The following is a 115,343-nucleotide window of genomic DNA, read 5'->3' as shown; positions in this document are numbered from 1 at the left end:
GCCCCAACCGCTGCGCGCTGCGTTCCATATCGGTCACCGTAGTGGCAAGGACCGCCTCGGTCAGATCCAGTGAGTCGGATCGCTCGTCGAGATCACGGACCCGGTGCGGAATGACACTGCCTGTGTAATCGGACATCCTGCCGAAACTCCCCTTGTCGCTGCGAAACGCCGGCTCAGCGCGAAGCCCTGCAACCGTGGAAACCCCTGCCAGGTGTGGAAATTCCGGTTCTCCGGAATCCGCACCTCATCGAACGCCCTCCCCCAACGCCGTCCGCTCGAACACGTCCATCACGAACGCTGCCCCCGAGTCCTTGGCACGCCTCACGTGGCGCACTTCCCGCTCATCGCCACTCGAACGCCACCGCGGCGCGCCTCGAACGGACTTCCGACGTCGGCCGCGCCGGGAGGCACGGAGGGGGCACGCCTCCCGGCGCGGTCGGCGTGGCCACGGACCGGTCGCCGCGACCGCCGTCCCGGTCGTCGCGACCGCCGTGGTCACGGCCGCCCCGCCGGCCGTGAGTCCCGTCGAATCAACCCTTCTCGCCGACCAGGGTGACCGTGACCGTGCGTTCGCCACCGCCGGCTCGGTCGGTCGTCGTCAGCTGCACCTGCTCACCGGGTGCGCGCGAGCGGACCGCGGCGATCAGCTCGTCCGGGTCCTGGATCGCCCGGTCGCCGAGCTTGGTGATCACCTCGCCGGGCCGGATGCCCGCCGCCTCGGCGGCACCGCCGGGCACGACCTCGACGACCAGGGCACCGGGCCGCTCAGCGGGGGTGATCCGCACCCCGAGCGTGGTCTGGGTCGCCGACCCGGTGTCCACCAGCTCCTTGGCCGTGCGCTGGGCCTGGTCGATCGGGATGGCGAAGCCGAGCCCGACCGAACCGGCCTGCTCCTGGCCGGAGCCGGGGCTGTAGATCGCCGAGTTGATGCCGACCACGTTGCCGTCCATGTCGACCAGCGGCCCCCCGGAGTTGCCGGGGTTGATCGCGGCGTCGGTCTGCAGCGCGTTGAGCACGCTCGACTGGCTGCCCGACTCGCCGCCCGCTCGCACCGGCCGGTCCTTGGCGCTGATGATCCCGCTGGTCACCGTGCCGGAAAGCCCGAACGGCGAGCCGATCGCGACCACCGGAGCGCCGACCGGGAGATCGTCGGAACGTCCCATCGACGCCGGGGTGAGGCCCTGGATGTCGGCCTTGACGACCGCGAGGTCGGAGTTCGGGTCGGTGCCGACGACGGTGACCGACGCGGTGCGGTTGTCGTGGAACAGCGCGGTCATGCGCCCGCTGCGCGCGCCTTCGGCGACGTGGTTGTTGGTCAGGATGTAGCCGTCCTGGCTGAGCACGATGCCCGAGCCCTCGCCGGAACCCTGCGAGCTCTGCAACTGCAGCTGGACGACGCTGGGCAGCACCCGCTCGGCGACCTGCTGCACCGAACCGGCGGGCGCGGTGCTCGCGCTGCGCGCCGGGCGCGGCTGGTCCAGAGCGGTGGGGCCGGGACGGTTGCCGCCGCCGAGCTGGAACCCGACGACGCCGCCGACCCCGCCACCGACCAGTCCGGCCACCAGCGCCAGCGCGACGACGCCGACGAGGGCCCGGTTGCGGCTGGAGCGTTCATTGCTGCGGTGGGTGTCGACCGGGTTCATCGGGTGGAAGCCGCTGGGCTGCTGCCAGGCGGCACCTGGCGGGTACTGGCCGGGGAACTGCGCGGTGTGGTCCCCCTGCCCTGGCTGGTGGCTCTGGCCCGGCTGGTGGCTCTCGCCCGGCTGGTGGCTCTGGCCGGGGTGATGGCTTTGTCCCGGCTGGTGGCCCTGGCCCGGGTAGCCCTGACCGGGGTGGCTGCCCTGCCCGGGGCTCCCCTGGCCTTGGGACTGCGCGTGAGGCTGCTGCCCCGGGTACTGCTGCGCGTGGGCTCCCTGGGTGCCGTAGGGCTGTCCCGCCTGCGACCACTGCTCGGCCTGCGCGGACTGGCCCGGCGCGGATGGCTGCCAGGGCGACTGGGCGGCGGCTTGCATGGTCTGGCCGGCGGACTGGCCCACCTGGTCGGTCGGCTGCCCGGTGTGCGCGCCATGCTCTCCGGACTGCGGCTGCGGCTGCTGCGCGGGCTGCGACTGTGGCTGCCCGGGCGACGGCTGCTCCCCGGATTGCGGCTGCGGCTGTCCGTACGACGGCTGCGACTGCCCGGGCTGCGGCTGTCCGGGCTGCGACTGTCCGGGCTGCGACTGCCCGGACGCCCGCGGCGCCTGGTCGCCCGGCTGCGACGCGGCGCCACCCGGCTGCGAAGTGTGACTCGGCTGAGAAGCGCCATCCGGCTGCGACGGCTGCTCCGGCGACTGCTGGGGCTGCTGACCCGGCTGCGGCGGCGCTCCGGCGTGCGACGTCCCCTCCGGGACGTGCGGCGCTTCGCCGGGCGTGCCCTCGGCCGGGGCTCCTGCCTGCGATTGCGGCTCCTCCGGTGGCTCGCCGGAGGAACGCGGGGCCTGGTCGGTCATGTCCCCACTCTCCTGCACGGAGCTGAGAAGTGCCTGAGATCAAGCTGTGGAGCACCCCGGGAATGCGCCGACGTGCGCTACGTCATATCGCCATACCGCCGCCGCCCCACGGCGATCACTGCCACCCCACGGCGATCACCGCTGCCCCAGGGATGCCCCAGGCGATCAACGCTGCCCACGGCGATCATCACTGACCCACGGCAGCCACGCGCCGGGGCACGGCCAACCCTAGAGGGCGCGGAGACGGTCGGCGATCTGTTCCGGGGTCACGTCGTTGATCCACACCGCCATGCCCGACTCCGAACCCGCCAGGAACTTCAGCTTGTCCGCCGAGCGCAGCACCGAGAAGACCTGGAGGTGCAGCCACGAAAGGTCGCGCCCGGTGCGCACCGGCGCCTGGTGCCACGCCGCGATGTAGGGCAGCGGGCGGTCGTAGAGCCCGTCCATCCGCCGCAGCAGCTCCAGGTACGTCGCGGCGAAGTCGTCGCGCTCGTCGTCGGTGAGGGCGGCCAGGTCGGGGACCTGCCGGTGCGGCACCACGTGCGCCTCGACGGGCCAGCGGGCGGCCGCCGGCACGAACGCCGTCCAGTGCGACGACTCGACGACCACCCGCCTGCCGCTCGCGCGCTCGGCCGCCAGCACGTCGCCGAGCACGTGGCTGCCGTGCTCGGCGCGGTACTCCTCGGCGACCCGCAGCATCTTCTCCGTCCTGGGCGTGACGAACGGGTAGCCGTAGATCTGGCCGTGCGGGTGGTGCAGGGTGACGCCGATCTCCTCACCGCGGTTCTCGAAGCAGAAGACCTGCTCGACGCCGGGAGTCGCGCCCAGCGCCTCGGTGCGGTCGGCCCAGACGTCGACGACCGCGCGCACCTGCTGCCGGCTCAGCTCGCCGAACGACGAGTTGTGGTCGGAGGTGAAGCAGACGACCTCGCAGCGCCCCGTCGCTGGTTCCGACGCGACCATCGGCATACCGTCCACAGTGTCCGATCCGGCCGTGATTCCCTGTGCGAACGAGGGGAACTGGTTCTCGAAGACCACGACGTCGTAGTCGGGCTCGGGGATCTCGGTCGGCCTGCCGGGGCCGCTCGGGCACAACGGGCACAGCTCGGCCGGCGGCTTGTAGGTGCGGGTCTGGCGGTGGGCGGCGAGCGCGACCCATTCGCCGGTGAGCGGGTCGCGCCGCATCTCCGACGCCGGCGACCGCGCGGGCAGGTCGCGGGTGTCCTCGACGTCGCGCACCTTCGCCGGATCGGAGTCGAAGTAGATGATCTCGCGGCCGTCGGCCAGCTTGCGCGCGGTTCGCTTCATCGGGGCACCTCCGCCAGCACCAGCTCGGGAACGTTCTCCGACAGCACCTGCCGCGCCTCCTGCGGCAGCCCGTCGTCGCTGATCAGCAGGTCGACCTCGTGCAGGTCGACGATGGTTGAGATGCCGACGGTCGACCACTTGGAGTGGTCGGCCACGACCACCAGCCGGTTCGCGGCCTCGGCCAGCGCCCGGTTCGTCTCGCTCTCGTTGAGGTTGGGCGTGGTGAACCCGGCGCGGGCGGCGATGCCGTGCACGCCCAGGAACACCAGGTCCAGGTGCAGGGAGCGCAGCGACTGCACCGCGACCGGCCCGACCAGTGCGTCCGACGGGGTCCGCACCCCACCGGTGAGCACCACCGTCCGGTCGGTGCGGCCGCGCTGCTGGAGCGCGTCTGCCACCCGGATCGAGTTGGTGACCACGGTCAGGTCGGCCACGTCGTCGAGGTGGCGGGCCAGGGTCCAGGTGGTCGTCCCGGCGGAGAGGCCGATCGCGGTGCCCGGGCGCACCTGCTCGGCGGCCAGCATCGCGATCGCCTCCTTCTCCGCGAGCTGGCGCACCGACTTCGCCTCGAACCCCGGCTCGTCGGTGCTGCGGCCGACCATCGACGTCGCGCCGCCGTAGACCTTCTCCACCAGCCCGCGCCTGGCCAGCGCGTCGAGGTCGCGCCGGATGGTCATGTCGGAGACCCCGAGCTGCAGCACCAGGGCGCTGACCTGCACCGCGCCGGTTCTGCGGACCTCGTTGAGGATCACTTCCTGGCGTTGCCGTGCGAGCACTGAACCGTCCCGTCCGAAGGGCTCGCGGCCCCTCCGTCGACTCCCCGCGAACTTGACACATCAAGTCAACACGAACCAACACTACCTCTACGCGCAGTGGCGCGGACTCCGGCCTGTAATTGGTAAGATCCATCCATCTGTGTTCAATGCTGTTGGTTTCGCGGCAGCGGGGCGCCGGTCACACGTCGGCGGGCGTGCCTCCGGGAAGCCGCATGCTCAGCAGCGCGCCGCCCTCCGGGGCCTCGCCAGCCCACACCGTGCCGCCGTGCCGCTCCGCGACCTGCTTGACGATCGAGAGCCCAAGGCCCGACCCGGGGAGCTGACGCGCGTCCGACGAACGGTAGAAGCGCTCGAACACGTGTGGGCGGTCCCCCGGGGCGATTCCCGGCCCGGCGTCGGCGACCTCCAGAACCGCATGGCCGTGCGCCGGATATCCCGGCTGGGCCGGGTGTCCCTGCGGCGCGGAGTACCCGCGCTGATCGGCGTAGCCGCGCTCCGGGTGCAGGTCGACGCGGACCGTCTCGCCGTCCGGGCTCCACTTCGCCGCGTTGTCGAGCAGGTTGAGCACCGCCCGCTCCAGCGCGGTCGCGTCGCCCATCATCAGCCACGGCTCCAGCCGCACCTGGAACCGCACGCCCGCGGCCCGGCGCCGGGCGCGGTTGAGGGCGCGCTCGACGACCTCCAGCAGGTCGACCGGCTCGTGGACCGCCTGCGGCGTGTCCTCCCTCGCCAGCTCGACCAGGTCGCCGACCAGCGACGACAGCTCGGTGATCTGGGCGCGGACGTCGGCGAACATCTCCTCCCGGTCCTCCGCCGACAGCGCCGGCGCACCCGGCTCGGCCGAGGCCATGAGCAGTTCGAGGTTCGTCCGCAACGACGTCAGCGGCGTGCGCAGCTCGTGCCCGGCGTCGGCCACCAGCCGCCGCTGCCGCTCCTGGGACTCCGCCAGCGCGCCCAGCATCCGGTTGAAGCTCGTGGTCAGCCGCGCCAGCTCGTCGTCGCCCGAGACCGGGATGGGACGCAGGTCGCCGGTGAGCGCGACCCGTTCGGTCGCGGCGGTCAGCCGTTGCACGGGCCGCAACCCGGCCCTGGCGACCGCCGTCCCGGCCGCCGCGGCGAGCAGGATGCCCGCGCCGCCCATCACGACCAGGACCACGCTGAGCTGGGCCAGCGTCGCCTGCGTCGGGCGCAGCGACTGCGACATCACCAGCGCCACGCCCGGACCGCCGGGCACCGCGACGACGCGGCTGTTGGTGGGCTGGTCAGTGCGCAGGGACAGCGGTAACTGGCCCTTGGCCACCGCGAGCTCCAGGCCGCTCGACGGCGGCCGGTCGCCCGGGTTCGGCGTCATCTCGGCGCCGTTGGCCGACAGCACGCTGATCTTCAGGTTGGCCGCCGCGTAGAAGGCGACCGGCACCTGCTGCAGGTCCGGGGTCCGCACCAGCGGGCCTTCGGCCGCCTCCACCGCGCGCTGCGTCAGGTTCTCGTCGAGCTGCGAGTAGAGGCTGTCGTGCACCGTGACGAACGCGGCGATCGAGACCAGAGCGACCGCGCCCGCCACGCACACCGCCGCCAGCCAGGTGACCCGGTTGCGCAGCGAGACCCGCTGGAACCGGCCGCCCTCGGTGCTCGGACCGACGTCCACGAGGTCGGGGGGTGGTGGAGCGGGAACCGTCACGGCGGCGTCTCCCGCAGGACGTAGCCGACACCGCGCACGGTGTGGATCAGCCGCGGCTCGCCCTCCGCCTCGGTCTTGCGCCGCAGGTAACCGATGTAGACCTCCAGGGCGTTGCCGGAGGTCGGGAAGTCGTAGCCCCAGACGTCCTCCAGGAGCCTGCTGCGGGTCAGCACCTGCTTGGGGTGCGCCATCAGCAGTTCCAGCAGTGCGAACTCGGTCCGGGTGAGGCTGATCGGGCGCTCGCCGCGGCGGACCTCCCTGGTGCCAGGGTCCAGCTCCAGGTCGGAGAACCGCAACGGCTCCGGCCGGTCCTCGCGGTCGACGTCCGACGGCGCCGCGCGGCGCAGGAGCGCGCGCAGGCGGGCGAGGAGTTCCTCCAGGGCGAACGGCTTGGGCAGGTAGTCGTCGGCACCGGCATCGAGCCCGGCGACCCGGTCGGACACCGCGTCGCGGGCGGTGAGCACGAGTATCGGCAGGTCGTCGCCGGTGCTGCGGAGCCGGCGCGCGACCTCCAGCCCGTCCACCCTGGGCATCATGACGTCGAGAACCATGGCGTCGGGCCGCTGGGCCGCGAGCCAGTCGAGTGCCTGCTGACCGTCCGCGGCGAGCTCGACCTGGTAACCGTTGAACTGCAACGACCGCCTGAGAGACTCGCGCACGGCGCGGTCGTCGTCGACGACGAGGATGCGCATGAGCACAGTGTTACCCGACGCCCTGAGAAGGACCTGAGAAGCCGCCCCGGTCGCGGGCCCCGCGATCTGCGCGTGTGACAACCGTCTCCACCTGCGCGAAGCGGTCCGCCGGACACCCGTGGCGCCCGGCGGACCTGGTTCGATGCCGGGCGCTGCCCCCGGCGGGCGATCGGCTAGTCGTCGCTGACGGGACCCGATCCCTCGATGACGTCGCTGCCGGTGTCCCCGGAACCCTGGTTGAAGTTCAGCGACCTGTCGACCTCGAAGATGCTGTCCTCGACCCGGAGGACGGTGAGACCTCCGGAGGTGTAGCCCTCGCTGGCGTTGCCGGCCTGCGCCGACAGCGCGGCGAACGTCCCGGCCAGGGCCAGCGCGGTCGTGATCCTGCGCGTGATGCGCATCAGCGCTCCGTCCTTCCTCGTGTGGTCAAGCCCGGAGTTGCTTCGGCTGCGGTACCTCGGTGCGCTCCCGTTCGGCGAACCTCCTGGCCAGCCAGGCGCAGGTGATCAGCTGCATCTGGTGGTAGAGCATCAGCGGCAGCACGCCGAGTCCGACGCCCTGCCCGGCCAGCAGGACCGTGGCCATCGGCAGTCCGGTGGCCAGGCTCTTCTGCGACCCGCAGAACACGATCGGCACCTGGTCCGCGCGTCCGAACCCCATCGATCGCGCGAGCAGCGACGACAGCGCCAGCACGCTCGCGAGCAGGGCTGCGTCGACCAGCAGCAGCATCCCGATGCGCGAGAGCGTGAGCTGGTGCCAGATTCCCGAGACGGTGCCCGTGCTGAACGCCGCGTAGACGGCCATCAGGATCACGCCGCGTTCGAGCAGGCCGAGGCCGCGCTTGTGCAGCCGCACCCACTTGCCCACCCACCTGCGGGAGAGCTGTCCGAGCACGAACGGCACCAGCAGGAGCAGGACGATGTCGCGGACGGCGTCGGTCGACAGCGCGCCGCCACTGGTCGTGACCAGCATGCTGACCAGCAGCGGCGCCAGCAACACGCCCAGCACGTTGGAGAACGTCGACGCGCAGATCGCGGCCGCGACGTTGCCCCTGGCCAGCGAGGTGAACGTGATCGAGGACTGCACCGTCGAGGGCAGCGCGCACAGGAACGCCATGCCCACGTAGAGCTCGGGCGTCAGCACGGTCGGCACCAGCAGCCCGCAGAGCAGCCCGAACAGCGGGAACAGCACGAACGTGATCCCCAGGATCAGCAGGTGCAGCCGCCAGTTGCGCGCTCCGTCGAGCGCCTCCTTCGCCGACAGCCGGGCGCCGTAGACGAAGAAGAGCAGTGCGATCGCCACGGTGATCGCGCGGTCCAGTCCGGCCGCGGCGATTCCGTGCACGGGCAGGAACGCGGCCGTCCCCGCGGCCGCCAGAATGGCCAGCACGTAGGGGTCGACGCGAATTCGCGCGAACAGGGCCGGAATGTTGCCCAAAGGATTTCCTTTCCGGGTCCGAGCCGAATTCATCCGGGCTGCCCAAAATTGATGTGGCCGCGCGCGGCGGCCACATCTCAGACGCTCATTCGCACCGGCTTCTCGTGGTGCCTGCTGATGTTCTTCGACAGCAGTTCCAGCGACGAGGCGACACCGACAGCGCCACCCGTCGTTTCCGGCAGCCTTCCGTCGTTGGCGCGCAGTTCCGCCAGCGCGGTGTCGATCGCGGCCTGCGCCGCGAAAAGGCACGGCGTGCTGTAGATGGCGACGTCGACGCCGAGATCGCTGAGCTCGGGCAGCGACAGCCGCGGCGACTTGCCGCCCGCGATCTGGTTGAACAGCAGCGGCTTGTCCCCGATCACGCGGCGGACCTTGCGGATCCACTCGACGCTGCGCACGCCGTCGACCAGCAGCACGTCGGCGTCGGTCTCGGCCAGCGCCGCCGCGCGGCGCAGGATCTCGTCCTCCTCCACGGCGTCGGTGCGCGCGACCACGACCATCTCGTCGCGGGTCGCCAGCACCATCTCCAGCTTCTCGAGGTAGTCCTCCAGCGGCAGGATCTGCTTGCCGTCGACGTGGCCGCAGCGGCGCGGCCTGCGCTGGTCCTCCAGGATCACGCCGGAGGCGCCGATGCGCTCCAGGTGCTCGACGACGTGGCAGGCGACCTCCGGGTCGACGTAGCCGTCGTCGATGTCGACCAGCAGGTGGGTGCGGGGGAACGCCAGCCGCAGCCGCTGCACGAACGCGACGATGTCGGACCAGGCGATGAAACCGATGTCGGGCAGCCCGTAGTGGGAGGCGGCGAAGCCGAAGCCCGAAACGAACAGGCCGTTGTAGTGCTGGGCGGCGACCGACGCCGAATGCATGTCGTAGATGCCGATGAGCGGCGTGATCCCGTCGGAGCGGATTTCATTCCGCAGCGCGGTTCCGTAGTTCATTGCTTTCCTCACATTTGAGCACGACGAACAGCGGATGGCCTGGGATGCCAGTCCGGTGAGAAAACCCCCGAACGGGGGCGAGCATTCGATCCGGAGAGAACCCCTCCGGTACCGCAATCATATTGGGGTCAGAACACCTGTACCAAGTCGCGATCGAGTGGAATGCGCGCCACGATTCGTCAACACCCTCGGTGATCATGACCGCCTTCGGCGAGCCGGGGAGAAGCCGGGGGACGTTTCGGGTTCCGGCGCCGGAATCATCCGCCGGAACGGCGCGCCGATGCGAACCGGTTACGGGAACGGCTTCCGACCAGCGCGGAGCGCTGAGCGGGCGCGCGGCCCGCGGGCACCGGGCCGGGATCGCGGCGGGGTATCGCGTGACACCTGGTTCCCGCAGCCGCTTACTCGATCAAGCGACGCGTGCACACATACTGTTAGAAACAGCGCTTTCGCGACAAAAACCCCGAGTGGGACAAGTCACACGGCGCTTCCGCCATCCGTGAGCGCAAAAGCAGCACCGGGCCCGGCCCGGTCGCGGATCTGGCGGATCGCACGACCGGGCCGGGCCCGCTGGATCTCAACCTTGCTGGAAGTAGCGGACGAGCGGGCGCGGCACCAGCCTGCGCTCGCCGTCGACCACGATCGGCACCAGATCGGGCGCGGCGGCCTTCCACTGCGAACGCCGGTGCCGGGTGTTGCTGCGCGACTTCCTGCGCTTCGGAACGGCCATCACTGCCCTCCCCTGGCCCGGTCGCCGTAGCGGCGGCGGAACTTCTCCACGCGGCCCTGGGTGTCCAGCACCTGGCGGCCACCAGTCCAGAACGGGTGCGACGCCGACGTCACGTCGACGACGATCAACGGGTACGAGTTGCCGTCGGACCACTCGACGCGCTCCTCCGAGGTCGCGGTCGACCTCGTGAGGAACTGCGTGCCGGTGGAGCGGTCGCGGAACACGACCGGCCCGTACTCGGGGTGGATTCCCGGCTTCACGGTTTACCTCCTCGCTCTTCGGATCTCACTGCTTGCCGCCGTCGCGGGCGGCGTCGGCGGAACCGGTGGCCGGTTCCGAGCCCGTGCCCGCGCCCATGTCGGGGCACGGGTCGGTGTGCCATTCGCCGAACGGGTCCTCGTAGCCGGCCCACACCGCCTCGCCCTCGGCGATCTCGGCGTCGGTGAGCAGTGCCGAGCGCAGTGCGCGGGTGATCTCGCGCGGGTCGGCCTCGTGGGCGATGACGACCAGTTCCTGCATCCGGTCGCCGTAGTAGTCGTCCCAGTTCAGCGAGGCTCTGACCTGGCGCTCGGCCGAGACCTCGTCCCACTGCGCGGTGTCGAGCGCGGCCAGCCAAGGTCCCGCGTGGCCGACGTTGAGGCCGCCGCCCGCCGACTCCAGCCAGAGCGCCGCGCCGGGCTGGCTGGCCACCCACGCCCGCCCGCGCGTGCGCACGACGCCGTCGAGCAGGACGTCCAGCACCTCGTGCAGCCGCTGCGGGTGGAACGGCCTGCGCTCCTCGAACAGCACCACGCAGACCCCGGCCTCGGACTCCAGCGACGGCTGGCCGCGCAGCAGCGGACCGTGCGGCCAGTCGATACGTCCCCGCCGCGCCTCCGCGGGAACCCGGGCGAGCAGGTCCGCCGGGTCGAGGCCGTCGAGGTGGCCGCGCGGCGCGGTCGGGGTGAGCCTGCTGATCACCGCCTCGGTGCGGACCTCCTGCCAGCGGTCCTCCGCCTCGCCCGCCAGCACGACCGCGTCGGCGAACTCGACCTGTCCCACCACGACCTGCGCGACGGTCCGCTCGTCGTCGGGGCTGCCCGCCAGGCCCCGCTCGGCCAGCTCGTCCTCGCCCGACGCGTCGGACAGCCACGAGGGCCGGTCGACCACCGCGATCACGGCCTCGACGGCGACGTCGGTGTCGAGCGTGCCGCCGTCGACCACCACGTGCTGCAACGCCCAGCAGATCGCCTCCGGCTCCAGCGCCGGGTCGAGCCGCACCACGATGCGCTCGACGTCGGGCGCGGCGCACAGGCGGCGCAGCAGCGGCAGGAAGTCCTCGCGCAGCGTGCAGGACACGCAGCCGTGCACCAGTTCCAGCACCGCGAGCTGCTCGTGGTCGCCGTGTCGGACGTGCCTGCGGACGACGCCCTGGGAGATCTCGCGCAGGTCGTGCTGCACGACGACGGTGCGCGCGGCATCCCGTGCGCGGACCGCCTCGGCTGCCCGCGCCACCTGCTCCTCGTGGATTCCGGACACCACGACCAGCGGGACCCGCCGGTCGGTGCCCGCCGCACCGGACGGCTCGGTGTGCATCCCAACCCCAAACTCAGTCGGCAACGGTTTTCATTTTCTCTACGGCCACGCTACCCTGTCGCCCAGCGTTAATGAAAACGGATGTCGTTATCGAGAGGTGGGTCATGTCCGTCCGCTGCCAGGTGACCGGGAAGAAGCCCGGCTACGGCAAGCAGGTCTCGCACTCCCACGTGCGGACCAACCGCCGCTGGATGCCCAACGTCCAGCGGCGGCGGTACTGGCTGCCGTCGGAAGGGCGGTGGGTGCGGCTGCGGCTGTCGGCCAAGGCCATGAAGACCATCGACCGGCGGGGCATCGAGTCGGTCGTCGCCGAGATGCGCGCGAGGGGAGAACGGGTCTGATGGCGAGCAACGACGTCCGGCCGGTGATCAAGCTCCGCTCCACCGCAGGCACCGGCCACACCTACGTGACCAGGAAGAACCGCCGCAACGACCCGGACCGGATGCGGCTGCGCAAGTACGACCCGGTCATCCGGGCCCACGTCGAGTACCGGGAAGAGCGCTGAGGAGGAGGGCCGGATGGCCAAGAAGTCCAAGATCGCCCGCGACGCCCAGCGGCGCGCTGTGGTGGCCCGCTACGCGCAGCGGCGGGCCGAGCTGAAGCGGATCATCGCCGCGCCGGGCAGCAGCCCCGAGGAGCGCGCCGCGGCGCAGCAGGAACTGCGCAGGCAGCCGCGCGACGCGAGCGCGACGCGCCTGCGCAACCGCGACGCCGTCGACGGGCGGCCGCGCGGGTACTTCCGCAAGTTCGGGCTCTCCCGGGTGCGGCTGCGCCAGCTCGCGCACTCCGGCGAGCTGCCCGGTGTCACGAAGTCGAGCTGGTGAGGTCGCGATGCGCAACGAGCAACGGCGCGGCGGGCAGCGCCGCGGCAAGCCCAACCTCCTGCAGCGCGCGGGGGTGGTCCAGGTCGACTGGAAGGACACCGATCTGCTCCGCAGGTTCATCTCGGACCGGGGCAAGATCCGCTCCCGCCGCGTGACCGGCCTGACCATGCAGGAACAGCGCGAGGTCGCGACAGCCATCAAGAACGCACGGGAGATGGCCCTGCTGCCCTACCCCGCGGCGGCGAAGCGCTGAGGCCGCTCGGGGCGCCCCTGTCCCGGGCACCCGTCTGGGACAGGGGCGCCTCAACGGTCCCGCATGGCTCAGCGGCCCCTCGAATCCCGCTCCGCCGCCGTTGAATCCAGTTTTGGATCTTTGAAGCGGCGCCAGCCGCTTGGCCCACCCCCACAACCGGCACCGCCGCGGTTCCCGCCATCGGCACCGACACGCAAGGCGAGGTCGAAGACAGCCTCGCTAGGCCGGCCGGGTGGGTGTTTGCACCATGCGCACCACCGCACGGCAGGATGGTCGGCGATGACGACCGCCCGACGTGTACCGCAGTTCCCCGCTTCCACCCCCGCCGCCGACCTCTACGACGTGATCCAGCGCCGCCGCGACGTGCGCTCGGAGTTCACCGGCGGCGAGATCCCCGACGACGTCCTGGACCGCGTCCTCACCGCCGCGCACAGCGCCCCCAGCGTGGGCCTGTCCCAGCCGTGGGACTTCGTCCTCGTGCGCGACGAGTCGACGCGCCGCTCCTTCCGCGAGCACGTGCTCGCCGAGCGCAGCGTCTTCGCAGCCCAGCTCAGGGGTGAGCGGGCGCAGACCTTCTCCAAGATCAAGGTGGAGGGCATCGTCGAGTCGTCGATGGGCGTGGTCGTCACCTACGACCCCGACCGCGGCGCCCCCGAGGTGCTCGGCAGGCACGCCATCGCCGACGCCGGGCTGTACTCGGTGTGCCTGGCGATCCAGAACCTGTGGCTGACCGCCACCGCCGAGGGCCTCGGCGTGGGCTGGGTGAGCTTCTACCGCGAGGAGTTCCTGCGCAGGCTGCTCGACATTCCCACAGGTGTGCGCCCGGTGGCATGGTTGTGCGTGGGGCCCGTCCGCGCGCTGGCCGACACGCCCGACCTCGAACGCCACGGCTGGCGCCGTCGGCTACCGCTGGAGAAGGTGGTGCACTACGAGAAGTACCGGCACGGGCTGGCCAGGTAGCCTGGGCGATCGGCCAGGCGCTGACGACAGGTAGGCATTCGACTACCCGAGGAGTGACTGCGGGGGACGCAGTGCGGCAGGACTTTCCGCTGATGGCGGGCCAGTTGCCCGCGCAGGACCGCGAGATCCGGTCCCTGCTGGACTCCGGGCGCTTCGAGGAGGCCGACGTCGCCTTCGACGAGCTCACCTCCATCCGGCCCAACCTCGTCGGCGACCAGTGGAACCGTGCGACGGTGCTGGTTCACCGCGCCTCGCTGGCCTGGCGGCTTGACCGCATCCCGCTCGCGCTGGAGCTGGCCGCCGAGGGCTGGACCGAGCTCGACGTCGACCACCCGAGCGGCGTGTCGGCGGCCCACACCATCAGCATGCTCGGCTACCTGCTGGAGACGATCGGGCACCGGGCTCCGGCGCTGGAGCTGATGGCGCTGTCGGTGCAGGTCGCGCGCAAGTCCGGGGAGAAGTCGACGCTCGCGCACTGCCTGACCAGGGAGGCCAACTCGCTGGTGTTCCGGGCGGTCGGCAGGCGCAACGAGTCGGCGGCCGAGCAGTTCGAGCAGGCCCGCGCCCTGTTCGAGGAGGCGCGCACGCTGGCGAGTCCGGGGCAGGTGCAGCGCTCGGCGCTGGCCGGCGGCTCGCGGGCGCACGCCGGGGTCGGCGACCTCGACGCCGCCGAGCGGCTGGCCCACGAGGCGCTGCGGCTGAGCGGACCGGTGCGGGACCTCTTCAGCTCCTCGGTGGCGAACTGGACGCTGGCCGTCGTGCGGCGCGCGCAGGACCGCCTCACCGACGCCAGGACGTTCGCCAGCCGGGCGCTCGACGGCGCCGAGTCGATCCGCGACACGATGCTGATGATGCGGTTCTCGCTCGACCTGGCGTCGATCTGCGGACAGCTCTCCGACCCCGTCGGCGAGTCGGAGGCCCTGCGGCGCACGGTCGACGCCTCCAGCCTGGCGGTCGAGACGCTGCAGGAAGGGCTCGGCCAGGCCCTCGAGCAGCGCCGGGTCGCCGTCCAGGCGCAGCGGATGGCCATGGCGGCCCAGGAGGCGGCGCTGCGCGACCCGCTGACCGGCCTGACCAACCGGCTCGGCCTGGAGCGCCGCGCACCGGTGCTGCTGGAGCAGACGGCGGCGAAGGGGCGCGTCCCCTGGCTGATGCTGGTCGACGTCGACTGGTTCAAGGACGTCAACGACGACGCGGGGCACGCGGCGGGCGACGCCGCGCTCCAGGAGGTCGCGCACCTGCTGCGCCGCGAGTGCCGGGTGGACGACCTGATCTGCCGCTGGGCGGGCGACGAGTTCGTGGTCCTGCTCGTCGACGCGTCCGAGGAGTCCGGCCCGGCGGTGGCCGAGCGGATACGCGCAGCCGTCGACGCCCACGACTGGCGGCTGGTCGTGGGGCGGATGAAGCAGCCCCCGACCGTCAGCATCGGCGTGGCGGCAGGCCCCGCGGAGCTCGAACACCTCTTCGCCGCGGCCGACATCGCCCTGTACCGGGCCAAGCGCGCCGGCCGCAACCGCGTCGAGATCGACGACGAGAGCAGCACCCAGGACGAATCCGAAATGCCGACCATCAGCCCGACGGACTCGCGGTGACCCGCAGCCGTCCCGGGCCGCGTTCGGTGGCTGCCCCTTTGCGCGTCCCGTTCGCATCATCCGCGGAAGGCAGCTCCGCTAGGATCCACCGTTCCCTCGGAACCTCGGAACCTCGGAACCTCGGAACCTCGGAACCTCGGAACCGCTGGCGCGCCGCTCCGCTGCTCCGGCGCCGACCGCCGGGCCGCCGCATCCGCTGAACCCGTAGGCGACCGCCGGCTCCGCCCCTCCGACCACACCGAGACCTACGTCCCCGCTGGTCGCGCGAGCCTCTGGGACACCGTTCCCGTCCAGCGCCGCATCCTCGCCGTCGTTCGGACCTTCACCGCCCTGGACCGCCTGCACGACGTCTTCCCGGTGCTGGCCGACGACCTCCGTCTCGAAATCCGCTTCGCCGTCGCCGCGGGTTCGCGGTTCACCGGCGAGCTCGCCGACCACCTGCGCCGCTCGCACATGCGCGTCGTCGACTGGGCGGCGATCTCCGCCGGCGCCTTCGACCTCGCGATCTCCCCGAGCAGCAACGGCGCCCTGCACGAGTTGCCGATGCCCGTCATGACGCTGCCGCACGGCGCGGGCTACCACAAGAAGCCCGCCACGGACGCCGGCTTCACCGATGGCGTCTCGGGTCTCTCGCCGGAACAGCTCGTCCACGACGGAACCACCCCGGCCTGCATCAGGTTCCGCACCTCACCGCGGTTCTCGTTGCGGTGACCCTCGTTGCCCATACCGCCCCCAGGACGCGGTGCGTAACGATCACCCGACCATACGCGCCCCCCGCCGACCACCGCCCATCGCGCCCCTGACCACGTCTCGGCACCACGTGTCGGCCAAGCCACCGCCACCCGGTACCCTCCAGGATGGGTCGCACACGACCCAAGCCCTCGTAGCTCAGGGGATAGAGCACCGCTCTCCTAAAGCGGGTGTCGCAGGTTCGAATCCTGCCGGGGGCGCAAAACCGCAGGGCACAGACGTGGGGGACTGATCTAGTTCAAGATCAACCCCCACTTTATCCCCACAATTGCCTCACGCCGTCGGATCGAGGTTGACCAGGGCATCGGCCACCGAGCTTCCGCCGTGTGCCGGTCCATGTACTCGTCCTGCGTCATGCTGATCTTCTCGTGGCCGAGGTAGTCGGCGATCTCCCGAGGAGGGAGGCCGGCCCGGTCCAGCACCGTCGCGACCAGGTGCCGGAAGGCGTGCGGGTGCAGGCCCTCCCACTCCGTCTCGAACACCGCGTCCCGAATATTGGCCCTGGTGTTGTCCGTATCCCGCAGCGTGCCGGAGGACGACGGGTACACCCACTCCGAGGCCGACACCACGTGGCGCTGCTCGAGCTGCTCCAGGTATCAGGCCGGAGGCCTGACCGTCCGCATCCCTGCCATGGACTTCGTGTGGGGGTGGACGAACAGCGGGGTCCCTGATGACGGTGCCCTCGATCTCGACCGTGCCCGCGTGAAAATCCACTTTCGACCAGTCCAACGCCAGGAGTTCAGCGATCCGGCGGCCCAACGCAGCAAGCCCATCAACGAGGTCCGGCAGATCCCAGCGAATCCACTTCTTCTGACCGCGCACATGCTTGCGCAGGCCGGGAAGCTCTTTCGGATACAGCTTCATCCGATCACGCTTCCTTTCGGCCTTCGCCTTCTTGCTGACCTTGGGCAAGACGACCTGGCGCACCGGGTTCGTCTCCAGGATGTCGAACCGGACCGCGTGTCAACGGCGGCCGAATGTGGACCCGGCTGCGGCGGCTGAAAATGGACCCACCCTGGTTGTTGATGTTTAGTCGTTGGTGTTGGTGGCCGCGGGCACGCGGCCGAGGTCTTGGCGGTCTTTGAGGCGGTAGCTGTCTCCTTTCAGTGAGATGACTTCGGCGTGGTGCACGAGGCGGTCGATCATGGCGGCGGCGACGACGTCGTCGCCGAAGACCTCGCCCCAGCGGCCGAAGGGTTTGTTGCTGGTGACGATCAGGCTGGCTCTCTCGTAGCGGGCGGAGACCAGCTGGAAGAACAGGTTCGCGGCTTCGGCTTCGAACGGGATGTAGCCGACCTCGTCGATGATCAGTAGCGGGATCCGGCCGAGTTTGACCAGTTCCTGCTGGAGTCGTCCGGCGTGGCTGGCCTCGGCGAGCCGGGCTACCCACCCGGCGGCGGTGGCAAACGAGACGCGGTGTCCGGCCTGGCAGGCCCGGATCCCGAGTCCGATCGACAGGTGGGTCTTGCCGGTGCCGGGAGGCCCGAGGAAGACCACGTTTTCCTTGCCCGCGATGAAGTCCAGTGTTCCGAGATGTGTGATCGTGTCGCGTTTGAGGGAGCGTTGGTGATCGAAATCGAACTCCTCCAGCGACTTCCTGCTCGGGAACCGGGCGGTGCGGATGCGGCCCTCGCCGCCGTGGGACTCGCGGGCGGCGACCTCGCGTTGCAGGCAGGCGGCCAGGAACTCCTCGTGGGACCAGTCCTCGGCCCGGGCCCGTTCGGCCAGCCGCTCGACCGCCCCGGCCAGCGACGGTGCCTTCAACGCCCGGGCGAGGTAGGCGATCTCGGCAGCCACGTTGCGACTACTGGTGGTGGGTTTGCCGGGCATCACGCCACCCCCTGGTCATCGGTGGTGTCGGTGTCGAGGCCGAGTGCGCGGTCGTAGTCGGCGAGCTCGCGGTGCTCGACGGGTGTGTCGACCGGGCGCAGGCTGGCCCGGCGGGCTTGCTGGCGCAGCCTGGCTGCGGCGGTGGCGTGGTCGGGGTCGGTGATGCTCTGGTGCGCCGCCCAACACCGCTGATGCCGGGCGACCAGGCCGCCACCTTGGCAGGACCTTCCACGTGCTCTAGATCGCCGGTGATCTCGACGCGGTGACCGATCGCCGACGGGTGCACCGAGTAGTCGTTGGCGCCCAACCGCACGTAGTGATCACGCGGCAGCCGGATACTCGCGCGCCATCCGGTCACTGGGGCCACCGGCGGCAAGGCCAGCATGGCTTGCCGTCGTGCTCCCACCGGTCGGCCGGCCGACACCCGAGGATGCGGTGGTGACGTTGGTTGGCCCGAACCAGCCAGTCGGCCAGCTGGGTGTTGAAATCAGCCGGTGAGGTGAACCGGCGGCCGGGCAGAAACGAGGTCTCCAGATAGCCGTTGGCCCGTTCCACCAGCCCTTTGGCCTCCGGGTCACCGAGGCGGCATTGGATCACCGCGATCCCGAGCGTCCCGCGAAAAGCGTTCATCGCCTCGGTCAGCACCGGCCGACCGGCCTTGCGGAACCCGACCGCGGACTCGTTGTCCCACACCAGCGTCTTGGGCACCCGCCCCCACCCCGACAACAGCGCCCAGTGCCCGGCCAGCAGATCCGGGCCCTGCCGCGACGGGATCAACCTCGCGGCGATCACCCGCGAATAGCCCGACACCATCACCAGCACCGGCGGCCGCCCCACCTGCCCGAACCCCAGCGGGATATCGACCGGCGGGAACCACAGGTCGCATTGGGCCAGCTCACCGGGCTGATACACCGTCCGCGACACCGGATCCGGCGGCAGGAACAACGGGCGCAACTCCCGCACCCGGTCCTTGAGCACCGTCAGGCCCCGCTGCCAGCCGATCCTCTCGGCGATCACCGGCACCGGCATCGTCGGCCACTCCGCCAGCAACGCCCGGATCTGCGGCTCCACCGCATCCACGACCGAGCCCTTCGACGGCCGCTGATACCGCGGCGGCCCCTCCGAAGCCAACGCCCGCCGCACCGTGTTCCGCCCGACACCCAGCTTCCGGACGATCGCCCGAATCGGCATGCCCTCACACCGATGCAACCGACGGATCTCTGCCCAGTCCTCCACGCTGATCACTCCCTACTTGTCAGGGAGTGGGTCCGATTTCGCCCGCCCACACCGGGTCAGGATTCACCCGTCCGCGACACCGCGATGGCCGGGATCGCACCCATGACCACCTTGGCGTGTTGCGCGCTTCCTGGTCCTGCCGAGTCGTGCACCCTGCGGAGGACCTTCGTCAGCAACGACACCTTGCACTCCGAGACCCGTAGACCCCCACCGCCTTCTCCAGGTCGCGTGCCCAGCTATCGCGGTAGGTGTTCTTCGTCCGCAGTGCCTTGTCCGACTCGTCAAGGGCGGCCCCTGCGGGGCCGCAGTGCTGAAACCGAACTTCCGGACGCGACGAGGTCCAGGAGGACGAGGACCAGGAGCACGAGCTGGAGCAAGAGGGAGGCGAACCGCGGTTCCGGTCGCGATGCCTACCGCCGGTCAAGGTGCCTTCCGGACAGGTTCAAAAGGACGGTGCTGGGCACGCGGAGAGCCGTACCCGGCTTGCCAGTTCCTACGGGCATGCCAACGTGCCGGGACGTAGGGGTTGCCTGGCTGTGGTCCTGTTCTTCGAGGTCGAGCAAGTGTCCTAAGGGCTCTGCCGTGACTGGGTTCTGAGTGATTCATTCGCTTGACTGGGGCCGTCAGCTGGCACACTTGCGTGGCTGCGGCTTGTGAGGCGCTGGGACGGGGATCGTAGTGCCATGAAGAAGCAGCGGTTTGACGTGTGGGCGGTCGGGTCCGCGTACGAGCGGTACATGGGTCGGTGGAGTCGGGCTGTCGCGGAGGAGTTCGCGGCGTGGCTCAACTGCGCAGACAAGCTGCGGTGGGTGGACGTGGGATGCGGTACTGGCGTGCTGTCGGCTGCGGTGGCGGCCCGGTGCCGGCCTCGATTGACGGTGGGAATCGACCGGTCCGAGGGGTTCGTGGTCTCAGCCCGAACCACGGCTCCAGTCTCGACGTACTTCATCGTGGCAGACGCGATGTCGCTTCCAGTACGCGACGACGCGTGCGATGTGGCCGTCAGCGGACTTGCCCTGAACTTCCTTCCTGCACCCACTGCGGCGGTAGCGGAAATGGCCCGGGCGGTCCGGCCGGGCGGCCTGATCGCGGCGTATGTGTGGGACTACGCCGGCGGCATGGAGTTCATTCGCCGGTTTTGGGACGCCGCCATCGAGGTGGATCCGTCCGCAGCCGCAATGGACGAAGGTCGCCGGTTCCCTGTATGCCATCCGGAACGGCTGCGCGCGGTATGGGCTGACGCGGGGCTTGTCGATGTGTCAACCGCCTCGATCGAGGTGGCCACCGTCTTCACCGACTTCGCCGACCTGTGGAACCCCTTCCTAGCGGGGCAGGGACCTGCACCAGGGTACGTAGCCGCCCTCCCACCAGCCGACCGGGAGCGAGTGCGTGACGCGCTCAGCGCGGCTGTGCCCAGGAGGCTGGACGGTTCCATCGCGCTCACAGCCCGGGCTTGGGCGGTGCGCGGCCGGAGGGTGGTCCACACCGAGGCGAGTTGAGGGCTGTCCCGTCAGGTCTATGGGCCAATCAGCATCATCCCGATACAAGCCCAGGCGTGCGCCCAACGACTGAATGCGCCCACACCTGGCGGGTGTGGGCGCATCTGCCTTTCCACTACACCCGTAGGGCACGCGGCTTGCACGACGCCCGCACCGCCGCACTGGGCGGGCGCGTCGCCGCACGCCTTCCGGGCCGTCGCCTACCAAGCGCTCCATTGGAGCCTCGCACCAGTGGTCTCCGGAATGCCCGCAGGAGACGGTGTTCGAAGCGGTGACGTCTGCACTGGCTTCAACCGCAGCAGTCTTGGTCGGGGCGACCTCACGCACCAGTAGCACCCCTATGACAGCCCAGAAAAAGCACTGGCGAGGCCATCAGAGTCGTCTAGTACTACGCCAGTGGGACGTTGCGGATCCCCTGAGGTGACAGCGACCAGCGCCTCGCGTACCCGACTGTGCCCGTGCCTATCGACGAGCTGATGAAACCGATCGATCGCGATGTCGTCCCGCACGCCGGCGAACTTCATCAGACGCAAGATCTCGACTGCAACTCCGGCGTCCGGATCATCTTCCATAGAGTGCACCTCAGTCACGAAGAGAAAGGCTCAGTACTGCCAGTGATCTGAACCACAAGATCCATGGAACAGGAGTCCCCTGCGCACTGCGGTGGTGTCTTAGATGTCGAACACGGCGCCCGTCTGCACACTGAGGACGCAGCTGTTGGAATAAGTCTGCTCGAAGCTGACCACGGAGCCGTGCCAGCGGCCGACCGCGGTCACGGTGACCGGGTCGAGCTCCATCGTGCACGGCGCGTTCACCTGCTGCGCCTGCACTGAGGCGAGGTTTCCGTCGGCGGCTTCGAGTTGCACGCACGCTTCCTTTGCGTGCCGGTGCGATCCGCCTGCAGGCTGACACCTCAAAACCGCGTTGCGAGTTTCATTGGAACGGTCACTGGTGACCGAGATCCGGATTTTGGACTGTTTGACCACATCGACACCAGAGGGCACTGCAGTCGCGTTCGCGAACGCGGGCGCGAGCGTCGTACCGGCAGTGATGGTCAACACGAGGAGAATGCGGCGGAACGTTCTGTTCAACCTTGTTTTCTTTCTCTGGTTGGACATTACGCAGGCGATCATATGGGCTAGAGCGAATGCACCAAATAGCCGTTACGGAAGCGTTGTGAACAGCTACTCCACGTTCCCGTCGAAAGTAAAGTTAGCCTTCCTTGTTCACCACGTGAATCATATTCGTCTTTGTCGTGATCTACACTCTGCCCTGCCACGGCCCCCCTTCCGTGGCGCGTGAACGCCTCGGCTCGGACCCCCAGCGAGCCGAGGCGTCACCACGAAAGGCGCCCCGCGTGCCCACGGGGCGACGCGCGGGGCCCTGTCGTATGAGTGGAGCTGGACCACGGATCCGTTCCGGCATGGCAGAGCTGTTAGCAGCTCGAGCCAGACCGCCCGAACCAGGAGTCGCACCGAGTTTTCCCGGCGGCCCGAGATGCACACTCCGGCGCTGTTGCCATGCGATCCGCGGAGAAGTTCTTCCACACCCACGGTGGCGTGGACTTCGGACTGCTCGTCTGTGACCCGCCGCTGCTGGAGTACTACTCCCGGCTCGGCTGGCGGAAGTTCACCGGACGACTACTCATCACCCAATTCGGCGAGAACGCCGAATTCACCTACTCTCGAGTCATGACCCTGCCGGTTCTCGGCGCTGCACCGGCCGACGGCGCAATAGACCTAGGGGACTCCATGGTGAAGCAGGAATTCTCGACCCTGGCCGAACTTCTGGAATTCCGCGCGACGACGGCTGCGACCAGATCGCCTACACGTTCCTCCGCATTCAGACCGGCCGCGAGATCATCCACAATTTTCCCCACTTTGCCCCACAAATTGACCGCCGAACGACCATGCGTACCCACTGACCACCAACGTTTGCAATCGCGATTCAGGCAGGCCATAGAGCATAACCGAGAGCACCCAAAGCCAAAAGCAAGATCGCCTAAAGCGGTGTCGCAGGTTCGAATACTGCCGGAGGCGCCGATCGCTACCTGGGCAGATCGCTCCTGACCTGCGAGAAGAGGCGCAGGGAGCGACCCGGGCCGCTGTCTGGTTGTGTCCGGTTGTGCTGTCCAGGAGCCGTGCCAAGTACCTGCCCACAAAATGGTGGGCAGGTTCAGCACGCGCGCCGTGGCTCCGCGGTCAATCGATCCAGTACCGGCGCCTCGAAGGAGCTCCCGGCTCGGCGGGAACGAGCGAGTCCAGCTGCCCACCGCAGGCTTCGATGACCGCTATCGAAGCGATGTTGTCGTCGCACGTGACGAGGACTCGTTTCACTCCATGGGCTCTCGCGACGACAAGGCTCTGCCTGAGGATTTCGGTCGCATACCCGCGTCGGCGATGCTGCGGGAGGACGGCGTAGCCGATGTGTCCTCCTACACTGGCCAGGAAGTCGTTGATAACGTGCCGGATGGACGTCCGGCCGACGATCTCCCCACCGACGTCGGCTACCAGGAAGGGCGCGGGAACCATGCCTTTCGGCAGGTTGATGCCCGCTCGCCCCTCCTCCAGCGCCTCGAGATAGCGACCCCACGACATGTCGTTCTGGAGGCCGAGGCCGAAGTTGAATCCCTCCGCTGCCATCGTCCTGTGAGCAGCGAGAAACGCATCTTGGTCCTCGACACGCAACGGCCTGAGCCGAAGTCCCGCGGCCGTCGAGGCCCTGCAGTCACCCCTCGCGTCATGACGGCTGCTCATCGAATGACCGTAACCAGATGAGGGAGACGGATCCAGCGATTTGCCCACCGGTGGGCAGGCCGATGAACCCGAGACCGGAACGGTGACGCGGAGACCTGATCGGGACTCGGCGTAGGTGGTGCAACCAGTGGCCCGCGGTTGTCACTATTACTCGCTGCTATCCGAGTCCTGTGTTCGGCCTCGGGACTTCGATCCCCGTAGCCCTGCTGCGGCGACCTCGGGGTACGTGCCTCTGGCGGGGCGGTTGACCTCGGCGCCGTTGGCGGCGGAGTGGCGCATGCCGAGGTACACCAGGTCCCACAGCCTGCGGTTCGCCTGGAACAAGTACGGCTTGGCTCCGACCGCACGGCCGTCGCGGTCCTCGAGCACGAGGTCGTGACCGTTCGCTCCGCGCGCGACCAGCCGGATGCTGGTGAGTTCATAGGTGCACACCCAGTGGCGCCGGAATCTCACCCAGTCGGCCCCGGCAGTGACGACCTCGGAGCGCCAAGCGTAGACGTTGAAGGCGTACAGGCCGCCGACGAAGAGCCAGGTTGGCCAGAAGGTGAGCGTCCACATCACGCCGCTGTGCAGCATGCCGGCGACCAGCAGCACTGCTGAGGGAACCAGGCTCGTGAGCCATGCACTGAGCCTCGAGCCCCGGTAGTACTCCAGCACAGGGCTCTGCCCCTTGGGCGGCCGCGGTACACGAGAAGGTTTGCGTTCGTTGTAGCCCTCCGCGTGCTGCGTGGGCGCGGTCGGCGGTCTTGGCTCGCCGGATTGGGGATCCGGTCGGGTTGGCAGCTGGTCGGTGATGTCATCACCAGCCATGGCGGGCCTTTCGGTGCTCGTCGGTCTGGTCGGCGGGGCTGTTGCCCCCGTCGCCGCCCATGTCACGGTAGAGGTCGCGGAGATCGTGGTCCTGGAAGTAGGTCCACGTGGCACTGTCGGCGAACCCGACGCCAGGACCGAGTGCCGTGATGGGCGCTGTCGTCGCAGCGCCGACTGCACCACCAGAACCCGCGACGGCCGCGCTGGACACCGCGGTGCTGAAGCCCAGACCGCCGAAGTTCGCCCAGATGTCCTTGGCCACCGGCTTGCCCTGTGCGATGTCCTGCACTGTGAAGAACCCCGTACCGACAACGCCCACGAGGTTGAAGAGCTTCGCCATGCCGGTGGCCGGCTTCTTCGAGTCCGCCCAATCGCCCGTGATCCGCGCGAGTTGCTTGAGAACCGCTTCCCCGGCTTTGGTCTGGCCGCCGCCGAGCAGGAGCTTGGCGTTGCCTTCGGCCGCGCGGCGGTCCACACCGACGTTGGCCATGAGGGTGGCGAGCCTGGCCTCCCGCGCGGACGCTGACATCGTCGAGTCTGCGGACAGGCGCTCGAAGTTCCTGGCGAAGTCCTCCATCTTCGCGGCGTTCTCGGCCAGGGTGGCGTGCGTTCCGTGCGCGGTGCCGGCCGCGACCAGTCCGCGCAGGAGCCAGGTCTTCGGATCAGCCAGCAGGGCGTCGATGATGCCGTTGATGGCTTTCAGCAGAGTTCGGTGCGCGGTCCGTTCACGGTCGCGCTCGTCGTCGGCGATCGCTTGGATCTCGCGATAAGCGTCGCGTTTGGCCTCGAGTTCCTCGTGCGCCCGGGCGAGTGGGTCCAAACCGGGCATGTCCCCGCCTGCACCATCCGGTGCGGTGTCGGCCGCGCTGCCCGGTGGCTAGTGGATCATGGGGCCGGTCACCGTCAGGCCCGCCTCATGGGCGATCTGAAGGCACTGGTCCATGCGTGCCTTGACGGTGTCGATGTCGTCGGCGAAGAGGTTCAACCCCCACACCAGCCAGTCGATCGCCTCTGCCGTCCGGTCGGTGTCGGCGCCGCAGTGCGCCAGCCTGTCCCGGCAGGCATCGCCTGCCTGACCCTGCCAGATCGCCTCCGACGCCGATCGGACCCGATTGACCGCGGCCCCGGCATCCTGGTCGGCAGCGGAAAGCTGCTCGAGCCAGTCCACCAGCCGCCGGCACGAAGCCGGGTCGGACTTCACGTGCGTTTCAACGCTGCCCATCGATTTCCCCCTCAGCCGATCAGGGCGGCTTGGGCATGCCGTTCGCGCCCGACTCGTCGACGCGCCGGTACTCGTCCCTCGACGCGCGGATCTCACCGGCCACCATGCGCAGCTCGCCGCTGATCCCCGCGCTCGTCTTCGCCACCCGGGCCACCGCATCGGCCAGCAGCGCGATGGACTCCCCGGCGTTCGCCAGCGGTGGCGCGCCCATCGCGTCCAGCGTTCGAGTCCCGCTCTCGGTCTCGTCGGCGAGCCCACCCATCTCGTCCATGCGAGTGCGGAAGTCAGCCATCCTCGCCCCTCGTGCCACCGGGGAGCGGGACGTCCTCGCGGATCACCTGGGCTCCCACCTGCTCGACGACGGCCGGGAGCTCCTTCGTAGGCACCTTCATCCAGGGCTGGTGCTCGCCGCAGCACTCCACGAGTCGTTCCAGGCTCGTGTAGAGCACCAGCGCGAGCGCGCCCCCGGTCGTCTGGCGCAGCTCCAACTGGGCCTGCCTGCCGTCCGCACCCGCTTGAGCCGGGATGAACACCTCCGCGACCGGTTCACCACCGGTCTCCGCGACCGGGTGCCTGCCACCGCCGTCGTCTCCGCCCGGCGACGTCATCGAACCCTCCCCACGTGTCGATCTCCGCGGGACCGTATCGAGCGGACACGGCCCACCTGCCCGGGAAGTGCAACCACTACGGGGAGAGCTTCGATGAGTGGGGCGAAATCCACGACGAACCCAACGCTTGGGAGCGGATCAAGACCGGGGAAGCGATCCCGGTGAACGCGGGAGCGGACCGGGCGCGGATTGCGCGGCGGGTGTGCTTCCACTGCGCGTGAGCCGAACGCAGATCAAGCCCCAGCCTTGAGGGTCGCGATGACGTGGTCTGCCGCCTCCCTGGAGAGGTGGGGGCCGATGGGGAGGCTGAGGACCTCCCCCGCCAGAGACTCCGCAACGGGGAAGGAGCCTGGGGGCAGGCCGAGGTCGGCGTAGGCGGGTGAGAGGTGGACCGGGGTCGGGTAGTGGATGAGGGTCTGGACGCCCGCGTCGGTCAGGTGGCGTTGGAGGTGGTCGCGGTTCTCGCAGCGGAGGACGAAGAGGTGCCAGGCTGAGTCGGCCCAGGGGTGGGTTTCCGGGAGCGTGATGCCGGGGACGTCCTTCAGTTCCGTCTGGTAGTGCTGCGCCAGCGTTGTGCGGCGGGCGTTCCAGTCGTCGAGGTGGCGGAGCTTGACGCGCAGGACCGCCGCCTGGAGTTCGTCGAGGCGGGCGTTGGTGCCGCGGACCTCGTGCACGTACTTCTGCTTCGAGCCGTAGTTGCGCAGCAGGCGGATGCGCTCGGCCAGGGCCGGGTCGGTGGTGACGACCGCGCCGCCGTCGCCCAGCGCTCCGAGGTTCTTGCCCGGGTAGAAGCTGAAGGCCGCGGCGTTCGAGCCGGCGCCGACGCGGTGGCCGCGGTGGCGGGCGCCGACCGCCTGTGCGACGTCCTCCACCAGTGCCAGGCCGTGGCGGTCGGCGATCGCTCGCAGCGCGTCGAGGTCCGCAGGGTGGCCGTAGAGGTGCACCGGCAGGATGGCGGCCGTCCGCGGCGTGATGGCCTGTTCCACCAGGGCCGGATCGAGCGTGTGGCTCACGCCTTCCGGTTCGACTGGCACCGGCACCGCGCCCACGCGGGACACCGCGAGCCACGTCGCGATGAAGGTGTGGGACGGCACGATCACCTCGTCGCCCTGACCGACGCCCAGCGCCAGCAGGCTCAGCTCCAGCGCGTCGCATCCGCTGCCGACCGTCACGCAGTGCGCGTTCTCGCAGTAGGCGGCGAACTCCGCCTCGAACGCCTCGTTCTCCGGCCCGTGCAGGTACCAGCCCGACCCGAGCACGCGCCGGCACGCCTGGTCGATGTCGGACCGGAGTTCGAGGTACGCGGCTTGCAGGTCCAGGAAGGGGACGTCCATGCGAGTGTCCGTTCGAGTGGCGGCTTGCGCCCGATGCTAGTCGCGGTTGATCGGCGATCGCAGGTGCACGCGGTCGATCTTGACGGCTGGCGAGAGGTGCGGGGAGGATCTGACCGACGCGGTCCACACGTGGCACCGCGATGCTGTTGTGGGCTGGACAATCGTGCCGGTTGGTAGGATCCAGCGGTGAGCAGTTCGGACGAGCAGCCGCGCCCGCGTCGCCGCAACCAGGATCGGCAGCACCCCAACCAGAACCGGCCGGTGCTGGGCCGTACCGAGCGGGACCGCAACCGGCGCCAGTTCGGGCAGAACTTCCTCCGCGACCGCAAGACCATCGCGCGCATCGCCGAGACAGCCGAGCTGCGGCCCGATCTGCCGGTGCTGGAAGCCGGCCCCGGCGAAGGGCTGCTCACCAGGGAACTCGCCGACCGCGCGCGTCAGGTGACGTCGTACGAGATCGACCCCCGGCTGGCGAAGTCGTTGCGGGAGAAGCTTTCCGGCCACCCGAACATCGAAGTCGTCAACGCCGACTTCCTCACCGCCGAACCGCCGCCCGAGCCGTTCGCCTTCGTCGGCGCGATCCCCTACGGCATCACCTCGGCGATCGTGGACTGGTGCCTGGAGGCGCCGACGATCGAGACGGCGACGATGGTCACGCAGCTGGAGTTCGCCCGGAAGCGGACCGGCGATTACGGCCGCTGGAGCCGCCTCACGGTGATGACCTGGCCGCTGTTCGAGTGGGAGTTCGTCGAGAAGGTCGACCGCCGGCTGTTCAAGCCGGTGCCCAAGGTCGACTCGGCGATCATGCGGCTGCGCAGGCGCGCCGAACCGCTGCTGGAAGGCGCGGCGCTCGAACGCTACGAGTCGATGGTCGAGCTGTGCTTCACCGGCGTCGGCGGCAACATCCAGGCGTCGCTTCTGCGCAAGTACCCGAGGCGCCGCGTCGAGGCGGCGCTCGACCACGCGGGGGTCGGGGGCGGCGCCGTGGTCGCCTACGTCCGGCCGGAGCAGTGGCTCCGGCTGTTCGAGCGGCTGGATCAGAAGAACGAACCGAGGGGTGGGCAGCCCCAGCGGGGCAGGCGAACCGGCGGACGGGACCACGGGGACCGGCGAACCGGCGGGCAGGATCGCGGCGATCGGCGAACCGGCGGCCGCGACCACAGGGACCGGCAAGCCAGCGGCCACGGCGATCGTCGCAGCAGCGGACGCAATCGCGACGACGGACGAACCGGCGAGCGCGAGCAGGGGGACCAAGGCGGGCGGCGGGGGCCGTCCGGGGGTGGACGGACCGGCGGACGTCCAGGGCGACGCGGCGGACCCGGGCAGCGGTAGTCCCCGGCACGCGGAACGGGGCAGGCCGTCGAGCGGCCTGTTGGTCGAGAGGAATCAGAGGTTGATGTCGGCCCGGAGGTCGATGTCGCGCGACGACGAGCCGATCTCCACCGCTCGCTTGCCGCCCCCGAGCTTCCAGCCGCCCGCGGCTTCGTCCCAGTGCTGGAGGGCCCGCTCCGCGACGTGCACCCGGACGCGCTTGGTCTCGCCCGGTGCGAGTTCGACCTTCTGGTACCCGGCGAGCTGCCGCGGTGCCTGGTCCAGCGGAACCTGCGGGCTGGGGCCGAGGTAGACCTGCACGACGTCGCTGCCGCGCCGCTGACCGGTGTTGCGCACGGTCACCGTCACGTCGAGGCCGTCGCGGGTGCGCTCGACGACCGGGTCGGTGCGCTCGAACGTGGTGTAGGAAAGCCCGTGCCCGAACGGGAAAAGCGGGTCCACACCCTCCCGGTCGTACCAGCGGTAGCCCGAGAAGATGCCCTCCGAGTAGTGCACCTTCCCGTCCACGCCGGGGAAGCGCGCCGGGTCGCCGCCGACGGGCGTGCGTTCCTGCGACACCGGGAAGGTCTGGGTGAGCCGGCCGCCGGGCTCGGCGTCGCCGAACAGCAGCGCCGTGGTGGCCTCCGCCCCGGCCTGTCCCGGGTACCACATGTCGAGCACCGCGCGGGTCTTGTCCAGCCACGGCATCGTGACCGACGAGCCGGTGTTGAGCACCACGACGGTGTTCGGGTTGACCGAGGCGACGGCGTCGATCAGCTTGTCCTGGGTGCCGGGCAGGCTCAGCGACGTGCGGTCGGCGGTCTCCGCGCCGTCGTCGTAGGCGAAAACCACCGCGACGTCGGAGTCGCGCGCCCGCTCCACCGCCGCGTCGAACTCGCGCTGGGCGTGCCCCGGGGTGACCCAGGTCAGGTCGACGTCGAGCGAACCGCCGCCCACCGGCGCCGCTCCGGTCATCTGGATGGTGTGCTCGCCCTTGGTGAGCCAGACCGGCACGCTGGTGAGCGGGCCGAAGACGTCGCCGACGCCGATCGGGGCGCCGCCGTCGATCTGCAGGCTCCCGTTGCCTCCGTCGATCCTGGCCGCGATGCGGTAGAGCCCGTCGGCGTCCACCTTCAGCCTGCCGTCGTAGATCACGCCGCCTGATGGGGGCGGCGTGACCTCGCCGGGCACGAACGCCGGTTGCAGCGCGGTTTCCGGGATCGGAGCGCCCTTCAGCTCCTCGCCGACGGAGTACCCGACGCGACCGCCGCTGCCGACGCGCTGGGTGATGGTGTCCAGCGGCGCGTTGGCGAAGTCGGGCTCGACGTAGGAGCTGCCCAGCCCGGTGACCTTCGGCTGTTGGGCCGACGGCCCGATGACCGCGATGTCCTGGCCCGCCGCGGGATCCAGCGGCAGCACGCCGCCCTCGTTGCGCAGCAGCACCGCGCCCGACTCGGCGACCTCCTGGGCGATGCGGGTGCCGCCCGCGACGTCGCGCTCCGGCCGCGGCGGCTTGGTCTCGTCGAGCAGGCCGAACCGCTCGAACTGGGTGAGGATGCGGCGCACCGACGCGTCGAGCGCGGACTCGGGAATGCGGCCCTCCCGGATGGCCTTCTTCAGCGCCTCGCCCAGGTACTTGCCCCTGAACAGGCTGCCGTCCTCGCGGACCTCGACGCCCATCTCCTGGTCGAGCCCGGCGACGAGGTCCTCGGTGGCGTGGGTGGCGGTCCAGTCCGACATCACCCAGCCCTTGAAACCCCACTGCTCCTTGAGGATCTCGGTGAGCAGCTGCCGGTGGCCGCAGGCGTGCGTGCCGTTGACCTTGGGGTAGGCGCACATCACCGATGTCGCGCCGGCGGCGACCGCGGCCTCGAAGCCGGGCAGCTCCAGCTCCCGCAGGGTGCGCTGGTCCACGTCGACGTCGATGGTGAACCGGTCGGTCTCCTGGGTGTTGGCCGCGTAGTGCTTGGCGCTGGTCATCAGCCCCTGGCTGTGGATGCCGCGGATCTGGGCGGCCGCGGTGCGGGCGGTGACCAGCGGGTCCTCGCTGAAGGTCTCGAAGTTGCGTCCCGCCTGCGGGACGCGGATGTTGTTGACCATCGGGCCCAGGATGATGTCCTGCTCGAACGCGCGGCCCTCCCTGCCGAGCACCGTGCCGTACTCGTGGGCCAGCCGGTCGTCGAACGCCGACGCCAGCGCGACCGGCGCGGGCATGGCGATCGCCGGCTGGTGGATGGTGACCCCGGCGGGCCCGTCGGTGCCGCGGATCTGCGGGATGCCCAGGCGCGGTACTCCGGGCAGCCAGAGCTTCGCCAGCGGGTCCTTCTCGTTGTAGTCCCAGTAGACGAAGGAGAGCTTCTCGTCCAGGGTCAGCTGTCCGATCAGCTCATCCACCCGCTGCGAATGGCGTACCGGCGATACGGCCGCCACGAGCAGCGGAACTACCAACAACAGCGGCGCGATGCGGATGACCAGCCGTTTCACGCGCTCACCCCCAGTCATGCAAACAATTTTCAGCTTGATCAACCTAACACCGGCGCGCGGTGCCGACACGGACTTTTCGGACGCCGCTCCTCGGCCGGACATCGCAGCGGAAAGCGCGATCCACAATGGACGCAACGGGAGTCGTAAACCGGCTGATGTGATCCAGGACACAAAGCTCGACGGGTTGGCCGCGGCGCCGCGCTCGTTATGATCTTCCTTGTGGGACTAGGCAAATGCCGCATATGCGGGAACCATGACCTCGAGTCCGTGCTGCACCTGGGAGATCAGGCCCTCACCGGAGTGTTCCCCCGGAACCGCGACGAAATCGTGCCCTCGGTCCCGCTCGAACTGGTCAAGTGCGCGCCGCCCGGCTGCGGACTGGTCCAGCTGCGCGAGAGCGCCGATTTCGGGCTGATGTACAACGAGGGATACGGCTACCGGTCCGGCATCCGCCCGTTCATGATCAACCACCTGCACGGCAAGGTGGCCAAGCTGCGGGGCATGGTGCCGGTGGGCCCGGACGACCTGGTGGTCGACATCGGCAGCAACGACTCCACGCTGCTGCGCGGATACCTGCCCGACGCCCCGAAGCTGGCCGGCTTCGACCTGGTGGGCGAGAAGTTCCGCGACCTCTACCCGCCGGAGGCCGACCTGGTCACCGGGTTCTTCTCGGCCGACGCCTTCGAGGAGCGCTACGGCGAGCGCCGCGCAAAGGTCGTCACCTCCATCGCGATGTTCTACGACCTGCCCGAGCCGATGCGGTTCATGCGGGACGTGCACGACATCCTGGCCGACGACGGGCTCTGGCTGATGGAGCAGAGCTACCTGCCCTCCATGCTCGACGCCGGCGCCTACGACGTCGTGTGCCACGAGCACCTCGAGTACTACGCGCTCGCGCAGATCGAGTGGATGGCGCAGCGGGTCGGGCTGAAGGTCGTCGACGCCGAGATCACCGACGTCTACGGCGGCAGCCTGTGCGCCGTGCTGGCCAAGCAAGGCAGCGGCCACCCGGTCGACGAGGCGGGCCTGGAGCGCATCCGCGCCCGCGAGGCCGCCGCGAAGCTCGACACCATGGCCCCCTACGAGGCGTTCGCGCGCGAAACCGAGCGCCAGCGCGACCAACTGCTGGAGTTCCTGGCCAAGTCCCGCGCCGAGGGCAAGCTGACGCTCGGCTACGGCGCCTCGACCAAGGGCAACGTCATCCTCCAGTACTGCGGGCTCACCGAGCAGGACCTGCCCTGCATCGGCGAGGTCAGCCCGGAGAAGTCCGGTTGCTACACCCCGGGCACCGGGATCCCGATCGTGTCGGAGGAAGAGGCCAAGTCGCGCCGCCCCGACCAGCTGCTGGTGCTGCCCTGGATCTACCGCGACGGGTTCGTCGAACGCGAGCAGGAGTTCCTCGCTGGCGGCGGAAAGCTGATCTTCCCCCTACCCCGACTGGAAGTCGTATGACGACCGTTCCCGATCTCGAAAGCGACTCCTTCCACGTCGACTGGTACCGCACCTACGCCGAGCTGCGCGAGACCGCGCCGGTGACGCCGGTGCGCTTCCTCGGCCAGGACGCGTGGCTGGTCACCGGCTACGACGAGGCGAAGGCCGCGCTGAGCGACCTGCGCCTGAGCAGCGACCCGAAGAAGAAGTACCCGGGCGTGGAGGTCGAGTTCCCGGCATACCTCGGTTTCCCCGAGGACGTGCGGAACTACTTCGCCACCAACATGGGCACCAGCGACCCGCCGACCCACACCCGGCTGCGCAAGCTGGTGTCGCAGGAGTTCACCGTCCGCCGCGTGGAGGCGATGCGGCCCCGCGTCGAGCAGATCACCGCGGAGCTGCTCGACGAGGTGGGCGACTCCGGCGTGGTCGACATCGTCGACCGCTTCGCCCACCCGCTGCCCATCAAGGTCATCTGCGAGCTGCTCGGCGTCGACGAGAAGTACCGCGGGGAGTTCGGGCGGTGGAGCTCGGAGATCCTGGTCATGGACCCGGAGCGGGCCGAACAGCGCGGGCAGGCGGCCAGGGAGGTCGTCAACTTCATCCTCGACCTGGTCGAGCGCCGCCGCACCGAGCCCGGCGACGACCTGCTGTCCGCGCTGATCAGGGTCCAGGACGACGATGACGGTCGGCTCAGCGCCGACGAGCTGACCTCCATCGCGCTGGTGCTGCTGCTGGCCGGTTTCGAGGCGTCGGTGAGCCTCATCGGGATCGGCACCTACCTGCTGCTCACCCACCCGGACCAGCTCGCGCTGGTGCGGCGGGACCCGTCGGCGCTGCCCAACGCCGTCGAGGAGATCCTGCGCTACATCGCTCCGCCGGAGACCACCACGCGCTTCGCCGCGGAGGAGGTGGAGATCGGCGGTGTCGCGATCCCCCAGTACAGCACGGTGCTGGTCGCGAACGGCGCGGCCAACCGCGACCCGAAGCAGTTCCCGGACCCCCACCGCTTCGACGTCACCCGCGACACCCGCGGCCACCTGTCGTTCGGGCAGGGCATCCACTTCTGCATGGGCCGGCCGCTGGCCAAGCTGGAGGGCGAGGTGGCGCTGCGGGCGCTGTTCGGCCGCTTCCCCGCTCTGTCGCTGGGAATCGACGCCGACGACGTGGTGTGGCGGCGTTCGCTGCTGCTGCGGGGCATCGACCACCTACCGGTGCGGCTCGACGGATGAGCACCTGGCTGCGGCGGTTCGGTCCTCCCGTCGAGCACCGGGCGCGGCTGGTGTGCTTCCCGCACGCGGGAGCCGCGGCCGACTCCTACCTCGACCTCGCGCGCGCCTTGGCGCCCGAGATCGACGTGCACGCCGTGCAGTACCCGGGGCGCCAGGACCGCCGCGACGAGGAGCCCCTGGGCACCGCCGGCGAGATCGCCGACGAGGTGGCCGCCGTGCTGCGCGCGTCGGGCGGCGACGGCCCGTTCGCCCTGTTCGGGCACAGCATGGGCGCGTTGATCGCCTACGAGACGGCGCGCAGGCTCGAACGCGAGCCCGGCGGCGGGCCGCTGCGGCTGTTCGTGTCCGGGCAGACCGCCCCGCGCGTGCACGAGCGCCGCACCGACCTGCCCGGCGACGACGGTCTGGTGGACGAGCTGCGCCGGCTCGGCACCAGCGAGGCGGCGCTGGCCGACGAGGCCCTGCTCGCCATGTCGCTGCCGGTGCTGCGCGCCGACTACCGCGTGCTGCGCTCCTACGCCTGGGCGGACGGACCACCGCTGCGGGCCGGCATCACCGCGCTGTGCGGCGACGCCGACCCGCTGACCGCGACCGGGGACGCCGAGCGCTGGTTGCAGCACTCGGTCATCCCCGGCCGGACCAGGACCTTCCCCGGCGGGCACTTCTACCTGGGTGAACAGGTCACCGAGGTGGCCGGTGCCGTGCGCCGGGACCTGCTACGCGCCGGGCTTGCGGGCTGAGGCGATCACGAAGTCGAGCGCGGGCAGCTCGCCCTTCATGCCCGAGTCGCTGGTCAGCGACCGCTTGACCTGGCTGTAGAAGAGCCTGCTCACGCTCTTCTTGAACGACTCGTCCTGCAGCTTGCGCAGCCAGTAGTCCAGCCAGGGCTCCATCACGTTGTCGCGGACCGACTTCACCTCGACGTCGACGAAGCCCGCTTCGCGGAGCTGCTTGGCGTAGGTCTCGCGGGGCACCCAGTTCTCCACCGGGATGCCGCCGGACAGCGATCCCGACCGCTGCGGCGCCAGCTTCGGCGGTCCGTCGGAACCGGGCTCGCGCAGGTCGAGCGGGATGATGTCGCCGATGGCCAGCACGCCTCCGGGCTTGAGCACCTCGAACGCGCCCTTGAAGAAGTCGGTCCGCGGCTCGTAGTGCAGGGCCGACTCCAGGGAGGTGACGCGGTCGAAGGTCTCCGCGCCGAAGGGCAGGTCGGTCGCCGAGCCCTCCTTGAACTGCAGGCGGTCCTGCACGTTCTCGCGCTCCGCGCGCTCGGAGGCGATGCGGACGTGGCTCGGGGTCAGGTCGACGCCGACGATCCTGGCCGGCTTGCGCGTCTCGAGCCAGAAGAAGTCCTGCGCGCCGAGCCCGAACCCGACGTCGAGCACCTCGTCGCCCTCGCTGATCCCCGCGGCCTCGGCGAGCTGGTTCGCCAGCTCCTGGTTGGCCTCCTCCAGGCCGGCGCACCCGGGCTTCCAGTAGCCGAGGTTGATGTAGGCGCCCTCGGTCGTGGCCTCGTGGTCGTCGGCGAACAGCTCGTAGGCCAGGCGCGCACGGCTGGACGGCCGCACCCTGGTCCACACGTGCCACTTGGCGAAGTCGACCAGGTCCTGCAACGCTGACTTCTGCTTCACGCTCACCAGCCGTATCCTTTCTCGGTTCCTCTTGTGCTCACTGCAACCAGGCTTCCGGCGCCGCGCCGCCGGAGGCCACCGCGGGGAAGATCTCGTCCAGTTCGGACAGCGCCTGCTCGTCCAGGGTCATCGCGGACGCCTTCAGCGCGGAGTCGAGCTGCTCGGGGGTTCGCGGGCCGATGACGGCGCCGGCGATGCCGGGCCGGGACAGCACCCATGCGAGCCCCACCTCGGCCGGGTCTTCGCCGAGGTTGCGGCAGAACTTCTCGTAGGCCTCGATCGCCGGGCGCAGGGACGGCAACAGCACCTGCGCACGGCCCTGCGCCGACTTCACCGCGGTGCCCGCGGCCAGCTTCTCCAGCGCTCCGCTGAGCAGGCCGCCGTGCAGCGGCGACCAGGCGAAGACGCCGAGCCCGTAGGCCTGCGCGGCGGGCAGCACCTCCAGCTCGGCGTGCCGGACCGCCAGGTTGTACAGGCACTGGTGGGAGACCATGCCCAGGGAGTGGCGGCGGGCGGCGTTCTCCTGCGCGGCGGCGATGTGCCAGCCCGCGAAGTTCGACGAGCCGACGTAGGAGACCTTGCCGCTGGCGACGAGGCTGTCCATGGCCTGCCACACCTCGTCCCACGGCGCGGACCGGTCGATGTGGTGCATCTGGTAGACGTCGATGTGGTCGACGCCCAGCCTGCGCAGCGATCCCTCGCAGGAGGCGATGATGTGCCGCGCCGACAGCCCGCTGTCGTTGACGCGCTCGCTCATCTCGCCGCCGACCTTGGTCGCCAGCACGGTGTCCTCGCGCCGTCCGCCGCCCTGGGCCAGCCACCTGCCCACCAGCTCCTCGGTGTGGCCCTTGTAGAGCCGCCAGCCGTACATGTCGGCGGTGTCGAGGCAGTTGATGCCGCGGTCCCGGGCGTGGTCCATCAGGCGCAGCGCGTCGTCGTCCTCGACGCGTCCGCTGAAGTTCACCGTGCCGAGCCAGAGCCTGCTGGTGAGCAGCGCGGAACGCCCGAGCCGCACGTGCGTCGCGGCGTCGGTGGTCATCGTGGTTCTCTCCTTCCTGCGGCCAGTTCCTCGCAGATGCCGACGACCTCGGCCGGTGACGGCTCCGCGAGCATGTCGTCGCGCATCCGCGCCGCGCCGGCGCGGTGGGCCGGGTCGTCGAGGACCCGCTTCACCGACTCCCGGAGCTGGTCGGGGGTCAGCTCGGGCACGGGCAGCGCGATCCCCGCCCCGAATTCCTGCGTGCGCTGCGCGCGCACGCCGGTGTCCCAGCCGTCGGGCAGGATCACCTGCGGCACGCCGTGGATCGCCGCGGTGTGCCAGCTCCCGGGTCCGCCGTGGTGCACCGTCGCCGCGCAGGTCGGCAGCAGCGCGTGCATCGGGACGAAGCCGACCGTGCGGACGTTGTCCGGGATGTTCGCGACGCCTTCTAGCTGCTGCGCGTCGAAGGTCGCGATGATCTCGGCGTCGACGTCGCCGACGGCACCCAGCAGCTCCTCGATGGAGACCTGCCCGATGCTGTTCTCGCGGCTGGAGATCCCGAGCGTGAGGCACACGCGGCGGCGCTCGGGCTCGTCGTGCAGCCATTCCGGCACCACGGACGGCCCGTTGTAGTCGACGTAGCGCATCCCGACGGTCTTCAGGCCGGTGTCGAGCCTGATCGCGGCCGGGGCGGGGTCGATCGTCCACTGCCCGACGACCACCTCCTCGTCGAAGGCCGGGCCGCCGTACTTCTCCAGCGTCCAGGTGAGCCACTCGGCGAGCGGGTCCTCCCGGTGCTCCTCCGGCTGGTCGGGCAGCAGGCCGAGGAAGTTCTGCCGCGCCCGGGTGGTGATGTCGGGTCCCCACAGCAGCCGCGCGTGCGGCGTTCCGGTCACCGCCGCCGCGATGGGCGCGGCGAAGGTGAGCGGCTCCCAGATGACCAGGTCGGGCCGCCACTTCCGGCAGAACGAGACCATGCCTTCGATGAGCGTGTCCGGGCTCATCAGGGCGTAGAAGGTCGGGGTGAGCACGGTCTGCATGCCCAGCAGGTGCTCCCAGGTCAAGGTGGCGGGGTCCCGCTCGCTGAAGTCCAGGCTCCGGACGTAGTCGATGATGTCGTGGCCCGCGTGGGTCATGAAGTCCACGAGGTCGACGTCGGTGCCGACCGGGACGGCGGTCAGCCCGGCCGCGGTGATGTCCTCGGTGAGCGCCGGGGACGCGACCACGCGGACCTCGTGCCCCGCCGCGCGGAACGCCCATGCGAGGGGGACGAGGCCGAAGAGGTGGCTCTTGCTGGCCATGGAGGAGAAGACGACGCGCATCGCGGTTACCTCAGAGCTCGACGGGGCAGCGGTTGGTTCCCCGCAGGACGGGTGATCGGCGGCGCCGGACGACCGGGCCGCTGGGCGTGAGTCCGGGCAGCGCCTTGGCCGCGGCCCGCAGTGCGGCGGTGGCGAGCGCGGTGACCAGCTCCTCCAGCCTGCCGGGGTGGCCGCGATGTGCCGACAGCGCGCGGTCGGCGTCGGGGCGGTCCACGTCGAGGCGGTCGGGCTCGGCGAAGACCTCCGGGTCGCGGTTGGCCGCCGCGACGACGACCACGACCTCCTCGCCTTCGCCGATCACGTGCTCGCCGAGCCGCACCTCTGCGGTGGCCGTGCGCCGCTCCAGGTGCAATGCCGGGTGCAGGCGCAGCACCTCGGCGACGGTTCGCTGCGCGGCGGCGGGGTCGTCGGCGATCCGTTCGGCCAGCCCCGGTTCGGCCGAGACGGCCAGGACCGCGTCGACCACGGTGTTCGCGGTCATCTCGGCCCCGGCGAACAGGGCGCGCAGTGCGGGGTCGGCGGGCAGTGCCGCGACCGCTGCTTCGGTCACCGCGAGCTGCTGCGGGCTGAGCTGGGCGTCCAGGCTGACGCGGGCGTCCCACGCGGCGCCGCGCAGCACTCCGGCTGCGCCGAGCACGGCGGTCATGCCCTGCACCGGTACCTGCCAGGCGAAGTCGCCGACCAGGTCCAGCCGCGCGCCCGCGCCGGGGAGCAGACCGGCGAAGCTCTCCGCCAGTTCCCCGACGTCGGGGACCTCGCCTTCCCAGGACGCGGCGTGCACGTCCCGGAACGGCTGGGCCCACTCGGCGGGTGGCGCGCCCGCGGCCCGCATCCATTCCGGTGTGCGTCCGGTGGCGCGGGTGAACGCGGGGTCGTCGAGCACCTGCCGGGCGGTGGCGTGGTCGGCCACCACCCACGTCTCGGTGCGGCTGCGCCGCACACCGGACTCGCGCATCGAGCGGTACCGGCGCTGCGGGTCGTCGTCGTGTCCGCACAGCAGCATCGGGTAAGGGTCGCCGTTGCTGCCGTAACCCCAGTGCAGGCCGCGGATCATCTGGAGCTGCCTGCCCAGCCCGGCGCGATCGGTCGTGGTCATGAATTCCCTCCGCCCAGCCAGGCGTCGATGTGCCGCGCGATCGCGTCGGCGTGTTCCTGCACCATCGTGAAGTGGTCGCCGGGGACGGCGACGGTGTCGTGCTCGAAGGGCCACGTCGGCTTCCAGCTGTCGTCGGGCCACGGACCCATCGGCTCGCCGGCGCTGACCAGCAGCGTCGGCAGCCCGGTTTCCCGGGGTCGCCACTGACCGGTGAGGCGGTCGTAGGCGCCCAGGGCGGTGAGCCTGGTGTCGTCCATCCGCACCGTCTCGCGGTCGAACAGCGTGGCGGTCAGCTCCTCCAGCCAGGCGTTCATCGCGTCCTGGTGACCGGGCGGGTAGACGTCGATCAGGACGACACCGCGTGGCGGGTGCCCGCGATCGAGCAGTTCGGTCGCCAGCGCGTAGGCCATCAGTGCCCCCGCGGAGTGACCGGCCACCACGAACGGCTTGTCCCCCTGTGTCCTGATGACCGCATCGGCCTGCACCGCCGCCACCGCCGCCATCGACGACGGCAGAGGTTCGCCCTCCTCGTAGCCGGGCTGGGGCACGGCCCGAACCGGAGCGATTCCGCGCAGCGCCCCGGCGAGCCGGGTGAACTCGTGCGGACCGGAGATCGCCGCCGTTCCCGCGCAGCAGATCACCGTGACCTCTCCGGGACCGTCGGCCATGTCCACGAGATCGAGGGAGAACCCGTCGGAGCCGTCGAAGTGCTCGCGGAAGTCCGACAGCCCCGCCAGCAGGTCGAGGTAGGACCGGACCCTGCCCGACACGCCCGCCTGCCGGTAGCCGTCGCGAAGAGCGCTGCTCGCTTCCCGGGCGGGAGTCCCGCTGTCGAGCTGCTGTCCTATGTGGTCGGCCAACCTGCGGACCGTGGGGTGCTCGAACACCAGGGTCGCGGGCAGCGCGAGCCCGGTGGCCTGCTGGAGCTGGTTGCGCAGCCCGACCGCGGTCAGCGAGTCGAAGCCGAGCTCGGTGAACGGCTGGTCCTGCCCGACCGCGTCCGGGCTGGAATGCCCGAGGATCGCCGCGACGTGCGAGTGCGTGAACTCCAGCAACTCCTGCGACGTCATCTCCCGCGCCGGGGCCGCCTGCACCGCGGGGACGGCCCCCACCGCCGGCGTGACGAGCTCGTCCAGCAGCGGACGCGGCCGGGCGGCGGTGAAGCCGACCGCGAAGCGCTCCCAGTCGACGTCGGCGATCGAAACGCACGTGTCGCCGTTGTCCAGCGCCTGGTGCAGCGCGCGGATCGCGCGCTCGGGCGCCATCGGGCGCAGGCCGCGCCGGGTGAGCCCCTCGAGGTCGCCGGTGGCCATGCCCTCGCCCGCCCAGGCGCCCCACGCGACGGACGTCGCCGCACGGCCTTCCGCACGGCGGCGGTGGGCCAGCGCGTCGAGGTAGGCGTTGGCCGCGGAGTAGGCGCCGAGGTTCGCACTGCCCCACACCCCCGCTCCGGACGAGAACAGGACGAAGGTCTCGGCGTCCGGGCACAGCTCGTCGAGCAGCCGGGCCCCGGTCACCTTCGCCGCGCAGACCGACTCCAGCTCGCCGATCTCGTGCAGCGGCCTCGATTCGGGCACCCCGGCGGTGTGCACGACGGTCCGCACCGGACGTCCCTGCCCGCGCAGTTCTTCCAGCAGCTTGGAGAGCTGCTCGCGGTCGGCCACGTCGCAGGCGGTGATGGTCGTCTTCGCGCCGAGGGCGACCAGTTCGGCTTCCAGCTCGGCCGCGCCGGGAGCGTCGACGCCGCGCCTGCTGACCAGCACCAGGTCCTCCACCCCGCACCTGGCGAGGTGGCGGGCGACGTGGCCGCCGAGCGCACCGGTGCCGCCGGTGACCAGCGCCGTGCCCGCCGGCTCCCAGCTCGACTCGCGGGTGCCCAGCGGGGCGCGGACGAGGCGGCGGCCGTAGCGGGCGTGGTCACGGATCGCGACCTGGTCCTCGTGGCCGTCCGCGCCGAGGCAGGCGACGAACGCCTCGCCGTCCCCCGGCGCGGGTTCGGCGGGCAGGTCCACCAGACCGCCCCACCGTTCCGGGGTCTCCAGGCCCATGACGCGCCCGAGACCCCACACCATCGCCTGCTCGGGATCGACCGGCTCGGACTCCCCGAGCGCGACCGCTCGGCTGGTGACCAGCCAGAGCGGGGCCCGCACGCCGGCCTCACCCAGCGACTGGTGCAGGGCGAGGTGCGTTGCGGCGCCGGTGTGGACCGAGAGCACGCCGGCGACCTCGCCCGGCACCTCCCGCAGGGCCGCCGCGAGCGCTTCGCGGTCGGCCGAGGCGACCGGCACGACGCGGCCTCCGGCCTTCTCGACTGCGCTGGTCAGCGACTCCGGTGCGGACCCGTGGACCAGGAAGCCGCCTTCCAGGTCCACCGGCGTGGTGGCCAGCGGTCGCCAGTCGACGCGGTAGCGGCTGTCGGCGAGCTGGTCGGACACCTCCGGCGCGAGCCAGTACCGCTGGGGCTCGAACGGGTAGTTGGGCAGCGCCACCGGAGGTGCCGCCGGGAAGACGTTCCGCCAGTCCACGGCCACGCCGTGCACGTGCGCCCGGGCGAGCTCGGCGATCAGGTGCTCCTCCGCGGTGTCGCGGTGCAGCGACCCGATGGCCACGGCGTCCGCGGCGATCTCCTGCACCGCCGCGGTGAGCACCGGGTGCGGGCTCATCTCGACGAAGGTGGCGTGACCGTCGGCGACGGCGGCCGAGACCGCCTCGTCGAAGCGCACCTGGGAGCGCAGGTTGTCGTACCAGTACCGCGGACCCATGTCGGCGCCGTCGCGCCGTTCGCCGTGCAGCGTGGAGTAGAGCGGGATGGCGGCACGCCGCGCGGAGATGCCGTCGAGGTCGGCGAGGATCGTCTCGCGGATCTCCTCGACGTGGCGGGAGTGCGAGGCGTAGTCCACCGGGAGCGTCTTGGCGCGCACGCCCTCGTCCTCGCAACGTGCGACGAGTTCGGCCAGCGCCTCCGGATCGCCGGAGACCACGACCGAGGACGGGGAGTTGACCGCCGCGACGGAGATCCGGTCCTCCCACGGTGCGATCAGCGCGCGGGCGCGTTCACCGGGAGCCGCCAACGAGACCATGCCGCCCTTGCCCGCCAGCGCACGCAACGCCTTCGCGCGCAGGGCCACGACGCGCACGCCGTCCTCCAGCGACAACACCCCGGCCACCACCGCGGCGGCGATCTCGCCCTGCGAATGGCCGATGACGGCCGAGGGGCTGACTCCGCAAGCGCCCCACAGCCGCGCCAGCGACACCATCACGGAGAACAACACCGGCTGTACGACGTCGACCCGCTCCAGCGACGGCGCGTCCGGACGCTGCTCCAGCACTTCGGAGGCCGAGAACCCGGCCACCTCCGACAACACCGCATCGCACTCGGCGATCGACTCGGCGAAGACGGGGACCGAGAGCAAGCCCCGGGCCATGCCCTCCCACTGAGCACCCTGACCTGGGAAGACGAAAACCACGCCGCCGGCGGAGGCGGTTCCGGTGGTGGCACCGGGAGCCGCAACGCCCTCGGCGACCGCTCGCAACTGCCCGCGGAGCTGTTCGTGGTCGCCTGCCAGCAACGCCGCACGACGCGGCAGGTGGGCGCGTCCGGTGGCCAGCGCGGAAGCCAATGCCGTCAACGGAACCGAGTCGTCCACTGCGGACTCCAGGAGCCGCGCCTGCGCTGCCAACGCGGTCTCGGTCCTGGCCGACAGCAGTACGGGCACCGAGTTCGCAGCGGCCAGCACGCCCACCGGTCCGGGTTCCGGCAGCGGCTCGGGCTCCGGGGGCTCGGCGATGATCACGTGCGCGTTCGTCCCGCTCACCCCGAACGCCGACACACCGGCCCGGCGCACCCCGTCCGCGGCCGGAGGCCACGGGCTCACGGCCTCGGCAAGTTCCACACCACCCGAGGACCATTCGATCAGCGGCGACCGCTCGCCGCGGCAGAGCATCGGCGGCACCAGGCCGCGGTTCAACCCCAGGACCACCTTGATCACGCCCGCGACACCCGCGGCCGCCTGCGCGTGACCGATGTTCGACTTCACCGAACCCAGCAGCACCGGGCCCGACGACCCGCGCGACTTGCCGTAAGTAGCCAGCAACGCCGACGCCTCCACCGGATCGCCCAGCCGCGTACCGGTCCCATGCGCCTCCACCACGGCCACATCCGCGCCCGTGATCCCCGCACGCGCCCACGCCTTGCGGATCACGCGCTGCTGGGCGACGCCGCTCGGCGCCGCGAGACCGTTGCTCGCGCCGTCCTGGTTGATCGCCGAGCCCGCGACCACGCCGAGCACCTGGCGACCCGCCCTGCGGGCGTCGGACAACCGCTGGAGCAGGACCACCGCGACGCCCTCGGCGAAACCGAAGCCGTCGGCCTCCGCGGAGAACGCCTTGCAGCGCCCGTCCACGGCCAAGCCGCCCTGGCGGGAGAACTCGGTGAACACCTCCGGGCCCGCCATCACCGACACACCACCGGCCACCGCAAGACCGCAGTCACCGTCACGCAACGACCCACACGCCGAATGCAAGGCCACCAACGACGACGAACACGCCGTGTCCACCGTGACCGCGGGGCCTTCCAGCCCCAGCACGTAGGCGACCCGGCCGGACACCACGGCGGAGGAGTTGCCGGTGAGCAGGTAGCCCTCGCTGTCCTCGGGCACCACCGCGTCCTGGCCGTAGCCCTGGTACGCGGCGCCGAGGAAGACGCCGGTGTCGCTGCCCCGCAGCGAGTGCGGGTCGATGCCGGCGTTCTCGAACAGCTCCCACGTCGTTTCCAGGACCTGGCGCTGCTGCGGGTCCATCGCCAGCGCCTCGCGCGGCGAGATCCCGAAGAACGCCGCGTCGAAGTCGGCGGCCCCGTCGAGGAACGCGCCGTGTCGCGAGTAGCTGGTTCCGTGGCGCTGCGGGTCGGGGTCGAACAGCGCGTCGAGGTCCCAGCCGCGGTCGGTGGGCATCTCCGTCACGGCGTCTCCGCCGCCGACGATGAACTCCCACAGCTCACCGGGGTTGTGCACGCCGCCGGGGAAGCGGCAGGCCATGCCGACGATCGCGATCGGGTCGTCGGCATCCTTCGGCACCTCGCGCACGAGCGCCGGGGCTTGCTCCGCCTCTGCTGCGCCGACGAGCCGCTCCAGGTAGTGGTCGGCGAGCCGGGTGATGGTCGGGTGGTCGAAGACCACCGTCGCGGCTTCCCGCACCCCGGTCACCGCGGCGAGCCGGTTCCGCAGGTCGACGGCGGTCATGGAGTCGAAGCCGAGGTCGCGGAAGGCGCGGTCGCGGTCGATCGCCGCGTCGTCGCCGTGGCCGAGCACCGCGGCGACCTCGGCGCGGATCAGGTGGGCGAGGTGCTCGCGCCTCTCGGCCGTCGACAGCGCCGCGAGCCGCTGGGCGAGCGCCGGGCCCTCCTCGCTCTGCCGGGCTTCCGCCCGGGCACCGGCGATCTCGTCGAACAGCGGCCGGTGCCGGGCCGCGGTGAACAGCTCGACGAACCGCCTGCGATCCATGTCCACGACCGACACGGACGTCTGACCGTGGTCGAGGGTGATGTGCAGTTCCTCGACGGCCCGATCCGGGTCCATGGCCCGCAGGCCCTGGCTGCGCAGGTACTCGCCGCCCTCGTCCCCGGCCATGTTCTGCCCGGCCCAGAGCCCCCAGGCGATGGACGTCACCGGCGCGCCCTCGCTCCGGCGCCGCCGCGCGAAGCCGTCGAGGAAGGCGTTGGCCGCCGCGTAGGAGGCGAGCCCCGGACTGCCCCACACGCCCGCGTTGGAGGAGAACAACACGAACGCGTCGAGGTCCGGGCAGAGCTCGTCCAGGTTGACGGTGCCGCGCACCTTCACGTCGGCGATCTCGGTGAACTCGGCTTCGGTGAGGTCGTCGAGGGGCGTGGACGTGGAAACCCCCGCCGCGTGCATCACGGCGCTGACCGTGCGTCCCTCGGCGCGCTCCGCGGCGAGCACCGCTTCGAGCCGCGCCCGGTCGGCGACGTCGCAGGCGGCGATGGTCACGCCCGTGCCGAGCGCGGTCAGCTCCTCCCTCAGCTCGGACGCGCCGGGTGCGTCGGCACCGCGCCTGCCCAGCAGCACCAGGTGCTCGGCGCCCGAGCGGGCCAGCCAGCGGGCGACGTGCGCGCCGATCCCTCCGGTGCCGCCGGTGACCAGCACGGTGCCGCGAGGGCTCCAGCGGGTGCGTGCGGCGCGGGCGGGGGCGGGCACGAGCCTCGCCACCTTGATCCCGTCCGCCCGGATCGCGACCTGCTCCTCGCCGCGCGGGTCCGCCAGCACCGCGGCCAGCGACCGGATCGACGCGGCATCGGCGTCGACCAGGTCCACCAGACCGCCCCAGCGCCCCGGCTGCTCGATGCCGACCACGCGGCCGAGACCGCCCACCATGGCCTGCGCCGGATCGACCAGTTCGCCGTCGGCCACCTGCACGGCGTTGCGGGTCAGCACCCACAGCGGTGCTTCGACCCCGGCCGCTCCGAGGGCCTGGACCAGGGCGAGCGCGTCCAGCGACGGATCGACGGCCTCGCCGTCGCGGGACAGCAGCGACACCACAGTGGACAGAGCGTCGGTGTCGGCGGCCTCCAGTGCGGTGCCGATGGTCGAACGGGATTCCACGTCGCAGGTCAGGACCGTCGCACCGCTCTGCTCCAGTCCACTTCGGATGGCGTCCGACAACTCGGACGGCACGCCCGGTCCGGTCACCAGCAGCACGCGTCCGGCCAGCGAAGCGCTCTCCCACTCGGCTTCCCGCCATACGACCTGGTAGCGCCAGTCGTCGTCCTCGTCCCGTGCGCGCCCGCCGGTGGGGATGGGCAGCCAGTACCGCTGCCGCTGGAACGGGTAGACGGGCAGCTCGACCGGCCGCGCGTCGGCGAAGGCGGGGCTCCAGTCGACCTCCACGCCCTGCGCGTACGCCTCGCCGAGCGCGGTGTGGAAGTCGGCCAGGCCGCCGCGGTCCCGCCGCAGGGTGCCCACGACGCAGGCGCCGGCGTCGGCCGGGAGCGCGGAGTCCAGCGTGGCCTCGATGCCGACGGTCAGCACCGGATGCGGGCTGACCTCGACGAACGCGTCGAACCCCGCCTCGGCGAGCTGCCGCGTCGCGTCCTGGAAGCGGACCTGCTCGCGCAGGTTCGCGTACCAGTAGGCGGTGTCCATCGTGGCGGTGTCGATGGGCTGCCCGGTCGTGGTCGAGTAGAGCGCCACGTCCGCCGACACCGGGGAGATGCCCGCCAGCTCGGTCAGCAGCTCCTCGCGCAGCGACTCCACCTGCGGTGAGTGGGAGGCGTAGTCGACGGGGATGCGGCGCGCCGTTATGCCTTCGGCCTCGCACTCGGCGATCAGCTCGTCCAGCGGCCCGCTCTCCCCCGCGACGACGACCGACCGGGGGCCGTTGACCGAGGCGATGGAGAGCGCGCCCGCGAAGCGCCCGATCCGTTCGGCCGCCTGCTCGGTGCCCAGCCCGAACGACGCCATGCCGCCCTGGCCGCCGAGCCGGCGCAGGACCCGGCTCCGGACCGCGACGAGCTTGGCGGCGTCCTCCAGGGTGAGCGCGCCGGCGACGTGCGCGGCGGCGATCTCGCCCTGCGAGTGGCCGACGACCGCGGCGGGCTCGACGCCGTGGGAGCGCCACAGCGCCGCCAGCGACACCATGACGGCGAAGAGCGCGGGCTGGACGACGTCGACCCGGTCCAGCGGTCGCGCGCCGCTGAGCAGGTCGGTCAGCGACCAGTCGACGTGCGGGGCCAGCGCCCGCTCGCAGTCGCGGATCGAGTCGGCGAATACCTGCGACTCCCGCAGCAGGTCGCGGGCCATCCCCTGCCACTGCGCGCCCTGGCCGGGGAACACCATCGCGACGCCGCGGCGAGTTCGGGCCTGCCCGGTGGCCGTCCGGTCGGCGATGCGGCCGTCGGCCACCGCGCGCAGCCCGGCGAGGGCGTCGTCGCGGTCGCCGACCACCACCGCGCGGTGCTCCCACGCGCTGCGGCGGGTGGCCAGCGTGAAACCGGTGTCGCGCAACGAGTTCCGCGGCTCGCGGGCGAGGTGGTCTGCCAGCCGTCCCGCCTGCGCCCGCATCGCCTGCTCGTCGCGGCCGGACAACACCAGCGGGACCGGACCCGAGTCGGGTGCCGGCTCGGGCTCGTCGGCCTCGGGCGCCTCTTCGACGATGACGTGCGCGTTGGTGCCGCTGATGCCGAACGAGGAGACGCCCGCCCTGCGGGGCCTCTCGCCGGCGGGCCACGACCGCGCCTGCGACACCACCGACACCGCGCCCAGGTCCCACTCGATCTGCGGCGAGGGCTCGTCGAAGTGCAGCGTGCGCGGCATCTCGCCGTGCCGCAGCGCCAGCACCGCCTTCATCACCCCGGCGACGCCGGCGGCGGCCTGGGTGTGGCCGATGTTGGACTTGACCGAACCGATCCACAGTGGATCGTCCGGGTCGCGTTCCGCGCCGTAGGTCGAGAGCAGCGCGTGCACCTCGATGGGGTCGCCCAGCCTGGTGCCGGTGCCGTGGGCCTCCACGTAGTCGACGTCGCCCGCCCGGACACCGGCGTTCTCCAGCGCCCGGCGGATGACCCGCTGCTGCGCGGGTCCGCTCGGCGCGGTCAGCCCGTTGCTGGCGCCGTCCTGGTTGACCGCCGAGCCCCGCAGCACGGCCAGCACCGGTCTGCCCTCCCGCCGCGCGGCCGACAGCCGTTGCAGCACCAGGACCCCGGCACCCTCGGCCAGGCCGAACCCGTCGGCGGCCTTCGAGAACGGCTTGCAGCGGCCGTCGGCGGCGAGCCCGCCCTGGCTGCGGAACTCGGTGAACGCCCCGGGACTGCTCATCACCGTCACGCCGCCGGCCAGCGCCAGGCCGCACTCGTCCCGGCGCAGCGACTCCATCGCCAGGTGCAGGGCGGTGAGCCCGGAGGAACAGGCGGTGTCGACGGTCATCGCCGGGCCTTCCAGGCCCAGGCAGTAGGCGACCCGGCCGGAGGCGACGCTGGAGGCGGTGCCGGTGCCGACGTAGCCCAGGACCTCGTCCGGGGCCTCGTCGGGTCGCGGGCCGTAGTCCACGGTGCCGACACCGGTGAACACCCCGGTCGCGCTGCCGCGCAGGGACACCGGATCGTGGCCGGCGCGCTCCAGCGCCTCCCACGAGATCTCCAGCATGATCCGCTGCTGCGGGTCCATCGCCAGCGCCTCGCGCGGCGAGATCCCGAAGAAGCCCGCGTCGAAGTCGCCCGCGGCCGCGAGCATCCCGCCCAGCCGCGCGTCGGGGTCCGGCTCCCAGCCGCGGTCGGCGGGGGCCTCCGCGATGGCGTCCCCGCCGCCGGACACGAACTCCCAGAACGACTCCGGCGAGTCCACGTCGCCGGGGAACCGGCACGCCATGCCGACGATCGCGATCGGCTCACCGGCCCGGTGCTCGACTTCACGCAGGCGCGCGGTCACCGAGTCGAGCTCGGTGACGGTGCGCTTGAGGTAGCGCCGGAGCTTTTCCTCGGTCATGCCGTTGTCACCGCTCATCTACAGGTCCTCTCCCCCGCCGAACCGCTGGTCGAGCATCGAGAACAGCTCGTCGTCACTGGCGTCCTCGCTGATCGCGGACGTGCTCGGGGCGTCCGCCCGCCTGCTGTTCCACCGGCGCAGCAGCGACTCCAGGCGCTGGCCCACGTCGTCGTGCCCGTCCTCGGCGGACAGGGCTTCGAGCGCCTTCTCCAGCTCGTCCAGCCGGTCGCCGATGTCCACCGCCGGTGAGGCCGCGAACAGCCTGTCCCGCAGGTGTTCGGCCACCGCCAGCGGAGTCGGGTGGTCGAACACCAACGTGCTGGGCAGCCGCACGCCGGTCGCGGTACCGAGGCGGTTGCGCAGCTCCACCGCGGCCAGCGAGTCGAAACCGAGGTCCTTGAACGCCTTGCGCTCGGGGAGCTGGTCGGCCGAGCCGTACCCGGAGACCGCCGCCGCGTGTGAACGCACCAGTTCGGCCAGCCCGGCGACCTGGTCGGACTCGGACCGACCGGCGAGCCGGTCGACCACGTTCGGCCCTGCCGCCTCGGCCTGCCCGGCGGCGCGCAGCTTCGCCCTGACCATGCCGCGCAGGACCTCCGGCACGAACTCGGCCCTGCGCAGCGCGGAACGGTTGATGGACAGCGGGAACACGACCTCACCGCCGCGGCGCAGGGCGCTGTCGAACAGTGCGAGCGCCCGCTCGGTCGGCAGCGCGGCGACCCCGGTCCGGGCGATGCGGTCGCCGAGTCCGCTGGTCATCTCGCTGGCCTGCGCCCACAGTCCCCATCCGAGCGCCTTCGCGGGAAGGCCGCGCGTCCTCCGGAGGGCAGCCAGCGCGTTGAGCGACTCGTTCGCGGCCGCGTACACGCCCTGCCCCGGGCCGGCTAGCACCGACGCCGCGGACGAGAACAGCACGAAGAAGCTCAGACCGGTGTTCGCGGTCAGCTCGTGCAGGTTCCACGCCGCGTCGACCTTGGCGCGCAGCACCTGCTCCACCGCCGGCTCGTCGATGGAGGTGACCAGCCCGTCGGCCAGCACACCCGCCGCGTGCACGACACCGGTCAGCGGCCGGGGCAGCCCGTCCAGCAGCGCCGAAAGCGCGTCGCGGTCGGCGGTGTCGCAAGCCGCGATCTCCGCGGACGCGCCCAAGTCCTCGATCTCCGCGCGCAGCTCGTCGGAACCCGGCGCGTCCGCGCCGCGCCTGCTGACCAGCAGCAGGTGCCGCACGCCGTGCTCGGTGACGAGGTGGCGCGCGAGCAGCCGTCCGAGCGTGCCGGTGCCACCCGTGATCAGCACCGTGCCGTCCGGGTCCACCGGCGCGGGCTGGGTCAGCACGAGCTTGCCGACGTGCCTGCCCCGGCTCATGTGCTGCAACGCCGCGGGCGCGGATCCCAGCTCCCACGCCGATACCGGGAGCCGGTCGAGCTCCCCGGCGCCCAGCAGGCCGACGACCTCGCGCAGGATCTCCCCGAGCCGGTCGTCACCCGCCTCGCCGAGGTCGAACGGGGCGTATCGGCCCCGGAAGTCCCCGGCGTCCCGCAGGTCGGTCTTGCCCATCTCGACGAAGACGCCGTCCTCGGCGAGCAGATCCGCGGACTCGTCGAGCAGTTCCCCGGTGAGCGAGTTGAGCACCACGTCCACGCCGCGGCCTCCGGTGCGCTCCCGGAACTTCCGGGCGAAACCGGTCTCCCGGGAGGAAGCGATGTGCTCGTCGTCGAGACCGAGCGCCCGCAGCGTCCCGTGCTTGGCCGGGCCGGCGGTGGCCAACACCTCCGCCCCCGCTCGGCGGGCCAGCGCGACGGCCGCCATGCCGACACCGCCTGCCGCTGCGTGGATGAGCACCGACTGACCCGCGCGCAGCCCCGCGAGATCGTGCAGCGCGTAATGCGCCGTGGTGTAGGCGATGGGCACGGCCGCGGCGTCGGCGTCGCTCCAGCCGTCCGGCACTCGTGCGAGGAGCCGGTGATCGGTGACCGCGATCGGCGCGAAGGCTCCCTGGAACAGGCCGAGCACCCGGTCTCCCGGCGCGAAGGCGTCCACGTCCGGTCCGACCGCCGTGACGACACCGGCGGCCTCGGTGCCCATGTCCGCCTTCTGCGGATACATGCCGAGTGCGAGGAGGACGTCGCGGAAGTTGACTCCGGTGGCGCGCACGTCCACCCGGACCTCGCCCGCCCGGAGCGGCTGCTCGACGTCGGGTGCGGGCTCGAAGGCCACGGAGTCGATCGCCCCGTCACCCGGCACGAGACGTTGGGTGCCTGCCGGAAGCGTCAGCGCGGAAGGTGCGAGCGGCGAGAGGCGCGGCACGAAGACGTCGTCGCCGCGCAACGCGAGCTGCGGGTTGTCCGGAACCGCAGGCAGCATCCCAGGTTCCGCGTCGGTGTCGAGGAGCACGAACCGGTCCGGCGACTCGGCCTGCGCACAGCGGATCACGCCCCACATCGCGGCGGCGCCGGGTTCGGGAACGCTGTCGTCGTCGGACACGGTGACCGCGCCGGACGTGGCGATGACCAGCGTCGCGCCCGGCAGCTCCTCCTGTTCGAGCCAGCGGCGCACGAGCGCGGCGGCCCAGAGGACGCCGTGGCGGGCCGCGGCGCGGGGGTCGTCGCCTTCGGGTTCGTAGCGGACCAGGACCGCGTCGGGTTCGGGTTCACCGGACCGCAGGACGGCGTCGAGGTCCGAGGCATCGGCCGCGACCACACGACCGGTCGAGCCGGGCTCGGCTAGCCGTACCCAGTCCAGAGCGTGCAGCTCGCCCTCGCCACCGCGCGGTTCGGGCTGCTCCCACTTCTCCCCGGTGCTGCGGACGACCAGCGAGTCGACCGTGGCGACCAGGTGGCCTGCCGGGTCGGTGACCCGCAGGGCCATCGCGTCCGCCCCGGCGGGCGTCGCCACGACCCGCACCGAGGTCGCCCCGGAGGCGTGCAGGGTCACGGTGTTCCACGCGAACGGCAGCTTTCCCCCGCCCGGCTCGCCGAGGGCGCCCAGGCTGAGCGTCTGCGCCACGGCGTCGAGCAGCACCGGGTGGAACGCGTAACCTTCCTCGTCCGCCGCGATGGACACCTCGGCGTAGACCGAGTCGTCCTTGCGCCACGCGGCTCGCAGGGCCTGGAACGACGGTCCGTACTCGTAGCCCTGCTCGGCGAGGCCGTCGTAGTGGTCGTCGAGCGGGATGCGGACGGCGTCCTCCGGCGGCCACTGCTCGGTATCCCTCGGACCCGCGGCGACGCCCTGCGCGAGCGTCCCGGTGGCGTGCTGCGACCACTGCGCGTCGGCGAGGTCGGCCACGTCTTCGGCGGCGTGGACGTCGATCGTCCGCCGCCCCGACTCGTCGGGCGCGCCGACCGACATGCGCAGCAGCGCCCCCGCCCCGGCCAGCACCAGCGGCCGTTGCAACACCAGTTCCTCCAGGACCGGCAGCCCGACGTCCTCACCCGCGGCGAGCGCGAGATCGACCAGGACGCTGCCCGGCACCAGCGTCCGGCCGCCCACGACGTGTTCGGCCAGCCACGGCTGCTCGTCGGTGGAAAGCCTTCCGGTGAACACCGCACCGCCGTGGCCCGGCACGTCGACCGCGGCGAGCAGCAGCGGGTGCTCCGCGCCGCGCACGCCCAGCGCCGAGACGTCGGCGGGCCGGTGCGGCCGCGGCCAGAAGCGCTGGTGTTCGAACGGGTAGGTGGGCAGCTCGGCCGGCCGTCCCCCGGCCACCGCCGGACGCAGGTCGGCGCCGACGCCGTGCACGTGAGCCCGCAGCAGGTTGCGCAGGAACTCGTGCGGTCCGCTCTGCTCGCGGCGCAGCGTCGGCACGCAGGTGACTTCCGCGCCCGCGTGCTCGGCGGTCTCCTCGACCGCCATCAGCAGCACCGGGTGCGGGCTCACCTCGACGAAGGTGTCGAAGCCCTGCTCGACCAGACCGCGCACCGCCTGCTCGAAGAGCACTGGTCGGCGCAGGTTGCGGTACCAGTAGGAGGCGTCCATCGCGGAGGTGTCGATGACCTCGCCGGTCACCGTGGAGTGCAGCGGCACCGAGCCCCGCACGGCGGTGATGGTGCCCAGCTCGGCCGCGAGCCGGTCCTCGATGCGCGCCACCTCCGGGGAGTGGGAGGCGTAGCGCACGGCGATCCGGCGCGGCTTCATCTCCCGCGCCTCGGCCTCGGCGAAGAACTCGTCCAGCTCCGCGGTCGGCCCGGCAACGACGCTGGTGCCAGGCCCGTTCACGGCGGCCACCGCGACACGGCCGTCCCAGCGCGCGAGCACGGTCTCCAGCTCGTCGCGGGACGCGCCGACCGACACCATGCCGCCCTGGTCGTCGAGCTCGCGCAACACCTGGCTGCGCAGGGCCACCACCTTCGCGGCGGCTTCCAGCGACAGCGCGCCCGCCACGTGCGCCGCGGCGATCTCGCCCTGCGAGTGGCCGACGACGGCGGCCGGGGTCACGCCGTGCGCGCGCCACAGCTCGGCCAGCGAGACCATGATCGAGAAGAGCACCGGCTGGAGCACGTCGACGCGCTCGTGCGGGTCGGGACCGCCGTCGCCGCGGACGACGTCGAGCAACTTCCAGTCGGTGTGCGGCGAGAGCGCCTCGGCGCACCGGCTCATCGACTCGGCGAACACCTCGGAGGATTCCAGCAGATCGCGTGCCATGCCGACCCACTGCGCGCCCTGGCCGGGGAAGACCAGGACCGGCTTGCGCGGCGCGGAGGTCACCGGCGCGACGGCGTCGGCCGACGGGCGGCCCTCGGCCAGCGCGTCCAGCTCCGCGCACACGCCCGCGCGGTCGTCGCCGAGCACGGCGGCTCGCACGTCGAACCGCGCCCTGCCGGTCGCGAGCGTCCACGCCGCGTCGGTCAGGCCGAGCTCCGGGGTGTCGCGCAGGTGCTCGGCGAGCGCGCGGGCCTGGGCCGCGACCACGGCTTCGCTGCGGCCGGACAGCACGAACGGCAGCGGACCGCGCTCGGTGCGGGCGGCCTCCTGCTCTGCTGGTGCCTCTTCGACGATCACGTGCGCGTTGGTTCCGCTGACGCCGAAGGACGACACCCCCGCCCGCCGGGGGCGCTCACCCGCCGGCCACGGCACCTCCTCGCGCAGCACCTCCACGGCCCCCGACTCCCAGTCGATGTGCGGGGACAGCTCGTCGGCGTGCAACGACCGGGGCAGCATCCCGTGCCGCATCGCCAGCACGACCTTGATCACGCCCGCGGCGCCCGCCGCGGCCTGGGTGTGGCCGATGTTGGTCTTCACCGAGCCGAGCCGCAGCGGCCGGTCGCGGTCCTGGCCGTAGGTCGCGATGAGCGCGCCGGCCTCGATCGGGTCGCCGAGCTCGGTGCCCGTCCCGTGCGCCTCCACGACGTCGACGTCCGCGGCCGGCACGCCCGAAGCGGCGAGCGCCTGCCGGATCACCCGCTCCTGCGACGGGCCGTTGGGAGCGGCGAGACCGTTGCTGGCACCGTCCTGGTTGACCGCGCTGCCGCGCAGCACGGCCAGCACCTGGTGCCCGTTGGCGCGCGCCCGGGAAAGCGGCTCCAGCACCAGCGCGGCGACGCCTTCCGACAGCGCGAAGCCGTCGGCCCGCGCGGAGAACGCCTTGCAGCGACCGTCGGAGGCGAGCCCGCGCTGCGTGCTGAAGTCGACGAAGGTGTACGGGTCGGACATGACCGTGACGCCGCCGGCCAGCGCCAGGGAGCACTCACCGCGCCGCAGCGCCTGCATCGCGAGGTGGATGCCGACCAGCGAGGACGAGCACGCGGTGTCCACCGTCAGCGCCGGGCCCTCCCAGCCGAAGGTGTAGGCGATGCGCCCGGAGAGCACGCTCGCGGAGTTTCCGAGGCCCTGGTAGCCGTCGACGCGTTCGGCCTCACCGGCCAGCAGCTGCATGTAGGACTGGCCGTTCATGCCGACGAAGACGCCGGTGTCGGTGCCTCGCAGGGCGTCGGGGTCGATGCCCGCGCGTTCCACTGCCTCCCACGCCGTCTCCAGCATGAGGCGCTGCTGCGGGTCCATCGCCAGCGCTTCGCGGGGCGTGATGCCGAAGAAGCCCGGGTCGAAATCCGCCGCGTCGGTGAGGAACCCGCCCTTGTCCACGTAGCTGGTGCCGGGGTTGTCCGGGTCCGGGTGGTAGAGCCGCCCGATGTCCCAGCCCCGGTCGGCCGGGAAGCCGGTGGTGAGGTTCGCGCCCTCGGCCAGCACCCGCCACAACTGCTCGGGCGAGCCGATGCCGCCGGGGAAACGGCAGCCGATGCCGACGATGGCGATGGGCTCGGACTCGTCGGCCGCGCCGACGACGCGCACCGCGGCCTGGTCGGCGTCACCGACGAGCCGGGCGCGCAGGTGCTGCGCGAGCGCGGTGACGGTGGGGTGGTCGAACACCAGCGACGCGGGCAGCCGCAGGCCGGTGCTCGCCGACAGGCGCTTGCGCAGGGCCATCGCGTTGAGCGAGTCGAGTCCGAGCTCGCTGAACGCGCGGCGCACGTTGATCTCGGCGGCGGACTCGTGGCCAAGCACCTCGGCAACCGCGTTCGCGACGAGTTCGAGCAGGTTTTCCTGCTGCTCGTCCGGGGAAAGCCCCGCGAGCCGTTGTGCCGGCTCGCCGGTCGGTCCGCTGTCCGGCTCGGCCTCCGCCTGTCCGCCGCGGCCGGCGAGTTCGGCGAACAGCGCGGTCGGCCGGGTGGCGGCGAAGCCTTCGCTGAGCACCGGCCAGTCCACGTCGGCCACCGCGACCGACACCGGCCCGGCGGCCAGCACCCGCTCCCAGGTGCGCATCGCCCTGTCGGCGGAGAGGCTGCGCAGTCCGCGTTCCCGCAGGTAGCCGTCGTCCACCGCCCCGCCCGGCAGCGCCCACGGCGTCCAGGCGACCGAGGTGCACGAGCGGCCCCGCGCGCGGTGGTGCTCGGCCAGCGCGTCGAGGTAGGCGCTGCCTGCCGCGTAGGCGGCCATCCCGGCGCCGCCCCAGATCCCGGCGACCGACGAGCAGTAGACCTCCCGCTCGACGGCCCGGTCGCCGAGGACTTCGTCCAGCACGGCGAGCAACGCGGTCTTGGCCGCGATCGTCTCGGCGAACTCCTCCGGTGCGACTTCGCTGATGCTGCCGAAGTTCGTCAGGGTTCCGGCGTGCACGAGCGCGGTCACCGGCTCGTCGCCGAGCGCCTCGCGCAGCGCCGCCGCGTCCTGGGCGCACACGACGGCCGATGCGCCCGCTTCCTCGACCGCGGCCAGCAGGTCGTCGCCCGGACAGGCTCCGGCCAGCACCAGCCGCTCGGCTCCCCGGTCGGCGAGCCACCGCACCAGTTGGTCGCCGACGGGGCTCGCCGCGCCGGTGACCAGCACGGTCCCGTGCGGGGTCCAGCTCCGCGAGCCGGACTGCGGCAGGCTTGCGCGGACGACGCGACGGCCGTGGAGGCGGCCGTCCCGGACCGCGAGGTGGTCCTCGGCACGGCCGCCGCCGCGCAGGACTGCCACGAGCAGACGCAGCGCCGCGTCGTCGACCGATTCGGGCAGGTCGACCACACCGCCCCAGCGGCCCGGCAGCTCCAGCCCGGCGACCTGCGCGAAGCCGTGCGCGGTGGTCTGCGCAGGCCGGGCGAGGTCGTCGTCGGCGGGAGTGCGGACCGCACCCTGGGTCAGGCACCACACCGGTGCGTCGACCCCGGCATCGCCCAGCGCCTGGACCAGGGTGAGCAGGCCGACCGCACCGGCAGGAACCCCCGGACGGCAGGCGGATTCGTCCGACGACAGCAACGAGAGCACGCCCCGGAATCCCGTTCCGGCCTGTGCGACGGCCTGGGCCATCTCAGTGCGCGAAGCGGACGTGTCCACCTCGCAGCGCAACGCCCTGCCACCGTTGGCGTTGATGGCCTCGCACAGCATTTCCGTCCACTCCGGACTGATGAGGGGTGTGACAACCAACCAGTCGCCGTCCAGGTTTCCCGACTCCGGCTTTTCGATCGGAGTCCAGGAAACGCGGTAGGCCAGCTCGTCGGAGGCGGCGGCGGGTGCGGCGGGCTGGAGCCAGTAGCGCTTGCGCTGGAACGGATACGTCGGCAGCGCGAAGGGCGCGGCGCCGGGCAGAGCGACGTCCCACCTGATGTCCACACCGGACACGTGCGCGGTGGCCATCGACCGCAGGAAGGCCGAGAGGTCACCGCCGTCGCGGTGCAGCGAGCCGACTACGACCGCGTCTTCGGCACCGTCAGCCTCTTCGACCGCCTCCTCGACGGCCTGGACCACGACCGGATGCGGGCTGACCTCGATGAACGCGTCGTATCCCGACTCCGCCAGCCGCGTCACGGCGTCGGCGAAGCGCACCGTCTCGCGCAGGTTGCGGTACCAGTACCGGGCATCCAGCTCGGTGCCGTCCATAGACCGCGACTCCACAGTGGAGTGGAACGTCACCCGCGCCGGGCGCGGCGCGATGTCGCCGGTCGTTTCGAGGAGTTCCTCGCGGACCCGCTCGATCTGCGGCGAGTGCGAGGCGTAGTCCACGTCGATGTCGCGGACGCGGATGCCCTCGGCCGCGCAGTCCTCGGAAAACGCCCGCAGCGCGCCGGGCTCGCCGGAGACCACGACCGACCGGGGACCGTTGACCGCGGCCACCGAGAGCCGGTCCTGCCACGGCCGCAGGCGCTCGCGCACCGCGGCCTCGCCCAGCGCGACGGCGGCCATGCCGCCCTCCCCGGAGAGCGACCGCATCAGGCGGCTGCGGCCCACGACGAGCTTCGCCGCGTCCTCCAACGTGAGCGCCCCGGCGACGTGCGCGGCGGCGATCTCGCCCTGCGAGTGCCCCACGACCGCCGCGGGCTCCACGCCGTACGAGCGCCACAGCTCCGCCAGCGACACCATCACCGCGAACAACACCGGCTGCACCACGTCGACCCGGTCCAGGCCCGGCGCCCCCGGCGCCTGACGCAGCACGTCGGAGACCTTCCAGTCCTGCATCGGGGCCATCGACTCGTCGCAGGCCCGGATCTTCCCGGCGAACACCGGCGACGACGACAGCAGCTCGGCACCCATGCCGGCCCATTGCGAACCCTGCCCCGGGAACAGGAAGACGACGTTGCGCCCGTCCACCTCGGTGACGCCCTCGACCACGGCGTCGGCCGTCGCGGCACCGGCGGCGATCTCCCGCAGTCCGCGCACCGCTTCCTCGCGGGTCGATGCCACCACGGCGGCGCGGTGCTCGTGGCGGGCGCGGGTCGTGGCCAGGCCCAGCCCGACCCCGGCGAGGTCGGCGTCCGGGCGTTCGAGCAGCTCGGCGATCTGGGCGGCCTGCGCCCGCAACGCCGCCGTGCTGCGCGCGGACACCACCAGCGGAACCGGTCGGCCGTCGTGCGCGGTGGTCTCCCGGTGCTCGCGCTCAGGAGCTTCCTCGACGATCACGTGCGCATTCGTCCCGCTGATCCCGAACGCGGAAACAGCGGCGCGCCGAGTCCGCTCGCCGCGCCGCCACGGCTGGTTGCCCGCCAGCAGCGCCACGCCGCCGGACGACCAGTCGACGTGCGGCGTGGGCTCCTCGACGTGCAGGGTCGCGGGCAGTTCCCCGTTGCGCAGCGCCAGGACCACCTTCAGCAGGCCGGTGACGCCCGCTGCCGCCTGGGTGTGGCCGATGTTGGACTTCACCGAGCCCAGCCAGAGCGGCCGGTCGGCGTCGCGGTCGCGGCCGTAGGTGTCCAGCAGCGCGTTCGCCTCGATCGGGTCGCCGAGCGCCGTACCGGTGCCGTGCGCCTCCACCGCGTCGACGTCGCCGGGCTCCAGACCGCAGCTCTCGAGGGCCTGCCGGATGACCCTGCGCTGCGCGGGCCCGCTCGGCGCGGAAAGCCCGTTGCTGGCCCCGTCCTGGTTGAGCGCCGAGCCGCGAACCACCGCCAGCACCTCGTGCCCGTTTCGCCGCGCCTCCGACAGCCGCTCGAGCAGGACCAGGGTGACGCCTTCGGAGAAGCCGAACCCGTCGGCGCCGGCACCGAACGCCTTCGACCGCCCGTCGGCGGCGAGCGCGCGCTGCCGGCTGAAGTCGACGAACACCCCCGGGGTCGCCATCACCGCGGCACCGCCGACGACCGCCATCGACGACTCGCCCTTGCGCAGCGACTCGACCGCCAGGTGCAGCGCCACCAGCGACGACGAGCACGCGGTGTCGACGCTGATCGACGGCCCCTCCAGGCCCATGGTGTAGGAGATGCGGCCGGAGGCGACCGCGGGCGCCACACCGGTGACCGAGTAGCCCTCGACGTCCTCCGCCGCGGCGGTGTCCTCGCCGTAGCCGAACTTCGCCACTCCGAGGAAGACGCCGGTCGCGGTACCGCGCAGCGAGTGCGGGTCGATGCCGGCGTTCTCCACCAGCTCCCAGCTCGTCTCCAGCAGCAGCCGCTGCTGCGGGTCCATGGCCGCGGCCTCGCGCGGCGAGACGCCGAAGAACTCCGCGTCGAAGCCCGCCGCGTCGTCGAGGAACCCGCCCTTGTCGACGTAGCTGGTACCGGGGTTGTCCGGGTCGGGGTGGTGCAGCCGCGCCAGGTCCCAGCCCCGGTCGGTGGGGAAGCCCGACAGCGTCTCACCGCCCTCGCGCAGCAGCTCCCACAGCCGCTGCGGGGTGTTCACCCCGCCCGGCAGGCGGCAGGCCATGCTGACGATGGCGATCGGGTCGGATTCCAGCTCGCGGATGCGCTGCCGGGCGGCACGCAGGTCGAGCGTCGCCCGACGGAGGTACTCCGCCACCTTCTCGCTGTCAGTCACCTTTTCTCCAATCGGCGGAAGCGCCGGCGTTCACGCAGGGAAGGAGCCGATCCCGAGCGCTCCTCAGTGACCACGTACCCGCGCTTACTCGTGATCGGCAATCGGGTTGAATGATCTTTGTGAGGACGGCGTACAGGGTTCGGGCTTACCCGGCCCCCGAACAGGCGGCCCAGTTGGGCCGCACCTTCGGGTGCGTGCGCCTGGTGTGGAACAAGACCCTCGCCGAGCGGCACCGCGCCTACCACGCGCACGGCAGAAAGACCTCCTGTAGGGAGGCCGATGCCGCGCTGACGGCATGGAAGAAGACCGACGAGCCGGCGTTCCTGTCTGAGGTGTCGAGCGTGCCGTTGCAGCAGACACTTCGGCACCAGCACACCGCGTATGCGAACTTCTTCGCCGGGCGTGCGCGCTACCCGCGTTTCAAGCCCCGCAACGGCCGCCAGTCGGCGCACTACACGCGCAGCGCTTTCCGCCTGCGCGGCGGCAAGCTGACTCTGGCGAAGCACACCGCGCCGCTTGAGTTCGTGTGGTCCTGGGACGACGAAACCCTCGCAACGCTGAATCCGACGATGGTGATCGTGTCCCGCGAGCCGGATGGCCGCTGGTATGTGACCTTGGCCGTGGACACCGACGACCCCGAACCGCAGCCCGAGACCGGCAGCGCGGTCGGGGTGGACCTGGGTGTGAAGGACTTTGCTGTCCTGTCGACAGGCGAGAAGATCGCCAACCCGAAGCATCTGGACCGCAAGGCCCGCAACCTCGCCCGCTACCAGCGGCAAATGGCCCGCAAGCAGAAGGGCTCGAACAACCGCCGCAAAGCCAAGACCAAGGTCGCACGGGCACACCGCGAAATCCGGTGTGCCCGCACCGACTTCCTGCACCGCACCACCACGAACCTGGTGCGCGAGCACGACGCCATCGCGATCGAAGACCTCAACATCGCCGGAATGGCCCGCTCCGCGAAGGGCACCGTGGCCAAGCCTGGCCGTAACGTGCGCGCCAAATCCGGATTGAACCGTGCCGTGATGGACGCGGCGTTGGGCGAGTTCCGGCGGCAACTGGAGTACAAGACCACCCGCGCGGGCAAGACGCTGGTCGTCATCGACCGCTGGTACCCGTCCAGCAAGACGTGCTCGGCCTGCGGGCACCTGCTGGAGAAGTTGAGCCTTTCCACCCGGGCATGGACGTGCCCGGGATGCCGCACCCGGCACGACCGGGACATCAACGCGGCGAAGAACATCCTTGCCGCTGGTCGAGCGGTAGCCGGGAAGACCCCCGGCGATGCCTGTGGAGCTGACGTGAGTCCGCAAGGGTCCTCCCTTCGGCAGTCGGCGGTGAAGCAGGAACCATCGGGCGCCAGCCCGATGGCAATCCCCGCCCTTTAGGGCAGGGAAGAAGTCAAAGTTCCTCGGTCCCTTCTGCGGCTGCGGGGTAGGGGTCCTCAATCGCCGTCGAGCTCCCGGCCGAGTGCTTCGAGCAGTTCGTCCACGCCCGCCTCGCCCAGGTCGTCGCCGGACGGGTTGGCGCCGGTCCCGGAGGCGTCGGCGGCCTGGGCGACCGGGCGTAGCGCGGCGAGCATCCGTTCCAAGCGCTGTACCAGCTCTTCCCGCTCGGTTGCGGGCACCTCGGGCAGGGCCGCTTCCAGCGCGTCCAGCCCGGCGAGGGCCGACGGCGCCTCCCCCCGGACCTCGGTGCCGAGCTCGGCGTCGAGGAAACCGGCGACCGCGGAGGCGTTCGGGTGGTCGAAGACCAGCGTCGACGGCAGGCGGAGCCCGGTGGCCGCGTTGAGCAGGTTGCGCAGCCGGACGGCCGCCAGCGAGTCGAACCCGAGCTCCTTGAACGGCGTGGTCGCGCGCACCGCCTTCGGGTCGTCGTGGCCCAGCACGGTCGCGGTGCTGGTGCGGACCAGGCGCACCAGCTCCGCCGTCCGCTCGGCACGCGGCAGACCCGCCAGCCGGTCGCGCAGGCTCTCCGTCTCCGGTTCTCCGGCCCGCTCGCTCGGCGCGGTCGTGACGATGCGGTCGAGCAACGGCCGGGGCCGGGCGGCGGTGTAGGACTCGGCGAAGGCGGGCCAGTCCACGTCCGTCACGACCACCGCCGTCTCCCCGGAGGCCAGCACCCTGTCCAGGGCGGCGAGGGCGCGCGGTACGGGCATCGCCCGCACACCGCGCTCGCGCAGGAACGACACGGCCTCCTCGTCGCCGGTCATGCCGCCCGCCGCCCACAGCCCCCACGCCACCGACGTGGCGGGCAGGCCGCGGCCCCGGCGGTGCCGGGCGAAGGCGTCCAGGAACGCGTTGCCCGCGGCGTAGGCGCCCTGGCGGGCGCTTCCCCACACCCCGGCCCCGGAGGAGAACAGCAGGAACAGCTCGGCGTCCGAGCACAGCTCGTCCAGGTGCACCGCGCCCCCGGCCTTGGCCGCGACCACCTCGTCGAAGGCGGCCTCGTCCATGTCGTTGATCGCGACCTGCTGCGGCAGTCCCGCCGCGTGCACCACACCGCGGACGACGTCGCCCTGCTCGATCAGGCCGTGCACGAGTTCCCTCACCGGTTCGCGGCTGCTGACGTCGCACGCGTGCACCGACACCCGCGCGCCGAGCCGGGTCAGCTCGGCGGTCAGGTCGCCGACGCCCTCGGTGTCCGGGCCTCGCCTGCTGACCAGCGCGAGGTGTTCGGCGCCGCGACCGGCGAGCCACCGGGCCACCTCCGCGCCCAGGCCGGCGGTGCCACCGGTGACCAGGATTGTGCCGCCCGGCACCGCGTACTCCGAGGTGGCGGTGACGTGGGCGGGGGAAAGCCGCCGCGCACGCACGGCGTCGGCGCGCACCGCGACCTGGTCCTCCGAGCCGGCCAGCACCGCGGTGAGACGGCCTCGCAGTTCCGGGTCCGGCATGTGCGGCAGGTCGACGAGGCCGGTCCAGCGGGGCCCGCGTTCCAGGGACGCGACCTGGCCCAGCCCCCACAGCTTCGCCTGGTCCGGGCGGGCCACCGGACTGCCCGCGTCGACCGCGCCGAAGGTGACCGTCCACAGTGGCGCGTCGATGCCCTCGGCGTCGAGTTCCCGCACCAGCACAAGGGTTTGCACCGCACCATCGCCCTCGAGGGCGAGCAACGACACCACGCCCGCGCAGTCACCGACCAGCCCGCCGACGCCGCGCGTGACCTCCGGTTCGGCGCCGGCCTCGGCGAGCGCGGACCGCACCTCGACGGTCCAGCCGTCCTCCTCGTGCCCCTCGGGCACCACCACGAGCCAACGGCCGCGCAGCGCGGCAGGTTCGGAGCGCGGCACCTCGGTCCAGTCGACCCGGTAGAACCAGCCGTCGAGCTCGTCACGAGGGGTGGTGCGGTCCGGCAGCAGCCAGAACCGCTTGCCCTGGAAAGGATAACCCGGCAGGTCGACCAGTCCGGCCCGGCCGAGCACCGCTTCCCAGTCGACCGCGACACCGCGCGTGTGCGCGTCGGCGAGTGCCGTGAGGAAGCGGTCGGCGTCGCCCGCGTCGCGTTCCAGCGTCCCGAGCACCGCCGCGTCCGACTCGGCGTCGTCGAGGGTCTCCTGGACGCTCGACGCCAGCACCGGGTGCGGGCTGACCTCGATGAACGTCGCGTATCCCTGGTCGGTCAGCGCCTGCACGGCGGAGTGGAACTCCACCGGGTGACGCAGGTTGCGGTACCAGTAGCCCGCGTCCAGCTCGGTGCCGTCGAGGAAGTCGCCGGTCAGGGTGGAGAAGAACGGCACCTCGGCCCGTCGCGGGGTGATCCCGGCCAGCGCCTGGACCAGTTCGTCGCGCACGGGCTCGACGTGCGCGGTGTGCGAGGCGTAGTCCACCGGGATCGCGCGGGCGCGGATGCCCACGCCCTCGCAGTACTCCAGGAACTCGCGCGCCGCCTGGGCGTCACCGGCCACCACCACGGCGTCGGGGCCGTTGACCGCGGCGACCTCCAGCCTGCCGGTCCAGCTGTCGTCGGCGAGCAGCTTCTCGACGTCGGAGCGGCCGCCGCGCACCGAGAGCATGCTCCCCCGGCCCGCGACCGCACGCACCGCCCTCGACCGGCGGGCGACGACGCGCATGCCGTCCTCCAGCGACAACGCTCCCGCCACCACCGCGGCGGCGATCTCACCCTGCGAGTGCCCTATGACGGCCGAAGGAACGGCACCGCAGGCACGCCACAACCGCGCCAGCGACACCATCACCGCGAACAGCACCGGCTGCACCACGTCGACCCGCTCCAGCGACGGCGCGTCCGGACGTGGCTCCAGCACCTCGGACACCGAGAATCCGGCCACCTCCGACAACACCGCATCGCACTCGGCGATCGACTCGGCGAAGACGGGAACCGGCAACAACTCCCGCGCCATGCCTTCCCACTGGGCACCCTGCCCAGGGAAGACGAACACTGAACCACCGTCGGAGGCACTGCCGGTGACAACACCGGGAACCACCGCGCCGTCGGCCACCGCCCGCAACCGGTGCACGGCCTCGGCGGTGTCGGCGGCGAGCACCGCGGCCCGCTCCTCGAAGTGCTGGCGGGCCCGCGCCATCGTCCAGCTCACGTCGGCCGGTGCGATCCCGGGATGCGCGGCGAGGTGGTCGGCGAGCCTGCCGGCCTGCGCCCGCAACGCCGCCCCGGTCCTGGCCGACAGCACGACCGGCACCACCCCGGTCGCGGGCAGCATGCGTCGCGGTTGCGGCACGGGCTCCGGTTCCGGCGGCTCGGCGATGATCACGTGCGCGTTCGTCCCGCTCACCCCGAACGCCGACACACCTGCCCGGCGCACCCCGTCCGCGGCGGGCGACCACTCCCGCACGCCGTCTGCGAGCTCGATCTCGCCGGAGGACCAGTCGATGAGGCCCGACCTCTCGCCCCGGCACAGCATCGGGGGCACCACACCGCGTTCCAGGCCGAGCAGCACCTTGATCACGCCCGCGACACCCGCGGCCGCCTGCGCGTGACCGATGTTCGACTTCACCGAACCCAGCAGCACCGGGCCCGACGACCCGCGCGACTTGCCGTAAGTAGCCAGCAACGCCGACGCCTCCACCGGATCGCCCAGCCGCGTACCGGTCCCATGCGCCTCCACCACGGCCACATCCGCGCCCGTGATCCCCGCACGCGCCCACGCCCGGCGGATGACCCGCTGCTGCGCGACGCCGCTCGGAGCGGAGAGCCCGTTGCTCGCGCCGTCCTGGTTCACCGCGGACCCGGCCACCACGCCGAGCACGCGGCGGCCCTCCCGCCTGGCGTCGGACAACCGCTGGAGCACGACGAACGCCGAACCCTCCCCGAGACCGAATCCGTCGGCCTCGTCCGAGAAGGGCTTGCACCGGCCGTCCGGCGAGAGCGCGCCCTGGCGGGAGAACTCGGTGAACACCTCCGGACCCGCCATCACCGACACACCACCGGCCACCGCAAGACCGCAGTCACCGTCACGCAACGACCCACACGCCGTGTGCAACGCCACCAACGACGACGAACACGCCGTGTCCACCGTCAGCGCGGGACCTTCCAGCCCCAGCACGTAGGCGATGCGTCCCGACGCGACGCTCGCGGTGTTGCCGGTGAGCAGGTACCCGTCGACGCCGTCCTCCGGGCGCGGACGCCCGGTCGCGTAGCCCTGGTGGGACATGCCGACGAACACGCCGGTGTCGCTGCCGCGCAACGTCTCCGGTGGGATGCCCGCGCTTTCCAGCGCCTCCCACGTCGTCTCCAGCGCCTGGCGCTGCTGCGGGTCCATCGCCAGCGCCTCGCGCGGCGAGATCCCGAAGAACGCCGCGTCGAAGTCACCGGCGCCCGCCATGAAGTTGCCGTGGGCGCGGCGGGTTCCCGCCGCGTCGGAGGCCATCAGCTCGTCGGGGACCCAGCCCCGGTCATCGGGGACCTCCGCCGCGGAGTCGCGTCCCGAGGTGATCAGCTCCCACAGCCGCTCCGGGGAGTCGACCTCCCCGGGCAGCCGGCACGCCATGCCGACGATCGCGATCGGCTCGTCGACGGGGGCCGTGGTCGCCGGTGCCGCCTGCTCGGCTCCGGTCGCACCGCCGAGTTCGGCGGCCAGGTGCGCCGCCAGCGTCCGCACGTCGGGGTGGTCGAAGACGGTCGTCGTCGGCAGGCGGACACCGGTCGCGGCGCCGAGCCGGTTGCGCAGCTCAAGCGCCGACAGCGAGTCGACGCCGAGTTCCGCGAAGGCCTGGTCGGCGGGCACCCGCTCGGCCGAGGCGTGGCCGAGGACGGCGGCCGCGTGCGAGCGCACGAGCTCGAACAGCGCTTTCTCGCGCTCCGGCGCGGGCAGCGACGCCAGCGCGCCCACCCGCGGTTCGGCCGCCGCCTGCGGCGCAGCCCGCCGCGCGTCGTCGATCTCGTCGAAGAGCCTGGTCGGCCGCTGCGCGGTGTAGGCGAGCAGGAACCGGTCCCACCTGACGTCGATGACGATCGGGCAGACCTCGGCGCGGTCCAGCGCGTTCTGCAACGCCCGGCAGGCCGTCTCGGGAGGCATCTCGATGACGCCGTGCCTGCGGAAGCGGTCGGCCACCGGGCCTTCGGCCATCCCGCTGCCCGCCCACGTCCCCCACGCCACGGCGGTCGCGGGGAGTCCGTCGCTCCGCCGCTGCTGGGCGAGGCCGTCGAGGTAGGCGTTGCCGGGCGCGTAGCCGCCGAGCCCGGGGGCGCCGAAGGCCGAGGCGAAGGACGAGAACAGCACGAAGGCGGTCAGGTCCAGCTCGCGCGTCAGCTCGTGCAGGTTGCGCGCGCCGAGCACCTTGGCGCGACTTGCCCGCTCGATGCGCTCGCCGGTGAGGGTGTCCACGGTGCCGTCGTCGAGCGTGGCGGCGGCGTGGAACACCGCCGAGAGCGGGACGTCGTCACCGATGCCGCCGAGCAGCTCGCGAACCGACTCGCGGTCGGTCACGTCGCAGGCCGCGACGGTCGTCCGGGCGCCCAGCGCCTCGAGCTCGGCGACCAGTTCGCCGGCGCCGTCCGCGTCCGGCCCGCTGCGGCTCACCAGCAGCAGGTGGGGCGCGCCCCGCCGGGCGAGCCAGCGCGCGATCTGCCCGCCGACACCGCCCGTGCCACCGGTGACCAGCACGGTTCCGGTGGGTTTCCACTCGTCATCGGTCGCCGGGGCCGCCGCGCGCACCCACCGGCGTCCGTACACCCCGTCGGCGCGCAGCGCGAGCTGGTCCTCACCGGCGCCGCCGGACACGACCGCCGCGAGGTGCCGGGCCAGCTCGGCGACCGACCCCGCGGGCACGTCGACCAGGCCGCCCCACACGGCGGGGTTCTCCAGCGCGATGACCCGCCCGACGCCCCACAGGGCGCCGTGGGCGGCGTTGCGGACGCGTTCGAACGGCCCCGTCGCGACGGCGCTTTCCGTCACCGTCCACAGCGGACATCCGAGTTCGGCCGACACCATCGCCTGCACGAGGCTGAGCGTGTCCGCCAGCGAAGCCAGCGCGAGCGGCGCCTCCTCCGGCTCCGCTTCGTCCACCGCGAGCAGGGACAGCACTCCTGCCACCTCGCCGACCGAACGAAGCCGCTCCGCGAGTTCGTCGCGACCGCAGCGGGCGTCCACGACCAGTTCGCGGACCCGCGCCCCGGCCGACTCCAGGGCCTCCCGAGCCGCGGTGCTCGTCTCGTCCGCGGTTCCGGCGTACTTCGCCACCAGCCAGGTGCCGTCGAGCCGGGCGGGTTCACCGGCACCGGTGGGCCGCCACTCGATGCGGTAGCGCAGCGCGGAAACCTCGTCGACCTCGGTGGACCGGCGCGCCACCGGCTTCGGTTCGAGCCAGACGCGCTCGCGCTGGAACGGGTAGGTGGGCAAGGGCACCCGGCGTGCTCCGGTGCCCAGGTGCACCGACTCCCAGTCCACCGCGACACCGGCGGCGAACGCGCGGGAGAGCGCTTCGCCGAAGTCCGCGAGGCTGCCGTCACCGCGGCGCAGCGAATGGATGGCGGAGAGGTCGGCGCCCGATCCGTCGCCGATCTCCTCGATCGCGGCGGTGAGGATCGGGTGCGCGCTGACCTCCAGGAACGTGCGATATCCCTGCTCGGCGAGCGCACGGACGGCGTCCGCGAACCGCACGGTGCGGCGCAGGTTCCGGTACCAGTACCCGGCGTCGAGCTCGTCCGGCTGCGTCCAGCGCCCGGTGACGGTGGAGAAGAAGGGCACGAACCCCGGCAGCGGGTGGAAGTCCTCTCCCAGCTCGGCGTGCAGTGCGTCTCGGATCGTCTCGACGTGCGAGGAGTGCGACGCGTAGTCCACGGCCAGCCGCTTGGCGCGGATGCACTCGGTGGTGCAGGAAGCGACCAGCCGGTCCAGTTCGTCGCTGTCGCCGGCGACCACCACCGAGCGCGGACCGTTGACGGCGGCGATCTCGACGCGGTCACCGATTCGCGCGCGGACTTCGCCGGCCGGAGCGGCGATCGAGGCCATGCCCTTGTTCCCGGGCATGGTGGCGATGACGCGGCTGCGCAGCGCGACCACGCGCGCGGCGTCGTCCAGCGAGAGCGCGCCCGCGACGCACGCGGCGGCGATCTCGCCCTGGGAGTGCCCGATGACCGCGGCCGGCTCGACGCCGTGGGCTCGCCACATCGACGCCAGCGAGACCATGACCGCGAACATCACGGGCTGCACCACGTCCACGCGCTCGGTCGACAGCGCCGCGTCCTGCTCCCGCCTCGCGGCTTCCGCGCGCAGGAACGGGATCACCTCGAAGTCCAGATGCGGTTCGAGCGCGTCGGCGCACTCGCGCAACGCGGCTGCGAAAACCGGGGAGGTGTCGAGCAGGTCGACGGCCATGCCCGCCCACTGCCAACCCTGCCCGGGGAAGACGAAGACGGCGCGCTGCTGCGCCCGGCTCGTTCCAACGGCGGCACCGTCGGCGTTTCCCGTCGCGAGACCGTCGAGCACGCGCAGCGCGGCGGACTCGTCGACGGGGGCGAAGGCGGCGCGGTGGGGCAGCGCGGCCCGTCCCGTCGCGAGCGAGTACGCGATGTCGCGCGGGTCCTGACCGGGGTGCTCGCGCAGGTGCGCGGCCAGCCGCGCCGCCTGGGCGCGCAGACCTTCCGCGCTGCTCGCCGAAAGCACCCAGGGCGCCACGACGTCGCCGGCCTCGACCCGCTCGCCTTCGACGACCTGCGGAGCTTCCTCGATGATGGCGTGCGCGTTGGTGCCGCTGATGCCGAACGACGAGACCCCCGCCCGGCGCGGTCGCGCGCCGGCGGGCCACGGCTCCGGCTCGTCGAGCAGGCTGATCGCACCGGATGACCAGTCGATCTCCTTCGACCGCTCCGATGCGTGCAGAGTGCGGGGAAGGGTGCCCGCGCGCATCGCCAGCACCATCTTGATCACGCCGGCAACACCGGCGGCCGCCTGGGTGTGGCCGAGGTTGGACTTGACCGAGCCCAGGTGCAGCGGCTGCTCGCGGTCGCGCCCGTACGCCTCGAACAGCGCCCGCGCCTCGATCGGGTCGCCGAGTCGGGTACCGGTGCCGTGCGCCTCGACGGCGTCGATGTCGGCGGGCCCGAGACCGGACTCTGCCAGCGCCTGCTGGATGACCCGCACCTGCGCCCGCCCGTTGGGCGCCGACAGCCCGTTGCTCGCGCCGTCGGAGTTGACCGCCGTCCCCCTGAGCACGGCGAGCACCGGGTGGCCGTTGCGGCGGGCGTCCGAAAGCCGCTCCAGCAGGAGCATCCCGGCGCCCTCGGCCATGCCGAAACCGTTGGCGCCGGCGGAGAAAGCCTTGCACCGGCCGTCCGGCGCCAGCGAGTTCATCCGGCTGAAGTCCACCAGCATGCCGGGCGTCGGCATCACCGTGACACCGCCTGCCATCGCCAGCGACGACTCGCCGCGCCGCAGCGACTGGCACGCCAGGTGCACCGCGACCAGCGAGGACGAGCACGCGGTGTCCACGCTGATCGCCGGGCCCTCCAGGCCGAGCGTGTAGGCGATGCGGCCGGAGGCGACGCTCGTGGTCGTACCGGTCATCAGGTAGCCCTCGACGCCTTCGCCGCCCTCGGCCAGCCGCGGGCCGTACTCCTGCGGGATCAGGCCGACGAACACGCCAGTGGGCGAGGCCTGCAACGAGGTCGGCGGGATTCCCGCCCGTTCCAGCACTTCCCAGGAGAGCTCGAGCATGAGCCGCTGCTGCGGGTCGACGGCCAGCGCCTCGCGCGGGGACATGCCGAAGAAGGCCGGGTCGAACGCGGTCGCCTCGGTCAGGAAACCGCCGCCGCGCTGGTGCGCGGTGCCCGAGCGCGTGGGGTCGGGGTGGAACAGCGAGTCCAGGTCCCAGCCGCGGTCGGTCGGCAGTCCCGCGACCGCGTCGCGGCCCTCCGACAGCAGCTCCCAGAACTCCTCCGGGGTGCTCACACCGCCGGGCAGCCGGCAGGCCATCGCGACGACCGCGACCGGTTCGCCGGGCGCCGCTTCGTTGGTCCGCGCGCGGGTTTCCCGTTGTGCGACCTCGGTTCCCGCCGCGAGTGCTTCCGCGAGCGCACGCGGAGTCGGGTGGTCGTAGAGCAGGGCGATGTTGACCTCGCGCCCGATCGCGGCGCTCACCTTGGCGCGCAGCTGCGCGGCCAGCACCGAGTCCAGCCCCAGCTCGCGGAACGTGGCCTCGGCGTCGGCTTCGCGGCCCGCCAACGCGGCGGTCTCGCCGTTGACGACCGCGAGCAGCCGCTCGCGCAGCACGTGCGGTGGCGCGTTCCAGTCGACGCCGGACTCGGCCGGCTCGTCTTCCTCCTCGGCCGGCGCGAACTCCGGCAGAGAGCCGGGTTCGGCCCCCACGTCGTCGTAGGCGGCGGTCCAGTCGACGGCCACGCCGCCGGTGAACGCCTGGGCCGCGGCCAGCAGGAACCGCCGCATGCCGCCCTGCCCGCGTTGCAGCGTCGGGACCACCGCGGCCGAGGAGCCCTCGGCGTCGAGCGTCTGCTGGAGCGCGGCGGCCAGCACCGGGTGCGGGCTCGCTTCGACGAACGTGCCGGGACCGACCTCCAGGGCGGACCGGATCGCCTCGTCGAAGCGCACCGGCAGCCGGAAGCTGCGGCGCCAGTAGTCGGCCACCAGCTCCCGCGTGTCGACCGCACCTCCGGTGAGGCTGGCGTAGAAGGGCACCTCCGAGCCACCGGGCGCGAACCACGCCAGGGCCGAGCGCATCCCCTCGGCGATGTCGTCGACCTGCGCCGAGTGCGCCGCCATCGACACATTGATGACCTGTGCGCGGACCCCCTCGGCCGAGAGCTCCTGGACCCGGCGCGCGACCGGTTCCGGCGACCCGGTCAGCAGAACCGAGCGCGGACCGTTGACCCCGGCCAGCACCACGTCGTCGTCCCACCGGGCGATGCGCGGCTCGATCTCGTCGGCGGAGAGCGCGACGGCTGCCATGTCGCCGTTGCCCACCAACGGAATCATCTCGCGGCTCCACAGCGCGGCGGCGCGCGCGGCGTCGGCGGCACCGGCCGCACCGCACACGTGCGCGGCGGCCAGCTCGCCGATGCTGTGGCCCACCACGGCGTCGGGGGTCACGCCGAAGGAGCGCCAGAGCGCGGCCAGCGACGTCTGCACCGCGAACAGGGCGGGCTGGACGACCTCGACGCGGCGCGACTGCTCGGGAGAGTCCAGGACCTGCGCCAGCGTCCAGTCGGTCACGGGCTCGAACGCCCGCGCGCACGCGTCCATCGCGGCGGCGAAAACCCTTGACTCGCCGAGGAGTTCGCCCGCCATCCCGGCCCATTGCGCGCCCTGGCCCGGGAAGACGAACACCACCGGCGCGGACGGCCGGGCCACGCCGCGGACCACCGAGGCGTGCGGCCGGCCGTCGGCGACGGCGGCCAGGCCGTCGAGCAGCTCGGAGGTCGAGGAGGCGACGACGACCGCGCGATGCGGACCGGCGTCCGCCTGCTCGTCGTGCGCGAGCGCGGCCCCGACACCTTCGACACCGGCATCGGGAAATCGATCGAGATGTGCACGCAATTGGCGCGCACGGGCCCGCAAGGCGGATTCATTGCACCCCGACAGGGGCCACGGACGAACGATCCTCCCAGGTTGTGCAGTCCGACTGTCGGAGAGCTTTGACAGGTCCGCCACGCGTCCCCCTACTCGACGACCACGCAATGGGCGAACAATATAGGAAGGATCAAGAGGTTGACATCGCCTCGTCGAGCCAACGAACCTGTGAACATCTGCATGTTGACAAGATCAACGGCGGCTACCTACTGTGGTGGCCCAGTGACGGGTTGCCGCACATCGCGCTGGGGAGATTCTTTGAATTTCGCCCGTAGCACCGACCTGGAAAGCGAGCAAATGCTCCGGTGAATGGGATCAGTGATTCCCCGCGTCAATTGATCACCCTTCTGGGCGCTTCCGGCTTCGTCGGGAGCGCGGTTCTGCGCGAGCTGCGCGACCACCCGGTCCGGCTGCGCGCGGTGTCCCGCGGCGGAGCGCCCGCGGTTCCGCCCGGCGCCGCGGAGGTCGAGGACCTGCGCGCCGACCTGCTGGAACCGGGCCGGGCCGCCGCCGCGATCGAGGACGCCGACGTGATCGTGCACCTGGTGGCGCACGCAGCGGGCGGTTCCACCTGGCGCAGCGCCACCTCCGACCCGGAAGCCGAGCGGGTCAACGTCGGCCTGATGCACGACCTCGTCGGCGCGCTGCACGATCGCCGCAGGTCGACGCCGCCCGTGTTGCTCTACGCGAGCACCGCACAGGCCGCGAACCCGTCGGCGGCCAGCAGGTACGCGCAGCAGAAGACCGAGGCCGAGCGCATCCTGCGCAAAGCCACCGACGAGGGCCGGGTGCGCGGCGTGATCCTGCGGCTGCCCGCCGTCTACGGCCAGAGCGGCCCGTCCGGCCCCATGGGGCGGGGCGTGGTCGCAGCGATGATCCGGCGTGCCCTCGCCGGCGAGCCGCTCACCATGTGGCACGACGGCGGCGTGCGCCGCGACCTGCTGCACGTCGAGGACGTGGCCACCGCGTTCGCCGCCGCGCTGGAGCACCACGACGCGCTGGCCGGCGGCACGTGGGCGCTGGGCGCCGACCGATCCGAGCCGCTCGGCGACATCTTCCGGGCCGTCTCCGGCAGCGTCGCCCGGCAGACCGGCAGCCCCGCCGTCGACGTGGTCACCGTGCCCGCGCCCGAGCACGCCGAGGCCAACGACTTCCGCAGCGACGACATCGACTCCACCGAGTTCCGCAGCCGGACCGGCTGGCGCCCCCGGGTTTCCCTCACCGACGGCATCGACCGGACGGTGGCCGCCCTGACCCCCACCGAGGAGCACTAGTGCGGGTACTGCTGACGTCCTTCGCGCACCGCACGCACTTCCAGGGACTGGTCCCGCTGGCGTGGGCGCTGCGCACCGCGGGTCACGACGTGCGCGTGGCCGCCCAGCCCGCGCTCACCGACGCGGTCATCGGCGCCGGTCTCACCGCGGTACCCGTCGGCTCCGACCACCGGCTGTTCGACATCGTCCCGGAAGTCGCCGCTCAGGTGCACCGCTACTCCTTCTACCTGGACTTCTACCACCGCGAGCAGGAGCTGCACTCGTGGGAGTTCCTGCTCGGCATGCAGGAGGCCACCTCGCGGTGGGTATACCCGGTGGTCAACAACGACTCCTTCGTCGCCGAGCTGGTCGACTTCGCCCGGGACTGGCGTCCTGACCTGGTGCTCTGGGAGCCGTTCACCTTCGCCGGCGCCGTCGCGGCCCGGGCCTGCGGAGCCGCGCACGCCCGGCTGCTGTGGGGCAGCGACCTCACCGGCTACTTCCGCGGCCGGTTCCAGGCGCAACGCCTGCGACGGCCGCCGGAGGACCGGCCGGACCCGCTGGGCACGTGGCTGACCGAGGTCGCGGGGCGCTTCGGCGTCGAATTCGGCGAGGACCTCGCGGTCGGGCAGTGGTCGGTCGACCAGTTGCCGCCGAGTTTCCGGCTGGACACCGGAATGGAAACCGTTGTCGCGCGGACCCTGCCCTACAACGGCGCGTCGGTGGTTCCGGACTGGCTCAAGAAGGGCAGTGCGACTCGACGCATCTGCATTACCGGAGGGTTCTCCGGACTCGGGCTCGCCGCCGATGCCGATCAGTTCGCGCGGACGCTCGCGCAGCTCGCGCGATTCGATGGCGAAATCGTGGTTACGGGTTCCGGTCCGGATACCTCCGCGGTACCGGACAACATTCGTTTGGTGGATTTCGTTCCGATGGGCGTTCTGCTCCAGAACTGCGCGGCGATCATCCACCACGGCGGGGCCGGAACCTGGGCCACGGCACTGCACCACGGAATTCCGCAAATATCAGTTGCACATGAATGGGATTGCATGCTACGCGGCCAGCAGACCGCGGAACTGGGCGCGGGAATCTACCTCCGGCCGGACGAGGTCGATGCCGACTCATTGGCGAGCGCCCTCACCCAGGTGGTCGAGGACCCCACCTACACCGAGAACGCGGTGAAGCTTCGCGAGGAGGCGCTGTCCGACCCGACGCCGCAGGAGATCGTCCCGCGACTGGAGGAACTCACGCGCCGCCACGCCGGCTAGCGGTTTCCGACCGACAAGTCCGTCCGACAGCACACCTCCGGAGGGAGCAGGGATGTACGAGGGCGGGTTCGCCGAGCTTTACGACCGGTTCTACCGCGGCCGGGGCAAGGACTACGCGGCCGAGGCCGCGCAGGTCGCGCGGCTGGTCAGAGACCGCCTGCCCTCGGCTTCCTCGCTGCTCGACGTGGCCTGCGGGACCGGCACCCACCTGCGCCGGTTCGCCGACCTCTTCGACGACGTGACCGGGCTGGAGCTGTCGGCGGCGATGATCGAGGTCGCCCGGCCGCAGCTCGGCGGCATCCCGGTGCTGCAGGGCGACATGCGCGACTTCGCGCTGGATCGCGAGTTCGACGCCGTCACCTGCATGTTCAGCTCCATCGGGCACATGCGCGACGGCGCCGAGCTGGACCAGGCGCTGGCGTCCTTCGCCCGCCACCTCGCCCCCGGCGGCGTCGTGGTGGTCGAACCGTGGTGGTTCCCGGAGGACTTCCTCGACGGCTACGTGGCCGGTGACGTGGTGCGCGACGGCGACCTGACGATCTCGCGCGTCTCGCACTCCGTGCGCGCCGGCGGCGCGACCCGGATGGAGATCCACTGGGTCGTGGCCGACGCGGTGAACGGTCCGCGGCACCACGTGGAGCACTACGAGATCACGCTCTTCGAGCGGCAGCAGTACGAGAAGGCCTTCACCGCGGCCGGTTGCGCTGTGCAGTACCTGGAGGGCGGACCCTCCGGACGCGGGTTGTTCGTCGGTGTGCGCGGATGACCCGTGCGTTCGCGTTTTCCGTTCCTGGCACAGGTGATCCGCTCCACGGGCCCTTTCCCCGCCGTGACCGGACCCTTACAGTGAGTGCGGGTCTTGATCGACAACGCCCGGCGGCAGCAAGCGGAGCCGTCGACGACACCGCAGGGAGAGTCGATGGGTGATCGGACCGGCGACCGGACGATTCCGGAATCCTCGCAGACCGCAACGCGTTTCCTGCTCGGCGACGGCGGAATCCCCACCGCCACGGCGGAAACCCACGACTGGCTGACCCGCAACGGCGCCGAGCAGCGGCTCGAGGTGGCGCGCGTGCCGTTCAGCGCCATGGACCGCTGGTCGTTCCAGCCCGAGGACGGCAGGCTCGCCCACGAGTCCGGGCGCTTCTTCTCCATCGAGGGCCTGCACGTGCGGACGAACTTCGGCTGGCGGCGGGACTGGATCCAGCCCATCATCGTGCAGCCCGAGATCGGCTTCCTCGGCCTCATCGTCAAGGAGTTCGACGGTGTGCTGCACGTGCTGGCGCAGGCCAAGGCCGAGCCGGGCAACATCAACGCCGTCCAGCTCTCCCCGACCCTGCAGGCGACCCGCAGCAACTACACCGGCGTCCACCGCGGCTCGAAGGTCCGGTTCATCGAGTACTTCAACGGCACGCGCCCGAGCCGGATCCTCGTCGACGTGCTCCAGTCCGAGCAGGGCGCGTGGTTCCTGCGCAAGCGCAACCGGAACATGGTCGTCGAGGTGTTCGACGACCTGCCCGAGCACCCGAACTTCCGGTGGCTGACCGTCGCGCAGCTGCGGGCGATGCTGCACCACGACAACGTGGTGAACATGGACCTGCGCACCGTGCTGGCCTGCGTCCCGACCGCCGTGGAGCGGGACCGGGCCGACGACGTGCTCGCGCGCCTGCCCGAGGGCTCGTTCCAGGCCCGGCTGCTGCACTCGTTCATCGGCGCGGGCACCCCGGCCAACAACATGAACAGCCTGCTGAGCTGGATCTCCGACGTGCGCGCCAGGCGCGAGTTCGTGCAGCGCGGCCGCCCGCTGCCCGACATCGAGCGCAGCGGGTGGATCCGCCGCGACGACGGCATCGAGCACGAGGAGAAGAAGTACTTCGACGTCTTCGGCGTCACGGTGGCGACCAGCGACCGCGAGGTCAACTCGTGGATGCAGCCGCTGCTCTCGCCCGCCAACAACGGCCTGCTCGCCCTGCTGGTCAAGGACATCGGCGGCACGTTGCACGCGCTCGTGCAGCTGCGCACCGAGGCGGGCGGGATGGACGTCGCCGAGCTGGCGCCTACGGTGCACTGCCAGCCCGACAACTACGCCGACGCGCCCGAGGAGTTCCGACCGGCCTATGTGGACTACGTGTTGAACGTGCCGCGCTCGCAGGTCCGCTACGACGCATGGCACTCCGAGGAGGGCGGCCGGTTCTACCGCAACGAGAACCGGTACATGCTGATCGAGGTGCCCGCCGACTTCGACGCCAGTGCCGCTCCCGACCACCGGTGGATGACCTTCGACCAGATCACCTACCTGCTCGGGCACAGCCACTACGTCAACATCCAGCTGCGCAGCATCATCGCGTGCGCCTCGGCCGTCTACACCAGGACCGCCGGATGAAACGCGCGCTGACCGACCTGGCGATCTTCGGCGGCCCCGAGGCATTCCTGCACACCCTCTACGTGGGCAGGCCGACCGTCGGGGACCGGGAGCGGTTCTTCGCCCGCCTGGAGTGGGCGCTGAACAACAACTGGCTGACCAACGGCGGACCACTGGTGCGCGAGTTCGAGGGCCGGGTCGCCGACCTGGCGGGTGTCCGCCACTGCGTGGCCACCTGCAACGCGACGGTCGCGCTGCAACTGGTGCTGCGCGCGAGCGACGTGTCCGGCGAGGTCGTCATGCCTTCGATGACGTTCGCGGCCACCGCGCACGCGGCGAGCTGGCTGGGGCTGGAACCGGTGTTCTGCGACGTGGACCCCGAGACCGGCCTGCTCGACCCCGAGCACGTCGCGTCGCTGGTGACACCGCGGACGGGCGCGATCATCGGCGTGCACCTGTGGGGCAGGCCCGCTCCGGTCGAGGCGCTGGAGAAGATCGCCGCCGAGCACCAGGTCAAACTCTTCTTCGACGCCGCGCACGCGCTGGGCTGCACCGCCGGCGGGCGGCCGGTCGGCGCCTTCGGCAACGCCGAGGTGTTCAGCTTCCACGCCACGAAGGCGGTCACCTCGTTCGAGGGCGGCGCCATCGTCACCGACGACGGGCTGCTGGCCGACCGCATCCGCGCCATGCACAACTTCGGGATCGCACCGGACAAGCTGGTGACCGATGTCGGCACCAACGGCAAGATGAGCGAGTGCGCCGCGGCGATGGGCCTCACCTCGCTCGACGCCTTCGCCGAGACCAGGGTGCACAACCGCCTCAACCACGCGCTCTACTCCGACGAGCTCCGCGACGTGCGCGGCATATCCGTGCACGCGTTCGATCCTGGCGAGCAGAACAACTACCAGTACGTGATCATCTCGGTGGACTCCGCGGCCACCGGCATCGACCGCGACCAGTTGCAGGCGATCCTGCGAGCGGAGAAGGTTGTGGCACAACCCTACTTCTCCCCCGGGTGCCACCAGATGCAGCCGTACCGGACCGAGCCGCCGCTGCGGCTGGAGAACACCGAACAGCTCTCCGACCGGGTGCTCGCGCTGCCCACCGGCCCCGCGGTGTCCAGCGAGGACATCCGGCGGGTGTGCGACATCATCCGGCTCGCCGCCACCAGCGGCGAGCTGATCAACGCGCAATGGGACCAGAGGACGCGCAACGGTTCGTGACGACCTGCGCCACAAGTGCCAGGAGGTTCGCTCCCCGATGAACACAACTCGTACGGCAACCGCCCAGGAAGCGGGGGTCGCCGACGCGGCGCGCCCGGACGTCGACCGGCGGGCGGTCGTGCGGGCGCTGAGCTCGGAGGTCTCCCGCGTCACCGGCGCCGGTGACGGTGACGCCGACGTGCAGGCCGCCCGGCTCGCCGACCTCGCCGCGCACTACGGGGCGCACCCGTTCACGCCGCTGGAGCAGACGCGTGCGCGGCTCGGCCTGGACCGCGCGGAGTTCGCCCACCTGCTCGACCTGTTCGGCCGCATCCCGGACCTGGGCACCGCGGTGGAGCACGGTCCGGCGGGCAAGTACTGGTCCAACACGATCAAGCCGCTGGACGCCGCAGGCGCACTGGACGCGGCGGTCTACCGCAAGCCTGCCTTCCCCTACAGCGTCGGCCTGTACCCCGGGCCGACGTGCATGTTCCGCTGCCACTTCTGCGTGCGGGTGACCGGTGCCCGCTACGAGGCCGCATCGGTCCCGGCGGGCAACGAGACGCTGGCCGCGATCATCGACGAGGTGCCCACGGACAACCCGAAGGCGATGTACATGTCGGGCGGGCTCGAGCCGCTGACCAACCCCGGTCTCGGCGAGCTGGTGTCGCACGCCGCCGGGCGCGGTTTCGACCTCACCGTCTACACCAACGCCTTCGCCCTCACCGAGCAGACGCTGAACCGCCAGCCCGGCCTGTGGGAGCTGGGCGCGATCCGCACGTCCCTCTACGGGCTGAACAACGACGAGTACGAGACGACCACCGGCAAGCGCGGCGCTTTCGAACGCGTCAAGAAGAACCTGCAGGGCTTCCTGCGGATGCGCGCCGAGCGGGACGCGCCGATCCGGCTCGGCTTCAACCACATCATCCTGCCGGGACGGGCCGACCGGCTCACCGACCTCGTCGACTTCATCGCCGAGCTCAACGAGTCCAGCCCGCAACGGCCGCTGGACTTCGTGACGGTGCGCGAGGACTACAGCGGCCGCGACGACGGCCGGCTGTCGGACTCCGAGCGCAACGAGCTGCGCGAGGGCCTGGTGCGGTTCGTCGACTACGCCGCCGAGCGGACCCCGGGCATGCACATCGACCTGGGCTACGCCCTGGAGAGCCTGCGGCGGGGTGTGGACGCCGAGCTGCTGCGCATCCGGCCGGAGACGATGCGTCCCACCGCGCACCCCCAGGTCGCGGTGCAGATCGACCTGCTCGGCGACGTCTACCTCTACCGCGAGGCGGGCTTCCCGGAGCTGGAGGGCGCCACCCGCTACATCGCGGGCCGGGTCACCCCGTCGACCAGCCTGCGCGAGGTGGTGGAGAACTTCGTGCTGGAGAACGAGGGCGTGCAGCCCCGCCCCGGCGACGAGTACTTCCTCGACGGCTTCGACCAGTCGGTGACCGCACGGCTCAACCAGCTCGAACGAGACATCGCCGACGGGTGGGAGGACCACCGCGGCTTCCTGCGCGGAAGGTGAACCGGAGTTGCGAGTACGTGAGCTGGCGGTGGCGGGCGGTTTCGAGTTCACCCCCGACCCGAAGCAGGACCGGCGGGGCCTGTTCGTGTCTCCGCTGCAGGACGAGGCGTTCGTGGGCGCGGTGGGCCATCGGTTCCCCGTCGCCCAGATGAACCACATCGTCTCCGCCCGGGGCGTGCTGCGCGGGCTGCACTTCACCACCACCCCGCCGGGGCAGTGCAAGTACGTCTACTGCGCGCGCGGCCGGGCGCTCGACGTCATCGTCGACATCCGGGTCGGCTCGCCGACGTTCGGGAAGTGGGACGCGGTGGAGATGGACACCGAGCACTTCCGGGCGGTCTACTTCCCCAGGGGCACCGCGCACGCCTTCCTCGCGCTTGAGGACGACACCCTGATGTCGTACCTGGTCAGCACGCCGTACGTGGCCGAGTACGAGCAGGCGATCGACCCGTTCGACCCCGCGCTGGGTCTGCCGTGGCCCGCGGACCTGGAGGTCGTGCTCTCCGACCGCGACACGGTGGCCGTGGACCTGGAGACCGCCAGGCGGCGAGGGATGCTGCCCGACTACGCCGACTGCCTCGGCGAGGAGCCCGCCAGCACCGGCAGGTGACGGGTCCCGAGCACGATCTGTTCGAAGTGGCGCAGGCGCTCGTCGTCGCGGTCGACGGTGAGCCGCCCGAACCGGGCGATGATCTCCTCCAGCGCCACGCGGTTCTCCAGCCGGGCCAGGGGCGCGCCGAGGCAGAAGTGCACGCCGTGGCCGAAGGAGAGCTGCGCGGCGCCGCCGGACTTGCGCGACGGGTCGAACCGGTCGGGGTCGTCGTGGGCGTCGGAGTCGCGGTTGGCCGAGAGCACCCAGGTGTTGACCATGACGTCGGCCGGGATGGGCACGCCCGCGACCTCGGTGGCCTTGGTCGTCGTGCGCTGCATCTGCGGGAACGGCGGCCGGTAGCGCAGGACCTCCTCGACGATCGCCGGGATCCGGCCGGGGTCCTCGGCGGCGGCGTCCCAGTGGGCCGGGTGCTCGTCGAGGGTGCGCACGATGTTGCCGAGCAGGACGGTCGTGGTGATGTGGCCGGCCAGCAGCAGCGCGGTGGAGAAGTTGGCCGCCTCCTCGTCGTCGAGCGCGCGCCCGTCGACCTCGGCCAGGACAAGGCGGGAGATCAGGTCGTCGCCGGGATCGGCGCGGCGCTCGGCGCAGCGGGCCTTCAGGTACGCGGTGAGCGGGTTGAGCACATCCGCGATCCGTTCGGCCAGCGCCGGGTCGGTCGGGTCGTCCATCTGGATGTCGACCAGGGCACCCGACCAGTCGCCGAACTGCTCGTGGTCCATCGGCGGCAGGCCCAGCAGCTCCGCGACGATCGTGACCGGCAGCGGGAACGCGAGCACGTCGACGAGGTCGAAGCTCTCGCCGGCATCGGCCAGCAGCGAGCGGGTGACGTCGCGGATGCGGGGTTCGAGGTCGGAGATGGTGCGCGGGGTGAAGGCGCTGCTGACGACCTTGCGCAGGGCGCGGTGCTCCGGCGGGTCGATCTCGTGGATCATGCCCGGCGTCGGGCTCGCGCCCTCGATGACGCGGGTCGGGTCGGAGGAGAACGTGGCGGTGTCGCGCAACACCGTCTGGACGTCGGCGTGGCGGAAGACGTGCCACACGCCGTACCGGTCCTGCCACACCGGCTGCTTCTCGCGCATCGTGCCCAGCCAGTCGAGGAGTGCGGTTTCGTCGGCCATGCCGGGAACTTCGTCGATGGTGGTCAACGTTCTCCTCGCGCAGCAGGTCGTTTCCACGTCGGCGAACACGCGTCGCGATCTTGAGCTTAGTCGCGCGCCGGACGGGGTGTCGAGACTTCCGCGGTGGCGGTGGGAACAGTGAGCACGGCGTCGAACGCGTCGCGCAGCGGCGTCCGCATCCACGTGCTCTGGGAGCGGATCCGGTCCAGGCCGGGAGCTTGCGCGCGCAGGTCGACGAGGCCCGTTCCGATGCGCGCCGCGACGGCCGCGGCCTCGATGCTTCCGTCCTCCGGTGCGGGCAGATCCACCTCCCGAACGGCGAAGCCGCTGTCGCTGCTGTCGTCGAGCTCTATCTCGGGGGCGCTGGTGCCGGTGTGCGTGGCGGCGAGGGCGACGTAGTCGCCGCCGAGGGCGCGGTGCAGGTACTGCCCCATGGGCAGCAGCGTCAGCTCCCCGTCGAAGACCACCGGTGTCTTCTGGATTTGACATCCTCCCTCGCCTGGAGGCGGGGGATTCCAACTCACCGGAGGGCGAGTTGAGGTTCACGGACACGTGAACGACCAGGGGTCGTTGTTGTCCCTCCGGCATGTCCTGCCGCGACGTTGATCGAGGCGTTCAGGTCAGCGTTGCAGGTGAAACCGCAGGACACGCAGACGAACTCAGCTTGGCTCTTGCGTGAGTTCTTCTCGATCCATCCGCAGTCGCTGCAACGCAGACTGGTGTAGGGCGCCGGGACGTCTTCGACCCGGCCTGGTGCTTTGTGTTCGGCGCGGGATCGCAGCATGCCCCAGCCCTGCGCAAGGATGCTGCGGTTCAGACCGGCCTTGACGCGGACGTTGCGGCCGGGCTCAGCCACGGTTCCGCGCGCGGTGCGGGTCATGTTGCGGATGTTGAGTTTTTCGAACCGGATGACATCGAATTCGCTGGCCAGCATGGTGCTGGTCTTCTCCGCCCAGTCTTTGCGCCGGTTCGCTTCCCGCGCTCTGAGCTGGGCGACCTTGGCGTACTCGGCTTGCTTGGCGGGGCTGTTCTTGGCTGCGCGGGCGGCACGGCGCTGGTGTTTACGAACCCGAGCGCGTTCCTTGGCGGTGAGCTGCGGGCAGTTCAGCACTCGACCGTCGGAGAGGTGCGCAGTGATCGTCACGCCCCGGTCGATACCCACGGTCTCACCGTTGCCAGGTGCCTCGATCGGCTCGGGGATCACGGCGAACGCAACGTGCCACTGACCGTTGTGGCAGGTCACCCGGAACGTTTTCGCGTCCGGCGGTTGGCGGCGGGAGAGCCGGAACCGTACCCATCCGCAGCCTGGGACTGTGACTTGTGCCCAGTTTTTGTTGAGTTTCCGCACCACCACCGAGCGGGACATCACCTGCTTGCCCTTGCCGTTGAGCAGCGGTGTTCCGTCGTCTCGGCAGGCTGGTACCCGGTCGGTTCCGATCACCCGGAAGCCTTCGTGCTTGTGCTTCTTTCGCCAAGTCGGCTCACCGAAACCAGGGGTGAACCGAGCTTGCTTGGCGTAGGCGAAGTCCTTGAGCGCTTGCTGCTGCACATCCACGTTCCCAGCGCGCAACCACTCGCTGGCAGCGCGGGCTTCAGTGAGCTGCTTGCATTGCTCGGCAAACCCGGGAGCGGACCTGCGGCCCTTCTGCCAGTGCGAATGCTGCTCCACGGCGAGGTTCCATACGTACCTCGCGTGCGCGCAGTGCAACAGCATCTGCTGCTCCTGCACTGCGGTGGGGTACATGCGGAACCTTGCCATGATCACAATCTGTCATGCTTGACCATGACAGATTTGGAAGGGTTGATCTCCGCGCCGCAAGCCGCCGCGTACTCAACGGCGACGTGATCCGGCTGGACGGGGCGCTGCGGCTGACCTGAACCGACCGAGCGGGCGGGCGGGCATCGCTGGGGCGGACGGAACGCGGTGCCCAACCCGCAGGGTCTTCCGCTGACGCGAGCACGCGGCGAGTCAGCGGCGGACCTTCACGTCCCGGATCTCCACGGGCAGCCTCGGTTCCCCGTCCTGCTCGCCGCCCTCGCCGGGGACGATGCCGCCCGCGACGATCGCGTCCAGCACCTCCATGCCCTCCACGACCCGGCCGAGCACGGTGTAGGCGGGCTTGATGTTGGCGTGCGAATGCACGACGAAGAACTGGCTGCCGTTGGTGTCCGGCCCCTGGTTGCCCATGGCGACCGTCCCGCGCGGGTAGGTCTCGGCGCCGGTGACCTCGTCGGCGAAGCGGTAGCCGGGGCCGCCCTTCTCCACCGAGAAGATGTCGCCGCACTGGAGCACGCCGAGCCGTTGCGAGTTCGTAAGCCGCAAGCAGCGGGAGGAGTCGTAGAAGTCCTGACGGGCCAGGTGCACCAGGTTGTGCACCGCGCACGGGGCGTTCGCGCGGTCGAGCTCGGCCACGACGTCACCGTGGTTGGTGCGGATGGTCACCTCGACCGGTTCTCCGGCGTCGGGATGAACTCGCACGTCACATGCCGGGGCGGGTCCTGCGGCTCCGCCTGCCGCGTCGGCTGCGAATGGGCGACGCCCACCGTCGTGGCGGTGAGCAGGGCGGCGAGCAGTCCGGCGAACCAGCGCAGTCTCATCGGGTCAACCCAGCCGCCCGGACGCCCGCGCCACACCGGCGAACGCATCAGGCCGTGCCCGCGGACGGCGCAAGCCGTCGCAGCACCGCGAAAGACTCGCGGCTGTCGGGCCAGTGGCGCTCGACGGCGTCGAACCCGACGCGGCGCAGCGTCGTGCTCATCGCGACCGCCACTATCACCGCGTCGTCGGCGAGACCGAGCGCGGGGGCGAAGTCCGGCTCCAGGTCGAAGGGCATGGCCAGGTAGGCCAGCAGCAGCCACAGCCGCAGCCGGACCAGCCGCGGCACGCCGCCGTCCCGCGCCAGCCCGGTCAGCAGGCCCGCGACGCCCGGTGCCAGGCGCGCGGCCTCGCGCAACAGCAGCCCTTCCGGGCGCACCAACAGCAGCGTGACGACCGGCGCCAGCCCCAGGACGAGCAGGCCGGCCCCGAAGCCGGCGAACACCTCCGCCACCTTTTCCGACCCTTTCGTCCCTGACGGATCGGCTGGACGCCGATCGCACGCCGCTGCTCCCGTGATGCGTCAGCCCGCGGGCGGGCCGGACCGGCCGGCCCGCCCGCGGCCCCCGATCAGAAGTCGAAGACGACTCCCAGCTGGGAACGCATCACGCAGTCGTTGGCGAAGGTCTTCGCGTACTCGATCGGCTTGCCGTTCCACAGCCCGGTGGCGGTGACGCCGACGGGACGCCAGATCAGCGGGCACAGCGCTTGCGGGTTCTGGGCGGGCATCTCCTCGATCATGCCGCCGGTGGCCGACATTACGGCGCACGCGTCCTCGGCGCGCGGGTGCGTACCGCCGCTGGGCTCGCAGGTGAGCACGGCGACGCTGAGCGGCGCGCCGAGCTGCTGGGCGGTGAGAGTCACCTTCGTGGGGCCGGTCTCGGCGTTCGCGCCGAGCGGGATCAGCGCCGCGACGGCGAACACGATGCTTGCGACGGCCAGGCGGCCGGTGAGCCGGATTGCAGCCCTCAACGTACTTCCTCCTCTTGTCAGGAAAACGGGCCCTCTTCAGGGGTGGGAACGAGGACCCGAACGACAGATCGCCGGGAAGTGCGCCGGTGTTGCGGCCGGGGCGGGGAATCACCGTAATGACTCGCAGCCATCCTGGTGTGCGCGCGTTCACATGAGATGTGCACAACTTCGTTTCAAACAAAGGAAAATCGACAAAGCTGGCAACTCAAGTCCACTTTAGACGATGTTTTAACCGTTAATATTCCGCCGAATTCGTCTCGCGGCGAGACAACTGCGCGTCACGCACCATCGCTTCGAACTCCTCGTAACCTGCGACGGCGCCCTGCGGTGCCCGCCCGCCGAGGGTCCCGCGCGCGGTGTTCACCGCGGTGTGCACGGCAGTCCGGTAAAGAAGTGAACCCGTGCTGATCCGGCGCACGCCGAGATCGGCGAGGTTCCCGGTGCCCGCCGGCGGGCACAGGACGTTCACGGGGAGCGCCACGGAGGCCACCAGCGTCCGGATGTCGTCGGGATCGGTGAGCCCGGGCACGAAGACACCGTCGGCTCCGGCGTCCTCGTAACGCCGGGCGCGCTCCAGCATCGCGGGCACGCCCGGCTCGCGCAGCCAGTGCGTGTCGATCCGGGCGTTGAGGAACAGCTCCGGGGCGTGGTGCTTCACCTCGCGCAGCATCGCGGCCTGCTCGGCGGGATCGGCCATGCCGCCGGGCCGCCCGTCCTCCAGGTTCATGCCCGCGACACCGGCCTCCGCCAGCTCGACCGCGACCGCCACCGGGTCGCCGAAGCCCGCTTCGGCGTCGACCGTGACCAGGCACGGCAGCCGGACCAGGCGCCGGGCGAGCGCGAGGGTCTCGGACTTCGCCGCGCCTTCGGCGTCGGGGAGCCCGTGGGCGGCGGCGACCCCCAGGCTCGTCGTCCCCACGGCGGGGAAGCCCGCGGCGGCCAGCGCGGCGGCGGAGGCGAGGTCCCAGGCGTTGGGCAGCAGCAGCGGGTCGCCGGCGCGGTGCAGCGCCCGGAAGCGTTCGGCGGCGGTGCTCATGCCCCGACCGTAGGCCCGCGTCGCTTCGGCGCACGCCGAAGCATCGCAAAAGCTGGAGCGGAAGCCGTTCGGCCTCCGCTCCAGCTCAGAATTCGTCGATCAGCCCTTGACGAACTTCTCCAGCTCGGCGGTACCGCCGTTGAAGCGGTTGACGTCGACCGCGCCGTCGACGCCGTCCACCTTCCCGGAGTTGCTGTACTGCCAGAAGGTGTGCGCGGGCCAGCCGCCGACCTTGCTCGGCTTGTCCACGTCCCACTCGGCGGTCCACAGCGGGTTGCTGGTGAACGCCTCGCTGTTGCCGGTGCACTCCTTCCAGAAGCTCGGGCTGGTGTAGATGACGGCCTCGCGCCCGGTCTTCTCCTTGACCCGGCCGACGAAGGACTTGATCCACTCCTCCATCTGCGCGTCGTCGAGGCCGTAGCAGGTCGCGCCGTTGGGGTTGGCCTCCATGTCCAGCACGGGCGGCATCGTCCTGCCGTCGTTGGTGTAGCCGACGGTCTTGAGGAACCGGTCGGCCTGCTTGGTGGCCGAACCGTCCGGCCGGGCGAAGTGGTAGCCGGCCCGGTAGAGCCCGGCCTCGCCCGCGCCGGAGTACTGGCTGTCGAACAGGTCGCTGGTGAAGGACTCGCCGTCGGTGGCCAGCACGAACGCGAAGTCGCGCCCGTCGGCCCCCACCTTGGCGAAGTCGACCTCGCCGTTGTGGTTGGAGACGTCGATGCCCAGCGCGTCGGCAGCCGCGGAGTCGGCGTTCGCGGCACCCGGGACGGAGGCGAGCAGGGCGGCGGAGGAGGCGAGGACGACCAGCAGCTTTCTGCGGATGTTCATGTCAGCCCTTCCGGGTCAGGAGTTCCAGGCGCAGTGGATGTGGGTGTCGTGTCCGGCGTCGCCGGGCCCGAGGATCTCGACCGCACCGGCCGACTTGCACGCGGACTTGATCTTCGCCACCTTCGGGTTGCTCCCGTTGACGGCCTGGCCGTCGATCTGGTCGACGTCGAACGCGGTGCCCTTGTAGTGGTAGGAGGTCGGGCTGTGGTCACCGCCGGCGACGGTGGTGACCCGGTACCGGTAGTCCTTGCCGATGGAGACCATTCCCCGCAGCATCGCCGTGGACAGCTCGACCTTGGTCACCCCGACGTCGCTCCACGGGCTGGTGCGCGCGGCACCGCCCTGCGAGGTGTCCTTGATGTTGCGCTGCGCGGTGGACTCCGGGTCGTTCTGGCCACCGACGTGGCTGTCGAGCAACGTGATGCCGTCGTCGGCCAGGACCTGCTCGGCCAGCTCGGCCCTGGAGGGTGCCGCTGCCGCCGTTCCCCCGGAGGCCACGGCGGGAGTCGCCGCGAAGGCGGACGCGGTGACCGCGAGTGCCACCGCCCATGCCGTCGACTTGCGGTTCATGCCTGCTCTCCTGTCGTGTGGTTGCGGATAGCGGCCGGTGAACGGGAGTTGAAGCCTGCGTCCGGGATCGACCACCGACGGCCTCGGCACCGCAAGTCCTAAGAGGACCCTGAGTGCAGGTGAGCGCCGCTATCGCCGCGCTCGGAGGCCCGACGGCGCCGGTCGACGTGTCCGGCGATACCGCCCCCAGCCGGTGATCAGCAGTCTTTCCAGCTCTGGGCGGCACCGCTAGCCTTGGCGGCGCATCGGGCACACATCGGGAACACAGAAGGCCGTTGTCCTGCGGAGACACGTGTTCCCGGGAACACGGCAGGGGACGGTGCGGTGGCAGTCGACCCACGCTTGGAACAGCGGCACCCCGACATCGGGCGGTGGTCGGGGCGGCTCCAGGAACTCGCCGAGGCGACCGGACTGTCGCTGCGCCAGCTCTCCGAGCACGTGCCGTGGTCGCCGTCGACGCTGTCGCGCTACCTCAGCGGCGAGCGCGTCGTGGACGAGGCGTGGTTGCTGGCGTCCAAGCTCATCGACCTGGCGCACCGGCGCGGGACGCCCGTCGACGTCCGGTCGGACGAACTGCACCTGCTCTACCAGCAGGCGCGCAAGGCCTACCAGCAGCAGCGGCGATCAGCCCGCGGCAAAGCCGACCAGGTGGGCGAATCCGCTGCGACCGCACCAACATCTTCCGACGTGGGCTTACCGGAGCGTCCCGCCGAACAGCCCGTCGTGGCTTCCTCCGGACAGCCCAACGCAACTGAGCCCGCTACGGACTCTTCAGAGCAGCCCAACGCGACTCCACCCGCGCCATCCCCCGATACGCCCGCCACGGCCACCTCCGAGCAGTCCGACGCCGCACCCGAGCCGCCCAGCTCCCCCGACGCTCGCCCGGCGCGCAGGTCCCGCCGCCCGTTCGTGCTGGCCCTCGCGACCGCGGTCGCCGTCGCCGCCGTCGCCGCGGCGGTGTGGGCCTCGCTGCTGTGGCTGCGCCCGCAGACCGTGGTCTGGCGCGCCAACATCGTCGGGACCTGGTCGGCCCAGCACCAGCAGCACCTCGGCGTCTTCCGCTTCCGGACCCCCGACGTCCCCGGTGACACCGACAAGGCCACCTACCACGAGGGCACCGCGGTCTCCATCGTCTGCCAGGCCCGGCACCGGCGCGTGGTCTCGGACCCGACCACCGGGCAGTCCTCACCGGTCTGGAACAGGCTCAGCGACGGCTACTGGATCCCCGACCTCTACACCGACCTGCCGAAGGTGACCGGCGAGGCACCGCCGCTGGGCATACCCCTGTGCTGACCTGACCACGACCGTTCGGCGGCCGCCGAAGCGTCGCGGGCGCAGAATGGGCCCATGCCATCCACCGCCCAGCGGGTCGCCGACCTCGCGGGCCTGCTCGCCGACAGCACGCGCGCCGCGTTCTGCCTCGCGCTGCTCGACGGCAGGGCGTGGACCGCGAGCGAGCTCGCCGCGCACGCCCGCGTAGCGCTCTCCACCGCCAGCGAGCACCTGAGCCGCCTGGTGGGGTCCGGGCTGCTCGTCGAGCGGCGGCAGGGCCGCCACCGCTACGTCCAGCTCGCCGACGCGCAGGCAGCCGAGCTGGTGGAGGGTTTCGTCGCGTACCTGAGCCCGGTCCGCGAGGAGCCCCGCAGCCTGCGGGCCGCGACGACCTCGGCCGCGCTGGCCCGCGGCCGGACCTGCTACGACCACCTCGCGGGACGCCTCGGCGTGCGGATCACCGACGCGATGGCGGAGTCCGGGCTGCTGGACACCTCCGGCGGGTTCGCCCTGACCGGGACCGGGATCGCCTGGTTCGCCTCGATCGGCGTGGAGGAGGCCGAGCTTCGCCGCACCCGGCGCCCCCTCGCGCGCAGCTGCCTCGACTGGACCGAGCGGCGTTCGCACCTGGGCGGCGCGGCAGGCGCCAGGCTCTGCGAGAGGTTCCTGTCCAACGGCTGGGTCAAGCGCATCGGCTCCAACCGAGCGGTGCGCGTGACGCCCGGCGGCGACGACGCGCTGCGCGACCTGCTCGGGATCACCGACCTGTAGCCGGAAGGCTCAGCGGGGCATGCGGCGCCAGATCGCCTGCGGCAGCAGGCGCATGACCGCGAACACCAGCCTCAGCACCGGAGGCACCCACACCACCCGGCGGCGGCGTGCCAGCGCCTTGACGGTCGCGTCGGCGACCTGGTCCGGCGTGCTCGACCACGGCGCCGGGCTCATCCCGGTCGTCATCCGCCCGATGACGAACCCGGGCCGCACCACCAGCAGGTGCGCGCCGCTGCCGTGCAGCGCGTCGGCCAGCCCGCCGGCGAACCCGTCGAGCCCGGCCTTGGCGGAGCCGTAGACGTAGTTGGCGCGGCGCACCCGCACGCCGGCCACCGACGAGTAGACCACCACGCTGCCGCCGCCCTGCTCCCGCAGCAGGTTCGCGACGTGGGTCAGCACGCTTACGTGCGCCACGTAGTCGGTGTGCACGACCTGGACGGCGTGCGCGGCGTCGCGCTCGGCGCGCTCCTGGTCGCCGAGGATGCCGAACGCCGTCACCACCACGTCGATGCGGCCGTGCTCGGCCACCACCGCTTCCAGCAGCGGTCCGTGGCCCTCGACGTCGTCGGCGTCGAACTCGACCCGTGCGACGGTCGTGGCACCGGCCTGCCGCAGGCGCTCCTCCTCCGCGGCCAGCTCGCCGCTGCGCCGCGCCGCCAGCACGACCGTGTCGTTGCCCCGCTTCACCAGGCGTTCGGCGACGGCGAGGCCGATCTCGCTGCGGCCGCCGAGGACCAGAACCGTTCCACTCACGCCGCCGAGTGTGCCTGCCGGGCTCCCTGCGGGATCGCCCGGCCCCGGCGTCAGTCCGCCTTGATCTCCGAAGCGGCGCAGCCGCCTGAGATTCCGCCACCGGAACCGCCACGCAGGTGACAGGCACTCAGCGGGATAGCCCGGCCCCGGTCACCGCCTCGGCCGCGGACAGCTCCAGCAGCCGGACGTCGGTGGCCACCGCGAGCAGCCGGAACCCCATGTCGCGCCACCGCCGGGCCCCTCGCGGGTCGGCGCAGTGGATGCCGGGGATGACGTCGTGCTCCTGGCAGGCCGACAGCACCCGCTCGACGGCCGCCAGGTGCCCGGGCTCGACGACGTCGAGCGTCGGCGCCACGCCGAGCGAGATGCCGAGGTCGGCCGGGCCGACGTAGGCGACGTCCACACCAGGAACCGACAGGATCTCGTCCAGCTCGTCCAGAGTGGACCTCGTCTCGATCTGCACCGCGCACAGCACTTCGTCGTTCGCCTTGGTGGTGCTGAACCCGCGGTCGCGCATCAGCGGTGCCATCGGCCCGAAGCTGCGCTCGCCCTGCGGCGGGTAGCGGCAGGCGCGGACGGCCTGCTCGGCCTCCCGCGCCGACTGCACCATCGGCACGATCACGCCGGACGCCCCGGCGTCGAGGGCCCGCATGATCTCGGCGGGCTGGTTCCACGGCACCCGCACCAGCGCGGGCGTGCCGGTGAGCGCCAGCGCCTGCAGCATCGACGGGAGGACGTCGTAGCCGATCAGCCCGTGCTGGGTGTCCACGCACACCCAGTCGAAGCCCGCCCGGCCCATCACCTCGGCCGTGATCGGCCCGGGCAGGCAGCACCAGCCGCCGTGGGTGGTCCGGCCGGACTCCAGCAGTTCGCGCCGCATCGTGGCCTCCCGTCGTGACGTCGGCCATGACTGCATACCACGCCGGAAGCGGGTCAGCTCCGAGCCGCGCGCCGGATCCGCTCGAGCTCGCGGTGCCGGTGCACGGCGTGGGCGAAGTCGGGCGCGGTGGTCGTGCCGCTCTCCAGGTCAGCTCGGATCTGCACGTACGCGTGCGCGACCGCGTGGGCCGTCTCGGTGCGCGCGACGCCGGGCACGAGGTCGTACTCCGCCGGAACCGCGATTTCGGCGAGTCCCGCGTCGCCGGCCCGCGCGCCGCGCAGCGTGACCTGACCGAACTGGAGGTGGCCGTTCTCGCCGCTGATCACCAGATCGCCTTCGGTCCCGTTGATCTCCCAGTGGAAGCCGGTGCCGTGCGAGATGCCGCCGCGGTAGTGGACCGACGCGACCGCGCCGCCGTCCAGCACTCCCGCGACGACGAGCTGGTCCTCGGCCGTCATCGGGGCGAGCCGCCCGGTCCCCTCCTCGCCGACCTCCGCCCTGCGTGTCGCGATGGTCGAGCTGACCTCGGTGAACTCGCCCAGCACCATCGCGAGGGCGTCGACGGTGTGGCCGAACGGGATGGTGAGCATGGTGGCGCCGTTGCCGCGGTCGAGCAGGTACTCACCGCGCGGTTCGAAGGTGGCGCCCCACCGCCCGCCCGACGCGATGATGCTGGTGGACAGCACCTCACCCACGTAGCCGTCGGAGATCAGGTCGCGCAGGTGGCGGACGGGTGCCGCCGAGCGCGCCTGGAGTCCGACGAACCCGCGCAGTCCCCGGGACTCGGCCGCGGCGGCCATCTCCTCGGCCTCGGCGAGGCCGTTTCCCAGCGGCCATTCGCTGAGCACCGACTTGCCCGCCTCCAGCGCGGCCATCACCAGCTCGCGGTGGTGCGGCACCTTGACGGTCACCACCACGAGGTCGACGTCGTCGCGTGCGACGAGGTCGTCGACGCTGCCGTGCGCCACGCCGAAGTGCTCACCCGCGGCCCTGGCCGACTCCGGGCCGCTCGCCGCCAGGGCGCGGAGCTCGTAGCCGTCGAGCGCGGCCAGCGCGGGGACGTGGGCCCGGGCCGCCCAACCGCCGTTGACGCTGAGCCCGACGATGCCGACACCGATCTTCGACGTCATGGGATGTTCCTTCCGAGGGATGCCAGTGCCGTCAGCCTATGCCATGTTCGCATCAGTGCGAACATGACCGTGTTCACATTGATGCGAACATGGCGGCGCCGCATACTGTGCGCGTGGCCAGTCGCACCGCCTCCCCGCTGCTCCATCCGGATGAGTCCGAGATCGACTTCTTCGCGGTGCTGAGCGCCCTGTGCGACCCGGTGCGGCTGAGCATCGTGCGCGCCCTCGACCAGCGGACCGAGGTGGCGTGCGGCACCTTCGACCTCCCGGTCGCGAAGTCGGCGCTGAGCAGGCATTTCCGGGTGCTGCGCGAGTCGGGCCTGATCCGCCAGCGCGACGACGGCACCCGCAGGCTCAACACCCTGCGCCGCGACGAGCTGGACCGCCGGTTCCCCGGTTTCCTCGACCTCGTGCTGCGCGAAGCCGCGCGCTGAGCAGCGGCGGCTGACGGGCCGGGTCCGTAACCTTGGTCCATGGCAGTCGACGTTCTCTCGGCACGCGACCTCAACCGGGCCACGCTGCACCGGCAACTCCTGCTCGAACGCTCGACGCGTACACCGGTCGAAGCCGTGGAGCACCTGGTCGGCATGCAGGCGCAGGTGCCCATACCGCCCTACTTCGGGCTCTGGACGCGACTCGACGGTTTCGCCCCCGACGACCTCGCGCAACGGCTGCTCGACCGCAGCCTCGTGCGGATCGTGCTCATGCGCAGCACGGTCCACCTGGTCACCGCCGACGACTGCCTCACCCTGCGGCCGCTCATGCAGCCGCCGATCGACCGCGACCTCGCCCGCAACCACCCCGTCGGCGTGGAGCACCGGGAGATCGCGGCCTACGGGCGCAAGCTGCTCGACGAGAAGCCGCGGACCCTCGCGCAGCTCCGGCCGCTGCTGGCCGAGCGGTGGCCGCAGGAGGACCCCGCCCGCCTCGGCTACGCGGTGCGCAGCCTGCTGCCGCTGGTGCAGATCCCGCCGAGGGCGGTCTGGGGCAGGAGCGGGCAGCCGACCTACGCCACCGCCGAGACCTGGCTCGGCAGGCAGCTCGACCCGGTGCCGTCGTTGGAGGACGTCGTCCGTCGCTACCTGGCCGCGTTCGGACCCGCCACCGTCGCCGACGTGCAGACGTGGTCCGGCCTGATCGGGCTGCGGGAGCTCGTGCGCGGTCTGGGCCTGCGGGTGTTCCGCGACGAGCACGGACGCGAGCTGTTCGACCTGCCCGACGCGCCCCGGCCCGAACCGGACGTGCCCGCTCCGCCGCGCTTCCTGCCGCCTTACGACAACGTGCTGCTCTCCCACGCCGACCGCACCCGGATCATGACCGAGCGGCACCGCAAGCTGCTGTTCGGCGCGAACAGCGGGGTTTTCCCCGGCACAGTGCTGCTCGACGGCTTCGTGCGCGGGACCTGGGAGATCAGCAGGCAGGGCACCACCGCGGTCCTGCACGTCCGGCCTCTGGCTCGGTTGTCCAGGAGGGACTCCGCCGCTCTGGAGGCGGAAGGCCGTGGGCTGCTCGGCTTCGCCGAGGAGTCGGCCGAGCAGCACGAGGTGCGCTTCGGCGCGGCCGAGTGACCGTGCGGCCGATTGACCGTTTACGCCCCGAACACGGCCGCATACGCTGGGGCGGAGATCAACCGCCTAGCGAATCCGAGTGGGCCCGATGCCGAACACCGACGAGACCTCCATCCCGCACGTCGACACCAGCCAGCCCAGCATCGCCAGGGTGTACGACGCGTTCGTGGGGGGCAAGGACAACTTCGAGGTGGACCGGGTGGTCTACCGGAAGATCCTGGAGATCGCCCCGGAGGCCGCCGAGGTCGGCAAGCAGTGCAGGGCATGGCTGATCCGCGTCGTGCGCTTCCTGTCCGGGCAGGCGGGCATCGACCAGTTCCTCGACCTGGGCTCCGGCCTGCCGACCGCGGAGAACACCCACCAGGCCGCGCAACGGCTCAACCCCGAGGCGCGCGTGGTCTACATCGACAACGACCCGTCGGTCGCCGCTCACGGGCGGGCGCTGCTGGAGGAGAACGACCGCACCCACTTCGCGGTCGCCGACCTGCGCGAGCCGGCCGACCTGCTGGCGGACCCGATCGTGACGTCGAACCTCGACCTCACCCGGCCGGTCGCGCTGATCCAGTGCAACACCCTGCACCACGTCACCGACGACGAGCGGCCCGCCGACATCATGCGGGCCTACGTCGACGCGCTCGCCCCGGGCTCCTACGTCGCCATCTCGCACCTGTTCAACCCGGCCGACGGCAGCGACCGCGCCCAACTCGCCGAGGACTCGCAGAAGCGCTTCAACGCCATGATGGGCAGTTGCTACTACCGGCGCCGGGAGGAGATCGAGGAACTCTTCTGCGGCCTGGAGATGGTCGAGCCCGGCCTCAGCTACCTCTTCGACTGGTGGCCCGACGGTCCGCGCCTCACCCCGCCGGCCCCCGGCGCGCACAACCTGCTCGGCGGCGTCGCGCGGAAGAACTGACGGCTGCGGTGACCGGGGCCCGGCACTTCGCGCGCTGGGCCCCGCACCCCGTCAGCGGTCTCAGCGGTCGAACCGACCGGCTTTGAACCCCGGCGACGAACCGCCCCCAGTGCTGAGCGGGGACGGCCAAGTACCCGGCGGCGCGGTCCTTCGTATCCCGCACCGCGGCGCCTCCGGATGCACGGCCGACCTCGACGCAGGCGCAGTCCGATGTCTGCAGCAGTCCCGGTACCAGCAGGGGCGACCAGTCGACGATCTCGGTCGCGGCGCGCTCGCACTCGAGCATGCCCGCCATCTGTTGGTACATGCCGGGGATTTCCGACGTCAGCCAATCGCTGTCACCTGCGTTGCGCGCGAGTTCGACGACCCGTGCGCGCTCCCGGCACGGCATCAGCGACAAGCCCGGCCGGTGGCCCGCGGGTATGCTGATCACCACGCTCTGCGGCGAGACCGTCAAAGTGCCGTGCCCGACGCCGCTCGGCGGCACCCCGAGGAGCCATAGCATCACCGAGCAATGCACCGGGTGCGCCGACGAGTACCAGCGGCGCGGATCTCCCTCCACCGTCTGGGACTTCTGAGATCAGGTCCAAGTCACGGCGAGAAAATACCGCCACACCAAGGCATTTCCTGCTTAAGCTGACGTCCCGGCCGACAAACCGAGGAGCCGCCGCCCTGAACGGGAACCTGCACGATCCCAACGGCATCGACACCGCCGAACTCCTGCGGAAGCTGGACCGCGACCGCCGGGCCGCCGGCGAACCCGGGCCGCGCGGCGGGATCGTCCGCGAGCACTCCCCCGACGGCTCGGAATGCCGGGTCGTGCATTCCCGTCTTGGCGACATCGAGGCCGCCGAAGTCATCCGCGACGAGATGGCCCGCGCCGACGCACACGGGTACGCGCTGGAATGGAAGCTGTACGGCCACGACGAGCCTGCAGACCTGGCCGACCGCCTTCTCGCCGCCGGTTTCCGCCCCGACGCGGCGGAAACCGTCCTGGCGCTGACCCTTACCGATACGTCGGCATTCGCCGCGCCCGCCTACGACATCAGGCGCGTCCACGACGCCGACGGCCTGGACGCGGTCGTCGAGATCTCCCGCGAGATCGGCCGGGCGAACGCCGACGAAGAGAAGCAGCGGCTGGCGGCGGTTCTCCGCGATACGCCCGACGAGATGAGCGTCCACGTCGCCTACGCCGACGGCGAGCCGGTCGCGTGCGGGCGCACGCACTTCGCCCCCGGCAGCGACCTCGCCGAACTCGCGGGAGGCCGCACCAGGACCACGCACCGGCGACGCGGCCTGTTCACCGCGCTGGTCGCCGTCCGCCTGCGCGAAGCGCTGGCGAGGGGCCGCACCCACCTGGTCGTCGACGCGCTGCCGACCTCAGAGCCGATCCTGCGCAAGCGCGGCTTCCACGCCCCCACCTGGACGCGCCCGTACCTGTACGAGCCGACGCGCTAGCAGCACCTCGCCGGGCACGACAAGCCGCAGCGCGGTCGAGCGCGTGCCTCCGGTAGGCACGCGATCTCGACCTCTCAGGAAGATCGACCGGGAACACCCCCCGCAGAAAGCCGCCCCGGCACAACGACACGACGGGACGCGAGCGCGCTCGCGCCGTCGCGCGCTCACGGCCTCCCGCGGTCGTCCCCGAGCCTTCAGCGCATGGGCGGCTGCTGCGGCGAGCCCGGGGGCTGCTGCGAGCCGGGCGGCATCTGCTTCGCCGTCCACCACCGCATGGCGTGCTGGACCAGGGCGATCAGCGTCTGCTTGGTCGACTCCTTGTCCCGTGCGTCGCACGGCCCGATCGGCACGTCCGGCCCGATGGCCATGGCCTCCCGGATCTGCTCGATCGAGTGCATGAGCTGCCCGTCGAAGCAGTTCACGCCGATCAGGTAAGGCAGTCCGCGGTCCTCGAAGAAGTCGACCGCGGAGAAGGAGTCCGCGAGCCGCCGGGTGTCGACGAGCACGACCGCACCGATCGCACCGCGCACCAGGTCGTCCCACATGAACCAGAACCGCTGCTGCCCGGGCGTGCCGAACAGGTACAGGATCAGGTCCGAGTCCAGCGAGATGCGGCCGAAGTCCATGGCCACCGTGGTGCTGGTCTTGTTCGGCGTGGCCGCCAGGTCGTCGACCCCCCGGCTGGCCTCCGTCATGACCGCCTCGGTGGTCAGCGGCACGATCTCGGAGACCGACCCGACGAAGGTCGTCTTGCCGACGCCGAAGCCACCGGCGACGACGATCTTCGCCGAGGTCGTGCCCCGCGACGACTGCGGTTGCGGCGGCGTCGCACCGGCCTGCTGCGCTCTATAGCCGACGGAGTCCACTCAATACCCTTTCCATCAACATCAAGTGTGGTGCGCTGCCGCTCTCGGACACCGTCTGGTGAACGGTGATCAGCCCCAGGTCGGCCATGTCGGCCAGCAGCACCCTGGCCACCCCGATGGGGATGGACAGCAGCGCGCCGACCTCCGCGACGGAACGGGGATGCCTGCACAGCTCCGCGATCGACTGGTGCTCCAGCCGCAGCACCGAGTCCGGTTGGTAGGCGTCTCCGGTGGAGACGAGCGTTTCGAGTTCGAGCTGGTGGTTCGACCTGGTGCGCCCGCCGGTCCACGTGTAGGACCGGATGCTGGAGGCGGCGGGAGCCTCAGGTTCGACCGGTGGGGGTGCGGGTGCCGCTTCCGGTTCGGGGGCCGGTCGCAGCACCTCCTGCTCCTGTGCCGGTTCCGGCTGCTGCCGGTCCGCGCGCCGGTCGCGGCGCTTCTTGCGGCCACCGGTGAAGGTGAAGCCGTCCAGCACATCGGCGAAGGAATCCTCCTCCGGTCTTCGATCATCGGGGAAGTCGGGGCCTCTGCTCATCTGGTCCTCACACCAGCTGACCGGTTGGTGCGCCTGGTGAGCCCTGCAGCTGCGAACGGATCTCCGGGGTGAGCATCTGACCGACGCGCTCGACGAGCATGGTCATCTCGTAGGCGATCAGACCCATGTCGCACTGCGGCGCCGCGAGCACGGTCAGGCAGGAACCATCGCTGATGCCCATCTGCAGCAGGGTGCCGCGCTGCATCTCCACGACGGTCTGGATGACCTGTCCGGCCTCGAAGCACTTCGCCGAGCCCTGCGTCAGGCTCAGCAGGCCCGACGCCACGGCGGCGAGCTGGTCGGCGCGGTCCCGCGGCAGCTTCGCCGACGCAGTGAGCAGCAGGCCGTCGGCCGACACGACGATCGCGTGGGCCACACCGGCCACGCGCTCGGTGAAGTCCGTGACCAGCCAGCCGAACCTGCGCGAAATCGTCTCCTGGGCAGTCATGCAACCTCCTGTTTTTCGCCGAGGTGATCAAGGTGCGCGGTAGGGATCGATGTAGTGGACTGCACTCTCGTGTTGACCCCCTTCATCCCTCGTCGGGTGCGCGGTGCCTGCCACGCTGGGAACCGCTCTGGAAGCTGGCCAGGCGACTGCGCAGGTGCTCGGCGTCGCGCTCGAAGCGCCCGCCTTCGTCGCCAGGAGGCGTGTTCACGCTGCCGGGCGCGAGGTGCGCCTTCGGGGTGCGCCGCGGCAGTCCTGCCTCGGTGAACGACGTGGGCTGCGGGTTCACCGCGGCCTCGGCCGCCCGCCGGGCGTCGTCGGCTGCGAAGTTCCAGGCGTCCTCGACCGCGCTGCCTGCCTCGGCGGGCGCGGCCGGCTCGGACTGGCCGAAGTGGACGCCGTTGTACTTCTCGGAGAACTCCCTGCTCACGTCGCTGGCGCTGCGGGAGTTGCCCGCGCCCTCGGCCTGCGCCGCGCCGCGCGGTGTGCGGCGGGGCAGGCCCGACGTGGTCAGTGGTGCTGGTTCCTGGCTCATGCCGACCTCCGCGGGCTCACCCGCCTCCACCTGGCCGGTGGCTGCGCCCAGCCCCCAGCCATCGGAGGAGCGGGACTCGTCCGACCGGCTCCAGTCTTCGGGGTCGCGCGACTCGCCCCAACCGCCGGACGAGCGGGCCCCGTCGGCGTCGTCCCCGGACGAACGCGCCAGGTCCGCATCGTCCCAGCCGCTGGGCGAGCGGTGCTCACCCACCTCGCTCCAGCCGCTCGGCGCGGGCGACTGCCCCGCGTCCTCCCAGCGGCCGGGCGAGCGCGGCTGGTCCGAACGGGCAAGGCCGTCCGCGGCTCCCGGTCCGACCGGCAGTCCCAGCTCGTCGACCTCCACCTCGGACCGGTCCCGCTGACCCGAGTCCGGCCAGGCGAACTCGTGTTCCGCGGTCCCGGACGTGGCGTGCGCCTGCGCGTCGTCGGTGGCGGGCTGGAACCACTGGGTGGAGACCTCTTCGAAGATCGGCGACTCGCTGGTGTCGGCGACCTGGTCGCGCGGGGGCTCCTCGGTCACCGCGGGCCATGCGGGCGCGAAGTCCTGCCCGACCGTGCGCGGCTGGTGCGGTATGTCCAGCGACGTGCCGCCGGGCTCCGGGGTGAACAGGTTCACCGTCTGCTCCGCGGGCTGCTCCGGCGGAATCTGCTGCGCGGCCCCGTAGGACTCCGACTGCTCCTCGGCGGCCTCGGAGGGTTGCGACGGCTCGAACAGCGGCGCCGGCCCCGAGAGGTCGCCCTCCGTTGCCGGGGCACCGTGGTCCTGCTGGAGCGAGGGCTCGCGCGGCTCCCGCCTCGGCAGCGGCGAACCGGAGTCCAGGGCGTTCAGCCCGCCCGACGGATCCCGGCGGGGCAGCGGCGCGCTCGACTCGAACTCGGCGCGCGCGGTCGGCTCGGAGACGCCGCGCCGCGGCAGCGACGGGCTCGGGTCGAAGTCGGCCGCCGGGAAGCCCTGGTCGTCGCCCGCCGGCTGCGCGGGGATCGACGTCGCGTTCGGCAGGTCGTGCTGGGTCGAGCCGTTGCGGTGCACGCCCTGTCCGGGAGGCGGCGGAGCCGTGCGGCCCGCGTCTCCCGCCACCACGTGCTCGGCCGGAATCGTCACCGTGGCGCGCACACCCTCGACGTCGGGGCCGCCGTGCAGCTCGACGCCGATGTCGTGGCGGACGGCCAGGCGGCCCGCCACGAACAGGCCCATCCGCCGCGAGGTCGCCAGGTCGTCCTCGTCGACCCGGGCCAGCCGCTCGTTGGCCGAGGCCAGCTCCGCGTGGCCCATGCCGATGCCCTCGTCGAGCACGTCGAGCACGACCGAACCGTCACCGGACTGGTAGCTCGACACCGTCACCGAGGTGTCCGGCGAGGAGAAGTTCGCCGCGTTGTCCAGCAGCTCGGCGACCAGCCGCACCATGTCGCTGGCGGCGTGGCCGACCAGCTTGACCGCCGGCGGCGGCTGCACGATGACACGCGGGTACTGCTCGATCTCCGACACCGCCGCGCGCAGCACGTCGGCCAGCTCGGTCGGCTGGTAGAAGCGCCGTGCCAGGTCGCTGCCAGAGAGCACCATCAGGTTCTCGTTGTTCCGGCGCATCCGGGTGGCGAGGTGGTCCAGCTGGAACAGGCGGGAGAGCTGGTCGGGGTCCTCCTCGTCCTTCTCCAGCTCCTCGAACAGCCGGAGCTGGCGTTCCAGCAGCGCCTGGCTCCGCCGGGAGACCGAGACGAACGCCTCGCTGTAGCCGCGCCGCAGCGAGGCCTGCTCGACCGCCAGGCGCAGCGCCTGCCGGTTGACCTCGTCGAAGGCCCGGGCCACCTGCCCGACCTCCTCGTCGGTGTCCACGCCGACGGGCTCGAGCTCGGAGTCGACCTTGCGCCCCGCGCGGATGCTGGTCACGGCCTCCGGCAGGCCCTTGTTGGCCGACTTGAGCGCACCGCGCCGCAGGTCGCGCAGCGAGCCGAGCAGCTGGCGGGCGATGGTGATGATGATCGCCGCGGCCAGGATCAGCGCCGACAGCAGCAGGACCGAGTCCCATCCCGCCGCGCTGCTCGCGTCGTCCTCCAGGTCGAAGGCGATCCGCCGCACCTCGGCGCCGAGGTCGTCGTGGCCTTCGTCGATGAGCTGGATGACCTCGTCGGATCGCTGGTTCCACTGGTCGCGCGGGACCGAGTAGCCACCGGAGAACTTGCCGTCGGTGGTCTCAAGCACGATCGCGGTGGCCAGCTTGTTGCGCTCGAGGATCGCCGTGCCGGTCATCGTCTGGTCGAGGCGGCGCTGCCAGTGCGCGGCCACCGTGGCCCGGGCCTCGCTGATCTTGCCGATCAGCCGGGCCCGCGATCCGAGCAGCTGGTCCAGCGCCTGGGGGCTGATGCTGCCCTCGGCCAGGCCGGTCAGCACCCACGCCTGCTGGAGCCGCACTTCCTCCATGATGGACACCATGTCCTGCATGGCGGAGGCGGTGCTGGAGAGGTTGCGGTCGGCGACGGTGCTGGTCAGCGCGCGGTTCAGGGACAGGATCGAGTTCACCAGCTTGCTGTAGCGCTCGATCACCGCGGGCGCAGGGGCCCGCCGGTCCCGGACCAGCGCGCGGGTCTCGTCGAGCTTGCCCAGCTCGGTGTTGAGCTCGCCGAAGCGCTCCCGGACCACGTCGCTGTAGTCCTCGGGGGAGGCCATCACCTGGCGGGTGCCCCGCACCGCGGCGTCGACCACGACGGCCTGCTCGTCGACCTTGCCCGCGTCGATCGAGCCGGTGAGGAAGTCCACCGACCTGGTGCGCTCCTCCTGGACGCTGACCACCAGCGGCTCGATCTGGTCCACCGCGTCGAGCACCTTGGCCACGCGGTCGTACTCGTCGGCCCTATCGACCTGCCAGCGGATCTGGCCGACACCGAGGGTGATCGCGAAGATCACCGGCACGAGCACGACGGCGGCGAGCTTGGTCGTCAGCGACCAGTTGCGCCACCTGATGACCGCGGCTCCTCTGCCGGTGTCACCGGTCGCCATCACGACCGTCCTCCCATCGACGAACGGCGGTTCCTGTGCTGCTCAGGCAGGTTGTGAAGCCGCGGGTGCGGACAAAGCGTTGGAGAACGGCGCATGCGTGCGATCCCGCAATCGTCGTCTTGGGCTGTCTGGGGCGCGAAAACCAGACCGATCCGACCTCAAGCCCTTGCGGTACCGCACCGTACCGGTGCAAGTTTCAATCAGCACTCTGAGTTACCGGACCGCCGCGCACAGCGGTTTCCGGTCACGGTGCCGAACCGAGGAGCCTCACGCCGGGGTGACTGGCTTTCAGTGCCCATGCACTATAAGCCCCTGATCGAACGAAAGCACCGGGGGCGTTTTCACCATTAGGCCGCGCGAAACGTTCCAACCGCCCACACCGGTACCCACCAGCGCTTGACCGCTAAGGCGCTTTCACTCGTTCAGCCCAACAACGGGGCTTTTCTTACAGGTCTGCAACGGCACCGTACCCCCGGATTTCAGGTGTACCACATCCGTTCACAGTCGCCCTGAACTGGGAAAACTGGTGAACACCGAGGTCATCCGCCCCGCCGCGACCGCCCCGGAGGTCACGGTTTCGTCAACCGCCTCGCGGGCGAAACTCCTAGTCAGTGGCGATCACCACACTGTCGGTCCGGCGCCGGAAGTGGTTAGATTTCCCCGCCGCACAGGCCTCCACCCCCCAGCCGCCCTTCGCGGTAGAGCGCACCTGTAGGAAGGACGCATGACCAACGCAACGCAATCCGCGCTGCGCGGGCAGCCCCGTGACCAGGCAGGAAAAGGGCGCACGGCGTTCGGCGGAATCGACAAGAGCTCCGTGCGCCCCACCCACCAGGGCCCCGATTTCGCCGCGATCCACGACAGCGCGGAATTCAGGCATCTGCGCAGCCGCGTGAAATGGTTCGTTTTCCCGATGACCGCGTTTTTCATCGTCTGGTACCTCGGGTATGTGGTCCTGGCCGCCTACCTGCCGGACTTCATGGCGACCAAGCTGTGGGGCGAGGTCAACGTCGGACTCGTCATGGGCATCGGCCAGTTCGCGACCACCCTGATCATCACGGGCGCGTACGTCCGCTTCGCCCGCAAGCACATGGACCCCGAGGTCGAGGAGATCCGCCGCGAGGCGATCGGTGACCAGCGATGAACCCCCCTGAACTCATCCCCTCCGAAGGTGCCATCTTCAACACCAGCATCTTCGCCGTCTTCGTGCTCATCACGCTCTTCGTCGTCTACCGCGCGAGCAGCCAGAGCACCTCGAGCGACTACTTCGCCGCCGGCGGGTCGTTCAGCGGAGCGCAGAACGGCATCGCGCTCTCCGGCGACTTCCTGTCTGCCGCATCGTTCCTCGGCATCGCCGGGGCCATCGCGGTGCACGGCTACGACGGCTTCCTGTACTCCATCGGCTTCCTCGTCGCGTGGCTGATCAACCTGCTGCTGCTCGCCGAGCGGACCCGCAACACCGGCCGCTTCACCATGGGCGACGTGATCGCCTTCCGGATGCGGGCGCGCCCGGTGCGGGCCGCCGCCGCGGCCTCGACGCTGGCGATCACGTTCGTCTACCTGATCGCGCAGATGGCGGGTGCCGGTGGTCTGGTGGCGCTCCTGCTCGACGTCAAGAGCACCGGCGGCCAGGCGCTGGTCATCGCCGTCGTGGGCCTGGTGATGATGCTCTACGTGCTGGTCGGCGGCATGAAGGGCACCACCTGGGTGCAGATCATCAAGGCCACCATGCTGCTGCTGTGCGCGGCGCTGATCACGATCTTCCTGCTGGGCAAGTTCGGCTACAGCATGACGCACCTGCTGCAGGAGGCCGCCCAGAACAACCCCAAGGGCGACGCGATCTTCGCGCCGGGTGTGCAGTACGGCAAGAGCGAGCTGACCAAGATCGACTTCGTGTCGCTGTCGCTGGCCCTGGTGCTCGGCGTGGGCGGTCTGCCGCACGTGCTGATGCGCTTCTACACCGTGCCCAACGCCCGCGAGGCCCGGCGCTCCTCGGTGTGGGCGATCTGGGCGATGACGGCGTTCTATCTGTGCACGCTGATCATCGGCTACGGCGCGGCGGCGCTGGTCGGCACCGACGCCATCCTCGACGCGCCGGGCGCGGAGAACTCCGCGGCGCCGCTGCTGGCCTACCGCATCGGCGGCACGGTGCTGCTGGGCATCGTCTCGGCGGTGGCGTTCGCGACGATCCTGGCGGTCGTGGCCGGTCTGACCCTGACCGCGTCGGCTTCGTTCGCGCACGACATCTACGCCAACGCGATGCGGCGGGGCAGGACCGACTCCGACTCGGTGGTGCGGGTCGCGCGGATCACGGCGCTGGTCATCGGCGCGGCATCGATCCTCGGCGGCATTCTGGTGAACGGCCAGAACATCGCGTTCCTGGTCGGTCTGGCCTTCGCGTTCGCGGCGTCGGCGAACCTGTCGACGATTCTTTACTCGCTGTTCTGGAAGCGTTTCAACACCACCGGGACGCTGTGGGGCATCTACAGCGGTCTGATTTCCTGCCTGCTGCTGGTGATCTTCTCGCCGGTTGTCTCCGGCGCGTCGGACTCGATCTTCCCGAGCGTGGACTTCGCGTTCTTCCCGCTGAAGAACCCGGGCATCGTGTCGATCCCGATCTCGTTCATCTGCGGCATCATCGGCACCTTCGTCGGCCGCGAGAAGGTCGACGAGGACCGGCTCGCCGAGATGGAGGTCCGCCAGCTCACCGGCATCGGAGGCGTCCGGGGCTGAGTCCCCGACAGCCGACGTGAGAAGGGCGCCCCGCATGGTGAACTGCTCCCCGAGGGTTGGACTGGAAATCCAGTTCCAGCTCTTGGGGAGCGGTTCGTGTATCCAGGTAGTTCGTTGTCGGAGCGGCAGCGTGAGGCTGCCGTGGCTTTGTTCGAGGCTGGTTACGGGGCGAAGGTCGTCGCGGCCCGGTTGGGTGTGTCGCGCACGGCGGTGAGACGCTTGCGGCACCGATGGGTCCTGCGAGGCGCGGGAGCGCTGATCATGAAACCGAAGCAGTCGTTCTCGTTCGAGTTCAAGCTCGAAGTCGTGCGTCGGTTCCTTGACGGCGAGGCCACCACGGCGGAACTGGCCCGCGAGTACGCCCTGTCCTCGCCCAAGCTGGTCGAGACCTGGGTGCGCAAGTACCGGCGTGAGGGTGAGGACGCGCTGCGGCCCAAGCGGCGAGGCCGACCGCCAGGCGCCCCGGAACCACCCGAGGGCGAGCTCAGCGAGGTGCAACGGCTGCGGCAGGAGAACCAGCGTCTGGCTGCCGAAAACGCCTACCTGAAAAAATTGCGGGCCTTGAGAGCGCAGGGGCGAAAGTAAAGACCCAGGTCATCGCCACTCTCAAGGCGCAGTACCCGCTGGCTGTGCTGCTGGCGGTCGCGGGCGTAGCCCGCTCGACATTCTTCTACCACCAGGCCCGGATGGACGCCGAAGATCCGCAGGCAGACCTCAAAGAAGCGGTGACGGAGGTCTTCGAGCAGGCCCACCGTCGGTACGGGCATCGGCGGGTTCACACGATCCTTGTCCGCCGGGGCTGGCGGGTCGCCAAAAAGACCGTGCTGAAACTGATGCGGGCCCTGGGCCTGGTCTGCAAGGTCCGGCGCCGCCGACCGTATGTGTCCTGGAAAGGGGAGGTCGGCACGATCGCCGCCAACGTGCTCAACCGCGAGTTCGCCGCGACCGCGCCGAACACCAAGTGGGTCACCGACGTCACCGAGTTCCGCGTCGGCACCGGCAAGATCTACCTGTCCCCAGTGATCGACCTGTTCGACCGGTCCGTCGTGGCCTACTCCTGGAGCACCTCACCCAACACGGAGCTGACGAACTCCTCGCTACGCAAGGCCATCGCCACACTCGAACCAGGGCAAACCCCGCTGGTGCACTCCGACCAGGGATTTCAGTACCAGCACGCCTCCTGGCGCAGACTCCTCACCAACGCCGGCCTGACACAGTCGATGTCCCGAAAAGCCACCTGCCTGGACAACGCCCTGGCCGAGAACTTCTTCGGCCACCTCAAAGAAGAACTCTTCCACCACAACCAGTTCGACACCGCCAAGGACCTCACCACCGCCCTCGACGACTACCTCGACTGGTACAACACCACCCGCATCTCCACCACGATGAAGGGTCTGAGCCCGGCCGAATACCGAGCCCAGACCCCCACCAACTAGCCTTCAATTAGTCGGTCCAACTCCCGGGGACCAGTTCAACGGGGGCGCCCTTCTCACGTTCGCGGACACGTTCGGCGCTTCCATTGGCGTTCAGCGCCGTCAGGGCCGGGTAGCTGGGCCGTTCCCATGCAGAGTCACCGCCAGGCTCCCCGTCCGGATTCCTACCCGCCTGGATCGCGGGATCTCCGCCAGGCCGCGGATTCCTGGCCGTACGCGCTGCGGGACCCCGCCGAGCGCCCGAGCCACTTCTTGCGCCTGCACTGCGGAATCGCAACCGGGCTCCCGGGGCCGAGTTCCTGCCCACCAGCCTTGGTCGCCGCCAGGCCACCTCACCCCGGTTGCTGCCCACCAGCCTTGGTCGCCGCCAGGGCCGCCCAGCCGAGCCGGGTTTTGCCGCCAACCCCCGTGTCGCATTCCCGCCCTGCCAGGGCACTCGCACAGAACTTCGGCCCGCCCGCCCCCTCCCCGAGGGCGCCAGGCGGCGTCCTCCCTGCCCGGACGGGGCCCGGCAGCATCCTCCGCCCTCCTCCGGAGCCCTTCCCGCACCCACCCACCAAGCCCGACCGCCCTCCGGCCCCATCCAAGCCCGAAATCCGCCCCCTTGCCGCGGCCTCCCTCTACCCCTGCCGCTACGCGCCCCACACCTCCCGGACGTAGTCGGCGAAGGGCCGCGGCGGCCGTCCCAGCGCCCGCTGCACACCGTCGGACAGGTGCGCGTTCTCCCCTCGCCGGATCGCGTCGAGCAGGTCGGTGAGCAGCCGCGCGACGTTTTCAGGAAGCCCGTTGCCCAGCAACGACTCCATGAACTCCCCCGCCGTGACCGCCTTGAACGCGACCTCGCGCCCGGAAGCCGCGGCGATCATCTCGACCGCCTCCGGGAACGACAGCAGGTCCGGCCCCGACAGCTCGTACACCTGCCGGTCGTGCCCGTCCTCGGTCAACGCCGCCACGGCGACGTCGGCGATGTCCTCGGCGTCGATGAACGGCTCCTTGCCGTCGCCCGTCGGCAGCGCGACGAGCCCGGCGTCGATGAGCGGCAGGAACATGTCCTCGCTGAAGTTCTGGGCGAACCACGACGGCCGCAGGATGGTCCACCGCGCGTCCGAGCGCCGCACAGCGGCCTCCGCGGCCTTCAGCCCGGGCACCATCGACGTCTCGACCTCGCGCGCCGACAGCAGCACGAGCCTGCCGACACCCGCCGCGGTCGCGGCGACGATGAACTCCGAGATCGTCTCGCCGTCGTCCGTCTCCGACGGCGCGATGACGTAGGCGGCGTCGGCCCCCTCCAGCGCCGGAGCCCAGGTCGAGCGGTCGTCCCAGTCGAAGCGGACGGCACCGCGACGGGACGCGACGCGCACGTCGGCCCCACGGGCGGCCAGCTTCGCCGCCACCCTGCGTCCGGTCTTGCCGGTACCGCCGAGAACCAAGATCGTGGAATTCGTCATGGCCAAGAGTCAAGCAGCGCGGACTGAGACGATCCATGGCTGATCAGCTACGGAACATGTCCGTTGCTCTAAGCTGTCCACATGGATCCGCTCGCCGACCTGCTGCACGGCGTCCGAGCCCAGGGCGCCCAGTTCTGCCAGTCCATCCTGTCGCCGCCCTGGTCGCTGCGGTTCGAGAGCACGGCGAGCCTGGAACTGCACACCATGCTGCACGAGGACGCCTGGATCGTCCCCGACGACGGTCCGGTCCTGCGGCTCCGGCCGGGTGACATCGCGGTCGTGCGAGGGCCTGGCCGCTACGTCATCGCCGACGAGCCCAGCACCCCGCCCGGGCTCCTGGTGCGCGACGACCGCTGCTTCAGCATCGCCGACGGCTCCGACGTGGGCGAGGCCCTCGCACTCGGCCCGCGCACGTTCGGCAGCTCCGCCGACGGCTCCGCGACCCTCGTCAGCGGCACCTACCAACTCCCGGACAGCCTCGGCGAGCGGTTGCTGTGCGCGCTGCCGCCGGTACTGGTCGTGCCGGCCGTGGACGACTCCTGCCTGGAACTGCTGGAGCTGGTCACGGCGGAACTGGTTCGAGACACACCTGGGCAGCAGATCGCACTCGACCGGATGCTCGACGTGCTGCTGGTCTTCACTCTCCGGGACTGGTTCACCCGCCCAGAGGCCGAGGCGCCGAGCTGGTACCGGGCGCTCGCCGACCCCGTCGTCGGCGGCGCGCTGCGCGCGATGCACAACGCCCCGGCGGCACCCTGGACGGTCCGCTCGCTGGCTGCCCACGTCGGCGTTTCCCGCGCGGGACTGGCCAGGCGCTTCACCGAACTGGTCGGCGAGCCGCCGCTGACGTACCTCACCTGCTGGCGCATGGACCTGGCGGCCGACCTCCTGCGCCGCCCCGGCGCCACGGTGACCTCGGTAGCCGCCCAGGTCGGCTACGCCGACGGCTTCGCCTTCAGCTCGGCCTTCAAGCGCGTCCGTGGCATCAGCCCTCGCGACCACCGCCGCCGCGCCCAAACCGCTACCGCGGATCCCGACGAGCAGGCTTCCCCCGCCATCCCCACCGACTCCCAGCCGAAGGTCCCATCACCCGTGCCCTGAGCCACGGCCGGGCCTCCCGGCTCCCGGCTCCCGGCTCCCGGCTCCCGGCCGAAGGTTCCGCCACCTGCGCCGGCCACGGCCCGGCCTCCTGCTCCCGGCCGAAGGTCCCGCCACCCACACGCTGAACCCCAGCCGGGCCTCCCCCGGCCGAAGGCTCCGTCACCCGCGCCCTGACCCACGGCCGAGCCTTCTGCGCCCAGCCGAAGGCTCCGTCACTCGCGCACCGAGTCGCACCCGGGCTCCCCTGCTCGCGAGGCCCCCTCCCCCGACTCCCGCCGGATATCCCACTTCCGTCGCCGAATCCCCCAGATCAGCGTCTCCCGACCGGCCAGTTCGGACAGCCGCGACGTCCATTTCGGCCACTCACCGCTTCTGGATCGTTGCGGGCAGGAAGCCGAGAAAAACACCCGGTAGGGGTGAATCCACCCAATACCCTGGCACTCGGTCGCCGCTTTCGGGAATCTGGATTGCGTCGCCCGGATGACGAATTCCGGCATTCCCGTTGCTGTGAAAGGGGTTTCCCATGTCTGCGCACGCCACTGCGGTCGACCTGCACACCACCCGGCGGGGCCCGACCCGCCAGCGGTCCTCGCACCTCACCGCCGTACCCGCGGCACCGGCCCAGGGCACCTCCCGAACCCTCACCTCACCGCCGCCGGACATCCCGGTGCTGCGCGCGCCCGAACGGATTCCCCTGGCGTTCCGACTCGTCGGCGGCCGACGCCCCACCCGCACGTCCCGGCCCGAACCAACCCCCACGACCCAGCTCCACGGACGCCGGTACGGTCCCGGCCGGCTGTCCTCGCTGCTCCGACCGCCGAGCAGGCCAGGGTCGTCCTCCACCCGGCTCCGGTCCGTCCTGCTGAACTTGGCGACCACGGTCCTCCTCGTCGTCGGAACGGCGCTGGCCACGGCCACGGCCGCGCACGCCGCATCCGCGGAAGGCCCCGCCACCATCGAGCCGCACGCCTGCCCGGCGGACAGCTTCTGCGCGTGGCCGAGCCATGACTTCCAGGGGGCTGCCCACCAGACCGAGGTATCAGCAGCCCCACTCGGTCGCTGCGTCGCGCTACCGCAGGACTTCGAGGCGACCTCGTTCGCCAACAACACCGGTCGGCCCGTCACGGTCTACCAGGACGGGTCCTGCTCCACCGAGGCCGACTTCCGCACCTACCCCACCGGATCATTCGTGCCACGTTCGCCATACGTGGCCCGCGCGATCCAGGTGTGGTCGCACTGAACCAATCTCGGCGCCCAACGTCCTGCTTCGCGCCGAAGTCGCAACGCACAAATCGCAGCGTCCAAAGAGGACCAATACCAGAGCAACGCTTCTCGCGCGAAGCAAGTACGTTTTCCTGCCCCAAACGTAAAAATCAGACGAACCCACCCCGTCCCGACCAGCCCCCGAACCACCCCGCTTAGGCAAAGTAATTGCGCAAGGTAGTACGGACCGAGGATCACCATCGGAATTCCTTACCCCGAACTGGAATTCCACGTGTTCGACGCGCTGGCGAACGAATCCCTCCCAGGCAAGAACGTCAGCCGCGTCGACCGTGCCCGGATTCTCGCTACCGCGCGACCGAGCGCATCACTTCAAGCAACCTTTCCGCAGAGGAGGCCCAAGTGAAGTGTTTGGCTTGAACCCGGGCTGATTCCACCAGTTCCGCCCGCACTGCACCGTCTTCCAAGCCGTCGATCGCGGCAGCGAAGCCGTCCGGCGAGTCGGGCTGGAAGAACCGGGCGTGGCCACCGGTGACCTCGCGAAAGATCGTCAGGTCGCTGCACACGACCGGAGTGCCCACGTTCATCGCCTCGATGATCGGAAGCCCGAAACCCTCGTCCTTCGAGGCGGTTACCAGCGCGAACGCCCTCGACAGCAGTTCGTGGTAGTCCCCGTCGCTGATTCCGCGCCAGAAGATGACGTCCGCGCCGGGCGGAATCCGCCGCACCAGCTCGGCTTCCCGCGCCGGCGCGACCCGACTGACCAGGTGCAACCGATAACCAGGAAGGGAAGCCATGCCATCGATCAGTGTTTCCACGTTCTTGTACGGCATGAACGAACCCATGTACACGAGTTCCCGAGGGCCACCGGCACCGTTCCGGGCATCCTCGCCCGCAGCACGCTCCACTGCACCTTCGCCGCGACCGGAGTCGACCGAATCCTTCACACTGACCGAAGAGTCCAGTTCGGACGGTGCATTGTGGACGACGGTAATGGGTCTACGCGTGAGCCGATAGCTCCTCATCAGCGTGCGGGTCGTTTCGCTGACCGTCACCACGGCGTCGGCCCGGTTGAGCAGAACCCGCTGCGGCCAGTACGCCTTATGGTAGAGACGCCACACGACCTGGACCGGCAACGGCAGGAAGCCGGGTGGCTGCGGGTGCCGGTAGTAGATCAGGTCGTGCAGCGTGAGGATCAGCTTGTACCGTCGCGAGAAACCGCCGATCACCTGCATCGGGCTGAAAACAACGTCCGCCCCCAGCTTGTTCAGCGTGCGCGAGACCCACAGCTCGCGCGGAGAGAACGGGCTGTTGATCTTCACGTGCGGAACCCCGTCCGGCAGCAGGTCGAGCTGCCGGACGTCATGGATCAACATCGTCACTGGATGGAGTTGGTGCAATGCCTCGATGAGGTTCGCCCCGTAGCGACTGATCCCGTCGTGGGTGTCGGTCCGCGTCCAACGCGCGTCGATGAACACGTTCATCCGACGCCCCTCGGACGACCCGCCGATGCTCCCCGATGCCTGTGTGCCAGCCGCCCCCGCAGTAGCAGCCGCGCCCCCAGTGGCCGCCGAGTCTCCCCCGGTGGCCGTGGAGCCCTCGCCGGCTGCGGAATCGGCAGCACGCACCGAGTCGGAACCGCCCGCAGAGCCCCCAGCACCCACGTCGTTCCCGCCGTTCGCCCAGCGCCCGCTTACCTCCTCGTGCCCGATAGTCGTGCAGTCCCCGCTGCTCACCCCGTGCCCACCGCCGGGTGCATGCCCGCCGGATGCCCCGTACGCGCTGTTCGCCGAGTGCCCAGCGCTCGCCGAGTCACCGAAGCTCGCGCCCCCGTTGTCCGCGGAGCCCGCAGTGTTCTCGGCAGCGTCCGCAGGGTTCTCGCGGCCACCGACATCCCCGGAGGATGCAGCGCTGCCAGCGCCGGTCGCCGGTGTGCCACCAGCGGCCTCGGCACATCCGTGTTCTGAGGCCCGCAAAGTGCCCGCAGCGTCCGGGACACCGCCAGGGGCGTGGACACCGGCCGACTGCGGGGTACGGGCTACGGCCTCCGCGTCCTTGGTGTCCACGCCCTTGGCGTCCACGGGTTTTCTCGTCTCTGGGCTGTTCATGATGCTGCGAGGAACCGCTTGATCTGGTTCGCGGCGGCCACGGGCGTCTCGTAGTGCACGAGGTGGCCTACGTCGGGGAGCACCACCAGTTCGGCGTCGTCGAGGCGCTTGGCGAGGACGCGCTGGCCGGGCAGCGGTGCGATCTCGTCGGACTCGCCTGCGATGAGCAGGGTCGGCATGGTCAGTGCGTCCACGTACTCCATGACCGTGTTGTTCACCGAGGCGAGGAAGGTCTCGTTGAGCAGCGCGGGGCTGTGGAAGCGGCTGAAGTGCCGGAGGTGGTTCTGGTCTATGAACCGGCGGAGCTGCCTGTCCTTGGTGCGGGTCATGGTCCGGCTCGCGGCGAGGACGATCCACTTGTTGGACAGCAGCGAGTTGCCCATGCGCGGCGGGAGCGCCTTGCCCAGGGAGTAGTAGGCGGAGGTGAGCCCGGACAGCACCACCCTCGGGCCGTTCAGGGCCAGGCTCGAGATCGGGTTGACCAGCACCAGCCGCCGCACCAGCTCAGGAGCGGAGGAGGCGACATGCGCGGCGACGATGGAGCCGAAGGAGTGACCGAGCAGGGTCACCGGGCGGTCACCCAGCAGCTTGATCAGCTGAATCATCGCGCTCGCGTAGCCCTCGACGTCGTGCCGGTGGCCGGACATCGGCCCCGAGGCGCCGAACCCCGGCAGGTCGGGGACGACGACCCGGTGCTCGTCGAGTCCGTCGGCGATCAGTTCGAGGCCGTGGTGCGTGCCGCGCAGTCCGTGCACCATCAGCACGGTCTCCACGGCATCGCGTCCGCCGACGTCGGCCGCTGCAGCATCGCTGACGACGACGCGACCGCGTGCATCGGCCGCGGCATTGGCGTCGGCGCCGGCCACGAGACCGCCGCCAACAGCCTCGGCGGGGCCAGCGACATCGGCGGCGCCAGCGACAACGGTGGCGGCATTGGTATCAGCGCCGCCAGCGGCTTCGGGGCGGCCAACGGCATCCCCACCAACAGCGACATCAGCGCCGCCAACGGCATCCGCACGGCCAACCGCATCGGCGCCGGCAACGACATCCGCACGGTCAGCGGCAGCGGCATCGACACCGATGCCAGCAGCAGCGCGATCATCGGCCTCGATCGCACCGGCGTTGCCGCTGCCGTCGGCTTCGGTGGCGCCGGGGCGACCACCGTCTTCGGCGGCTCGCGCCTCGCCGAGTTCGTCGCGGTGGATCCAGTAGTGCAGGTCGGATCCGTTGATCTCCGCTACGCGCTCCACCGGTTCGGTTCGGGTACTGGGCATGGCGGTGGCTCAGCTCGCCAGCTCGGCGTGGAGCTCTTCGAGTTCCAGGACCTCGTCGGGGTTGGTGACGTGCCGGTAGATCGACTCGAACCGGCCGAGCACCGCGTTGATGTCGTGCTTGGACACCAGTCGCTCGCTGGCCGCGCCCATCCGGTCGATGGTCGCGCGGTCGCTGATGATCTCGTCGATCGCCGCGGCCAGGGCGTGCACGTCGTGCGGCGGGAACAGTTTGCCGTTCTTGCCGGACTCGACCAGGTGCGGCAGGGCCATGGCGTCGGCCAGCACGACCGGGGTGGCCGCCGACATCGCCTCCATCGTCGCCAGGCTCTGCAGCTCGGCGATGCTGGGCATGCAGAACACGTCGGCGCGGGCGTAGGCGTCGAGCAGCTCGTCATCGCTGACGAACCCGGCGAAGTGCACCCGGTCGCCGATGCCGAGCTCGTGGGCGAGCTGCTCGTAGGCGGCGCGCTTGCTGCCGTCGCCGACGATCTCCAGCCGCGTGGCGGCCTCGGTGCGCAGCAACGACATCGCCCGCAGCAGGTCGTCGATGTGCTTCTCCTCGTCGAGCCTGCCGACGAACAGCACGGTCCGCGTCTTGGGGTCGGGGTTGTTCTTGCGGAACAGCCGCGCCCGGCGGCGGTATCGTTCCACGTCCATGCCGCAGGACACCGGGATGGCCCGGTGGTCGAAGCCGTTGTCCTGCAGCAGCTGCACCGCGCGCGGCGTCGGCGCGGTCACCATCTGGGCCTTGCTGTAGTGCTTGATCAGGTTGCGCCACAGGATGCGGGAGGCGACGGGCTGCAGCAGCCCGGGGATCTTGAGGTAGCCGAAGATGTTCTCCGGCATGAAGTGGTTGGTCGCGACCAGGCCGATGCCGCGCTTGCGGGCGGCGTTGATCAGGGCGCGGCAGATGTAGAAGTGCGACTGGACGTGCACGACGTCGGGCTGGATCTCGGCCAGCAGCTCGTCGGCGGCGGCGAACGCCTGCCACGGCGTGTTGATGCGGAACGTCGGGTGCACGGGCGTGGCGTAGGAGCCGACGCGGTGCACGGTGACGCCGTCCTCGACGCGCGTGCTGGACCGGCGGTCCATCGCGTGGCAGATCACGTGCACGTCGTGTCCGAGGCGCGCAAGGCCCGTCGCGAGCCGGTGGCCGAAGTTGGCGGCCCCGTTCACGTCTGGGGGGTACAGAACCGCACCGATCACGATCCGGAGCGGACGCCTGCTGGACGGTTGCGAAGTCAAGGAGTACTCCCGTCAGGACGATCTGTCGAACTCGGTCCGGCAAGATCACTGCTGCCGGTCACAGGTGTGGGTACGCGCCGCTCGCGGTTCTCCGGGTGGAAGCGGGCCAGCGCGAAGACCCCGGCGCAGGCCACGGCGGCGCACACGACCTCGCCGATGGCCGTCCACGTGTCCACCCGGTCGGCCTCCCCGAGGAGCCCGATGCCCAGCCCGACGGCCACGATCGGGTCGATCACCGTGAGGCAGGCCACGATCAGGTCGGGAGGACCGCTGGCATAACCGTGCTGCAGCAGCCAGGCACCGACGATCATCGCGATGCCGATCCCGAACAGCGGCCACAGGTTGAGCGACAGCAGGTCGGTGGTGCCGAGCTGCTGCACCACCGCGCGCGTGAGCAGCGAGACGTACCCGTACGCGACCGCGCATCCCGCGGCGAACAGCACGCACCGGAGCTTCGACCTGCTCATCATCGCGAAGACGCCGAGGGCGAGAACCCCGCCGCCGACGAGCTGGGTGGCGAGCACCTGGTCGTCGGGCGCGACCGGCGTCGGGGTCGCGCTACCGGCCGCGAGCACCACGAAAGCACCGACGCCGACAGTGCTCGCGACGACCGCGAACACCATGGCCGGCTTGAGGTCGCGGACGCGGATGCCGCGCTCGCGGACGTTGAGCAGCACCGTGATCGGCAACGCGATGACACCGATCGGCTGCACCACGGTCAACGGCGCCAGACCGAGCGCGCACGCGTGCAGCACCGCACCGGCGCCGAGCGCGAGCAGCCCGAGCAGCCAGCGGACGTTCTTCAGCAGCCGCAGCTGGCTGCGCAGACCCAGACCGCTGTCGCCGATCGTGTCGTGCACCGCCCCGTGCTGCGTGCGAGCGCCCACCGCGTAGCCGACGGCCCCCAGCGCGGCGAGCACCACCGCCAACGTGGTCATCGCGGACCACGCCCCACGAGGTCGGTCGAATGCTCGGTCAAGACGGCGTCAGTCCTCTTCCCCAGACAACAGATCGGTTCGCCGATCGCCCACACTAGTGCGAGTACCACGACACGCCCCCCATCCGAACACTTCCGCGACTCCCGGCGCACGGGCCGATCGGCCCCACTCGGCAGGACCGGTGCGCCCCACCGGTGCCGTCCCTGCACGCCGCTCAATCTCGCGTCTCATCGGATCGCCCACATCCGGGGTACTACCCCAGTTTCTCCCTGAGACTCCCCAGGCTCGCACCCCCGCGACCCCGAACGGCCTCAGGGTCGCCGGCGAACATGCCGCACCGAGCGGCAGATCATCCGGCCTGGCTGTTACCCATCGTGCACGCCTCGTCATGGTCATCCCACCCATACGGGTAACCCGCACCGCGTCCCTGACACCTCCCCGGCGATGGACGCGGGACAAGCGCGGAGCGCAATCTCGTGCGCTGCGGAAAACATCGGGCCGGGAATGGTCCGACGAATAAGCACACCTCGAACCGGTGAACGATTGTCGACCGCACGTCGAATCAGCGGGAAAGAACAGATCCCGAAACCGATTGGAAATCGTTACTCCGGCCGGCGTCCGGGGCACGGCGCCCACACCTCCCGCGCATCGTCGCGCGCCGTCCGCCGGATCCACGTGGTCGACTGTAGAACAACGGCGCTGAGGGGATTGCCAGCAACACTTCCCGGCGCGGCCACGACCGGCCGGACAACCATGATCGACGGCTCCGCAATCCTCCCGACGGCTCGAAAAAACGGCATCCCACCACGTTAATCACCGCAATGAAGATCAACTGCGCGGATCGGCGCAACGGTGATCCAACCGACATCTTCGAAAGGTCACATCGGCGAGATCCGTTCGCTCACCGAACCAACAACATCACGACCGGTGATCACGCGGATCGGCAGCGCGATCAACCCGAGTGAACCGCGGTCGGCATCGCGGCGGATGTGATCGGCGGCGCGTACTGCCTTCCGGACGTTCCCGCCATCCGGATCAACCCTCTAGTGCACCCGACCGGGTGAGACGATGAGGCGATGGCCGTGGATCCCGATGCCGCCACCTCCTCCGGCTCACCGTCGGAGGCCGACAAGTCGCGCGCGGTCAAGAACGCGGTGGTGGCGGTTGCCCTGGCCGTGGCGGTGCTCACCGCGCTGGTGGCCACCGCATACGTCGGCACAGGCGCGATCCCCGGCCTCCCGCTGCCCGAACCCGACGTCCGGTTCGGGCTGCCAGCGCTGCGGGTGCTGCTCGACCTGGCCGCGGTCGGCACCATCGGCCTGAGCCTGCTGCCCAAGCTGCTCGGCTCGGCCCGGCCGAAGCAGGTGGAGCCGGTCCTGAGC

88 protein-coding genes, 1 tRNA gene and 2 pseudogenes (2 of these 91 cut by a window edge) are annotated in these 115,343 nt (G+C 71.1%); 36 read left to right on the top strand and 55 right to left on the bottom strand.

Going from position 1 to position 115,343, the window contains the following annotated elements:
* The 12 genes from SACE_RS03770 to mrf form a co-directional block, all read right to left on the bottom strand.
* Window positions 1-28: the beginning of a MogA/MoaB family molybdenum cofactor biosynthesis protein gene (locus SACE_RS03770; protein WP_009950100.1), read on the bottom strand. The gene continues 473 nt to the left of window position 1, outside the view; only the first 28 of its 501 coding nucleotides appear in the window; its start codon is at window positions 26-28; its stop codon lies off the left edge, out of view.
* Between the two features lie 502 nt (window positions 29-530).
* Complete coding sequence (locus SACE_RS03765; RefSeq protein ID WP_011873157.1) at window positions 531-2,489, bottom strand: trypsin-like peptidase domain-containing protein; 1,959 nt, start codon at window positions 2,487-2,489, stop codon at window positions 531-533.
* A gap of 228 nt (window positions 2,490-2,717) precedes the next feature.
* Window positions 2,718-3,797, bottom strand: coding sequence for a galactose-1-phosphate uridylyltransferase (gene galT, locus SACE_RS03760; RefSeq protein ID WP_009950102.1), 1,080 nt, complete (start codon window positions 3,795-3,797; stop codon window positions 2,718-2,720).
* Window positions 3,794-4,573, bottom strand: coding sequence for a DeoR/GlpR family DNA-binding transcription regulator (locus tag SACE_RS03755; RefSeq protein ID WP_009950104.1), 780 nt, complete (start codon window positions 4,571-4,573; stop codon window positions 3,794-3,796). Before SACE_RS03755 ends, galT begins: the two co-directional genes overlap by 4 nt.
* A gap of 178 nt (window positions 4,574-4,751) precedes the next feature.
* Window positions 4,752-6,251 carry a sensor histidine kinase gene (locus SACE_RS03750; protein WP_011873156.1) on the bottom strand — a complete coding sequence of 500 codons (1,500 nt, stop codon included), beginning with the start codon at window positions 6,249-6,251 and terminating at the stop codon, window positions 4,752-4,754.
* Window positions 6,248-6,943: a response regulator transcription factor gene (locus tag SACE_RS03745; protein ID WP_009950106.1), complete on the bottom strand. Its 696-nt coding sequence runs from the start codon at window positions 6,941-6,943 to the stop codon at window positions 6,248-6,250. Before SACE_RS03745 ends, SACE_RS03750 begins: the two co-directional genes overlap by 4 nt.
* Window positions 6,944-7,116: 173 nt before the next feature.
* Window positions 7,117-7,344, bottom strand: a complete 228-nt coding sequence (locus SACE_RS03740) for a hypothetical protein (protein ID WP_009950107.1) — start codon at window positions 7,342-7,344, stop codon at window positions 7,117-7,119.
* A gap of 25 nt (window positions 7,345-7,369) precedes the next feature.
* Window positions 7,370-8,380 (bottom strand): bile acid:sodium symporter family protein, encoded by a 1,011-nt coding sequence (locus tag SACE_RS03735; RefSeq protein WP_011873155.1) that lies wholly within the window; start codon window positions 8,378-8,380, stop codon window positions 7,370-7,372.
* Between the two features lie 77 nt (window positions 8,381-8,457).
* Window positions 8,458-9,318 carry an isocitrate lyase/PEP mutase family protein gene (locus tag SACE_RS03730; protein WP_011873154.1) on the bottom strand — a complete coding sequence of 287 codons (861 nt, stop codon included), beginning with the start codon at window positions 9,316-9,318 and terminating at the stop codon, window positions 8,458-8,460.
* Between the two features lie 577 nt (window positions 9,319-9,895).
* Window positions 9,896-10,048, bottom strand: a complete 153-nt coding sequence (gene rpmF / locus SACE_RS03725) for a 50S ribosomal protein L32 (RefSeq protein WP_009950110.1) — start codon at window positions 10,046-10,048, stop codon at window positions 9,896-9,898.
* Complete coding sequence (locus SACE_RS03720) at window positions 10,048-10,308, bottom strand: type B 50S ribosomal protein L31 (RefSeq protein ID WP_009950111.1); 261 nt, start codon at window positions 10,306-10,308, stop codon at window positions 10,048-10,050. Before SACE_RS03720 ends, rpmF begins: the two co-directional genes overlap by 1 nt.
* Window positions 10,309-10,333: 25 nt before the next feature.
* Window positions 10,334-11,623, bottom strand: coding sequence for a ribosome hibernation factor-recruiting GTPase MRF (mrf, locus tag SACE_RS03715; RefSeq protein WP_009950113.1), 1,290 nt, complete (start codon window positions 11,621-11,623; stop codon window positions 10,334-10,336).
* A 104-nt stretch (window positions 11,624-11,727) separates the two neighbouring features.
* On the opposite strand from mrf, the gene rpmB reads away from it, so the two are divergent.
* From rpmB to SACE_RS03670, 8 genes are all read left to right on the top strand, one after another.
* Window positions 11,728-11,964, top strand: coding sequence for a 50S ribosomal protein L28 (rpmB, locus tag SACE_RS03710; RefSeq protein WP_009950114.1), 237 nt, complete (start codon window positions 11,728-11,730; stop codon window positions 11,962-11,964).
* Entirely contained in the window at window positions 11,964-12,128 is a 165-nt protein-coding gene (gene rpmG / locus SACE_RS03705) for a 50S ribosomal protein L33 (protein WP_009950115.1), read from the top strand. The genes rpmB and rpmG overlap by 1 nt, the downstream gene beginning before the upstream one ends.
* Before the next feature lie 13 nt (window positions 12,129-12,141).
* Complete coding sequence (gene rpsN, locus SACE_RS03700) at window positions 12,142-12,447, top strand: 30S ribosomal protein S14 (protein ID WP_009950116.1); 306 nt, start codon at window positions 12,142-12,144, stop codon at window positions 12,445-12,447.
* Window positions 12,448-12,454: 7 nt separating this feature from the next.
* Complete coding sequence (gene rpsR, locus SACE_RS03695) at window positions 12,455-12,700, top strand: 30S ribosomal protein S18 (RefSeq protein WP_009950117.1); 246 nt, start codon at window positions 12,455-12,457, stop codon at window positions 12,698-12,700.
* Window positions 12,701-12,979: 279 nt separating this feature from the next.
* The gene (bluB, locus tag SACE_RS03690) at window positions 12,980-13,660 is read left to right on the top strand and encodes a 5,6-dimethylbenzimidazole synthase (protein WP_009950119.1); all 681 of its coding nucleotides are present in this window, start codon (window positions 12,980-12,982) and stop codon (window positions 13,658-13,660) included.
* A 92-nt stretch (window positions 13,661-13,752) separates the two neighbouring features.
* On the top strand, window positions 13,753-15,252 hold the full coding sequence (locus SACE_RS03685) for a tetratricopeptide repeat-containing diguanylate cyclase (protein ID WP_011873152.1): 1,500 nt from the start codon (window positions 13,753-13,755) through the stop codon (window positions 15,250-15,252).
* A gap of 357 nt (window positions 15,253-15,609) precedes the next feature.
* Window positions 15,610-15,963 carry a hypothetical protein gene (locus SACE_RS03675; RefSeq protein WP_011873151.1) on the top strand — a complete coding sequence of 118 codons (354 nt, stop codon included), beginning with the start codon at window positions 15,610-15,612 and terminating at the stop codon, window positions 15,961-15,963.
* Between the two features lie 166 nt (window positions 15,964-16,129).
* A tRNA-Arg gene (locus SACE_RS03670) sits at window positions 16,130-16,202 on the top strand.
* Between the two features lie 33 nt (window positions 16,203-16,235).
* Here the strand turns inward: SACE_RS03670 and SACE_RS03665 are convergent.
* Complete coding sequence (locus SACE_RS03665) at window positions 16,236-16,571, bottom strand: tyrosine-type recombinase/integrase (protein WP_011873150.1); 336 nt, start codon at window positions 16,569-16,571, stop codon at window positions 16,236-16,238.
* 61 nt (window positions 16,572-16,632) lie between these two features.
* Between SACE_RS03665 and SACE_RS03660 the strand changes: the two genes are divergently transcribed.
* A complete protein-coding gene (locus tag SACE_RS03660) occupies window positions 16,633-17,004 on the top strand; it encodes a hypothetical protein (protein WP_143538067.1) in 372 nt (123 codons plus the stop codon).
* Window positions 17,005-17,031: 27 nt separating this feature from the next.
* On the opposite strand, the gene istB is transcribed toward SACE_RS03660, so the two are convergent.
* Window positions 17,032-17,832 carry an IS21-like element helper ATPase IstB gene (istB, locus tag SACE_RS03655; protein WP_044547099.1) on the bottom strand — a complete coding sequence of 267 codons (801 nt, stop codon included), beginning with the start codon at window positions 17,830-17,832 and terminating at the stop codon, window positions 17,032-17,034.
* A pseudogene (istA, locus tag SACE_RS03650) lies at window positions 17,832-19,077 on the bottom strand (IS21 family transposase). Before istA ends, istB begins: the two are co-directional and overlap by 1 nt.
* Before the next feature lie 674 nt (window positions 19,078-19,751).
* On the opposite strand from istA, the gene SACE_RS03645 reads away from it, so the two are divergent.
* Complete coding sequence (locus tag SACE_RS03645) at window positions 19,752-20,567, top strand: class I SAM-dependent methyltransferase (RefSeq protein WP_009950375.1); 816 nt, start codon at window positions 19,752-19,754, stop codon at window positions 20,565-20,567.
* Between the two features lie 338 nt (window positions 20,568-20,905).
* Here the strand turns inward: SACE_RS03645 and SACE_RS37375 are convergent, their stop codons facing one another.
* Complete coding sequence (locus tag SACE_RS37375; protein ID WP_143538066.1) at window positions 20,906-21,157, bottom strand: hypothetical protein; 252 nt, start codon at window positions 21,155-21,157, stop codon at window positions 20,906-20,908.
* 81 nt (window positions 21,158-21,238) lie between these two features.
* On the bottom strand, window positions 21,239-21,625 hold the full coding sequence (locus SACE_RS36065) for an SSI family serine proteinase inhibitor (RefSeq protein ID WP_157894863.1): 387 nt from the start codon (window positions 21,623-21,625) through the stop codon (window positions 21,239-21,241).
* Window positions 21,626-22,126: 501 nt separating this feature from the next.
* On the opposite strand from SACE_RS36065, the gene SACE_RS37370 reads away from it, so the two are divergent.
* Entirely contained in the window at window positions 22,127-22,636 is a 510-nt protein-coding gene (locus SACE_RS37370; RefSeq protein ID WP_143538064.1) for a hypothetical protein, read from the top strand.
* 132 nt (window positions 22,637-22,768) lie between these two features.
* Here the strand turns inward: SACE_RS37370 and SACE_RS03635 are convergent, their stop codons facing one another.
* The 7 genes from SACE_RS03635 to SACE_RS03600 form a co-directional block, all read right to left on the bottom strand.
* Window positions 22,769-23,323 carry a GNAT family N-acetyltransferase gene (locus SACE_RS03635; protein ID WP_021341327.1) on the bottom strand — a complete coding sequence of 185 codons (555 nt, stop codon included), beginning with the start codon at window positions 23,321-23,323 and terminating at the stop codon, window positions 22,769-22,771.
* A gap of 147 nt (window positions 23,324-23,470) precedes the next feature.
* Window positions 23,471-23,917 (bottom strand): hypothetical protein, encoded by a 447-nt coding sequence (locus SACE_RS03630; RefSeq protein WP_009950379.1) that lies wholly within the window; start codon window positions 23,915-23,917, stop codon window positions 23,471-23,473.
* 205 nt (window positions 23,918-24,122) lie between these two features.
* Complete coding sequence (locus tag SACE_RS03625) at window positions 24,123-24,962, bottom strand: hypothetical protein (RefSeq protein ID WP_009950380.1); 840 nt, start codon at window positions 24,960-24,962, stop codon at window positions 24,123-24,125.
* 48 nt (window positions 24,963-25,010) lie between these two features.
* Window positions 25,011-25,355 (bottom strand): hypothetical protein, encoded by a 345-nt coding sequence (locus SACE_RS03620; protein WP_009950382.1) that lies wholly within the window; start codon window positions 25,353-25,355, stop codon window positions 25,011-25,013.
* A 19-nt stretch (window positions 25,356-25,374) separates the two neighbouring features.
* Window positions 25,375-25,647, bottom strand: a complete 273-nt coding sequence (locus SACE_RS03615; RefSeq protein WP_231849917.1) for a hypothetical protein — start codon at window positions 25,645-25,647, stop codon at window positions 25,375-25,377.
* Window positions 25,640-25,963, bottom strand: coding sequence for an SAV_915 family protein (locus tag SACE_RS03610; RefSeq protein ID WP_011873142.1), 324 nt, complete (start codon window positions 25,961-25,963; stop codon window positions 25,640-25,642). The genes SACE_RS03615 and SACE_RS03610 overlap by 8 nt, the downstream gene beginning before the upstream one ends.
* A 233-nt stretch (window positions 25,964-26,196) precedes the next feature.
* Complete coding sequence (locus tag SACE_RS03600; protein ID WP_009950389.1) at window positions 26,197-27,297, bottom strand: DegT/DnrJ/EryC1/StrS family aminotransferase; 1,101 nt, start codon at window positions 27,295-27,297, stop codon at window positions 26,197-26,199.
* 186 nt (window positions 27,298-27,483) lie between these two features.
* On the opposite strand from SACE_RS03600, the gene SACE_RS03595 reads away from it, so the two are divergent.
* Window positions 27,484-28,629, top strand: a complete 1,146-nt coding sequence (locus SACE_RS03595; protein ID WP_009950391.1) for a 23S rRNA (adenine(2058)-N(6))-methyltransferase Erm(E) — start codon at window positions 27,484-27,486, stop codon at window positions 28,627-28,629.
* A gap of 54 nt (window positions 28,630-28,683) precedes the next feature.
* On the opposite strand, the gene SACE_RS03590 is transcribed toward SACE_RS03595, so the two are convergent.
* Window positions 28,684-31,110: a beta-glucosidase family protein gene (locus SACE_RS03590; RefSeq protein WP_011873141.1), complete on the bottom strand. Its 2,427-nt coding sequence runs from the start codon at window positions 31,108-31,110 to the stop codon at window positions 28,684-28,686.
* Between the two features lie 189 nt (window positions 31,111-31,299).
* Between SACE_RS03590 and SACE_RS03585 the strand changes: the two genes are divergently transcribed.
* From SACE_RS03585 to SACE_RS03575, 3 genes are read left to right on the top strand one after another with little or no spacing between them, the layout of a single operon-like run.
* Window positions 31,300-32,544 carry a class I SAM-dependent methyltransferase gene (locus SACE_RS03585; protein WP_031334160.1) on the top strand — a complete coding sequence of 415 codons (1,245 nt, stop codon included), beginning with the start codon at window positions 31,300-31,302 and terminating at the stop codon, window positions 32,542-32,544.
* On the top strand, window positions 32,541-33,755 hold the full coding sequence (gene eryF, locus SACE_RS03580; protein WP_009950397.1) for a 6-deoxyerythronolide B hydroxylase: 1,215 nt from the start codon (window positions 32,541-32,543) through the stop codon (window positions 33,753-33,755). Before SACE_RS03585 ends, eryF begins: the two co-directional genes overlap by 4 nt.
* Entirely contained in the window at window positions 33,752-34,495 is a 744-nt protein-coding gene (locus tag SACE_RS03575; RefSeq protein WP_009950398.1) for a thioesterase II family protein, read from the top strand. Before eryF ends, SACE_RS03575 begins: the two co-directional genes overlap by 4 nt.
* Here the strand turns inward: SACE_RS03575 and SACE_RS03570 are convergent.
* From SACE_RS03570 to SACE_RS03545, 6 genes and pseudogenes are all read right to left on the bottom strand, one after another.
* Window positions 34,472-35,392: an SAM-dependent methyltransferase gene (locus SACE_RS03570; RefSeq protein ID WP_009950399.1), complete on the bottom strand. Its 921-nt coding sequence runs from the start codon at window positions 35,390-35,392 to the stop codon at window positions 34,472-34,474. The two genes, SACE_RS03575 and SACE_RS03570, sit on opposite strands and share 24 nt — an antisense overlap.
* Window positions 35,393-35,423: 31 nt before the next feature.
* Entirely contained in the window at window positions 35,424-36,425 is a 1,002-nt protein-coding gene (locus tag SACE_RS03565) for an aldo/keto reductase (RefSeq protein ID WP_009950400.1), read from the bottom strand.
* The gene (gene eryCIII, locus SACE_RS03560) at window positions 36,422-37,687 is read right to left on the bottom strand and encodes a 3-alpha-mycarosylerythronolide B desosaminyl transferase (RefSeq protein ID WP_009950402.1); all 1,266 of its coding nucleotides are present in this window, start codon (window positions 37,685-37,687) and stop codon (window positions 36,422-36,424) included. The genes SACE_RS03565 and eryCIII overlap by 4 nt, the downstream gene beginning before the upstream one ends.
* Before the next feature lie 10 nt (window positions 37,688-37,697).
* Complete coding sequence (locus tag SACE_RS03555; protein ID WP_009950404.1) at window positions 37,698-38,783, bottom strand: cytochrome P450 family protein; 1,086 nt, start codon at window positions 38,781-38,783, stop codon at window positions 37,698-37,700.
* The gene (locus SACE_RS37120) at window positions 38,780-48,295 is read right to left on the bottom strand and encodes a type I polyketide synthase (protein ID WP_011873139.1); all 9,516 of its coding nucleotides are present in this window, start codon (window positions 48,293-48,295) and stop codon (window positions 38,780-38,782) included. The genes SACE_RS03555 and SACE_RS37120 overlap by 4 nt, the downstream gene beginning before the upstream one ends.
* Window positions 48,296-58,990, bottom strand: a pseudogene (locus tag SACE_RS03545) (SDR family NAD(P)-dependent oxidoreductase); the annotation flags it as partial.
* 119 nt (window positions 58,991-59,109) lie between these two features.
* Between SACE_RS03545 and SACE_RS03540 the strand changes: the two are divergent.
* Window positions 59,110-60,384: an RNA-guided endonuclease InsQ/TnpB family protein gene (locus tag SACE_RS03540; protein WP_197537724.1), complete on the top strand. Its 1,275-nt coding sequence runs from the start codon at window positions 59,110-59,112 to the stop codon at window positions 60,382-60,384.
* A gap of 56 nt (window positions 60,385-60,440) precedes the next feature.
* Here the strand turns inward: SACE_RS03540 and SACE_RS37365 are convergent, their stop codons facing one another.
* Window positions 60,441-70,985 (bottom strand): type I polyketide synthase, encoded by a 10,545-nt coding sequence (locus SACE_RS37365; protein ID WP_143538063.1) that lies wholly within the window; start codon window positions 70,983-70,985, stop codon window positions 60,441-60,443.
* Window positions 70,986-71,332: 347 nt separating this feature from the next.
* Here SACE_RS37365 and SACE_RS03530 point away from each other — a divergent pair, with 347 nt between their 5' ends.
* The 7 genes from SACE_RS03530 (at window position 71,333) to SACE_RS03500 (ending at window position 79,220) form a co-directional block, all read left to right on the top strand.
* Window positions 71,333-72,271, top strand: a complete 939-nt coding sequence (locus SACE_RS03530; RefSeq protein WP_009950883.1) for an NAD-dependent epimerase/dehydratase family protein — start codon at window positions 71,333-71,335, stop codon at window positions 72,269-72,271.
* Window positions 72,271-73,518: an activator-dependent family glycosyltransferase gene (locus SACE_RS03525; protein WP_009950885.1), complete on the top strand. Its 1,248-nt coding sequence runs from the start codon at window positions 72,271-72,273 to the stop codon at window positions 73,516-73,518. Before SACE_RS03530 ends, SACE_RS03525 begins: the two co-directional genes overlap by 1 nt.
* A 52-nt stretch (window positions 73,519-73,570) precedes the next feature.
* Window positions 73,571-74,284: a class I SAM-dependent methyltransferase gene (locus tag SACE_RS03520; RefSeq protein ID WP_009950887.1), complete on the top strand. Its 714-nt coding sequence runs from the start codon at window positions 73,571-73,573 to the stop codon at window positions 74,282-74,284.
* Window positions 74,285-74,437: 153 nt separating this feature from the next.
* Window positions 74,438-75,901 carry an NDP-hexose 2,3-dehydratase family protein gene (locus tag SACE_RS03515; protein WP_009950888.1) on the top strand — a complete coding sequence of 488 codons (1,464 nt, stop codon included), beginning with the start codon at window positions 74,438-74,440 and terminating at the stop codon, window positions 75,899-75,901.
* The gene (locus SACE_RS03510; RefSeq protein ID WP_009950890.1) at window positions 75,898-77,103 is read left to right on the top strand and encodes a dTDP-4-dehydro-6-deoxyglucose aminotransferase; all 1,206 of its coding nucleotides are present in this window, start codon (window positions 75,898-75,900) and stop codon (window positions 77,101-77,103) included. Before SACE_RS03515 ends, SACE_RS03510 begins: the two co-directional genes overlap by 4 nt.
* Before the next feature lie 37 nt (window positions 77,104-77,140).
* Window positions 77,141-78,610: a dTDP-4-amino-4,6-dideoxy-D-glucose ammonia-lyase gene (gene desII, locus SACE_RS03505; RefSeq protein WP_009950892.1), complete on the top strand. Its 1,470-nt coding sequence runs from the start codon at window positions 77,141-77,143 to the stop codon at window positions 78,608-78,610.
* A gap of 7 nt (window positions 78,611-78,617) precedes the next feature.
* Window positions 78,618-79,220 carry a dTDP-4-dehydrorhamnose 3,5-epimerase family protein gene (locus SACE_RS03500; RefSeq protein ID WP_011873134.1) on the top strand — a complete coding sequence of 201 codons (603 nt, stop codon included), beginning with the start codon at window positions 78,618-78,620 and terminating at the stop codon, window positions 79,218-79,220.
* Here the strand turns inward: SACE_RS03500 and SACE_RS03495 are convergent.
* The 10 genes from SACE_RS03495 to SACE_RS03455 form a co-directional block, all read right to left on the bottom strand.
* Window positions 79,175-80,368: a cytochrome P450 gene (locus SACE_RS03495; protein ID WP_009950895.1), complete on the bottom strand. Its 1,194-nt coding sequence runs from the start codon at window positions 80,366-80,368 to the stop codon at window positions 79,175-79,177. The genes SACE_RS03500 and SACE_RS03495 overlap by 46 nt on opposite strands.
* Before the next feature lie 59 nt (window positions 80,369-80,427).
* Window positions 80,428-80,808 carry an erythromycin esterase family protein gene (locus SACE_RS03490; RefSeq protein ID WP_009950896.1) on the bottom strand — a complete coding sequence of 127 codons (381 nt, stop codon included), beginning with the start codon at window positions 80,806-80,808 and terminating at the stop codon, window positions 80,428-80,430.
* Window positions 80,809-80,861: 53 nt separating this feature from the next.
* Complete coding sequence (locus tag SACE_RS03485) at window positions 80,862-82,085, bottom strand: RNA-guided endonuclease InsQ/TnpB family protein (protein ID WP_021341334.1); 1,224 nt, start codon at window positions 82,083-82,085, stop codon at window positions 80,862-80,864.
* A gap of 225 nt (window positions 82,086-82,310) precedes the next feature.
* Window positions 82,311-82,784: a peptidylprolyl isomerase gene (locus SACE_RS03480; protein WP_009950537.1), complete on the bottom strand. Its 474-nt coding sequence runs from the start codon at window positions 82,782-82,784 to the stop codon at window positions 82,311-82,313.
* Window positions 82,781-82,939: a hypothetical protein gene (locus SACE_RS39000; protein ID WP_009950538.1), complete on the bottom strand. Its 159-nt coding sequence runs from the start codon at window positions 82,937-82,939 to the stop codon at window positions 82,781-82,783. Before SACE_RS39000 ends, SACE_RS03480 begins: the two co-directional genes overlap by 4 nt.
* A 47-nt stretch (window positions 82,940-82,986) precedes the next feature.
* The gene (locus tag SACE_RS03475; RefSeq protein WP_308196749.1) at window positions 82,987-83,382 is read right to left on the bottom strand and encodes a YkvA family protein; all 396 of its coding nucleotides are present in this window, start codon (window positions 83,380-83,382) and stop codon (window positions 82,987-82,989) included.
* Between the two features lie 125 nt (window positions 83,383-83,507).
* Entirely contained in the window at window positions 83,508-83,909 is a 402-nt protein-coding gene (locus tag SACE_RS03470) for a subtilase-type protease inhibitor (protein WP_009950541.1), read from the bottom strand.
* 235 nt (window positions 83,910-84,144) lie between these two features.
* Complete coding sequence (locus SACE_RS03465; RefSeq protein ID WP_009950542.1) at window positions 84,145-84,945, bottom strand: isocitrate lyase/PEP mutase family protein; 801 nt, start codon at window positions 84,943-84,945, stop codon at window positions 84,145-84,147.
* 99 nt (window positions 84,946-85,044) lie between these two features.
* Window positions 85,045-85,770, bottom strand: coding sequence for a lysozyme (locus SACE_RS03460; RefSeq protein WP_009950544.1), 726 nt, complete (start codon window positions 85,768-85,770; stop codon window positions 85,045-85,047).
* 15 nt (window positions 85,771-85,785) lie between these two features.
* A complete protein-coding gene (locus SACE_RS03455) occupies window positions 85,786-86,340 on the bottom strand; it encodes a carboxypeptidase (RefSeq protein ID WP_009950545.1) in 555 nt (184 codons plus the stop codon).
* A 324-nt stretch (window positions 86,341-86,664) separates the two neighbouring features.
* On the opposite strand from SACE_RS03455, the gene SACE_RS03450 reads away from it, so the two are divergent.
* Together SACE_RS03450 and SACE_RS03445 are read left to right on the top strand one after the other, a co-directional pair.
* The gene (locus SACE_RS03450) at window positions 86,665-87,633 is read left to right on the top strand and encodes a helix-turn-helix domain-containing protein (protein WP_231849916.1); all 969 of its coding nucleotides are present in this window, start codon (window positions 86,665-86,667) and stop codon (window positions 87,631-87,633) included.
* A gap of 54 nt (window positions 87,634-87,687) precedes the next feature.
* Window positions 87,688-88,383, top strand: a complete 696-nt coding sequence (locus SACE_RS03445) for an ArsR/SmtB family transcription factor (protein WP_009950548.1) — start codon at window positions 87,688-87,690, stop codon at window positions 88,381-88,383.
* 9 nt (window positions 88,384-88,392) lie between these two features.
* Here SACE_RS03445 and SACE_RS03440 read toward each other — a convergent pair whose 3' ends face one another.
* From SACE_RS03440 to SACE_RS03430, 3 genes are all read right to left on the bottom strand, one after another.
* Entirely contained in the window at window positions 88,393-89,136 is a 744-nt protein-coding gene (locus SACE_RS03440) for a decaprenylphospho-beta-D-erythro-pentofuranosid-2-ulose 2-reductase (RefSeq protein ID WP_009950549.1), read from the bottom strand.
* Between the two features lie 127 nt (window positions 89,137-89,263).
* The gene (locus SACE_RS03435) at window positions 89,264-90,016 is read right to left on the bottom strand and encodes an HpcH/HpaI aldolase family protein (protein WP_009950550.1); all 753 of its coding nucleotides are present in this window, start codon (window positions 90,014-90,016) and stop codon (window positions 89,264-89,266) included.
* Window positions 90,017-90,069: 53 nt separating this feature from the next.
* On the bottom strand, window positions 90,070-91,146 hold the full coding sequence (locus tag SACE_RS03430; RefSeq protein ID WP_009950551.1) for a Gfo/Idh/MocA family protein: 1,077 nt from the start codon (window positions 91,144-91,146) through the stop codon (window positions 90,070-90,072).
* A 113-nt stretch (window positions 91,147-91,259) separates the two neighbouring features.
* Here SACE_RS03430 and SACE_RS03425 point away from each other — a divergent pair, with 113 nt between their 5' ends.
* From SACE_RS03425 to SACE_RS03415, 3 genes are all read left to right on the top strand, one after another.
* Window positions 91,260-91,580: an ArsR/SmtB family transcription factor gene (locus SACE_RS03425; RefSeq protein ID WP_011873132.1), complete on the top strand. Its 321-nt coding sequence runs from the start codon at window positions 91,260-91,262 to the stop codon at window positions 91,578-91,580.
* A gap of 39 nt (window positions 91,581-91,619) precedes the next feature.
* Window positions 91,620-92,714 carry a winged helix DNA-binding domain-containing protein gene (locus SACE_RS03420; RefSeq protein WP_009950553.1) on the top strand — a complete coding sequence of 365 codons (1,095 nt, stop codon included), beginning with the start codon at window positions 91,620-91,622 and terminating at the stop codon, window positions 92,712-92,714.
* Between the two features lie 88 nt (window positions 92,715-92,802).
* Entirely contained in the window at window positions 92,803-93,627 is an 825-nt protein-coding gene (locus SACE_RS03415; RefSeq protein ID WP_011873131.1) for an SAM-dependent methyltransferase, read from the top strand.
* On the opposite strand, the gene SACE_RS38605 is transcribed toward SACE_RS03415, so the two are convergent.
* The gene (locus SACE_RS38605; RefSeq protein WP_197537748.1) at window positions 93,569-93,913 is read right to left on the bottom strand and encodes a DUF397 domain-containing protein; all 345 of its coding nucleotides are present in this window, start codon (window positions 93,911-93,913) and stop codon (window positions 93,569-93,571) included. The genes SACE_RS03415 and SACE_RS38605 overlap by 59 nt on opposite strands.
* Before the next feature lie 533 nt (window positions 93,914-94,446).
* Between SACE_RS38605 and SACE_RS03405 the strand changes: the two genes are divergently transcribed.
* The gene (locus SACE_RS03405; protein WP_009950558.1) at window positions 94,447-95,085 is read left to right on the top strand and encodes a GNAT family N-acetyltransferase; all 639 of its coding nucleotides are present in this window, start codon (window positions 94,447-94,449) and stop codon (window positions 95,083-95,085) included.
* A gap of 194 nt (window positions 95,086-95,279) precedes the next feature.
* On the opposite strand, the gene SACE_RS03400 is transcribed toward SACE_RS03405, so the two are convergent.
* The 4 genes from SACE_RS03400 to SACE_RS03385 form a co-directional block, all read right to left on the bottom strand.
* Window positions 95,280-95,951 (bottom strand): GTP-binding protein, encoded by a 672-nt coding sequence (locus tag SACE_RS03400; RefSeq protein WP_009950559.1) that lies wholly within the window; start codon window positions 95,949-95,951, stop codon window positions 95,280-95,282.
* On the bottom strand, window positions 95,932-96,486 hold the full coding sequence (locus SACE_RS03395) for a DUF742 domain-containing protein (RefSeq protein ID WP_173401300.1): 555 nt from the start codon (window positions 96,484-96,486) through the stop codon (window positions 95,932-95,934). Before SACE_RS03395 ends, SACE_RS03400 begins: the two co-directional genes overlap by 20 nt.
* 7 nt (window positions 96,487-96,493) lie before the next feature.
* A complete protein-coding gene (locus tag SACE_RS03390; RefSeq protein WP_009950562.1) occupies window positions 96,494-96,934 on the bottom strand; it encodes a roadblock/LC7 domain-containing protein in 441 nt (146 codons plus the stop codon).
* 82 nt (window positions 96,935-97,016) lie between these two features.
* On the bottom strand, window positions 97,017-100,460 hold the full coding sequence (locus SACE_RS03385; protein ID WP_009950563.1) for a sensor histidine kinase: 3,444 nt from the start codon (window positions 100,458-100,460) through the stop codon (window positions 97,017-97,019).
* A gap of 724 nt (window positions 100,461-101,184) precedes the next feature.
* Between SACE_RS03385 and SACE_RS03380 the strand changes: the two genes are divergently transcribed.
* The 4 genes from SACE_RS03380 to SACE_RS03365 all read left to right on the top strand — a co-directional run bounded on the left by SACE_RS03380 (window position 101,185) and on the right by SACE_RS03365 (window position 104,629).
* On the top strand, window positions 101,185-101,604 hold the full coding sequence (locus SACE_RS03380) for a DUF485 domain-containing protein (RefSeq protein ID WP_009950564.1): 420 nt from the start codon (window positions 101,185-101,187) through the stop codon (window positions 101,602-101,604).
* Window positions 101,601-103,193 carry a solute symporter family protein gene (locus SACE_RS03375; RefSeq protein ID WP_009950565.1) on the top strand — a complete coding sequence of 531 codons (1,593 nt, stop codon included), beginning with the start codon at window positions 101,601-101,603 and terminating at the stop codon, window positions 103,191-103,193. The genes SACE_RS03380 and SACE_RS03375 overlap by 4 nt, the downstream gene beginning before the upstream one ends.
* A gap of 96 nt (window positions 103,194-103,289) precedes the next feature.
* Window positions 103,290-103,778, top strand: coding sequence for a helix-turn-helix domain-containing protein (locus SACE_RS38995; RefSeq protein ID WP_044547122.1), 489 nt, complete (start codon window positions 103,290-103,292; stop codon window positions 103,776-103,778).
* Entirely contained in the window at window positions 103,745-104,629 is an 885-nt protein-coding gene (locus SACE_RS03365; protein ID WP_081494991.1) for an IS3 family transposase, read from the top strand. Before SACE_RS38995 ends, SACE_RS03365 begins: the two co-directional genes overlap by 34 nt.
* A gap of 629 nt (window positions 104,630-105,258) precedes the next feature.
* Here the strand turns inward: SACE_RS03365 and SACE_RS03360 are convergent.
* The gene (locus SACE_RS03360; RefSeq protein WP_021341684.1) at window positions 105,259-106,074 is read right to left on the bottom strand and encodes an NAD(P)H-binding protein; all 816 of its coding nucleotides are present in this window, start codon (window positions 106,072-106,074) and stop codon (window positions 105,259-105,261) included.
* Between the two features lie 81 nt (window positions 106,075-106,155).
* Here SACE_RS03360 and SACE_RS03355 point away from each other — a divergent pair, with 81 nt between their 5' ends.
* Window positions 106,156-107,175: an AraC family transcriptional regulator gene (locus tag SACE_RS03355; protein ID WP_009951157.1), complete on the top strand. Its 1,020-nt coding sequence runs from the start codon at window positions 106,156-106,158 to the stop codon at window positions 107,173-107,175.
* Window positions 107,176-107,698: 523 nt separating this feature from the next.
* Complete coding sequence (locus tag SACE_RS03350) at window positions 107,699-108,415, top strand: peptidase inhibitor family I36 protein (protein ID WP_009951158.1); 717 nt, start codon at window positions 107,699-107,701, stop codon at window positions 108,413-108,415.
* Between the two features lie 328 nt (window positions 108,416-108,743).
* Here SACE_RS03350 and SACE_RS03345 read toward each other — a convergent pair whose 3' ends face one another.
* The 4 genes from SACE_RS03345 to SACE_RS03325 form a co-directional block, all read right to left on the bottom strand.
* A complete protein-coding gene (locus SACE_RS03345) occupies window positions 108,744-109,880 on the bottom strand; it encodes a glycosyltransferase family 4 protein (RefSeq protein WP_009951159.1) in 1,137 nt (378 codons plus the stop codon).
* Window positions 109,881-110,500: 620 nt separating this feature from the next.
* Window positions 110,501-111,778, bottom strand: a complete 1,278-nt coding sequence (locus SACE_RS38990) for an alpha/beta fold hydrolase (protein WP_081468425.1) — start codon at window positions 111,776-111,778, stop codon at window positions 110,501-110,503.
* Between the two features lie 9 nt (window positions 111,779-111,787).
* Window positions 111,788-112,954, bottom strand: a complete 1,167-nt coding sequence (locus tag SACE_RS03330) for a glycosyltransferase (RefSeq protein WP_011873126.1) — start codon at window positions 112,952-112,954, stop codon at window positions 111,788-111,790.
* 65 nt (window positions 112,955-113,019) lie between these two features.
* Window positions 113,020-113,961: a DMT family protein gene (locus SACE_RS03325; RefSeq protein ID WP_009951164.1), complete on the bottom strand. Its 942-nt coding sequence runs from the start codon at window positions 113,959-113,961 to the stop codon at window positions 113,020-113,022.
* A 1,076-nt stretch (window positions 113,962-115,037) separates the two neighbouring features.
* Here SACE_RS03325 and SACE_RS03320 point away from each other — a divergent pair.
* Window positions 115,038-115,343, top strand: partial view of a copper resistance D family protein gene (locus tag SACE_RS03320; RefSeq protein WP_009951165.1) — the 5' portion only. 750 nt of this gene lie beyond the right edge of the window; only the first 306 of its 1,056 coding nucleotides appear in the window; it begins with the start codon at window positions 115,038-115,040; its stop codon lies off the right edge, out of view.

The sequence above is a fragment of the Saccharopolyspora erythraea NRRL 2338 genome (assembly GCF_000062885.1).
GTDB lineage: Bacteria > Actinomycetota > Actinomycetes > Mycobacteriales > Pseudonocardiaceae > Saccharopolyspora_D > Saccharopolyspora_D erythraea.
Note: the sequence above shows the minus strand (reverse complement) of the source record. Positions and strands in the feature narration are given on the sequence as shown.

Coding starts and splice junctions, on each gene's coding strand:
- SACE_RS03765 (WP_011873157.1), bottom strand. CDS start 2,489: ATGACCGACCAGGCCCCGCGTTCCTCCGGCGAGCCACCGGAGGAGCCG.
- galT (WP_009950102.1), bottom strand. CDS start 3,797: ATGAAGCGAACCGCGCGCAAGCTGGCCGACGGCCGCGAGATCATCTAC.
- SACE_RS03745 (WP_009950106.1), bottom strand. CDS start 6,943: ATGCGCATCCTCGTCGTCGACGACGACCGCGCCGTGCGCGAGTCTCTC.
- SACE_RS03740 (WP_009950107.1), bottom strand. CDS start 7,344: ATGCGCATCACGCGCAGGATCACGACCGCGCTGGCCCTGGCCGGGACG.
- SACE_RS03730 (WP_011873154.1), bottom strand. CDS start 9,318: ATGAACTACGGAACCGCGCTGCGGAATGAAATCCGCTCCGACGGGATC.
- rpmF (WP_009950110.1), bottom strand. CDS start 10,048: ATGGCCGTTCCGAAGCGCAGGAAGTCGCGCAGCAACACCCGGCACCGG.
- mrf (WP_009950113.1), bottom strand. CDS start 11,623: ATGCACACCGAGCCGTCCGGTGCGGCGGGCACCGACCGGCGGGTCCCG.
- rpmB (WP_009950114.1), top strand. CDS start 11,728: ATGTCCGTCCGCTGCCAGGTGACCGGGAAGAAGCCCGGCTACGGCAAG.
- rpmG (WP_009950115.1), top strand. CDS start 11,964: ATGGCGAGCAACGACGTCCGGCCGGTGATCAAGCTCCGCTCCACCGCA.
- rpsN (WP_009950116.1), top strand. CDS start 12,142: ATGGCCAAGAAGTCCAAGATCGCCCGCGACGCCCAGCGGCGCGCTGTG.
- rpsR (WP_009950117.1), top strand. CDS start 12,455: ATGCGCAACGAGCAACGGCGCGGCGGGCAGCGCCGCGGCAAGCCCAAC.
- bluB (WP_009950119.1), top strand. CDS start 12,980: ATGACGACCGCCCGACGTGTACCGCAGTTCCCCGCTTCCACCCCCGCC.
- SACE_RS03685 (WP_011873152.1), top strand. CDS start 13,753: ATGGCGGGCCAGTTGCCCGCGCAGGACCGCGAGATCCGGTCCCTGCTG.
- SACE_RS03660 (WP_143538067.1), top strand. CDS start 16,633: ATGGACTTCGTGTGGGGGTGGACGAACAGCGGGGTCCCTGATGACGGT.
- istB (WP_044547099.1), bottom strand. CDS start 17,832: ATGCCCGGCAAACCCACCACCAGTAGTCGCAACGTGGCTGCCGAGATC.
- SACE_RS03645 (WP_009950375.1), top strand. CDS start 19,752: ATGAAGAAGCAGCGGTTTGACGTGTGGGCGGTCGGGTCCGCGTACGAG.
- SACE_RS03635 (WP_021341327.1), bottom strand. CDS start 23,323: ATGAGCAGCCGTCATGACGCGAGGGGTGACTGCAGGGCCTCGACGGCC.
- SACE_RS03625 (WP_009950380.1), bottom strand. CDS start 24,962: ATGCCCGGTTTGGACCCACTCGCCCGGGCGCACGAGGAACTCGAGGCC.
- SACE_RS03620 (WP_009950382.1), bottom strand. CDS start 25,355: ATGGGCAGCGTTGAAACGCACGTGAAGTCCGACCCGGCTTCGTGCCGG.
- SACE_RS03615 (WP_231849917.1), bottom strand. CDS start 25,647: ATGGCTGACTTCCGCACTCGCATGGACGAGATGGGTGGGCTCGCCGAC.
- SACE_RS03610 (WP_011873142.1), bottom strand. CDS start 25,963: ATGACGTCGCCGGGCGGAGACGACGGCGGTGGCAGGCACCCGGTCGCG.
- SACE_RS03600 (WP_009950389.1), bottom strand. CDS start 27,297: ATGGACGTCCCCTTCCTGGACCTGCAAGCCGCGTACCTCGAACTCCGG.
- SACE_RS03590 (WP_011873141.1), bottom strand. CDS start 31,110: ATGACTGGGGGTGAGCGCGTGAAACGGCTGGTCATCCGCATCGCGCCG.
- SACE_RS03585 (WP_031334160.1), top strand. CDS start 31,300: ATGATCTTCCTTGTGGGACTAGGCAAATGCCGCATATGCGGGAACCAT.
- eryF (WP_009950397.1), top strand. CDS start 32,541: ATGACGACCGTTCCCGATCTCGAAAGCGACTCCTTCCACGTCGACTGG.
- SACE_RS03575 (WP_009950398.1), top strand. CDS start 33,752: ATGAGCACCTGGCTGCGGCGGTTCGGTCCTCCCGTCGAGCACCGGGCG.
- SACE_RS03565 (WP_009950400.1), bottom strand. CDS start 36,425: ATGACCACCGACGCCGCGACGCACGTGCGGCTCGGGCGTTCCGCGCTG.
- eryCIII (WP_009950402.1), bottom strand. CDS start 37,687: ATGCGCGTCGTCTTCTCCTCCATGGCCAGCAAGAGCCACCTCTTCGGC.
- SACE_RS03555 (WP_009950404.1), bottom strand. CDS start 38,783: ATGACCACGACCGATCGCGCCGGGCTGGGCAGGCAGCTCCAGATGATC.
- SACE_RS37120 (WP_011873139.1), bottom strand. CDS start 48,295: ATGAGCGGTGACAACGGCATGACCGAGGAAAAGCTCCGGCGCTACCTC.
- SACE_RS03540 (WP_197537724.1), top strand. CDS start 59,110: ATGATCTTTGTGAGGACGGCGTACAGGGTTCGGGCTTACCCGGCCCCC.
- SACE_RS03520 (WP_009950887.1), top strand. CDS start 73,571: ATGTACGAGGGCGGGTTCGCCGAGCTTTACGACCGGTTCTACCGCGGC.
- SACE_RS03515 (WP_009950888.1), top strand. CDS start 74,438: ATGGGTGATCGGACCGGCGACCGGACGATTCCGGAATCCTCGCAGACC.
- SACE_RS03510 (WP_009950890.1), top strand. CDS start 75,898: ATGAAACGCGCGCTGACCGACCTGGCGATCTTCGGCGGCCCCGAGGCA.
- desII (WP_009950892.1), top strand. CDS start 77,141: ATGAACACAACTCGTACGGCAACCGCCCAGGAAGCGGGGGTCGCCGAC.
- SACE_RS03485 (WP_021341334.1), bottom strand. CDS start 82,085: ATGTACCCCACCGCAGTGCAGGAGCAGCAGATGCTGTTGCACTGCGCG.
- SACE_RS39000 (WP_009950538.1), bottom strand. CDS start 82,939: ATGAGACTGCGCTGGTTCGCCGGACTGCTCGCCGCCCTGCTCACCGCC.
- SACE_RS03465 (WP_009950542.1), bottom strand. CDS start 84,945: ATGAGCACCGCCGCCGAACGCTTCCGGGCGCTGCACCGCGCCGGCGAC.
- SACE_RS03460 (WP_009950544.1), bottom strand. CDS start 85,770: ATGAACATCCGCAGAAAGCTGCTGGTCGTCCTCGCCTCCTCCGCCGCC.
- SACE_RS03455 (WP_009950545.1), bottom strand. CDS start 86,340: ATGAACCGCAAGTCGACGGCATGGGCGGTGGCACTCGCGGTCACCGCG.
- SACE_RS03445 (WP_009950548.1), top strand. CDS start 87,688: ATGCCATCCACCGCCCAGCGGGTCGCCGACCTCGCGGGCCTGCTCGCC.
- SACE_RS03435 (WP_009950550.1), bottom strand. CDS start 90,016: ATGCGGCGCGAACTGCTGGAGTCCGGCCGGACCACCCACGGCGGCTGG.
- SACE_RS03430 (WP_009950551.1), bottom strand. CDS start 91,146: ATGACGTCGAAGATCGGTGTCGGCATCGTCGGGCTCAGCGTCAACGGC.
- SACE_RS03420 (WP_009950553.1), top strand. CDS start 91,620: ATGGCAGTCGACGTTCTCTCGGCACGCGACCTCAACCGGGCCACGCTG.
- SACE_RS03415 (WP_011873131.1), top strand. CDS start 92,803: ATGCCGAACACCGACGAGACCTCCATCCCGCACGTCGACACCAGCCAG.
- SACE_RS38605 (WP_197537748.1), bottom strand. CDS start 93,913: ATGCTCGAGTGCGAGCGCGCCGCGACCGAGATCGTCGACTGGTCGCCC.
- SACE_RS03395 (WP_173401300.1), bottom strand. CDS start 96,486: ATGAGCAGAGGCCCCGACTTCCCCGATGATCGAAGACCGGAGGAGGAT.
- SACE_RS03390 (WP_009950562.1), bottom strand. CDS start 96,934: ATGACTGCCCAGGAGACGATTTCGCGCAGGTTCGGCTGGCTGGTCACG.
- SACE_RS03385 (WP_009950563.1), bottom strand. CDS start 100,460: ATGGCGACCGGTGACACCGGCAGAGGAGCCGCGGTCATCAGGTGGCGC.
- SACE_RS03380 (WP_009950564.1), top strand. CDS start 101,185: ATGACCAACGCAACGCAATCCGCGCTGCGCGGGCAGCCCCGTGACCAG.
- SACE_RS03375 (WP_009950565.1), top strand. CDS start 101,601: ATGAACCCCCCTGAACTCATCCCCTCCGAAGGTGCCATCTTCAACACC.
- SACE_RS03360 (WP_021341684.1), bottom strand. CDS start 106,074: ATGACGAATTCCACGATCTTGGTTCTCGGCGGTACCGGCAAGACCGGA.
- SACE_RS03355 (WP_009951157.1), top strand. CDS start 106,156: ATGGATCCGCTCGCCGACCTGCTGCACGGCGTCCGAGCCCAGGGCGCC.
- SACE_RS03350 (WP_009951158.1), top strand. CDS start 107,699: ATGTCTGCGCACGCCACTGCGGTCGACCTGCACACCACCCGGCGGGGC.
- SACE_RS03345 (WP_009951159.1), bottom strand. CDS start 109,880: ATGAACGTGTTCATCGACGCGCGTTGGACGCGGACCGACACCCACGAC.
- SACE_RS38990 (WP_081468425.1), bottom strand. CDS start 111,778: ATGCCCAGTACCCGAACCGAACCGGTGGAGCGCGTAGCGGAGATCAAC.
- SACE_RS03325 (WP_009951164.1), bottom strand. CDS start 113,961: ATGACCACGTTGGCGGTGGTGCTCGCCGCGCTGGGGGCCGTCGGCTAC.